Origin of the sequence: Oscillibacter sp. 1-3, assembly GCF_000403435.2 — a bacterium.
Classification (GTDB): Bacteria; Bacillota; Clostridia; order Oscillospirales; family Oscillospiraceae; genus Oscillibacter.
This window is the reverse complement of sequence record NZ_KE159709.1, coordinates 114,186-227,452: the sequence shown is the minus strand read 5'-3', so window position 1 is coordinate 227,452 and position 113,267 is coordinate 114,186. Positions and strand designations below refer to the sequence as shown.

109 protein-coding genes, 3 tRNA genes and 6 pseudogenes (2 of these 118 cut by a window edge) are annotated in these 113,267 nt (G+C 58.6%); 61 read left to right on the top strand and 57 right to left on the bottom strand.

What is annotated here, in order from left to right:
- Positions 1-130: the 3' portion of a hypothetical protein gene (locus tag C816_RS13680; RefSeq protein ID WP_016322992.1), read on the top strand. The gene continues 728 nt to the left of window position 1, outside the view; the window shows 130 of its 858 coding nt (coding positions 729-858); its start codon lies off the left edge, out of view; it ends in the stop codon at positions 128-130.
- 51 nt (positions 131-181) lie between these two features.
- Here the strand turns inward: C816_RS13680 and C816_RS13675 are convergent, their stop codons facing one another.
- From C816_RS13675 to C816_RS13660, 4 genes are all read right to left on the bottom strand, one after another.
- Positions 182-838: a cytidylate kinase-like family protein gene (locus C816_RS13675; RefSeq protein WP_016322991.1), complete on the bottom strand. Its 657-nt coding sequence runs from the start codon at positions 836-838 to the stop codon at positions 182-184.
- A gap of 106 nt (positions 839-944) precedes the next feature.
- Positions 945-1,127, bottom strand: a complete 183-nt coding sequence (locus C816_RS13670) for a hypothetical protein (protein ID WP_016322990.1) — start codon at positions 1,125-1,127, stop codon at positions 945-947.
- Between the two features lie 73 nt (positions 1,128-1,200).
- A complete protein-coding gene (locus C816_RS13665; RefSeq protein WP_016322989.1) occupies positions 1,201-1,854 on the bottom strand; it encodes a potassium channel family protein in 654 nt (217 codons plus the stop codon).
- 12 nt (positions 1,855-1,866) lie between these two features.
- Positions 1,867-3,195, bottom strand: a complete 1,329-nt coding sequence (locus C816_RS13660) for a TrkH family potassium uptake protein (RefSeq protein WP_016322988.1) — start codon at positions 3,193-3,195, stop codon at positions 1,867-1,869.
- Positions 3,196-3,367: 172 nt separating this feature from the next.
- Between C816_RS13660 and C816_RS13655 the strand changes: the two genes are divergently transcribed.
- Entirely contained in the window at positions 3,368-3,928 is a 561-nt protein-coding gene (locus C816_RS13655) for an RNA polymerase sigma factor (RefSeq protein WP_016322987.1), read from the top strand.
- Positions 3,925-5,496 carry a hypothetical protein gene (locus tag C816_RS13650; protein ID WP_016322986.1) on the top strand — a complete coding sequence of 524 codons (1,572 nt, stop codon included), beginning with the start codon at positions 3,925-3,927 and terminating at the stop codon, positions 5,494-5,496. The genes C816_RS13655 and C816_RS13650 overlap by 4 nt, the downstream gene beginning before the upstream one ends.
- 171 nt (positions 5,497-5,667) lie before the next feature.
- Here the strand turns inward: C816_RS13650 and C816_RS13645 are convergent, their stop codons facing one another.
- Entirely contained in the window at positions 5,668-7,062 is a 1,395-nt protein-coding gene (locus C816_RS13645; RefSeq protein ID WP_016322985.1) for a S1C family serine protease, read from the bottom strand.
- A 258-nt stretch (positions 7,063-7,320) separates the two neighbouring features.
- Between C816_RS13645 and C816_RS13640 the strand changes: the two genes are divergently transcribed.
- The 5 genes from C816_RS13640 (at position 7,321) to C816_RS13625 (ending at position 12,484) form a co-directional block, all read left to right on the top strand.
- Positions 7,321-8,913, top strand: a complete 1,593-nt coding sequence (locus tag C816_RS13640) for an NAD(P)/FAD-dependent oxidoreductase (protein WP_016322984.1) — start codon at positions 7,321-7,323, stop codon at positions 8,911-8,913.
- A 17-nt stretch (positions 8,914-8,930) separates the two neighbouring features.
- On the top strand, positions 8,931-9,095 hold the full coding sequence (locus C816_RS23760) for a hypothetical protein (protein WP_016322983.1): 165 nt from the start codon (positions 8,931-8,933) through the stop codon (positions 9,093-9,095).
- 20 nt (positions 9,096-9,115) lie between these two features.
- Positions 9,116-10,087 (top strand): D-2-hydroxyacid dehydrogenase, encoded by a 972-nt coding sequence (locus tag C816_RS13635; RefSeq protein WP_016322982.1) that lies wholly within the window; start codon positions 9,116-9,118, stop codon positions 10,085-10,087.
- 185 nt (positions 10,088-10,272) lie between these two features.
- Positions 10,273-11,121 (top strand): AraC family transcriptional regulator, encoded by an 849-nt coding sequence (locus tag C816_RS13630; protein WP_016322981.1) that lies wholly within the window; start codon positions 10,273-10,275, stop codon positions 11,119-11,121.
- A 22-nt stretch (positions 11,122-11,143) separates the two neighbouring features.
- Positions 11,144-12,484: an MATE family efflux transporter gene (locus C816_RS13625; protein WP_016322980.1), complete on the top strand. Its 1,341-nt coding sequence runs from the start codon at positions 11,144-11,146 to the stop codon at positions 12,482-12,484.
- A 52-nt stretch (positions 12,485-12,536) separates the two neighbouring features.
- Here the strand turns inward: C816_RS13625 and C816_RS13620 are convergent, their stop codons facing one another.
- Entirely contained in the window at positions 12,537-13,898 is a 1,362-nt protein-coding gene (locus tag C816_RS13620; RefSeq protein ID WP_016322979.1) for a sodium-dependent transporter, read from the bottom strand.
- Positions 13,899-14,718: 820 nt separating this feature from the next.
- Positions 14,719-16,539, bottom strand: a complete 1,821-nt coding sequence (gene typA, locus C816_RS13615) for a translational GTPase TypA (RefSeq protein WP_016322978.1) — start codon at positions 16,537-16,539, stop codon at positions 14,719-14,721.
- Positions 16,540-17,038: 499 nt separating this feature from the next.
- Here typA and C816_RS13610 point away from each other — a divergent pair, with 499 nt between their 5' ends.
- The 4 genes from C816_RS13610 to C816_RS13595 all read left to right on the top strand — a co-directional run bounded on the left by C816_RS13610 (position 17,039) and on the right by C816_RS13595 (position 19,481).
- A complete protein-coding gene (locus tag C816_RS13610; protein WP_016322977.1) occupies positions 17,039-18,205 on the top strand; it encodes a phosphoglycerate dehydrogenase in 1,167 nt (388 codons plus the stop codon).
- 173 nt (positions 18,206-18,378) lie between these two features.
- Positions 18,379-18,455, top strand: a tRNA-Arg gene (locus C816_RS13605).
- An 81-nt stretch (positions 18,456-18,536) separates the two neighbouring features.
- On the top strand, positions 18,537-19,073 hold the full coding sequence (gene rbr / locus C816_RS13600) for a rubrerythrin (protein WP_016322976.1): 537 nt from the start codon (positions 18,537-18,539) through the stop codon (positions 19,071-19,073).
- Positions 19,074-19,112: 39 nt separating this feature from the next.
- Positions 19,113-19,481, top strand: coding sequence for a hypothetical protein (locus C816_RS13595; RefSeq protein WP_016322975.1), 369 nt, complete (start codon positions 19,113-19,115; stop codon positions 19,479-19,481).
- A gap of 52 nt (positions 19,482-19,533) precedes the next feature.
- Here the strand turns inward: C816_RS13595 and C816_RS13590 are convergent, their stop codons facing one another.
- The 5 genes from C816_RS13590 to C816_RS13570 all read right to left on the bottom strand — a co-directional run bounded on the left by C816_RS13590 (position 19,534) and on the right by C816_RS13570 (position 24,670).
- Positions 19,534-20,709: a tyrosine-type recombinase/integrase gene (locus C816_RS13590; protein ID WP_016322974.1), complete on the bottom strand. Its 1,176-nt coding sequence runs from the start codon at positions 20,707-20,709 to the stop codon at positions 19,534-19,536.
- Between the two features lie 125 nt (positions 20,710-20,834).
- Positions 20,835-22,013, bottom strand: coding sequence for a tyrosine-type recombinase/integrase (locus tag C816_RS13585; RefSeq protein ID WP_016322973.1), 1,179 nt, complete (start codon positions 22,011-22,013; stop codon positions 20,835-20,837).
- A 13-nt stretch (positions 22,014-22,026) separates the two neighbouring features.
- The gene (locus C816_RS13580) at positions 22,027-23,031 is read right to left on the bottom strand and encodes a relaxase/mobilization nuclease domain-containing protein (protein ID WP_016322972.1); all 1,005 of its coding nucleotides are present in this window, start codon (positions 23,029-23,031) and stop codon (positions 22,027-22,029) included.
- Positions 23,031-23,345, bottom strand: a complete 315-nt coding sequence (locus tag C816_RS13575; RefSeq protein WP_016322971.1) for a plasmid mobilization protein — start codon at positions 23,343-23,345, stop codon at positions 23,031-23,033. The genes C816_RS13580 and C816_RS13575 overlap by 1 nt, the downstream gene beginning before the upstream one ends.
- Before the next feature lie 260 nt (positions 23,346-23,605).
- A complete protein-coding gene (locus C816_RS13570; RefSeq protein WP_016322970.1) occupies positions 23,606-24,670 on the bottom strand; it encodes an AAA family ATPase in 1,065 nt (354 codons plus the stop codon).
- A gap of 173 nt (positions 24,671-24,843) precedes the next feature.
- Between C816_RS13570 and C816_RS13565 the strand changes: the two genes are divergently transcribed.
- Both C816_RS13565 and C816_RS13560 read left to right on the top strand, forming a co-directional pair.
- The gene (locus tag C816_RS13565) at positions 24,844-25,803 is read left to right on the top strand and encodes a DUF6076 domain-containing protein (protein WP_016322969.1); all 960 of its coding nucleotides are present in this window, start codon (positions 24,844-24,846) and stop codon (positions 25,801-25,803) included.
- A 359-nt stretch (positions 25,804-26,162) separates the two neighbouring features.
- Positions 26,163-27,950, top strand: coding sequence for a glycogen/starch synthase (locus C816_RS13560; protein ID WP_016322968.1), 1,788 nt, complete (start codon positions 26,163-26,165; stop codon positions 27,948-27,950).
- A gap of 223 nt (positions 27,951-28,173) precedes the next feature.
- On the opposite strand, the gene C816_RS13555 is transcribed toward C816_RS13560, so the two are convergent.
- The 5 genes from C816_RS13555 to C816_RS13535 form a co-directional block, all read right to left on the bottom strand.
- The gene (locus C816_RS13555; protein ID WP_016322967.1) at positions 28,174-29,358 is read right to left on the bottom strand and encodes an ABC transporter ATP-binding protein; all 1,185 of its coding nucleotides are present in this window, start codon (positions 29,356-29,358) and stop codon (positions 28,174-28,176) included.
- A gap of 19 nt (positions 29,359-29,377) precedes the next feature.
- A complete protein-coding gene (locus C816_RS13550; RefSeq protein ID WP_016322966.1) occupies positions 29,378-31,789 on the bottom strand; it encodes a glycoside hydrolase family 3 protein in 2,412 nt (803 codons plus the stop codon).
- 22 nt (positions 31,790-31,811) lie between these two features.
- On the bottom strand, positions 31,812-32,654 hold the full coding sequence (locus C816_RS13545; protein WP_016322965.1) for a carbohydrate ABC transporter permease: 843 nt from the start codon (positions 32,652-32,654) through the stop codon (positions 31,812-31,814).
- Positions 32,654-33,622 carry a carbohydrate ABC transporter permease gene (locus C816_RS13540; RefSeq protein ID WP_016322964.1) on the bottom strand — a complete coding sequence of 323 codons (969 nt, stop codon included), beginning with the start codon at positions 33,620-33,622 and terminating at the stop codon, positions 32,654-32,656. The genes C816_RS13545 and C816_RS13540 overlap by 1 nt, the downstream gene beginning before the upstream one ends.
- Before the next feature lie 109 nt (positions 33,623-33,731).
- Positions 33,732-35,123, bottom strand: coding sequence for a type 2 periplasmic-binding domain-containing protein (locus C816_RS13535; RefSeq protein WP_016322963.1), 1,392 nt, complete (start codon positions 35,121-35,123; stop codon positions 33,732-33,734).
- Between the two features lie 242 nt (positions 35,124-35,365).
- Here C816_RS13535 and C816_RS13530 point away from each other — a divergent pair, with 242 nt between their 5' ends.
- Positions 35,366-36,157 carry a helix-turn-helix transcriptional regulator gene (locus C816_RS13530; protein WP_016322962.1) on the top strand — a complete coding sequence of 264 codons (792 nt, stop codon included), beginning with the start codon at positions 35,366-35,368 and terminating at the stop codon, positions 36,155-36,157.
- On the opposite strand, the gene C816_RS13525 is transcribed toward C816_RS13530, so the two are convergent.
- The 4 genes from C816_RS13525 to C816_RS13510 form a co-directional block, all read right to left on the bottom strand.
- On the bottom strand, positions 36,123-38,528 hold the full coding sequence (locus C816_RS13525) for a glycoside hydrolase family 94 protein (protein ID WP_016322961.1): 2,406 nt from the start codon (positions 38,526-38,528) through the stop codon (positions 36,123-36,125). The genes C816_RS13530 and C816_RS13525 overlap by 35 nt on opposite strands.
- Before the next feature lie 14 nt (positions 38,529-38,542).
- Entirely contained in the window at positions 38,543-41,248 is a 2,706-nt protein-coding gene (locus C816_RS13520) for a GH36-type glycosyl hydrolase domain-containing protein (protein WP_371254379.1), read from the bottom strand.
- Complete coding sequence (locus C816_RS13515; RefSeq protein WP_051147090.1) at positions 41,245-42,030, bottom strand: glycoside hydrolase family 16 protein; 786 nt, start codon at positions 42,028-42,030, stop codon at positions 41,245-41,247. The genes C816_RS13520 and C816_RS13515 overlap by 4 nt, the downstream gene beginning before the upstream one ends.
- Positions 42,031-42,228: 198 nt before the next feature.
- Complete coding sequence (locus tag C816_RS13510; protein ID WP_016322958.1) at positions 42,229-42,840, bottom strand: DUF624 domain-containing protein; 612 nt, start codon at positions 42,838-42,840, stop codon at positions 42,229-42,231.
- Between the two features lie 233 nt (positions 42,841-43,073).
- On the opposite strand from C816_RS13510, the gene C816_RS25690 reads away from it, so the two are divergent.
- The gene (locus C816_RS25690; RefSeq protein WP_081646354.1) at positions 43,074-43,310 is read left to right on the top strand and encodes a DUF6718 family protein; all 237 of its coding nucleotides are present in this window, start codon (positions 43,074-43,076) and stop codon (positions 43,308-43,310) included.
- A 599-nt stretch (positions 43,311-43,909) separates the two neighbouring features.
- Here the strand turns inward: C816_RS25690 and C816_RS13505 are convergent.
- Positions 43,910-47,152 carry a hypothetical protein gene (locus C816_RS13505; protein WP_016322957.1) on the bottom strand — a complete coding sequence of 1,081 codons (3,243 nt, stop codon included), beginning with the start codon at positions 47,150-47,152 and terminating at the stop codon, positions 43,910-43,912.
- Positions 47,145-49,562, bottom strand: coding sequence for an efflux RND transporter permease subunit (locus C816_RS13500; protein WP_242832203.1), 2,418 nt, complete (start codon positions 49,560-49,562; stop codon positions 47,145-47,147). The genes C816_RS13505 and C816_RS13500 overlap by 8 nt, the downstream gene beginning before the upstream one ends.
- A gap of 288 nt (positions 49,563-49,850) precedes the next feature.
- Here C816_RS13500 and C816_RS22845 point away from each other — a divergent pair, with 288 nt between their 5' ends.
- A complete protein-coding gene (locus C816_RS22845) occupies positions 49,851-50,198 on the top strand; it encodes a helix-turn-helix domain-containing protein (RefSeq protein WP_242832220.1) in 348 nt (115 codons plus the stop codon).
- 66 nt (positions 50,199-50,264) lie between these two features.
- Here C816_RS22845 and C816_RS13490 read toward each other — a convergent pair.
- Positions 50,265-50,633 (bottom strand): annotated as a pseudogene (locus C816_RS13490) (cell division protein FtsH); the annotation flags it as partial.
- A 22-nt stretch (positions 50,634-50,655) separates the two neighbouring features.
- Positions 50,656-50,886 carry a hypothetical protein gene (locus tag C816_RS13485; protein WP_160572973.1) on the bottom strand — a complete coding sequence of 77 codons (231 nt, stop codon included), beginning with the start codon at positions 50,884-50,886 and terminating at the stop codon, positions 50,656-50,658.
- A 162-nt stretch (positions 50,887-51,048) separates the two neighbouring features.
- Here C816_RS13485 and C816_RS25685 point away from each other — a divergent pair.
- A pseudogene (locus C816_RS25685) lies at positions 51,049-51,207 on the top strand (helix-turn-helix domain-containing protein); the annotation flags it as partial.
- Positions 51,208-51,511: 304 nt separating this feature from the next.
- Here the strand turns inward: C816_RS25685 and C816_RS13480 are convergent.
- On the bottom strand, positions 51,512-52,306 hold the full coding sequence (locus C816_RS13480; RefSeq protein ID WP_256378421.1) for a helix-turn-helix domain-containing protein: 795 nt from the start codon (positions 52,304-52,306) through the stop codon (positions 51,512-51,514).
- 239 nt (positions 52,307-52,545) lie between these two features.
- On the opposite strand from C816_RS13480, the gene C816_RS13475 reads away from it, so the two are divergent.
- From C816_RS13475 to C816_RS13460, 4 genes and pseudogenes are all read left to right on the top strand, one after another.
- The gene (locus C816_RS13475; protein WP_016322950.1) at positions 52,546-53,415 is read left to right on the top strand and encodes a ParB N-terminal domain-containing protein; all 870 of its coding nucleotides are present in this window, start codon (positions 52,546-52,548) and stop codon (positions 53,413-53,415) included.
- Positions 53,416-53,420: 5 nt separating this feature from the next.
- Positions 53,421-54,368 (top strand): MobV family relaxase, encoded by a 948-nt coding sequence (gene mobV, locus C816_RS13470; protein ID WP_016322949.1) that lies wholly within the window; start codon positions 53,421-53,423, stop codon positions 54,366-54,368.
- A 4-nt stretch (positions 54,369-54,372) separates the two neighbouring features.
- On the top strand, positions 54,373-54,621 hold the full coding sequence (locus tag C816_RS13465; protein WP_016322948.1) for a hypothetical protein: 249 nt from the start codon (positions 54,373-54,375) through the stop codon (positions 54,619-54,621).
- Positions 54,621-55,097 (top strand): annotated as a pseudogene (locus C816_RS13460) (recombinase family protein); the annotation flags it as partial. The gene C816_RS13465 and the pseudogene C816_RS13460, both read left to right, overlap by 1 nt.
- Positions 55,098-55,237: 140 nt before the next feature.
- Here the strand turns inward: C816_RS13460 and C816_RS13455 are convergent.
- A pseudogene (locus C816_RS13455) lies at positions 55,238-56,557 on the bottom strand (recombinase family protein); the annotation flags it as partial.
- Between the two features lie 512 nt (positions 56,558-57,069).
- On the opposite strand from C816_RS13455, the gene C816_RS13450 reads away from it, so the two are divergent.
- The 14 genes from C816_RS13450 (at position 57,070) to C816_RS13395 (ending at position 70,264) form a co-directional block, all read left to right on the top strand.
- The gene (locus C816_RS13450; RefSeq protein WP_016322945.1) at positions 57,070-58,599 is read left to right on the top strand and encodes an ABC-F family ATP-binding cassette domain-containing protein; all 1,530 of its coding nucleotides are present in this window, start codon (positions 57,070-57,072) and stop codon (positions 58,597-58,599) included.
- Positions 58,600-59,047: 448 nt separating this feature from the next.
- Positions 59,048-59,446, top strand: a complete 399-nt coding sequence (locus tag C816_RS13445) for an RNA polymerase sigma factor (RefSeq protein WP_016322944.1) — start codon at positions 59,048-59,050, stop codon at positions 59,444-59,446.
- A gap of 492 nt (positions 59,447-59,938) precedes the next feature.
- Complete coding sequence (locus C816_RS22830; RefSeq protein WP_016322943.1) at positions 59,939-60,307, top strand: cysteine-rich VLP domain-containing protein; 369 nt, start codon at positions 59,939-59,941, stop codon at positions 60,305-60,307.
- Between the two features lie 149 nt (positions 60,308-60,456).
- The gene (locus C816_RS13440; protein WP_016316598.1) at positions 60,457-60,804 is read left to right on the top strand and encodes a replication initiator protein A; all 348 of its coding nucleotides are present in this window, start codon (positions 60,457-60,459) and stop codon (positions 60,802-60,804) included.
- Positions 60,805-61,005: 201 nt separating this feature from the next.
- A complete protein-coding gene (locus C816_RS13435; protein ID WP_016322942.1) occupies positions 61,006-61,197 on the top strand; it encodes a hypothetical protein in 192 nt (63 codons plus the stop codon).
- An 88-nt stretch (positions 61,198-61,285) separates the two neighbouring features.
- Complete coding sequence (locus C816_RS13430; RefSeq protein ID WP_016322941.1) at positions 61,286-62,656, top strand: recombinase family protein; 1,371 nt, start codon at positions 61,286-61,288, stop codon at positions 62,654-62,656.
- Positions 62,657-62,773: 117 nt separating this feature from the next.
- Positions 62,774-63,979, top strand: coding sequence for an IS21 family transposase (gene istA, locus C816_RS23755; RefSeq protein WP_016320838.1), 1,206 nt, complete (start codon positions 62,774-62,776; stop codon positions 63,977-63,979).
- Positions 63,972-64,769 (top strand): IS21-like element helper ATPase IstB, encoded by a 798-nt coding sequence (gene istB, locus C816_RS13420; RefSeq protein ID WP_016320839.1) that lies wholly within the window; start codon positions 63,972-63,974, stop codon positions 64,767-64,769. Before istA ends, istB begins: the two co-directional genes overlap by 8 nt.
- Positions 64,770-64,865: 96 nt before the next feature.
- Positions 64,866-65,846, top strand: a complete 981-nt coding sequence (locus tag C816_RS13415) for a hypothetical protein (RefSeq protein WP_016322940.1) — start codon at positions 64,866-64,868, stop codon at positions 65,844-65,846.
- A complete protein-coding gene (locus C816_RS13410) occupies positions 65,843-66,226 on the top strand; it encodes a hypothetical protein (protein ID WP_016322939.1) in 384 nt (127 codons plus the stop codon). Before C816_RS13415 ends, C816_RS13410 begins: the two co-directional genes overlap by 4 nt.
- On the top strand, positions 66,219-68,465 hold the full coding sequence (locus C816_RS13405) for a hypothetical protein (RefSeq protein ID WP_016322938.1): 2,247 nt from the start codon (positions 66,219-66,221) through the stop codon (positions 68,463-68,465). Before C816_RS13410 ends, C816_RS13405 begins: the two co-directional genes overlap by 8 nt.
- Positions 68,465-68,623, top strand: coding sequence for a hypothetical protein (locus C816_RS23750; RefSeq protein WP_016322937.1), 159 nt, complete (start codon positions 68,465-68,467; stop codon positions 68,621-68,623). Before C816_RS13405 ends, C816_RS23750 begins: the two co-directional genes overlap by 1 nt.
- 3 nt (positions 68,624-68,626) lie before the next feature.
- Positions 68,627-69,835, top strand: coding sequence for a hypothetical protein (locus C816_RS25480; protein WP_016322936.1), 1,209 nt, complete (start codon positions 68,627-68,629; stop codon positions 69,833-69,835).
- On the top strand, positions 69,836-70,264 hold the full coding sequence (locus C816_RS13395) for an IS30 family transposase (RefSeq protein ID WP_016322935.1): 429 nt from the start codon (positions 69,836-69,838) through the stop codon (positions 70,262-70,264).
- A gap of 154 nt (positions 70,265-70,418) precedes the next feature.
- Here the strand turns inward: C816_RS13395 and C816_RS23745 are convergent, their stop codons facing one another.
- Complete coding sequence (locus tag C816_RS23745; RefSeq protein WP_207636928.1) at positions 70,419-70,751, bottom strand: hypothetical protein; 333 nt, start codon at positions 70,749-70,751, stop codon at positions 70,419-70,421.
- Positions 70,752-70,785: 34 nt separating this feature from the next.
- Here C816_RS23745 and C816_RS25680 point away from each other — a divergent pair, with 34 nt between their 5' ends.
- From C816_RS25680 to C816_RS13370, 6 genes are all read left to right on the top strand, one after another.
- Positions 70,786-70,947: a hypothetical protein gene (locus C816_RS25680; protein WP_371254378.1), complete on the top strand. Its 162-nt coding sequence runs from the start codon at positions 70,786-70,788 to the stop codon at positions 70,945-70,947.
- A gap of 319 nt (positions 70,948-71,266) precedes the next feature.
- A complete protein-coding gene (locus tag C816_RS24995) occupies positions 71,267-71,935 on the top strand; it encodes a DUF4368 domain-containing protein (RefSeq protein ID WP_016322934.1) in 669 nt (222 codons plus the stop codon).
- Between the two features lie 1,020 nt (positions 71,936-72,955).
- Positions 72,956-73,168 (top strand): 4Fe-4S binding protein, encoded by a 213-nt coding sequence (locus C816_RS22810; protein ID WP_016322932.1) that lies wholly within the window; start codon positions 72,956-72,958, stop codon positions 73,166-73,168.
- Complete coding sequence (locus C816_RS13380; protein ID WP_016322931.1) at positions 73,165-73,752, top strand: hypothetical protein; 588 nt, start codon at positions 73,165-73,167, stop codon at positions 73,750-73,752. Before C816_RS22810 ends, C816_RS13380 begins: the two co-directional genes overlap by 4 nt.
- Before the next feature lie 53 nt (positions 73,753-73,805).
- A complete protein-coding gene (locus tag C816_RS13375; RefSeq protein WP_016322930.1) occupies positions 73,806-74,126 on the top strand; it encodes a rhodanese-like domain-containing protein in 321 nt (106 codons plus the stop codon).
- Between the two features lies 1 nt (position 74,127).
- The gene (locus tag C816_RS13370; protein WP_016322929.1) at positions 74,128-75,819 is read left to right on the top strand and encodes an FAD-dependent oxidoreductase; all 1,692 of its coding nucleotides are present in this window, start codon (positions 74,128-74,130) and stop codon (positions 75,817-75,819) included.
- A 49-nt stretch (positions 75,820-75,868) separates the two neighbouring features.
- Here C816_RS13370 and C816_RS13365 read toward each other — a convergent pair whose 3' ends face one another.
- The 7 genes from C816_RS13365 to C816_RS25675 all read right to left on the bottom strand — a co-directional run bounded on the left by C816_RS13365 (position 75,869) and on the right by C816_RS25675 (position 78,818).
- On the bottom strand, positions 75,869-76,537 hold the full coding sequence (locus C816_RS13365; RefSeq protein WP_016322928.1) for a Crp/Fnr family transcriptional regulator: 669 nt from the start codon (positions 76,535-76,537) through the stop codon (positions 75,869-75,871).
- 4 nt (positions 76,538-76,541) lie between these two features.
- Positions 76,542-76,916 (bottom strand): desulfoferrodoxin family protein, encoded by a 375-nt coding sequence (locus C816_RS13360; RefSeq protein ID WP_016322927.1) that lies wholly within the window; start codon positions 76,914-76,916, stop codon positions 76,542-76,544.
- Positions 76,917-76,958: 42 nt separating this feature from the next.
- Positions 76,959-77,369 carry a NifB/NifX family molybdenum-iron cluster-binding protein gene (locus C816_RS13355; RefSeq protein ID WP_016322926.1) on the bottom strand — a complete coding sequence of 137 codons (411 nt, stop codon included), beginning with the start codon at positions 77,367-77,369 and terminating at the stop codon, positions 76,959-76,961.
- Positions 77,370-77,471: 102 nt separating this feature from the next.
- Positions 77,472-77,714, bottom strand: coding sequence for a DUF3781 domain-containing protein (locus C816_RS13350; protein WP_040655643.1), 243 nt, complete (start codon positions 77,712-77,714; stop codon positions 77,472-77,474).
- A 36-nt stretch (positions 77,715-77,750) separates the two neighbouring features.
- Positions 77,751-78,134, bottom strand: a complete 384-nt coding sequence (locus tag C816_RS22805; RefSeq protein ID WP_016322925.1) for a DUF134 domain-containing protein — start codon at positions 78,132-78,134, stop codon at positions 77,751-77,753.
- Between the two features lie 101 nt (positions 78,135-78,235).
- The gene (locus tag C816_RS23740; RefSeq protein ID WP_155979014.1) at positions 78,236-78,469 is read right to left on the bottom strand and encodes a recombinase family protein; all 234 of its coding nucleotides are present in this window, start codon (positions 78,467-78,469) and stop codon (positions 78,236-78,238) included.
- Positions 78,470-78,539: 70 nt separating this feature from the next.
- Positions 78,540-78,818, bottom strand: coding sequence for a recombinase family protein (locus tag C816_RS25675; RefSeq protein ID WP_371254389.1), 279 nt, complete (start codon positions 78,816-78,818; stop codon positions 78,540-78,542).
- A 337-nt stretch (positions 78,819-79,155) separates the two neighbouring features.
- Between C816_RS25675 and C816_RS24990 the strand changes: the two are divergent.
- The 8 genes and pseudogenes from C816_RS24990 to C816_RS24980 all read left to right on the top strand — a co-directional run.
- Positions 79,156-79,239 (top strand): annotated as a pseudogene (locus tag C816_RS24990) (Maff2 family mobile element protein); the annotation flags it as partial.
- Positions 79,240-79,258: 19 nt separating this feature from the next.
- Positions 79,259-79,537, top strand: a pseudogene (locus tag C816_RS22795) (VirB6/TrbL-like conjugal transfer protein, CD1112 family); the annotation flags it as partial.
- A 100-nt stretch (positions 79,538-79,637) separates the two neighbouring features.
- On the top strand, positions 79,638-79,982 hold the full coding sequence (locus tag C816_RS13335; RefSeq protein WP_016322923.1) for a TnpV protein: 345 nt from the start codon (positions 79,638-79,640) through the stop codon (positions 79,980-79,982).
- A gap of 117 nt (positions 79,983-80,099) precedes the next feature.
- The gene (locus C816_RS22790) at positions 80,100-80,468 is read left to right on the top strand and encodes a Rep family protein (protein WP_016322922.1); all 369 of its coding nucleotides are present in this window, start codon (positions 80,100-80,102) and stop codon (positions 80,466-80,468) included.
- Positions 80,465-81,268: an AAA family ATPase gene (locus C816_RS13330; RefSeq protein WP_016322921.1), complete on the top strand. Its 804-nt coding sequence runs from the start codon at positions 80,465-80,467 to the stop codon at positions 81,266-81,268. Before C816_RS22790 ends, C816_RS13330 begins: the two co-directional genes overlap by 4 nt.
- An 18-nt stretch (positions 81,269-81,286) precedes the next feature.
- Complete coding sequence (locus C816_RS22785) at positions 81,287-81,481, top strand: helix-turn-helix domain-containing protein (RefSeq protein WP_016322920.1); 195 nt, start codon at positions 81,287-81,289, stop codon at positions 81,479-81,481.
- An 88-nt stretch (positions 81,482-81,569) separates the two neighbouring features.
- A complete protein-coding gene (xerC, locus tag C816_RS24985; RefSeq protein WP_016322919.1) occupies positions 81,570-82,271 on the top strand; it encodes a site-specific integrase in 702 nt (233 codons plus the stop codon).
- Positions 82,199-82,771 carry a site-specific integrase gene (locus C816_RS24980; RefSeq protein ID WP_242832199.1) on the top strand — a complete coding sequence of 191 codons (573 nt, stop codon included), beginning with the start codon at positions 82,199-82,201 and terminating at the stop codon, positions 82,769-82,771. The genes xerC and C816_RS24980 overlap by 73 nt, the downstream gene beginning before the upstream one ends.
- Positions 82,772-82,840: 69 nt before the next feature.
- Here the strand turns inward: C816_RS24980 and C816_RS13320 are convergent.
- The 5 genes from C816_RS13320 to C816_RS13300 form a co-directional block, all read right to left on the bottom strand.
- A tRNA-Ser gene (locus C816_RS13320) sits at positions 82,841-82,933 on the bottom strand.
- Positions 82,934-82,956: 23 nt separating this feature from the next.
- Positions 82,957-83,044 (bottom strand) — tRNA-Ser (locus C816_RS13315).
- A 111-nt stretch (positions 83,045-83,155) separates the two neighbouring features.
- Positions 83,156-83,914 carry an ABC transporter ATP-binding protein gene (locus C816_RS13310; RefSeq protein ID WP_016322917.1) on the bottom strand — a complete coding sequence of 253 codons (759 nt, stop codon included), beginning with the start codon at positions 83,912-83,914 and terminating at the stop codon, positions 83,156-83,158.
- Complete coding sequence (locus C816_RS13305; protein WP_040655774.1) at positions 83,907-84,914, bottom strand: FecCD family ABC transporter permease; 1,008 nt, start codon at positions 84,912-84,914, stop codon at positions 83,907-83,909. The genes C816_RS13310 and C816_RS13305 overlap by 8 nt, the downstream gene beginning before the upstream one ends.
- Positions 84,898-85,872: an ABC transporter substrate-binding protein gene (locus C816_RS13300; protein WP_016322915.1), complete on the bottom strand. Its 975-nt coding sequence runs from the start codon at positions 85,870-85,872 to the stop codon at positions 84,898-84,900. Before C816_RS13300 ends, C816_RS13305 begins: the two co-directional genes overlap by 17 nt.
- A 119-nt stretch (positions 85,873-85,991) precedes the next feature.
- On the opposite strand from C816_RS13300, the gene C816_RS13295 reads away from it, so the two are divergent.
- The 4 genes from C816_RS13295 to deoD all read left to right on the top strand — a co-directional run bounded on the left by C816_RS13295 (position 85,992) and on the right by deoD (position 90,463).
- Positions 85,992-87,533 carry a nitrite/sulfite reductase gene (locus C816_RS13295; RefSeq protein ID WP_016322914.1) on the top strand — a complete coding sequence of 514 codons (1,542 nt, stop codon included), beginning with the start codon at positions 85,992-85,994 and terminating at the stop codon, positions 87,531-87,533.
- Positions 87,534-87,848: 315 nt separating this feature from the next.
- Positions 87,849-88,508, top strand: coding sequence for a class II aldolase/adducin family protein (locus C816_RS13290; protein WP_016322913.1), 660 nt, complete (start codon positions 87,849-87,851; stop codon positions 88,506-88,508).
- Between the two features lie 27 nt (positions 88,509-88,535).
- The gene (mtnA, locus tag C816_RS13285) at positions 88,536-89,615 is read left to right on the top strand and encodes an S-methyl-5-thioribose-1-phosphate isomerase (protein WP_040655638.1); all 1,080 of its coding nucleotides are present in this window, start codon (positions 88,536-88,538) and stop codon (positions 89,613-89,615) included.
- 119 nt (positions 89,616-89,734) lie between these two features.
- Positions 89,735-90,463: a purine-nucleoside phosphorylase gene (gene deoD / locus C816_RS13280; protein ID WP_016322911.1), complete on the top strand. Its 729-nt coding sequence runs from the start codon at positions 89,735-89,737 to the stop codon at positions 90,461-90,463.
- Between the two features lie 48 nt (positions 90,464-90,511).
- On the opposite strand, the gene C816_RS13275 is transcribed toward deoD, so the two are convergent.
- The 4 genes from C816_RS13275 to C816_RS25475 form a co-directional block, all read right to left on the bottom strand.
- Positions 90,512-91,414 carry a GerMN domain-containing protein gene (locus C816_RS13275; protein ID WP_016322910.1) on the bottom strand — a complete coding sequence of 301 codons (903 nt, stop codon included), beginning with the start codon at positions 91,412-91,414 and terminating at the stop codon, positions 90,512-90,514.
- Positions 91,411-92,760, bottom strand: coding sequence for a sensor histidine kinase (locus C816_RS13270; protein ID WP_016322909.1), 1,350 nt, complete (start codon positions 92,758-92,760; stop codon positions 91,411-91,413). The genes C816_RS13275 and C816_RS13270 overlap by 4 nt, the downstream gene beginning before the upstream one ends.
- A 64-nt stretch (positions 92,761-92,824) precedes the next feature.
- Positions 92,825-93,502, bottom strand: a complete 678-nt coding sequence (locus C816_RS13265) for a response regulator transcription factor (protein WP_016322908.1) — start codon at positions 93,500-93,502, stop codon at positions 92,825-92,827.
- Between the two features lie 34 nt (positions 93,503-93,536).
- The gene (locus tag C816_RS25475; protein WP_016322907.1) at positions 93,537-93,908 is read right to left on the bottom strand and encodes a ComEA family DNA-binding protein; all 372 of its coding nucleotides are present in this window, start codon (positions 93,906-93,908) and stop codon (positions 93,537-93,539) included.
- A gap of 109 nt (positions 93,909-94,017) precedes the next feature.
- Here C816_RS25475 and C816_RS13255 point away from each other — a divergent pair, with 109 nt between their 5' ends.
- Positions 94,018-95,379 (top strand): D-alanyl-D-alanine carboxypeptidase family protein, encoded by a 1,362-nt coding sequence (locus C816_RS13255; RefSeq protein ID WP_016322906.1) that lies wholly within the window; start codon positions 94,018-94,020, stop codon positions 95,377-95,379.
- Positions 95,380-95,430: 51 nt separating this feature from the next.
- Here C816_RS13255 and C816_RS24970 read toward each other — a convergent pair whose 3' ends face one another.
- The 4 genes from C816_RS24970 to C816_RS13235 all read right to left on the bottom strand — a co-directional run bounded on the left by C816_RS24970 (position 95,431) and on the right by C816_RS13235 (position 98,009).
- Positions 95,431-95,937, bottom strand: a complete 507-nt coding sequence (locus C816_RS24970) for a hypothetical protein (protein WP_016322905.1) — start codon at positions 95,935-95,937, stop codon at positions 95,431-95,433.
- A 76-nt stretch (positions 95,938-96,013) separates the two neighbouring features.
- The gene (locus C816_RS13245) at positions 96,014-96,454 is read right to left on the bottom strand and encodes a cell wall hydrolase (protein ID WP_016322904.1); all 441 of its coding nucleotides are present in this window, start codon (positions 96,452-96,454) and stop codon (positions 96,014-96,016) included.
- Positions 96,455-96,593: 139 nt separating this feature from the next.
- Complete coding sequence (locus C816_RS13240) at positions 96,594-97,730, bottom strand: glycosyltransferase (RefSeq protein WP_016322903.1); 1,137 nt, start codon at positions 97,728-97,730, stop codon at positions 96,594-96,596.
- Between the two features lie 24 nt (positions 97,731-97,754).
- Positions 97,755-98,009: a TIGR03905 family TSCPD domain-containing protein gene (locus C816_RS13235; RefSeq protein WP_016322902.1), complete on the bottom strand. Its 255-nt coding sequence runs from the start codon at positions 98,007-98,009 to the stop codon at positions 97,755-97,757.
- A 162-nt stretch (positions 98,010-98,171) separates the two neighbouring features.
- Between C816_RS13235 and C816_RS13230 the strand changes: the two genes are divergently transcribed.
- A complete protein-coding gene (locus C816_RS13230; protein WP_016322901.1) occupies positions 98,172-98,498 on the top strand; it encodes a PadR family transcriptional regulator in 327 nt (108 codons plus the stop codon).
- Complete coding sequence (locus C816_RS13225) at positions 98,495-99,886, top strand: DUF2812 domain-containing protein (protein WP_016322900.1); 1,392 nt, start codon at positions 98,495-98,497, stop codon at positions 99,884-99,886. The genes C816_RS13230 and C816_RS13225 overlap by 4 nt, the downstream gene beginning before the upstream one ends.
- 251 nt (positions 99,887-100,137) lie before the next feature.
- Here C816_RS13225 and C816_RS13220 read toward each other — a convergent pair whose 3' ends face one another.
- Together C816_RS13220 and C816_RS13215 are read right to left on the bottom strand one after the other, a co-directional pair.
- Positions 100,138-101,082: a carbohydrate kinase family protein gene (locus C816_RS13220; protein WP_016322899.1), complete on the bottom strand. Its 945-nt coding sequence runs from the start codon at positions 101,080-101,082 to the stop codon at positions 100,138-100,140.
- A gap of 205 nt (positions 101,083-101,287) precedes the next feature.
- Positions 101,288-101,875, bottom strand: coding sequence for a methyltransferase family protein (locus C816_RS13215; protein ID WP_016322898.1), 588 nt, complete (start codon positions 101,873-101,875; stop codon positions 101,288-101,290).
- A gap of 350 nt (positions 101,876-102,225) precedes the next feature.
- Between C816_RS13215 and C816_RS13210 the strand changes: the two genes are divergently transcribed.
- From C816_RS13210 to C816_RS25470, 3 genes are all read left to right on the top strand, one after another.
- On the top strand, positions 102,226-102,636 hold the full coding sequence (locus C816_RS13210) for a peptide deformylase (RefSeq protein WP_040655765.1): 411 nt from the start codon (positions 102,226-102,228) through the stop codon (positions 102,634-102,636).
- 119 nt (positions 102,637-102,755) lie between these two features.
- Positions 102,756-103,991, top strand: coding sequence for an extracellular solute-binding protein (locus C816_RS13205; RefSeq protein WP_016322896.1), 1,236 nt, complete (start codon positions 102,756-102,758; stop codon positions 103,989-103,991).
- 79 nt (positions 103,992-104,070) lie between these two features.
- Positions 104,071-105,657 carry a methyl-accepting chemotaxis protein gene (locus C816_RS25470; protein WP_016322895.1) on the top strand — a complete coding sequence of 529 codons (1,587 nt, stop codon included), beginning with the start codon at positions 104,071-104,073 and terminating at the stop codon, positions 105,655-105,657.
- 65 nt (positions 105,658-105,722) lie between these two features.
- Here the strand turns inward: C816_RS25470 and C816_RS13195 are convergent, their stop codons facing one another.
- The 3 genes from C816_RS13195 to C816_RS13185 form a co-directional block, all read right to left on the bottom strand.
- A complete protein-coding gene (locus tag C816_RS13195; protein ID WP_016322894.1) occupies positions 105,723-106,499 on the bottom strand; it encodes an HAD-IIA family hydrolase in 777 nt (258 codons plus the stop codon).
- A 920-nt stretch (positions 106,500-107,419) separates the two neighbouring features.
- Positions 107,420-108,184, bottom strand: a complete 765-nt coding sequence (spo0A, locus tag C816_RS13190) for a sporulation transcription factor Spo0A (protein WP_016322893.1) — start codon at positions 108,182-108,184, stop codon at positions 107,420-107,422.
- Between the two features lie 343 nt (positions 108,185-108,527).
- On the bottom strand, positions 108,528-108,794 hold the full coding sequence (locus C816_RS13185; RefSeq protein ID WP_016322892.1) for a hypothetical protein: 267 nt from the start codon (positions 108,792-108,794) through the stop codon (positions 108,528-108,530).
- 194 nt (positions 108,795-108,988) lie between these two features.
- On the opposite strand from C816_RS13185, the gene C816_RS13180 reads away from it, so the two are divergent.
- Entirely contained in the window at positions 108,989-109,552 is a 564-nt protein-coding gene (locus C816_RS13180; protein ID WP_016322891.1) for an NUDIX hydrolase, read from the top strand.
- Positions 109,553-109,624: 72 nt separating this feature from the next.
- Here C816_RS13180 and spoIVB read toward each other — a convergent pair whose 3' ends face one another.
- The 4 genes from spoIVB to murA form a co-directional block, all read right to left on the bottom strand.
- Positions 109,625-110,659: a SpoIVB peptidase gene (gene spoIVB / locus C816_RS13175; protein WP_371254388.1), complete on the bottom strand. Its 1,035-nt coding sequence runs from the start codon at positions 110,657-110,659 to the stop codon at positions 109,625-109,627.
- A gap of 358 nt (positions 110,660-111,017) precedes the next feature.
- Complete coding sequence (gene ftsZ, locus C816_RS13170; RefSeq protein WP_016322889.1) at positions 111,018-112,121, bottom strand: cell division protein FtsZ; 1,104 nt, start codon at positions 112,119-112,121, stop codon at positions 111,018-111,020.
- Between the two features lie 177 nt (positions 112,122-112,298).
- The gene (locus C816_RS13165; RefSeq protein ID WP_016322888.1) at positions 112,299-113,081 is read right to left on the bottom strand and encodes a cell division protein FtsQ/DivIB; all 783 of its coding nucleotides are present in this window, start codon (positions 113,079-113,081) and stop codon (positions 112,299-112,301) included.
- A gap of 16 nt (positions 113,082-113,097) precedes the next feature.
- Positions 113,098-113,267, bottom strand: the end of a protein-coding gene (gene murA / locus C816_RS13160; protein ID WP_016322887.1) for a UDP-N-acetylglucosamine 1-carboxyvinyltransferase. Its footprint extends 1,093 nt past the window's final position; 170 of the gene's 1,263 nt are visible here — the last part of the coding sequence; its start codon lies off the right edge, out of view; it ends in the stop codon at positions 113,098-113,100.

The following is a 113,267-nucleotide window of genomic DNA, read 5'->3' as shown; positions in this document are numbered from 1 at the left end:
CGAGGACACCCACCCCATGCAGCGGACCTTCTCCTTTGGCGTCAGCCGCAGCGACACAGACCGGGACATTCACCCCCGGGACCTCCCGGTTTCGGATGTGACGGTCTCCCTGGTGCAGTACCCCGGATAACCAGCAAAAAACAGAGGCCGCGCTCTGCGCGGCCTCTGTCCGTATGATCCGTTATGTATCGGGCTGTGTGGGGTCGATCTCCGTGGGACTGGGCACAGGGTGCTCCTTGTGCTCCACCATGGCGCGGATAAGCTCCACCGTGCCGCCCAATCCCAGATAACTGGAGTCCAGGCAGAAGTCATAGCTCTCCACCGCGCCCCACTTCTGGGAGGAGTAGTACTCGTAATAGGAGGCCCGGCGCTTGTCGGTCTTGGCGATCAGCGTCTTGGCCTTTTCCGGCGTGATGCTCTGCCGCCTTGCCACCCGCTGAATCCGCATGTCCATGGGGGCGTGGATGAACAGACTCAGGTGGTTGGGATTGTCCGCCAGGGCATAGTCCGCGCAGCGGCCGATCATAACGCAGGGCCCCTTCTCCGCGATGTGGCGGATGGTGTTGAAGGTGGCCAGATACACCTGCTGCTCCAGGGAGTCCCCCACGCCGCTGCCCGGCAGGGCGAACATATAGGAGTCCATGGCGATGGAGTACAGCAGGCTCTTTGGCCGCTCGTCAAAGTTCTCTACGATCTTTTCACACAGGCCGCTCTTCCTGGCGGCCTCCCGCAGGAGCTCCTTATCGTAAAACGGAATGCCCAGCTCCTTGGCAACCCGGATGCCGATCTCCTTGCCGCCGCTGCCAAACTGCCGCCCAATGGTGATGACTGTGTTCATAAGAACGCCTCCTCTCTTGGTGATTTTATTATAGCACTTTTGAGGGTAAGCGTCAAATAAAAAGCTGGACGGAAAAAGCAGGGGGCGGATTGACCGCCCCCGCCTCTTACAGGATGTGCTCCTCGCAGAAGTTGTCCAACACCCGGAAGCCCATGTCCTCCGGCGGGGCCACCGGGAATTTCGCGATGGTCACGGGGTCGAAGATGGGACACATGCGCTTCTCCGGCTCCAGCCGAAGAAAGGGCTTGCTGTCGTCCAGGTTATTGACCGCCTTTTTGCGATCCGGCATAAAATCACCCCGGCGGTAGTATGCGCAGTACCGCCGGAACTATAATTTCCAGATTTCAGCGCAAAATCATCACTTACGACTCCTCGTTCATCAGCCGGATGCCGGCCTCCTTGTCCCCGGCCACGATCAGGTGGGCGTCGGGCTCAAAGCGGTAATCCGGGCTCAGCAGAGGCTCGATCTCATCCCCGTTTTTCACGCCCAGGATATTGACGTTGTACCGGCGGCGGACATCCATCTCCATCACCGTGCGGCCCTCCCACTCCAGCGGCGTCTCAATCTCGAAGACCGCATATTTGGGCGTCAGCTCAAAGTAGTCGAAGGCGTTGCGGGCGGAGAAGCGCATGGCCGCCCGGGCCGCCATGTCCATTTCCGTGTGGATGACAAAATCCGCGCCGATCTTCTTCAAAAACTTGATCTGCCGCTCATGGTCCGCCCGGGCCACCACACACCGGGCTCCCAGCTCTTTCAATGTGGCGGTGGCCTCCAGCGAGCACTGAAAATCGTCCCGCACACAGACAAAGCACACGTCAAAATTGCGGATTCCCAGAGACGCCAGCACCTGCTCATCCTGGCAGTCTCCCACGCAGGCGGCAGTGGCCACGGAGGCGAGCCGGGCCACCTGCTCCTCGTCCTGGTCCAGAATCATCACCTCGTTGCCCAGCTCCGCCAGACGCTTGGTCAAGTGCCGGCCGAACCGGCCCAGACCCACTACCAAAAAAGATTTCATTTCCCGCTCCCCCTATCCGATCAAAATCTTTTCCGGGATATTCCGCAGCTTGGGCTGGGGACGATCCCGGGTCACGGCCATGGCCACGGACATACTGCCCACCCGGCCGGCGAACATCATCAGCAGCACCGTCAGCTTGGAAAGCTCCGGCAGGTACGGCGTCACGCCACGGGTCAGCCCCACGGTGCCCACGGCGGAGATGGCCTCAAACAGCGCGCTGTCCAGGGAGATGCCCTGGAGGCACATGACCATGGTCCCCGCCAGACACGCCAGAAAGAAGATGCTCACCGACGAGTACGCCTTTTGAATGGTGGCCGTGTCCAGGCGGCGGCGGAACACGTTCACATCCTCCTTCCGCCGCACCTGGGCAAGGGCGCTCAAAAGCAGCACGGAGACGGTGTTTACCTTGGCCCCGCCGCCGGTGGAGCCGGAGCCCGCGCCGATGAACATCAAAATCATGGTCAGCAATGTGCCGCTCTGGCTCAGGGCCGTCAGGGGCGCCGTGTTGAACCCCGCCGTCCGGCAGGTAACGGACTGGAACGCCGCCATCAGCGCCCGCCGCCCGGGGCCGGCCCCGGCAAAGGCGTGGTCTCTTTCCAGGAAATAGAAGGCAGCCGCTCCGCCCACGAACAACAGCGTGGTGGCAAACACCACAATTTTGGAGTGCAGCCGCCAGCGGCGAATGTGCCGGCCATGGGTCAGCAGATCGTCCCACACCAAAAAGCCCAGGCCGCCGCAGATCACCAGTGCCATGAGGACGATATTGGGCAGCGGCTCTCCGGCGATGCTGGTCAGGGAGGCCCCGGTGCCCAGCAGGTCGAACCCGGCGTTGCAGAAGGAAGAGACCGCGTGAAACAGCGACATCCAGAGGCCCCGCCCCACCCCATACCGGGGGCAGAACCACAGCGCCAGCAGCGCCGCACCCGCGCCCTCGCAGGTCAATGTCACCCGGATGGCCCGGCGGGTCAGCCGCACGATGCCCCCCATCTGGAGGGCCCCCACGCTGTCCATCAAAATCGACCGCTGACGCAGGCCGATGCGGCGGTGGAGCAGGACGGCCACCAGGATGGAGACGGTCATAAAGCCCATGCCCCCCACCTGGATCAGCAGCAGAATCACCGCCTGTCCGAAGAGGGTGAACTGGGTACAGGTATCGTAGAGCACCAGCCCCGTGACGCAGGAGGCGGACGCCGCGGTAAAAAGGGCGTCCAGAAACGGCAGGGCATGCCCGTCCCGGGAGGACACCGGCAGGGCCAGCAGCACGCCGCCCGCCACGATCAGCGCCGCGAAGCCCAGGGCCAGGGTCTGAACGGCATTCAATTGGATGCGGCGGCGGGGCATGGCGGACACCTCCCTGAAAAATATGTCTTAATTATACACCTTTTCGCAATTTCGTCAACTCTGTGATATACTGCCTTAGAAATCCTTTTCCCTAAAAATTTCGCTGCGCGCGAAACCAATCTTCCATTTTCCCGTCTACATTGTCAAAGACCTTTTGAAAGGAGGCACAGATATGGAGGACAGCGCCATCATCGACCTGTACTGGAGCCGGGACCAGCGGGCCATTGAGGAGACCGCCGGAAAATACGGGTCCTTCCTCCACTCCCTGGTGTGGAACATCCTCCACAGCCGGGGCGACGCGGAGGAGTGCGTCAACGACACCTATCTGCGGGCCTGGAACGCCATTCCCCCGGCCCGGCCCGCGGCCCTCCGGGCCTGGCTGGGCAGAATCGCCCGAAACCTGTCCCTGGACCGCTGGAAGGCGGGCCAAACCCAGAAGCGGGGTGGCGGCGCAGCGGAGGTGCTGCTGGGGGAACTGGACGACTGCGTCCCCGCTCTCCACGGGGTGGAAAAGCAGCTGGAGGATCAGGAGATCGCGGCGCTCATCAGCGCCTTTCTGCGCCGTCTCCCGGCGGAGAGCCGCGTGATCTTTCTCCGGCGGTACTGGTACGGCCAGGAGCTGGCGGACATCGCGGCGGAGCGGAGGTGCGGCGTGGGTAAGGTGAAATCCTCTCTCTTCCGCACCCGGAAGGCCCTGCGGGCCTATTTGGAGCAGGAGGGTGTGATTCTATGAAAAGCGAACGGCTGTTTCGGATTTTAGGGCTGGTGGACGACGAGCTTGTTGAGGAGGCGGTCTCCGCCTCCCCCGCCGCTTCCAAGCGGCGGAGAATCCCGCGGCGGATGCTGGGCCTTGCCGCGTGTCTGGTTTTGATCTGCGGCCTGGGGCTGTGGTACCGCGCCGGCGGTCAGATAAACGCCAGCGGCGGCGCGGACGGCGCGGACCCCACGGCCGGCAGCGGCGGCAGCGGCCACAGCGAGGGAACGGTCTTCATGTCCTATGCCGGACCGGTGTTCCCCCTGACCGCGCTGGAAGCCGATTTCGGTCTCACGGCGGAGCGGACCCTCACCTGGGACTTCGCCCCCGGGGCGTACGCCGACGGAGAGCCCCGCCAGTGGGGGGCACAGGTGACGGACCGCTATGTCCTCGCCAACCCGTCGGAGGAGGACGTCACCGTCACGGCCCTCTATCCCTTTGCCGGGAGCTTTTACGACCTTGCACAGATTCGACCCGCGGTGTCGGCAGACGGCGGGGAAATCAAGACGGAGCTGTACGCCGGTCCCTACGCCGGAGGCTTTGCCAGCGCCTACGGCGCAGAGGACCCGGACCACGACACGCTGAATCTGGCACACCTGACCAGCTGGGAGCAGTATCAGGCCCTGCTGGAGGGCGGCGGCTACCTCTCCCAGACCCTGGCGGAGTATCCGGAGCTGGACATTCCTGTGACTGTCTACTATTTCTCAGATTTCGAGGCGCCCCACGAGCAGTACCCCGCTGCCACCCAGGCCATCACCTTTACCATCGACCCGGAGGCCACGGAAATCCTCAGCTACGGCTTCAACGGCATGAGCTGGGACGAGGAGAGCGGCTGGCGGCAGTATGACTACTTTGTCCCTGACGGCGTCACCCGAGAGCCAGAGACCAAGGCGCTACTTGTGCTGGGAGCGGACATCGGGAACTATGTCCTCCAGGGCTATGAGAACGGCGGCTGTGACGCGGGCGAGGAGATCGGCGGCGTCTCCTGCACCGTCGCCCGGAAGGAGACCACTCTGGATGAGGCGCTGGACTACCTGTCCCAGGAGTATGCGGCCTTCTACACCCGGGGCTGGATTCCGGACCACCCCAATCCCTTTGATACCCTCTCCTTCGAGATGTACCGGGGAGCCGCGGCGGAGCTGCTGGTCCAGTACGGGGCCCTGTCCAACACGCCCCGAGACCGCTACGCCGACGGACGGCTGGACGACATTCTCTATGAAGTTCTAATCCACCAGCGGGTGCTGTACCTGCAATTTTCCGTCACTGTCCCCGCCGGGGGCAGCGTGACCGTGGACTGTACACTGTGGAAGGAGCCCAGCTATGATTTCCACTGTTCCGGCTCGGAGAACGCGGGCCTCCAGGGCTATGATCTGGTGACCCGGCTGGGGTCCTCCCTGGACTTCACCCGGCAGACCGCCGCACTGGAGAACACGGAGGGCATCGAGATTGTCCGGCAGAACCTGGGCTTTGACCTGGAGAACGGCGTCACCTCGGTGGAGCTGAGCACAGAGGAGCACTACTATCTGGAGGTCCGGGTAAGGGAATAACGCCAAAAGCGCACCGTGCTCTCGCACGGTGCGCTTTGTCCGTTGACCTTTGTTTGTTGATCCGTCTCTATATATAACCTTCCTCCGCACCCGCCGCATAGGCGGCTTTTTTGCCTTGCCGCAGCTGCTGCCGCGAAGCCGCCGCCGGACACGCGGAAGGGAGATCAGGGTTTACCAGCCCCGATTGCCAAAGAAGTAGTCAAAGAGGTCATAGGGGTTTGTATATCCGCTGCTGTTATTGCCGTTCTGAGGCTGCTGGGGCTCCGCCTGCTGAATCTGCTGGTCCTCTGGCATCGCGTCCCAGGTGAGCTCTGTGGTGATCGTCTCCCCCTGGCGGTAAATCGTCACTGTGGAGGTGTCCCCCGCCCGGTACTGCTTTTTCGCAATGGTCAGATCTGCCATGGTCTTAATCTCGTGGTCGTCCACCTTGGTAATCACGTCGCCCATCTGGATGCCCGCCCGGTCCGCCGCGCCGTCCTTGTCCACGGCGCTGATGAACAGGCCCTCGGTGATGTCGTAGCGGAACTGGCTGGCAATCTGCTGGGTCATAGACATGGCCTGGACGCCCAGGTACGCCTTATTGGTCACAAAGCCGTTGGTCATGATGTCCTGAATCATGGCCGCCACGTCGTTGATGGGGATGGCGAAGCCCAGGCCCTCGGCGCTGGCGCCGGAAGAGGTATTGGTGTACTTGGCGGAGACGATGCCCACCACCTGTCCGTACTGGTTGAACATGGGCCCGCCGGAGTTGCCGGGGTTGATGGAGGCGTCAGTCTGGATCATGTTGAAGGGCACGCCCTCCACGTTAATGGCCCGGTTCACGGAGGAGACCATGCCGCCGGTCTGGGAGAAGGTCAGCTCCCCCAGGGGGTTGCCGATAGCCAGAACCCGGTCGCCCACGTTCAGCAGGGTGCTGTCCCCCATGGTGACGGGCTGGAGGTTCTCCGCCTCCACCTTGATGACGGCAATGTCGTAATCCTCGTCGCCGCCGATGATCTCCGCATCATAGGCATCCCCGTTGTAGAAGGTCACCTTGACGGTCTCCGCCCCGTCGATCACATGGTAGTTGGTGGCGATAAAGCCGTCGGGGGTCAGGACAAAGCCGGAGCCCGCGCCCGAGGTGGGCTGCTGGGTCTGCCAGAAGCCGTTGCTGGTGGTAGCGGTACCGGTGGTGTTGATGGCCACCACACTGTCCACATTGGCGGCGTAAACCTCCGCATCGGTGAGGAGCGTCTGTCCGTCCACCTTGTTGAGGTTCACTGTGGCGGGAATGGAAGTGCCCTCTCCGGAGAGGACCGTGCCGCTCCCCATGACAGCCCCGCTCTGGGGAGCGCCGGCGCTACGGCCGACGGCGGCCCACACGACCCCACCGCCTACACCGCCGCCCAGAAGCGCGCAGCTCAGTGCCAGGGCAGTAACCTTCAATCCAATTCTGTTCTTCTTCACGGGCTTCATCTCCTGCACAGGCCGCTGGGCGGGCTGGTAGTCGTCCGCGGGCGGCGGCGTAACCTCGCTGCCATCTCTGCGGTAGGTGTAATGGTACAGATTGTGTTCGTCGTTATACATAATGCTTACCTCCTATTATGTATCCCGGTCCGCTTTTCTTTAGAACCGATCATATACCGGGAATGTGTCGAAAGTTTGAAGTTTCTTTGCATTTTCTTTGAAATCTCTTCCGCTCCCCTGAGCTTTGACCACAGTATAGGTTTCGTAACTTAAATTCGCCTTAAAAGTTTGTATATATTTTTTGAACCCACAGTTTTCCGGCGGAAAAATCTGTGTTACAATAGATCTGTAAATGTCTCAGAAAAGGGCGTGAAGCATTTGCTGAAAATCGAAAACATCAAACTCCCGCCCGGCAGCTCCATGGACGGCCTCACCGCAGAGGCTGCCCGGCTGCTGCGGATACGAAAGACAGACGTCCTCTCCCTCCGAATCCTCCGCCGCAGCGTGGACGCCCGGGAGGGCGTCTCCATGGTCTATGCCGTAGAGGTCTCCGTCAACGATGAGGCCAGCCTCCTGCGGCGCTGCCGCAATAAGCGGATAAGCCTTTCCGCCCCCAGACCCGCCTATGCTCTCCCCGCCCCCCGCTCCGCGCCGGAGGTCCCCCCGGTGGTGGCGGGGGCGGGACCGGCGGGCCTCTTCTGCGCCCTGGTGCTGGCCCGGGCGGGCCTGCGGCCCATCCTGCTGGAGCGGGGCCGCAGCGTGGACGCCCGGCAGGCGGACGTGGAGCGGTTCTGGACCTCCGGTATGCTGGATCTCACCTCCAACGTCCAGTTCGGCGAGGGGGGCGCGGGGGCCTTCTCCGACGGGAAACTGAACACCGGCACCAAAGATCTCCGCCACCGCTTCATTCTGGAGCAGCTGGTGTCCTGCGGCGCGCCGGAGGACATTTTGATCGACGCCAAGCCCCACGTGGGCACGGACTACCTCCATATCGTTCTGAAAAGGCTGCGCGAAGAGCTCCTCCGCCTGGGGGCAGACATCCGCTTTGAGACCCGCCTGACAGATCTGGACATCCGGCGGGGCCGCCTGGCCGGCATTGCCGCAGAGGAGCCGGGAGGAGCCTATTCTCTCCCCTGCACCCACCTGGCCCTGTGCCCCGGCCACTCCGCCCGGGACACCTTCGCCATGCTCCACGCCCGGGGCATTGCCCTGGAGGCCAAGCCTTTCGCCGTGGGCCTGCGGATTGAGCATCGGCAGTCGGACTGCGACGCCGCCCAGTATAAGCAGTTCGCCGGACACCCAGGCCTCCCCGCCTCCACCTACAAGCTCTCCTGCCACCTCAGCGGCGGGCGATCCGCCTTTTCCTTCTGCGTCTGCCCCGGCGGGGAGGTGGTGGCCGCCGCCTCCGAGGAACACCAGGTGGTCACCAACGGCATGAGCGAGTTTGCCCGGAGCCGGGAGAACATCAACGGCGCGCTGCTGGTAAACGTGACGCCGGAGGACTTCGGCGGGGACTCTCCCCTGGCGGGCATCGCGTTCCAGCGGCGGCTGGAGCGGGACGCCTACGCCCTTGGCGGCGGCGGGTACCTGGCCCCCGCCCAGCGGGTGGAGGACTTTCTGGCGGGGCGGCCCTCCGCGGGCCCCGGGCGGGTAACCCCCAGCTACCGCCCCGGCGTGACGTGGACCGACCTGCGCCGATGCCTGCCCCCTTTCGTGTCGGACGCCATTGCGGAGGCCCTGCCCGTTCTGGGGCGGAAGCTCCGGGGCTATGACGCCCCGGATGCGGTGCTCACCGCCGTGGAGAGCCGCTCCTCCTCCCCGGTCCGCATTCCGCGGGACGGGACATACCAGTCCTCCCTGCCGGGGCTGTACCCCTGCGGCGAGGGGGCCGGCTACGCCGGAGGCATCCTCTCCGCCGCCGCCGACGGGATGCGCTGTGCCGAACAGATCTGCCAATCCCTCACTCCATAGAAAGAAGGTTTTATTTCATGAAACTCGCCGTAACCGCATTTGTCGTCACCGTTGCCGCGGGCTTCGCGGCGGACAGCTTTTTTCACTCCTGGAACTGGCCAGACGCGGGGGCCATTTTTGCCGTCGCCGTCATGGGAACCTTTCTCCTGTGGTCCAACCGGCAGAAAAACAAACCCGACTGAAATAAGGAGGTACCACCGTTATGAGCCGTAACATCTGCATCTATCAGGAATTTCTCACCGAGGCCCACCGGGCCAAAATTGAATCCGCCGCCAGTCAGGCGGGCCTTGTGCCCCGCTTCTTCACCCTGGACCAGTTTGACGAAGCCCGGGAGTGCCTCCAGGGCTGTGAGGTGCTCTACGCCCACTCCCTGGACCTGCTGCGGGCGGCGCCCGCCTCCCTGAAATGGTACTGCTGCTCCTACGCCGGGGTGGACCCCTACTGCAAGGACCCCTCCGTCTTCGCCAATCCCAACTGCATGCTCACCAACTCCAACGGCTACGGCGTCACCATCGCCGAACACGTGGTGATGGTGACGCTGATGCTGCTGCGGCGAATGCCGGAGTACGAGGCCATTGTCCGGGAGCGGGGGTGGTCCAACCAGCTGCCCATCCGCTCCATCCGGGATAACGAGTTCACCCTTCTGGGCACCGGGAACATCGGCGTCAACGTGGCGGAGCGTCTGCGGGGCATGGGCGCCGCCAAGATCACCGGTCTCAGCCGCTCCGGCCGCATGGTCCCCGGTTTTGACGCGGTGTACCCCATCTCCCGGCTGGACGAGATTCTGCCCGATGTAAAAATCCTCGTCATGTCCCTGCCCGGCACGGCGGAGACCATCCACATTCTGAACCGGGAGCGCATCGCCCTTCTTCCCCGGAGCGCCTATGTCGTCAACGTGGGCCGGGGTACCGCCGTTGAGCAGGAGCCCCTGATCGAGGCGCTGAACGGCGGCCGCCTGGCCGGCGCGGCCCTGGACGTGATGGACCCGGAGCCCCTTCCCCCGGACCATCCCCTGTGGGAGGCCAAGAACCTCATCCTGACGCCCCACGTGTCCGGCAACATGACCCTGGGTTACACCTGCGATGTCAACGTGGAGATGTTCTGCGCCGACCTGCTGCGCTATGGCCGGGGCGAACCGCTGAAAAACCTGGTGGACCGAACGAGAGGATACTGAGTCAACGCCGCATACAGCCGCCGGAAGCCGACCGCTTCCGGCGGTTTTTCCCGGGCGGACAATGGCCTTTTGCCCAAAGAGAAGCAGAATATTTGCATGGTTTTGTGCGGAATCCCGGTTGTAAAACCGCAAAAAGTGCGGTATAGTCATAACGCTTCAACCTAGAAAATTCCGGAGGTGAACCCATGCTGGATCGGAGCGAGGTTGGAAAGCGGGGCTATCTCAACGAGGGCTTCCGCCTGTTCCACCTGAAGGACAGCCGCGCGCCAAAGCTGGATTACCATTACCACGAGTTTGACAAGCTGATTTTGCTGTTGGGCGGCAAGGTCACCTATGTGGTGGAAGGCGTCACCTATTTTCTCCGCCCCTGGGATGTGCTGCTGGTACAGCACAACATGATCCACCGGCCCGTCATCGACCCCTCGGAGCCCTATGAGCGGGTGGTAGTCTGGCTGGGCCGGGAGTGGCTGGCAGACCGGAGCGACCCGGAGGAGGCCCTGGACGCCTGCTTCCACACCACCCGGGAGCGGGGCTTTCACCTGCTGCGCACCAATCCGGAGCGGCGGCTGGAGTACATGAAGGACATTCAGCGGTTGGAGGAGGCCCTGCGGTCCCAGGAATTCGCCGCCGGCCGTCTGGCGGACACCCTCTGCCAGCAGCTGCTGATCGGCGTGAACCGGGACATTCTCCGCAGCCGCACCGCCCAGGAGGAGCGGGACAGCTACCGGGTGGACCCCAAGATCGAGGAGATCCTCAAGTACATCGCCGCCCACCTGGAGGAGGAGCTCACCGTGGAGAGCCTCTCCAAGCGGTTCTATCTCAGCCGCTACTACCTGATGCACCGCTTCAAGGCCGTCTCCGGCTACACGGTCCACCAGTACATCAGCCAGAAGCGGCTGCTGCGGGCCGGGGAGCTGATCCGCTCCGGCGTGCCGGTGATGAAGGCGGCGGAGCAGGCGGGCTTTTCGGAGTACTCCACCTTCCTGCGGGCCTTTCAGAACACCTTCCACATGAGTCCCCGGGAGTTCCGCTGAGGGGTGTGAAAAGAGGGAAACCATGCAAACTGAAATCGAATTTTCCGGACAGGACCTGCGGCGGCTCATTGTGCCGCTGGTCATCGAGCAGCTGCTGGCCATCACCGTGGGTCTCTTTGACTCCGTGATGGTCTCCCAGGTGGGAGAGGCGGCCATCTCCGCCGTGTCTCTGGTGGACACGGTAAACGTGCTGCTGGTCAACGCCTTCGCGGCTCTGGCCACCGGCGGCGCCGCCATCGCGGGGCAGTACCTGGGCCGCCGGGAGCCGGAGAAGGCCGGCCACTCCAGCGCCCAGCTGCTGCTGTTCATGGGGGAGGTCTCCCTGCTGATTACGCTGCTGTTCTACCTGGGAAGGGGCTTCGTGCTGGGCACGGTCTTCGGCCAGGTGGAGCCGGACGTGGCCGCCTATGCCAACACCTACTACCTCATTGTGGAATCCTCCACCCCCTTCCTGGCCATTTACAGCGCCGGGGCGGCCCTCTTCCGGGTCATGGGCAACTCCCGAATCTCCATGTGGGTCTCCCTGGGGATGAACGCCGTCAACGTGGCGGGCAACGCCCTTTTGATCTTCGGCTTTCACATGGGTGTGGAGGGCGTGGCCATTCCCACTGTGGTGTCCCGGCTGGCGGCGGCGGCCGTCATGGTAATCTTGCTGCGCCGCCCGGGCCTGCCCATGCGGGTGGAGCACTTCACCCTCCGCCATGACCGCTACGTGGTGCGGAACATCCTGCGCTTCGGCGTGCCCAACGGGCTGGAGAGCAGCATGTTCCAGCTGGGCAAGATCCTGCTGCTGTCCACCGTGTCTGTGCTGGGCACCGCCTCTGTGGCGGCCAACGCCATCGGCAACAATCTGGCCTCCTTCCAGTGCGTGGCGGGCAACGCCCTGGGCCTTGCCATTGTGACGGTGGTCTCCCGCTGCATCGGGGCAGGCAGCTATGAAAAGGCCCGGTCCTACACCAGCAAGCTGATGAAGTACACCTATCTCTTCATGGCGGTGTTCATCGCCGTCACGCTTGTCTCTTTGCCGCTGCTTCTGCGGCTGTACAACGTGTCCGACGAGGCGGCGGGCTATGCCCGGCAGATCGTGTGGATGCACGGCGTCATGGGCGTTTTGATCTGGCCCCTGTCTTTCACCCTGCCCCAGGCCCTCCGGGCCGCCGGGGACACCCGGTTCACCATGGTGGTCTCCACCGTGTCCATGTGGACCATGCGTGTGGGCTTCGGCATCCTGCTGGGCCGGCACCTGGGCTTTGGTGTGCTGGGTATCTGGATGGCCATGTTTGTGGACTGGATTCTTCGCATCGCCTTCTTTCTTCCCCGCTTTCTGGGCCACAAATGGGAGACCATGGGCCTGCGGGAATAGACGAACAACCCCCGCCCTGCCGACGGCAGAGCGGGGGTTTCTCCGTGACCGCTTATGAGGGAATCAGTCCCTGGATCAGAATCACCAGAATCAAAACCGGCAGTACATACAGAAAGTAAGGCTTCAGCCAATGGGGCATTTTCACACCCTGGCCGGCGTTGGCCTCCTCCAGATACTTGTCGTAGCCCCATCCCCACCTGCTGACGCAGAACAGCAGGTACACCAGGGACCCCAGGGGCAGCAGCAGGTTGGACACCAGAAAGTCCTCGCTGTCCAGCACGCCTCGGCCTCCGATAATCTGGAGATCGCTCCAGACGTTGAAGCCCAGGACGCAGGGGAAGCTGGCGACGAGAATCAGCACGCAGTTAATCAAGGTGGCCTTCCTCCGGCTCCAGCCGAAGTTATCAATGCAGTTGGCCTGGAGATTCTCAAATACGGCGATGACTGTGGAGAAACTGGCAAAGGTCATGAACAGGAAGAACAGCGCTCCCCACAGCCGTCCGCCAGCCATGTTCAAAAATACCTTGGGCAGGGTGATGAAAATCAGGGAGGGGCCGCTGTCCGGCCGGACACCGAAGGCTGTGCAGGCCGGGAAGATGATGAGGCCCGCCATCAGCGCTACAAAGGTATCCAGCGAGCAGATGCGAATTGCCTCGCTGGTGAGGGTGTGGTCCCGGCTCATATAGCTGCCGAAGACCTCCATGGCGGCGATGCCCAGGCTCAGGGTGAAAAAGGCCTGATTCATGGCGGCGGTAATCACATTGCCCATACCCATCTCGGCGGCCTGCCGGAAATCCGGAAGAAGGTAGAACTTCACGCCCTCCATGCCGCCGGGTAAAGTCAGGCTGTGGACAGCCAGCACGGCAATCAGGGCCAAAAGACCCACCATCATTACCTTGGTAATGCGCTCCAGGCCCTTTTGCAGGCCAAAGCTGCAAATCAGGAAACCAGCCAGCACGGTGACCACCATCCAGACAGTCATCTCCGCCGGGTTCCCCAGCATCCCCACAAAGAACATATTGTCCACCGCCTCGCCCTCCAGACCTGTGAAGGCCCCGGCGGCAAACTTGAAGAAATATCCCAGCATCCAGCCGGAGACGGTGGTATAGAACATCATCAAAAGGCAGCAGCCCGCCACGCAGAACCAGCCGTGGATATGCCACTTGCTGCCCGCCGGCTCCAGGGCCTTGTAGCTCAGCACGGCGCTCTTGCGGCTGGCCCGGCCCACCGCCAGCTCCATGGTCAGCACCGGCACGCCCATGATTACCAGGAACAGCAGGTAAAACAGCACAAACACGCCGCCGCCGTTCTCACCGGTGACGTATGGAAATTTCCACACGTTTCCGATGCCCACGGCGCACCCTGCGCTCACCAGCAAAAATCCGAGCCTGGATTGGAAATGCTCCCGTTTCATAAATCAATTCCTCTCTTTTCTCCATGCTGAAAAAGAGCCTGCGGCAATGCCGCGGGCTCTTCCGTTGCGAAAGATACCTCGTCCCCTGGGAGAACGATCTGCAAAAGCTGTCCCGCCGGCTTTTCGTTTGGGCACTTTTTCGCTCAAGATTGGCCACGGCGCACCCTTCCAAACTCACTCCCAACGCCCTCCCTACAGGGCTTTTCCAGTGACGAGGCAGGCACCGACTCTCAATTTTCATGTAAAAATCATCCGAATTACCCCTCGCCCGTTGCCAAAAGGGCAACAAAAAAGAACCCGGAGTAATTCGCAATGAACTACTCTGGACTCTTCTTTTTACTCAGCACTTGATCTCAACGCTGTTCCCACAGGGACAAAACTGGAAGCAGAATTGGGATATTGTGGGTGGGGCAAGCACAAAGACTTCCGGAGAAATTCACATTATGTATATTATAACATGAAACATCTTAATCGTCAACAATCGATTGTGTTGATTTACTATTGCACTGTCTGACAAATGGGGTGCAATTCAGCAGGCCTAAGGACCTCCATTTGGATATTGGATAAAAGAAAAAGCACGATCTTTACAATCGTGTTTCCTCTCGGGTGTTCATTTGTGTCACATTGGCTTCCCGCAGGAAGGGGGCCCGGGGAAACCTGCGGTTTCCCCGGTTGATTTGCCGGAGGCAAATCAAGAAATTTCAATCATTTTCGGCAGGACATGTGCCTGCCGAAAATACCTCGACCCGCGCACCCCCAGGGTGTGCACACCAGTGACCGACGTCACTGGCGGGGGCTAAGGGGGGAGCCTGCTCCCCCCTTACTTCCTGTGCAGTGCCTTCATGCGTTTTTCGTGGTCGAGGATGGATTTGCGCATCCGCAGGCTCTTGGGGGTCACCTCCAAAAGCTCGTCGTCCGCCAGGAACTCCAGGCACTGCTCCAGGCTCATCTGCTTCGGGGGCACCAGACGCAGCGCCTCGTCGGAGCCGCTGGCCCGGGTGTTCGTCAGCTGCTTCTTCTTGCACACGTTCACCGTCATGTCCTCGCTCCGGGGGCTCACGCCGATTACCATGCCGCCGTATACCGGCACGCCCGCGCCGATGAACAGCGTGCCCCGCTCCTGGGCGTTGAACAGCCCGTAGGTGATGGACTCGCCGGTCTCAAAGGAGATGATGGAGCCGTTGCCCCGGCGGGAGATGTCGCCCTTGTAGGGGGCGTAGCTGTCAAATACAGAGGCCATGATGCCCTCGCCCTTGGTGTCGGTGAGAAAGTCGCTGCGGTAGCCGAAGAGGCCCCGGGCCGGGATCAGAAACTCGATCTTCATCCGCTCGCCCACGGGGGTCATCTCCACCATGTCCGCCTTCCGCTGGCCCAGCTTCTCGATGACGGAGCCCACGCAGTCGCCGGGCACGTCCACCACCAGCCGCTCGATGGGCTCGCAGGTCTTCCCGTCAATCTCCTTGTACAGCACCCGGGCCGGGGAGACCTGGAATTCGTACCCCTCCCGGCGCATGGTCTCGATGAGGATGGAGAGTGACATCTCTCCCCGGCCCGCCACATTGAAGGCGGTCTCCCGGTCCGTATCTGTGACCCGCAGGGACACGTCCTTCAAGGTCTCCCGGTACAGCCGCTCCCGGATCTGGCGGGAGGTGACGAACTTGCCCTCCCTCCCGGCAAAGGGGGAGTCGTTGACGGAGAAGGTCATCTCCAGCGTGGGGGCGGAGATTTTCACAAAGGGCAGGGCCTCCACGGCGGCGGGGGCGCAGATGGTGTCGCCGATGGTGATGTCGCCGATGCCGCTCATGGCGATGATGTTTCCGGCGGAGGACTCAGCGACGGCCTTCCGGGCCAGGCCGTCGAATTCGTAGATGGCGGTGGCCTTGGCCTTGCGGAGCACGGCCTCGGGGTCGTGGTAGTTGCACACGGCGATCTCCTGGTTCTGCTTCAGGCTGCCCCGCTCAATTCGGCCGATGGCAATGCGGCCCACGAACTCGTTGTAGTCAATGGAGCTGACCAGCATCTGGAAGGGCTCGTCCACGTTGGCCTCCGGCGCGGGGATATACTCCAGAATGGTCTCGAAGAGGGGCGTCAGGTCTGCGCCCACGGCGTCGGGAGAGTAGGAGGCGGTGCCGTTGCGGCCGGAACAGAACAGCATGGGGCTGTCCAGCTGCTCCGAGGTGGCGTCCAGGTCCATCAAAAGCTCCAGCACCTCGTCGATGACTTCGTGAATCCGCTGGTCCGGCCGGTCGATCTTGTTCACCACCACAATCACCCGATGGCCCAGCTCCAGGGCCTTGGAGAGAACGAAGCGGGTCTGGGGCATGGGGCCTTCGGCGGCGTCCACCAGCAGAATAACGCCGTTGACCATCTTCAAAATGCGCTCCACCTCGCCGCCGAAGTCGGCGTGTCCCGGGGTATCCACGATGTTGATCTTGGTGTCCTTGTACTGGATGGCGGTGTTTTTGGCCAGGATGGTGATTCCGCGCTCCCGCTCCAGATCGCCGGAGTCCATGACCCGGTCCATCACCTCCTGGTTCTCCCGGTACACGCCGCCCTGCTTGAGCATCTCGTCCACCAGGGTGGTCTTGCCGTGGTCGACGTGGGCGATAATGGCAACGTTTCTCAATTTTTCGTTTTTCATAAATGATCTCCTTTGTCCTACGGCAAGATTACGAGGCCCCATCTTTGACGGGGCGGCGCGAAGCGCCGTCTTTTGGATTACGAAACCCCGCAAAACCGGAGATTTTGCAGGGAGAGGCGGAACACCAGAGAAAAGAGGAGTCCCGCCATCAGGCGGGGACAGTTTTCCGGCAGGGCCGGACCTCGGCGTATCCGGGCTCGGGACTTCCCATTTTACATACGTTTTTTAATTATAGCCTTATTTTCCCAGCATTTCAATGGAAAAATCCACATCTTTTCAAGTTTTCAGCCTTTTTTATCCGTCAAAATGCCGCTTTTTCGAGGTCATACCTTTTTTACCAAGAATTTCGCCCCTCCGGCCCTTTTTTTCGTCCCTCCGCACATTGACCCCTCCCCTTTCAAGTGCCTATAATAAAGGTGCTGCCGGGGAAGCGGCGCCAGCGCCGCACGTTCCCGGGCAAGTAACGCGGCCCGCTGGGGCCGCCCAGGAGGCAATTGCCATGTACCGCATCAAGACATTCAACAAGATCTCCCCCGTTGGCCTGAACCGTTTTAATCCGGAACGCTATGCCGTCTCTGACAGCGAGACCAATGAGGACGGCATTCTGGTCCGCTCCGCGAAGCTGTTGGACTATCCCCTGCCGGAGAGCCTGCTGGCCATCGCCCGGGCCGGAGTGGGGGTGAACAATATTCCCATTGACCGCTGTTCCGAGGCGGGAATCGCCGTGTTCTCCACCCCCGGCGCCAATGCCAACGCCGTCAAGGAACTAGTGCTGTGCGCCATGCTCATGGGCTCCCGGGATGTGGATGGGGCCATCCGCTGGGTCCGGAGCCAGGTGGAAGCCGGCGTAGATGTGACCACGGTGGTGGAAAAGGGCAAATCCGCCTACGCCGGGCCGGAGCTGTACAAAAAGACGCTGGGCGTCATCGGGCTGGGGGCCATCGGCGCGCTGGTAGCCAACATCGCCCTGTCCCTGGGCATGGACGTCTACGGCTACGACCCCTACCTCTCCGTAGACGCCGCCCTGCGGCTGGACCGGCACATCCATGTGGTCAAGGACATCAACGAGCTGTACAAGCGGGCGGACTACGTCACCATCCACATTCATTTCACGGACAAAACCAGGCACATCATTGACGCCAAGGCCATTGCCGCCATGAAACGCGGCGTCCGGTTCATCAACCTGGCCCGGGGAGAGATCGTGGACGACGACGCCATGCTGGCGGCCCTGGACACCGGATGGGTGGCGGCCTATATCACCGACTTCCCCACCAACCGCCTGGTGCAGGCTCCCCATGTGGTGGCCATGCCCCACCTCGGGGCCTCCACTCCGGAGAGCGAGCAGAACTGCGCCGTCATGGCGGTGGATGAACTGACGGACTACCTGGAAAACGGCAACATCCGCAACTCTGTGAATCTGCCCAGCGTTTCGCTGGAACGCAGCGGGATCATGCGGATGTGCATCATCCACCGGAACGTACCGGCCATGCTGGCGAATATCACGGCGCTCTTGAGCCAGGACGGCGTGAATGTGGAGAACATGAGCAACAAGTCCCGCGGAGATTACGCCTACACCCTGGTAGACCTGGGAGCTCGGGTGGAGCAGGCGGTCATTGAGGATGTAAAGTGCCTGGCCAATGTAATCCGGGTGCGGGTAATCGAGTGAGGGCCCTGGGGAGGCCGTTCTCCAGCGGCCTCCCCAGGGGTTATATTTTGAAATTTTGGAAAAAAGCGAAAGAAACTCTTTACACGGGGGAATTTTTCTGTTATACTGCTTAAGGCACATAGGGGAGATCCTCCTAAATACCAATTAAAACAAGTTCATATTCTCTTAGGTACGCGCCCGTGGCGCAGTTGGATAGCGCGTCAGACTCCGACTCTGAAGGCCGCTGGTTCGAATCCAGTCGGGCGTACCAAAAGCCCTGAAAGCTTCGTTTTCAGGGCTTTTTCATAACTTATCGCGTCTATTTCTCAAATTTCAAAAGGAGGAACTTACCATGTCCAAATACGCCGGAACCCAGACCGAGAAAAACCTGGAGGCCGCTTTCGCCGGGGAGTCCCAGGCCCGGAACAAGTACACCTACTTCGCCTCCAAAGCCAAGAAGGAGGGCTTTGAGCAGATCGCCGCTCTCTTTCTGAAGACCGCCGATAACGAGAAGGAACACGCCAAGATGTGGTTCAAGGAACTGGAGGGTATCGGGTCCACTGCTGAGAACCTGGGAGCTGCCGCTGACGGGGAGAACTACGAGTGGACGGATATGTACGAGGGCTTTGCCAAGACCGCCGAGGCGGAGGGCTTCCCGGAACTGGCAGCGAAATTCCGTATGGTTGGCGAGATCGAGAAGCACCACGAGGAGCGGTATCGGGCCCTGCTCCGCAACGTAGAGGCCCAGGAGGTCTTTAAGAAGAGCGAGGTTAAGGTTTGGGAGTGCCGGAACTGCGGACATATCGTAGTAGGTACTTCCGCCCCGGACATCTGCCCTGTCTGCGCTCATCCCCAGGCTTATTTTGAGGTCCACGCGGAGAATTACTAAGCATACACTCTTGTACTGATAGAAACGGATGGTCAGGATATGAGTCTCCAGCTGATTTTCATCTTGGTGGTCCTGATGACCGCCAACCAAATCATCGGAACCGGATACGGCTCCTGGAAGTCGGGCTTTGACAGAGGCCTGTTCTTTCGGGGCGTCAAAAAGATCCTCCTGCTGTTTGTGGGGTATGGCGCCATCGCGCTGGCAGCCCGTTTCGTGGCGGACTACATGCCAAAGGCGGAGTATCTGAGCGGCATCCTTCTGGAGCCCATTGCCAAGTACTTTACCAAGGTCTGCGACTCCCTGAAACAGCTGCTGAACGAACCCACCAAGACGGAATCTTCCTCCATCCCCCAAGAACCGACAAAGCCGGACGCAGCACAGGAAGAACCCCCGCCGAATAGTACATAAGCGGCCCTCCGGCAGAGCTCTGCCAGGGGGCCGCTTATGTGTTAGACTCCGTTTAAATGTCCAATCCCCGCTGTAGCGCCTCGCTGGCCGCTTTCTTGTTCTTGTCGAAGGCATGGGTGTAGGTGTCCAGCGTGGTGGAGGGCTGGCTGTGCCCCAGGAGACTGGCCACTGTCGCCACATCGGTGCCGTTAGCGATCAGGAGGCTGGCGTTGCTGTGACGGAGGGAATGCACGTTCAACTTTTCCGGAAGGCCGTTCTTCTTCAGGATCATCTTGAACCTCCAGGTGAAGGTGCTGGGCGTCATGGGATCCCGGCTGTCGTGTCTGCGGAACACGAAGTCGTCCTCGGTCAGCTCGCGGTTCTCGTAGGCGTCCGCCTGCCAGACACACTCACGCTTGTACTCCTTCAGCAGGCTCTCCATCTCAGGGGAGAAGTAGACGTATCTGTCCCCTGCCGCTGTCTTGGTGTCCTTGACGATGATGTCCTCGCCAGTGATCTTCACCACGTTCCGCTGGATGTGGATGCTGTTTTTCTCGTAGTCGATATCGGACCACTTCAGGCCGCAGCACTCGCCGCGCCGCATTCCCGTGGCGATGATCAGCTTGTAGTAGGTCTCGTATTTGAGGCTCTCATTCTCCAGCGCCGCGATGATCTTCTGCATGGTCTCCTCGTCCGCGATCACCTTTTCCTTCTTTTTGCCGGAGTATTTGTAGGTTCTCCAGGCCGGATTGTGATTGATAAAGCCGCTCTCCATGGCATCGGAAAGGATCCCGCACAGGCATGCGTGGACTCCCTCTACCGTGTACTCGGAGAGCGGCTTTCCCGTATTCTGACTGATCTGCTTCCGCAGTTCGTTGTAGAGATCCCGGAAATTCTTGGGGCGGAGCTCTGTCAGCTTGTACCCGCCCAGATACGGCAGGAAGCGGTCGATGTCCTGCTTGTCCCGGGCCAATGTGGACTTCGCCAACTTGTTGGGCGCAACGTCCCGGAGCCAGATCTGGACGTACTCTATCAGGGTGATGCTCTTGTCCACCGTCACCGGCGTGTCCTTGCACGCCCGCTCAAAGAGCATCGCCTGCTCGTTGAGCCATTTTTCTCTCTGCTTTGGCGTCAGCCCCTCCGGCGGCTTCACCGTCTTCTGCTGCGGCAGCCGGCGCTTGCCGTTATGATCATAACCCATGGAGACTACCAGGAGGTAACTGTTCCCCCGTTTCCGGATACTTGCCATGTCTGCATCTCCCCTTCTGACCTCAGTCTGGCTGAGGTTTATTTTGGCAAGCACAACATACTCCATCTGCCGCCGTATAGCTACTGCTTTTTTGATCTTGAGCGGAGATTCTACGATAGCAACAATCACGCGCTCTCAGATTTCCTGCCGCTGAAATCAAACACGGTCTGCGCATGGATCCTGGCCGCCTCACATTTAAGCCGAAGCTGAGGGTGGCAGTAGGTTCGCTCCAGGAAGCCAGTGTCGCCGTGGCCAGCCAGCTCCGCTACAGTTTGCTTGTCCACGCCGTTGTGAAGCATCGTCGAAACAAAATAATGGCGGAGCGTGTGAAGATGAAACTCCCTTGGGAATCCGTTTTCATCATAGATCCGCCGGAGATACCTGGAAAAAGTATCGGGGTGTATCAGTTTCCCATCCTCATTCGTGAACACATAATCGCCCATCTCAAATCCGTTTTCCTGTGCCTCACGCATTTTCAAGTAGCAGTAACTGCGAAGAATGCTGGTCATATCCTCGCTGAGATAGATCGTCCGGCACTGACCATTTTTCGTGGTTCCCTCGACCACGCCCTTCCCTGGAACCGAGCTGTGGGAGCGGCTGACGGTCAGGATGCTCTCGTTCCCGTTCATGATGAAGTCCTGCCACTTCAGGGCGCACAGCTCGCCCCTGCGGCAACCGGTGTAGATTGCCAGGGCGTAGAAAGTCTTATACGGATCATCCTCTTCTGCCAACAGATCCAAGAAGCGGCGGGCCTCCTCATCGGTGGGAATCACCTGCATTCGTGCAGCCGTCTCCGGCAGATCAATCATCCGGGCGGGGTTCTTCTCGATGATCTCATTTCGCTTGGCGTCACTTAGCACAGCGGAGACCACCGTTAGATACTTCTGCACTGTGCTCTCCTGAATCGGCCCGCCCCGCCAGGTCCTTTTCCGAAGCTCCGCCAGAAGATTCTCCAGAGCAATGGGGCGCAACTTATTCAGCCGGATACTGCCAATCATCGGATAGACTGTCTCCAGAGACCGGCAGTAGAAACCGAGGGTACTCGGAGCGTACTTCGTCTGCCGCTCCAGCCAGCGGGTCGCGTACTCCTGGAACGTCATCTCCCCGTCCTCGCAGTAGCCGCTCTTGACCAGCTTCTCGAACTCTTCCGCTTCGTGTGCGACGTACTGCGGGATTCCTCTGCCGCCTACTGTCTGCGGGACTGTGATGGTCTTGGCCCTGCTGATCTTTCTGCCGTCAGAGCGATAACCGTTACTGACGGTAATCTTGAACTTGCGTGTGTCCAGTTTCTTGATACTTGCCATAAAAATTTCCTTTCTACATACTCATGCTCTGGCTGTGGCTGTGCGTGTCGCTGGTGAGCCTCTGTCCCATCGCCAGCTTCTTTAAGGCCTCCCTGCGGCGCTGCTTGCTGTCCGTCCATGTGGGTGGTGTAGGGAGTTGAGGCAGGTCCTCGTTGTGTTCCATCTCTTTGCCCAGTTGAAGGAGACCACTGGCCAGATCACCCATCCATCCCTTGTCAGGCTCCATGCTGCCGGGTTGAAATCCCATGACCTGTCGATAGACAAACACTGCTTCCAGATTTTCTTTGAGAAAAGTCTCGTCGTGGAGGCTGCTGTCCCGGCACTTGCGCCCGTTGGGACAGGTGAAGGTGATGTGCTTCCGGGTATCCGTCCAGGTCACTTCATAGCCCTCGTACTCCATGTTCTCAATGAAGCTCTCCCGGTCCGCGGCGTACTCCAGTGCCTCGTTGATGGCCTGGATTAAATCCAACTTCCAGCTGTCGTATCGCAATCCAGCCTGATACTCGCCGGGCTTTATCCGCTTTTTCTTCGGATACTTCTCCGGCTCCTCCAGCACCCGCAGTCCGTAAGCCATGCAGATCTCATCGTTGAGTTTCCGATGCGCCAGCAGGGTATCACGGTTCTGGTGGAGCTTCCTGCCGTTCTCACAGCTGACGCTGTTCACCACAAGGTGATTGTGGAGGTGGTTGGTGTCGATGTGGGTGGCGATCACCACCTCGTAACCAGGAAATGCCCTCTGCGCCAGCTCCAGGCCAATCACGTTGGCCTCCTGAGGCGTGAGATCATCTTCCTGAGAAAAGGATTGCACAAAGTGATAGAACTGCCTGCCGTCTGTTTTTCGGAACCGCTGCTTGGTGGTCATCATCTCCAGGTAGGATGCCTGGGGCACGCAGTTGCTCCCGGTGACCAGACACGCACCGTCCAACACCGTCTTCTTTGCTTGCACCACATAAGACAGCACGCCCGCCATTGCCCCTGCGGTCTGCTTCTTGTTTCGGATTGCGGTGAAGGTCGCCATCAGCTTACCTCCTTTGTCAATTTGCGGATCGCCGCACAGAGGTCGGCGTACCTGTCGATCAACTCATCACCGCGGAGAACGGTGATCCGTCCCATGTTTGCCAGCGTAGTCAGCTGGTTGAGGTTGCGGCCCTGGGCCTTCAGCTCCGAGAGAACCGCATCCAGACCATCCACTTTGACAATCTCCTGCCCCAGTCCGCAGATGCACAGGTAGTCTGTGAGCGTCATGTTGGCGTCCCGCGCCCGCTGCTGGAGCTGCGCTTTCACCTTTGGCGTCATCCTCGCCGTAACGATCTCTGTTTTTCTCTTCTGCATTTGTGTTTCCCTCGCTTTCTCTTCTCCCCTTCAGGGGCAGGGGGTGCAGGGGCCTTGCCCCGGCGAATGCGGCCGGCGTATAGCCGGACGCTATGCTTGCCCCACCCGAGGGTGGGTTTTCCCGTTCTCCGGCCCTGCCGCGTTGATCTCCAGCAGGGGGCTGTACTGTGGTCTTTCCCTGTTCCCCAGCCCGTCTGTGCATCCCTGTTCTCCTCCCCTCTCACTACTCCCGCGCCGCCGTAAGATCCCACACACCGCCCTCACAGCGCCACACGATGGGCACTCTCTACGGCGGCAGTGTCGATAGGGTCGATTTCTCTGACCCCGGAAAAATCGTCACTATCGGCACGGCGCAGCTCTATGAGACGTTTCCCGTTGCTTCGGCGGATCGAAACGACAATGCCTGCTTTCTTTAGCGCCCCAACGCTTTGCAGGATTTGCCTGCCCACCTTTTTCGGAGTGATCCCCTCGCTGCCGTCAGGGTCGATCTTGTTTGCCAGCTCAGTGGGAGTGCCGATAAATTCCCCGCGGGAATCCATCAACGCAGAGAGGAGAAAAACAATCCTGCTATCCAGCACCTGCGCCTGCTCTCGGCTGTCGCGTTCCAGCTCCCACACGTTGTCGGCATTGCGGCGCAATTCCAATTCCCGATACTCGATGTCCCGACCGATGCAACTGAGTTTCGCTCTGCCGCTGCCCCGCCGCTCCTCCACCAGTGTGAAGCTGGAATCCACTGCGCCGCTGATGGCCGTGGTGCCGGAGATGCGGTTGAACACATCGTCCGCCTTTTCTTTCCGCAGGTGGTGGATCAGCAGGATGGCAATTCCGTGAGCATCGGCCAATTGCTTCAATGTGGAGAGGTCGCGGTAGTCGTTGGCGTAAGTGTTGTCGTAATTCGTGCCCCGGATCATTTGCAGGGTGTCAATGATGATGAGGGACGTGTCCGGATGATCACTGAGGAACTGCTCCAGCTGCTCAGTCAGTCCATCACCCAAGATACGGCTCTCAGTGCAGAAGTGGACGCTGGCCGGTGCGTCCTCCGTCACATCGAACAGCCGGTTCTGGATGCGGAGCTGAGAGTCCTCCAGACAGAGGTACAGTGTCGTACCCTGCTTCACCTGCATTCCCCAGACAGGTTCGCCTTTGGCAACAGTCACCGCCAGCCACAGGGCCAGCCAGGATTTCCCGACCTTGGGAGAACCAGCGAGGATGTGCAGGCCCTGGGAGATCAGCGTGTCCACCACGAAGCTCAGCGGCTGGAGCGGACGGCTCATCAGGGTCTCGCTGTCGATGGTGTTGAGCGATGAGAGAATTGTTTTTTTCATCGTGGTACCTCCTCTGAAAATTGATTTGACTTTTATCCGTTCATGTGATAGTCTTACTTTATATCATATTATATGAGCGGTCTCTTTGCGTTTCAGTTTAACAGGCTTTCGAGCTCTTGTCAAGACTGTTCGTATAATTATTTTTATTGACAGTCTATTTTGTGGGGTGTGAAATGAACAAGTATACATTCAAAACCTACATCGCCAACCGCAGAGAGTATTTTTGCTACGGTCAGAACACATCGCTGACAAAAAAAGACTTCCCGTTTCCGGAAAGTCTTTTGAAGCTGCTGCGTCTGGATATTTGGAGATACGAACCGCTGATTAAAAAAATGGAAAAGGCGCTTCTGCGGTTCTATCAAACGAAAGCGCCACAGGACGCCAACATTGTCCTCGCCGGATTGGACGAGCTGGCGGAGGCCCACATCTATTTCCAGCAGCTTCGTCTGGACTGGATGCAGCGTTTCGAGCAGGTAGCGAGGGTGGAGGACTCTGCGCTGCCCGAACTGCTGCCCAGAAAGGACCTGACGTATATCCCCAGCACCATTGACGCCATGCAGAAACAGATCCAGCGGCTCTTCCAGAGCGTTCTGGACATTGAGCTTGGAAAAAAGGCCTCTGTTCAGGACCTCATGGCGAGCTACTATAACCGGGAGCGGTCCGATACTCTGAACACATTTCAGTTCCGCACCCTGCCGCTGAAATTTGAGCCGGTAGACTCCCGTACCTTTACGGAAGTCCTCTACCCCGAAACGGTCTACGACCTAATCGACTACTTCCTCCGGGAGTGCGTCCAGCGGGAGCAGCGGATGCGCGTGTGCAAAAACTGCGGCCTCTACTTCGCCGTCAAAGGTCGTGGCACCGCCGAGTACTGCGACGTCACCACGGATGAAAAGGGGCGTATCTGCAAGGAAATCGGTGCCTTTGTCCACTGGTCCCAGAGCAAGGAGGATGACGAGATCTTCAAGGTCTACCGCCGGGAGTACAAGAAGCGGTTTGCCTGGACAAAGACCGGGAGGATCTCCTCTACAACGCTCTACGCCTGGGGAGAAAAGGCCAGAGAGAAAAAAGCGGAGTGCGAGGCGGGGAAGATCACGCTTGAGGAGTATCAGGAGTGGCTCAAAAACTCCTAAATAAGCCATACAACAATACATGGCGGAGATTATCAAACCGGGAAAACCCAACAGGAGTGCACTCTGTTATACGTGATCGACAGATGGGATGTTCTGTTCCCCCACGCATCCTGACTCCTGATATATTTGCCTTAAAAATTGTCCGACCTGCCTTGTTTTGCATTTGTTCATGCTGTATAATGATAAAGTCCCAATTTGGTTCCGTATTCCCGGCAGGGTCTAAAGCGTCATGCCGCAATAGCTCAAGAAGAAACGGGAACACGAAAGCAAATTGGGCGATTATAAATAACGGCTGGATGCGCTCTTCGCAACGCGTCAGGAAACCAGAGTTCATAAATCAGGATGTAAGGTGATGCAAAATGGCAAAAAAGAAAACCGCAAAGACTGACAGAACAAACAAAGCTCCATTGGAACCAATTACCGCAGAACCCAAGGTTCAAGCTGCCGGGGAGGACAGTGTGAACCCGCTGGCGGAAAAAATTGAAGCGGAACCTCCCAAGGCTGCAGAAGAGCAGATTGAAAAGCTTCCGCAGACCGAACCCGCAAATGCGGTCCAGGAGGAACGGCCACAGCCGGCAGACATAGAAACTACGGAAGAGAATACCCCGGTGGAGGAACCTGCAGAAATACCTGTTCCGGAGGATGTCGTGGCGGAAGAGCCCACAGAAGCGTCCGCACCGGAACAGGCTAATCCGTCCCCCAGAAGGAGCGTCGTGTTCATCGGTTCGGAATGCTATCCATTTGTCAAGACCGGCGGCCTGGGCGATGTGATGTACGCGCTTCCCAAGGCGCTGGTGAAGCAAAACTGCGATGTGAAAGTCATCCTTCCCCGCTATAAGTGCATCCCGTGGGAGTATCAGCAGAAAATGATTTACCGCGGCTCTTTTCAGATGGACCTCTGCGCCGATGGCCGGTCTTATTATGTGGGCATCATGGAGTATGTCTGGGACGGCGTGGTATACGATTTCATTGACAACGAAGAGTTTTTCAGCTGGGGAAATCCATACACTAATCTCATTGACGATATCCCCAAATACTGCTACTTCGCAAAGGCGGCTCTTGCGGCGCTGAACTACATGGATTGGATCCCCGATATCATCCACTGCCACGACTGGCAGGCCGCCCTGGTCCCGGTGTATCTGCGGACGCTGTTTGCCAACACCCGGCTCAACAGCGCGAAAACGATCCTGACCATCCACAATCTCCGTTTCCAGGGAATTTACGATATTCCTACAATTCGCTACTGGTCCGGACTGCCGGATTACGTCTTTGACATGGACGCTTTGAAAACAGGCTATAACGACGCAAATATGCTCAAGGGCGGATTGGCCTACGCAAACATCATTACCACCGTAAGCCAGACCTATGCGGGGGAGATTCAGAGCGCGTACTACGGAGAGACCTTAGACGCCCATCTGCGGTATCATTCCGGCAAACTGCGCGGCATTGTAAACGGCATCGACTATGATATATGGAACCCGGAGACCGATTCCTGCCTGCACGCCGGCTACAACATCTCCAATGTGCTGGAAAAGAAAAAGGAGAACAAGCAGAAGCTGCAGGAGGAATTGGGCCTGGTCCAGGACAGCGGCAAATTTGTGATCGGACTGATCTCCCGGCTGACGAATCAGAAGGGACTGGATTTGGTCAATGCCGTTCTTCCCCAAGTTGTAGACGAGTATACGCAAGTCGTGGTGCTTGGCAGCGGAGACCGGGTATATGAGGACTCTTTCCGGTATTATGAGAATGCGTACAAGGGACGCGTGTGCGCGAATATCATGTACGATGAAGCGCGGTCGCACAGGATCTACGCAGGAGCCGACGCCCTGTTGGTCCCGTCTCAATTTGAGCCCTGCGGGCTGACGCAGCTCATCGCCATGCACTACGGCACCATTCCCATCGTCCGGGAAACCGGCGGTTTGAAGGATACGGTGGAGCCTTATAACATGGGCCTCAACTCCGGGAATGGCTTTACCTTCGACCGCTACGACGCCGGCCTGCTTCTGGACGCTATCAACCGGGCGAAGGCGTTCTATTTTGACCAGCGCAAGTATTGGGACGAAATGATCCTGCGGGATATGGTGAAGGACCTGTCCTGGGAGAACTCCGCAAAACAATATAAAGACTTGTATCTGAGCCCGGCTTGATGAATACGCCGGGACTTGTTTAAGAACCTGTATTCACAACCGTTGGACGCCGTCTGGCTGGTCAAGGCGATTTGACGTAGCAATACTTTGTGTATTGCAAGGAAAATCAACGCAGAGCGGCGGAAAAATATCCGCCGATTGGGCGTTTTGCTATTTTTCAAACAAGGCCTAGTATAAGAAGAAAAAACGGGTGTTGTCAAAAGACAGCACCCGTTTCGGCATTTTAAAATTCCAGATTTCTTCCTTCGTGGTCAAAGATATGGCACACACTGCCGGAGAAGGTGAGATTCAGCTGATCCCCGGCGTGGAAGGAGTCGATGTGCTGGCCCTCGGCGTCCATGGTGGGGACAATGACCACCACGTCCTTGCCGCCCGCGTTGGCGTGGAAGTGGACCTCGCTGCCCATCATCTCGCTGACCTCCACGGTGGCGGAGAGGGTATTACCCGGCTCCTTGGAGAGCACCATGTGGCTGGGCCGGACGCCCAGGGTGATGTCCTGGGCCGCCACGCCGTGGGCCGTCAGGTTCGCCTGCTTCTCCTCAGAGAGCTCCACCGTGCAGCCGCCGACGGACACGGAGTACTTTCCGCCCTCGTTTTTCAGCTGCGCGTCGAAGAAGTTCATCTGGGGCATGCCGATGAAGCCGGCCACAAAGAGATTGGCGGGGTGGTCGAAGACCTCCTGGGGCGTGCCGATCTGCTGGATGAAGCCGTCCTTCATGATGACGATCCGGTCGCCCAGGGTCATGGCCTCCGTCTGGTCGTGGGTCACGTACATAAATGTCGTGTTGATCTTCTGCCGGAGCTTGATGATCTCCGCCCGCATCTGGTTACGGAGCTTGGCGTCCAGGTTGGAGAGGGGTTCGTCCATGAGGAGCACTTTCGGCTCCCGGACGATGGCCCGGCCGATGGCAACGCGCTGGCGCTGGCCGCCGGAGAGGGCCTTGGGCTTGCGGTCTAAGTACTGGGTGATGTCCAGGGTCTCCGCCGCTTCCTTGACCCGGCGGTCAATCTCATCCTTGGGCATTTTGCGGAGCTTCAGGGGGAAGGCCATATTCTCGTAGACGGTCATGTGGGGGTACAGGGCGTAGCTCTGGAACACCATGGCGATGTCCCGGTTCTTGGGCTCCACGTCATTCATCAGCTTCCCGTCGATGTACAGCTCGCCGCCGGAGATCTCCTCCAGGCCGGCAACCATCCGCAGCGTGGTGGACTTGCCGCAGCCGGAGGGGCCAACCAGAACGATGAACTCCTTATCCCTGATGTCCAAGTCGAACTGCTGGACCGCCACAACGCCCTTGTCCGTCACCTGGAGGTTGGTCTTCTTCTCAGGCGCACCCTTTTTGGGCTTCTTCTGTCCGCCGCTGTGGGGATAGATCTTGGTGATCCCTTTCAAATTCAAAGTTGCCATAAGTAAGGTTCCTCCTTCGTCAGTCAATCTTCAAAATCAGTTCCAGGACTCGCCGCGCGCAGGTCTCCAGGTCCTCCCGGGACACCAGTCCCAGGTCCATGGCCTGCTGGACCCGCTCCGGGTAGCCGTTGGCCATTTTCAGGTCGTTTCCGGCCAGGATTTCCTTATAGTGCTCTCCCTTGGTCCACCAGTCGGTCATGACCATGCCGGTATAGCCCCAGTCCTCTCGGAGAATGTCCGTCAGCAGTTCGCGGCTCTCCGAGGCCCGGCGGCCATTGATGATGTTGTAGGAGCTCATGACCGCCCAGGGCCCCGCCTCCCGGATCACAATCTCAAAGGGGCGCAGATAGATTTCCCGCAGAGCCCGCTGGGAGAGGCGGGAGTCGCTGTTTTTCCGGTTGGTCTCCTTGTTGTTGCAGGCAAAGTGCTTCACCGTGGCGGCGATATGCCGGGACTGGATGCCCCGCACCATGGCGGCGGCGATCTTTCCCGCCAGCAGGGGGTCCTCGGAGTCGTACTCAAAGTTCCGCCCGCAGAGGGGACTGCGGTGGATGTTCACCGCCGGAGCCAGCCAGACAGAGATGTTATTCTCCTTCACCTCCGCGGCGGCGGCCTCGCCGGCTCTGGAAACCAAGTCTTCGTCCCAGGTTGCCGCCAGAAGCGTTGCGCAGGGCCAGGCGGTGGTGCACACGCCCGCCTCCGGCTGAATCCGAAGGCCCGCAGGGCCGTCGGCTGTAGTGATGTTGGGCACGCCGTATTCCGGCAGGTTCCCAATGCCAAAGGTATTGGAAACACCTACGTTGGACTGGCCGCCCAGCAGATGGATGAGGTCCTCGTCACGGAGCTGGGCCATGAAAGCGTCCAGGGTCAGTTTTCCCTCCGCCACCTCAGACAGGGGCCGCACCCCCTCCGGGTAAGGCCGGGCCAGCCAGTACCGCCCTCTGGCCCGCGCTTCCGGGGCCACCGCCTCCAGGGTATTGGGATCCAGGGGAACAAGGGCGTTGGCATCCGTGTCTACCGCCGGGGCGGCAGGCAGATACTCCCAGGTCCCATCCGCTTGGAGACGCTTCGCCAGCTGGGACGGGGCCAGGACATTCCTGCACTGCCGGACGATTTCCGTCTCCGCCTGTTCCCAGGCAAAATCCAGCTTTTCCACGTCCCGGACACTGGTCCCCAGATACAGATCATAGCGGCCTTTTTCCAGCACCCAGGCGGAGGGGGCGATCTTTCCCAGGTCGTCAAAGCTGGCCATATCCGATACGGCAAAGGACAGCGTCACCGTTTCGCTCTCGCCGGGGCCCAGAAGTCCGGTTTTGCGGAACGCCGTCAGATTTCGGGAGGGCTTTTGCAGCAGCCCCTTGGGCGGGCAGAAATAGAGCTGGACCACTTCCTTCCCCGCCCGGTCCCCGATGTTGGTCACTTGGGTGCGGATCTGAATTATTCCGTTTTCCGCCCCGGCCTCCAGGACCTCCAGAGCAAAGCGGGTGTAGGACAGGCCGAAGCCGAAGGGATAGCAGACCCGCTCCGCCGCGCCCGGCAGGGTTTCGAAATACCGGTAGCCCACATAGACATCCTCGGCGTATTCCACATAGTTTGTGGAGTCGTGGAAATGCTCCGTGGATGGGTAGTCGTCCAGGTCCCGGGCAAAGGTGTCCGGCAGCTTGCCGCAGGGATTGGCCTTTCCGGCCAGCAGGGCGGCGATGGCGCTTCCGCCCTCCATACCGCCCTGATAGGCCAGCAGCACGGAGGAAATCCGGTCGTTCTCATAGAACCAGGAGACATCCATGACGCCGCCCGCGTTCAGCACCACGGCCACCCGGTCAAAGGCGGCGCAGACCTGGTCCACCATGGCGCTCTCAGCGTCCGTCAGGTAATAATCCCCCTTGGGGAAGATCCTCCGGGCCCGCTGGGGCATAAGCACCTCGTCGGCCCACACATAGTCTTTGTTCTCGGGAATCACGGGAATCCGGTCCCAGCCCTCGCCGGAGAAGCGGCTGAGGACGATCACGGCGGTATCCGCATGTTCCCGCGCCGAGGACAGCAGTTCCACCGGAAGCTCCGGCTCCGCCATCAATCCGGGGATGTCCCCGGCGGCATAGCGCTCCGCGACATAAGCCCGGTAGTAGTCCGAAAGGGGTTCGTAGACGAAAACGCCCTCCTCTTTCAACCCGTCGCAGACATTGCGGACATATGCGCAGGTCACGTCGCCGCTGCCTCCTCCGCCTTTTACATAGTCGAAACTGCCCTTTCCGAACAGAGCCACCCGGCTGCCGGGGGCCAGGGGGAGCAGGCTGTTTCGGTTTTTCAGCAGCACCATGCCCTCCTGGGCGGCCTGCCGGGAGAGGGCGATGTGTTCCGGGCAGGCCGTCACGCGGCGTTCGCCGTCGAGGGGCAGATTGGGCTGATAGCGGGTGCGAATCCATTTTTCCATGTGCGGTCTCTCCTTGCCGTCGTTACTCCTTGACGCCGCCCAAGGTGACGCCTTCTACGATAAACTTCGATAAAAGCAGGTAGATGATAATGATGGGCACAATGGCGATGGTAATCATCATGTAGATTTTTCCCATGTCGAAGTTCATGTAGTCCGCGCCCCGAAGGGTGGCGATCATGATGGGCAGGGTCTGTTTGTTCTTGGAGGTAATCACCAGGGCGGGAATGAAGTAGTTGTTCCAGGAGCCCACGAAGGTGAAAATGGCCTGTACCGCGATGGCGGGCTTCATGATGGGCAGCACGATGCGGTTGAAGGTGCTGAACTCCATGGAGCCGTCGATCCGGGCCGCCTCGATCAGGTCCTTGGGCAGGGAGGACTGCATGTAGCTGTGCATGAAGTAAAACACAGCGGGAGAGGCGATGGAGGGGATAATCAGGGGAAGCAGGGAGTCGTCCATACCCATGTTGGTGATCAGGCGGAGGAAGCCCAGGGCCGTCACCTGAGTGGGCATGACCAGGATGGCCATGATGAAGGTGAAGGCCGCTTTTTTCAGCCTGAAGTCATAGGCATAGATGCCGTAGGCCGTCAGGGCGGAGAAGTAGGTTACGATGGCGGCGCAGCAGCCGGACACAATCAGGCTGTTCAGCACGCCCCGGAGGATAGGGATAGCCGGGTCGTTGATGACGTTTTTAAAGTTCGTCACCAGACTGGAACCAGGCAGCGCGGAGAAGCCCAGCTGAAGCTGCGCGTGGGAACGGGTGGCGTTGATAATCAGGATGTAGAAGAAGAACAGGCACATAAAGGCCAGGATAATCAAAACGACGTGGGCGAGTATCTCGCGCCCGTGGGATCTCTTGTTTTCCATTACACGCCGCCTCCTTTCTTAGCCGCCGCCTTCGCCCGCTTTGCCGCGAACTTGGAGCCGTCGGGGTCGCTGTCTGTATTCATCCGGAACACAATGGCGCAGAGGATGCCGCTGATGATGAACAGGTACACCGACAGGGAGCCGGCCATGCCGTAGTTCTTTGCCTGGAGGTGGTTGTTCAGGTACATGATCAGCGTCATGGTGGTTCGGTCCGGGGAGCCTTGTCCGCCAGTGAGAATCTGGGGCACGTCGAACATCTGAAGACCGCCGATCAGAGAGGTCACCAAGGTATAGGTCAGCAGGGGCTTGATCTGGGGCAGGGTGATGCGGAAGAACTTCTGGAAATGGGTGCAGCCGTCCAGCTCCGCCGCCTCAAAAATCGAGGGGTTGATGCCCATGATAGCCGCCATGAGCATGATGGTGGTGTTGCCGAACCACATGAGGAAATTCATCAGGGCTACCAGGGTTCTGGCCCCCAGAGTGGACTCCATGAACCGCACGGCCTCCCCGATGACACCCATGCGGAGAAGGATGTTGTTCACCGGGCCGGCGTTGGAAAACAGAGCAAAGAACAGCATGGCAAACGCGGAAGCCATGATGAGGTTGGGCAGGTAGATGACCACCTTAAAAAATTGCTTGCCGTGGATTTTCAGCCGGGCGTCCGTAAACCAGGATGCCAGAATCAGGGCGATTACGATCTGGGGTATAAAGCCCAGAATCCACATCACGAAGGTATTCCAGGCGTATTTGGGCAGGTCTGCGGACAAAAGCTCCGTATAGTTGGCCAGGCCCACCCAGTTGGGGCCGATGGCCTTTAGGCCGGAGTAGTAGAACTCGTAGAAACTGTTGCGGATGGTGTCCGCCAGCGGGATCACGGAGAAGATGGCGTAGGTCAGGAAGAAGGGCAGGATGAAGATATAGCCCCACTTTGCGTAGCTGACGCTTTTGATTTTTTTCTCGCTCTTCAAAAGAGCTCCCCCCTTTTTATAATATCCGTTCCACGAAATCAACGGTCCTCCCGTTATCCCAGGATAACGGGAGGGGCGGGCAGGCCCGCCCCTCTGATCGGCTTCTTGCTTATTCGGGCCAGCGCACGCCGCCGCTCTTCAGCTCGGGATAGCGCTCGCCAATGGCCGTGGCGAAGTTTTCCTTGGCCTTCTCCAGGTCGATCTTACCGTTGAAATAGTCTCCGAAAACGTTCTGGAACTCCTCGGTGCAGCCCTGGTCATAGGGGGAGACGTTGACCAGGCTGATGCTGGCGGCGGCGTCGGACAGGACGCCCAAGTAGTTCTGCCCACCCAGCAGCTCAATGCCGAACTCGGGAGACTGGGCCAGCTCTTCCATCAGGGGCTGGTCATTGCTCATTTCACCGTTGTTCACAGCCAGACTGTTCAGGATGTCCCGGTCAGAGGTCATTTTCAGCATGATGTCCTTGACTTGGGACATATTATCGGTGCCGTTGGCGGCAATCAGCCAGGTGCCGCCCCAGAAGAAGCTCTGGGGGCTGGGGCAGACGGCCCAGTCCTGGGCGGCGTCGGTGCCCTCCACGTTGGGCTTGATGCACACATCCAAGCCCCAGGCGGGCAGGAAGAAGCAGAAGACCTTGGAGCTGGGGCCCATATCCTTGTTCCATTCGTCGATCCACTGGCCCGGAACATTGTGGTTAATCCCCTCCTGGGTGTCCTGCATGGAGCGCTCTACCCAGTTCATCATGCTCTGGTCCACCACCACGGTGCCGCCGTCCACCCAGGGGGCGGAGACGTTGTTGGAGTAGACCCGATAGGTGTCGGCCCGGCCGGAGTACATATAGTAGCCGGCGGCCTTCATCTGCTCGGCAGTCTCATAAAACTTGTCCCAGTCGGACACGGCGGCACCCACCGTCTCGGGGTCGTCGGTACCCAGCACCGCCTGGGCGATGGAGCGGCGGTATACCAGCATGCCCGGGGTGGCCTGATAGCTCAGGCCCCGGATCTCACCGTCGGCAGTGGTCACGGCCTCCAGGGTATACTTGTACTGGTTGGGAACATCCGCCGCAGTGATACCCAGCTGAGCGAGGGGCAGGGCCACGTTCACGTCGGGGTCGATGTACTTCAGGGCATAGTCGGCCTCCACCAGGAACATGTCGATCTTTTCATCGGCGGGTGCGCTTCCCTGCTTGGCCAGAGCCTCGTCCAGCTTTTGCTGATAGACGCCGTCCTGGTTGGGGTTGACGATCCAGTGGACCTCGGTGCCGTCTTTCAGATAGGTAATGGATTTGTCGTTGGAGAGCTTTTCCACCTCGGGGTAGTTGTCGTTGAACTTTCCCTGGAACTCCTGGTTCCATACATAGATATTGAGAACCTTGCCGCCGTCTCCGGCTTCTGTCTCCGCGCCGCCGGACGCATTCCCGCCGCCTCCGCCGCCGCAGCCGCTCAGAAGGCCCAGAATCGTCAGGGCCGCAAGCGCAATACTCATAATTCTTCTCTTCATGATCGTTTCCTCCTATTTCCAATTTGATACAGCCCGCTGCTGTAATGCTGCCTTCATTATAAGGTGCCGCTTGAAGGAAGTATACAAAATTAAAGAAAGATATATCAAATTCATGTTGAACTTTAGATAGTTTTCATATAGCTCTTAAATGTCCTCTGCAAAAAGCTCTCAGCCTCCCCTTGCCGGAATGTCAAATCTATGATATATTTGGATCCTAAAAAACGCTCAAGGAGGTGTACAGTATGAATGGAGCAAAGGCGTGGAAGCCTCTGGAGGCCGACGGGGAGCGGGAGGTCACCAGCCATCGGGAGCCCGGGGAGGAGTTTCTGTTTTACCGCTCCGTGGCGGAGGGAATGATCGACGCGGTACAGGAGAACTGCAGCCGGGGCGCCTTTGAGAACATGGAGGGCGTGGGGCAGCTCTCCGAGGACCCGGTGACCAATCTGCGCTATCACTTCGTAGTGACGGCAGCCATGCTGACCCGTTTCTGCATGGAGGGCGGCATGGCCATGGAGGAGGCCTTCGGGCTCAGTGACGAGTACATCCGCCGGATGGACTGCTGCAACAACATGGCGGAGATCGTCTACGTCCACGACCAGATGGCCTTGGACTATGTCTGCCGCATGCGGAACCTGAAAAAGCGCATCGCCTCTTCCAAGCAGGTGGCGGAGGCCATCGACTACATCTACGTCCACATCATGGACCGTATTACGATCCAGGAGCTGGCCTCCGCCATCTCCATCTCCCCCGCCCACCTGTCCCGCATCTTTAAGCAGGAGACCGGCATTTCCGTCAGCGAGTACATCCGCCAGCGGAAGATCGACATGGCGAAAAATCTCCTCCGCTTCAGCAGCTATGACTTCGCGGACATCGCCGCCATGCTGTCCTACTCCTCCCAGAGCCATTTCATCCAGCACTTCCGCACGCAGATGGGCATGACGCCCAAGGCCTACCGGGACAGGAACTACATGAACAACTGGAACGTGAACCGGGAGGCCGTCACATCGTCAGAACGATCTCCGTCCGCGCCGTGAGGCAGGCCTCCGGCACGTAGTTTCCCTCCATGGGCATTCCGTTCACCGTCAGAGACTCGCAGCCGGACTCCCTGCCGTTTGGATTTTCCACCAGAATGTGGAGCCTCTTCCCCCGGAAATCCTTCTCGAGCTCCAGCGCCTTCCACTCCCTCGGGATGGAGGGCGCTATTTTGATGCCGCCCAGGTCCGGCCGCATCCCCAGGATGCCCTCTACGCAGCCCACCATAACGGTGGAGGCCGTGCCCGTGAGCCAGTGGACGTGGGAGCGTCCGGCGTGGGGGCTGGCCGGTCCCTCGGTGAACTGGCCGTAGCAATAGGGCTCGATCTTCCGGATCTCCGCCCGGTCGTTCTGCATGGAGGGGGCGTTTTCTTTGAAATACGCAAAGGCCCGGTCCCCGTGGCCCAAAAGGGCCTCCGCCAGGATCAGCCAGCCCTGAGACTGGGAGAAGACCCCGGCGTTCTCCTTGACCCCGGCGTTGTAGATGACGGCCAGCGCCCCGTCGAAGGCGTGGGCGTGATAGGGCGGGTTCATGAGGATGGCGCCGTAGTCGGTATTCAGCCGGTTATAGACGTTGTTCATGGCCAGCTCGGCCTGTTTCCCGTCCGCCAGGCCGCTGATGACCGCCCAGCTCTGAGGGTTGAGCCACAGGTTGGCCTCCGGGGCGCTGTGGTTTCCGATGACCTCGCCGGCCTCGGTAAAGCCCCGGATGTAGCGGTCCCCGTCCCAGCACAGGTCGTTGAGCAGGGTCCGGAGCTTTTTCTGTTCCCTCTCCAGCCAGTCCAGATACTTGCTGTCCTCCCGGCAGGCGGCAAACTCCCGCAGGACAGTAAAGGCGTAGTAGAACTGGAAGGCCACAAAGGAGGACTCCCCCGCCGCCCCCAGCCGCAGGCAGTCGTTCCAGTCGGCGTGGAGTCCGGCGGGCATCCCGTGGGGGCCCAAATGCTGGAGGGAAAAGTTCAGCGCCCGCTTCAAATGTTCGTATACGGTGCCCTCATCCCGATTGGCGAAGGGAAGAACCTCATCCAAAAAGCCAACATTCCCGGTCTCGGCGATGTATTTGTAGACCGTGGGGAACAGCCACAGCGCATCGTCGGCCCGGTAGGCGGGGTGGCCGGTCTCCTGAACGTAGGAGGCATCCTCCGGTGTGTCCTCATGGCCCGGGTCGTGGGTAAATTTCACCAGGGGCAGTCCGCCGCCGTGGTCCACCTGGGCCGAGAGCATGAAGCGGATTTTCTCCGCCGCCGCCTCCGGCTCCAGATGGATGACGCCCTGAATATCCTGTACTGTATCCCGGTAGCCGTAGCCGTTCCGCAAACCGCAGTAGATGAAGGACGCCGCCCGGGACCAGGTGAAGGTGATGAAGCTGTTGTAGGCGTTCCAGGTGTTGACCATGGCGTCAAATTCCGGGCAGGGAGTCTTGACCTGGAAATGGGAGAGCTTGCCGTGCCAGAACTGTTTCAGGACCTCCAGCTCCCGCTCACAGACCGTCGCCGGGTCTTGATACGCTTTCATAAGAGCGGCGCTTTCCCGCTCGTGCTTCTCCCCCAGCAGAAAAGCCACCGTCACCGTCTCTCCCGGCTTCAGGGATGCCGCCGTTGAGAGCGCCCCGCAGCTGTTGCCGTTGTAGCCCAGCCTGTTCCACAGATTCCCGCGCTCCACGCCGATGGGGTTTCCATAGCCCCGGTAGGGGCCCAGAAATTCCGCCTTGTCGCCGCAGTAAGAGGAAACCTCCGCCCCGGCCAGGCCGAAAAAGCGTTCAATGACTGTCTTGGCGTCCACCTCGTCCTCCGCGGCGTCCAGGTTGCCGTGAATCTGCTGGCGGATCCGGTCTTTGTCGAACAGGGTCCTGGTGACAAACTGGGAGTATTGCAGGTTCACCTGGTCCTGCTCATAATTGCCGTGGCTGGTAAACTCCGCGTAGCCGGTGAGGGTCAGCGTCCGGGGCCGGTCCGAGTCGTTGCGCACCGTCAGCCGCCAAACCTCGTGGGTCCCGCCCAGGGGCACATAGTACGCCGCCTCGCTGTGAATGCCGCCGTAATCCGCCGCCATGACCGTGTAGCCCATTCCGTGGCGGCACTCGCTTTTGTACGTATCCAGGTCCTTTCCCACCGGCTGCCAGGAGGCGGACCAGAAGTCCCCCGTCTCGTTGTCCCGAAGATAGAGATACCGCCCCGGCTGGTCGAACTGGTTGAACACATACCGAAGAATCCGTCCGTTGGCCCCGGATTTGACAAAGCTGTAGCCTCCGGCGTTGTTGGAGATCAGCGCCCCGTACTCCGGGGAGCCCAGGTAGTTGGCCCAAGGGGCCGGGGTGTCGGGCCGGGTGATCACGTACTCATGGGCCTGATCGTCAAAAAATCCATACTGCATCGCGCGTCATCTCCTTACATCAATTCCACTGTGATCTGATTTTCCGTCACAGGCAGCCGGTCCAGAAGCGCCCGGTCCAGCAGGACCCGTCCTTCCGCCACCGGCAGCCGCCGCATTTGAGGGCCGTCCGCCGTGGTCAGGTACGCCTTTTCCAGCCGGTATTCGCCGTAGTCCTTCCGGCTCAGGTTGACGGCGATCACCTGGAACCGCTTACCGGCGAAGGGAAGGGCCAGGGAGGCGGTCCCTGCTTCGCCGAACTGCTCCCGCACCAGCTTCGGGGCGATCGCCAGGCTGCCGTTCTCCCCCCGGACGCCGAACGCCTCCGTGATTACCGTCAGCATGTACCAGCTGGCCGCGCCGGTGAGGTAGTGGTACATTCCCCGGCCCTCGGCGTTGAAATACTCCGGGATGCCGGGATAGATTTTGCTGCTCTCAAAATCCAGAGCGGCGTCCGCCAGGGTCTGAAGCGCCTTATAGCCCTCCTGGACGAAGCCCCGGCGGTAGAGGGCGTTGGCGTACATCACCGTCATGTGGGAGAACACCGCCCCGTTCTCCTTCTCACCGTAGGCAAAGCCGAACATCCGGCCCATATCGAATTTCAGCTCGTGGAAGTCCGTGTTCAGCCGGTAGCCCCCCTCCTCTTTTTTGTAGAGGTATTTGTCGGCACTGCGGGCAATGGCCTTCACCTGTTCCTCCGTGGCGGTCCCGCTCATGATGGCGAACACCTGTCCGGTAAGCATCATGCGTGCGCCGGTCTCCGCAATGCCCTCCAGGGGCTGCCCGTGGTTGTCATAGTAACTGTTGAACCAGCCGTCCCTCCCGTCCGCGATCCACTCCTGACGGCGGATGTGCTCCATCAGCCAGTCCGCTTTGCCCTCCAGGTTCTCCGCCAGCTCCATCGGGAGGACCCGGATGGTCCCGCCGCTGACATTGTGGGCGCAGCGCCGGGTGTATCGCTCCAAGACCGCCTTTTTCTCCGACAGATCGTCGCAGGCCATGGGCGGCGTCCGGAGCAGCTCCTCCAACTCCTCCGCCAGCTCCACGTTCTTCCAGGTCTCGGCCAGCCGCCGGAGAAGCCCCGCCAGGTCCTTGAGATTGCCTGCGTAGGCGCAGGTGAAGGCCACGCTCTCCCCCCGCTCCGGGGCCATGTCCAGGGCGTCGTTCCAGTCGGCCCCCCGGAGGCGGAAGATGTTGTGCTCCCCCACCTCATAAAAGGCGGTGAGGTGCTGAATCAGCAGGTGCTCCAAAATACTGCCGGTGTAGACCTCGCCGGAAGCCGTCCGCTGCCTGTTTCCGTACGCCGGGTCCCACTGTCCGTCGATCTCTGTACCCCGCATAGCCTGGGGGTCCTTGAAGTAGGAGACCTTCGCGCGCAGGATATCCAGGTCCCCCGTCTGGTCGATGTAGAGCTTGGTGGTCATCAAGGGCCAGAGGGCGTGGTCCATCCAGACTCGGGCGATGCCGTTGCGGTCCGCAATAAAGTTCCCCAGGCCCTCTCCGATGATGGTGGCGTTGGTTCCGTCCATCCGCACGCCGCCGAAGCTGGCCTGGATCATCTCCCCCACGCCGCCTGGGTCCATCAGCAGCAGAGACAGGCAGTCCTGCCAGAGGTCCCGCCAGCCCCGGCCTCCCCGGCCATAGTCGTGGTGGGGCAGGAAGGAACAGCCGTAGATCCGCCGCAGAAGGGGCTGGAGGCTCACCCAGCGCATCAGGCGGTCGAAGTCCGCCGAGCCGGTCTGGTAGCGGACGTTTACCTTGTCCTGCCAATAAGCTTTTGTGCGCTCCAGGGCGGCATGGACCCGTTCCTCTGTGCCGTAGGCCGTTAAAATCCGGTCCATGTCCCCGGCATCCTCCGTGATTCCCAGGAAGATGAGGTACACCGACGTTTCTCCAGGTCCCAGGGTGACCTCGGGGAAGCGGATGCCGCCCATGGCCTCCCTGCCGTCGATCTCCATTCCGGCGGGCCGGGCCTCCCGGTCCTCGCAGACGGCCCGGGGATGGAGAAATGTGCCGCCCTCGCCCACAAACTCCTGCACCGTCGGGTAGAATCCGGCGGGGGCGCCACCGTTCCCGGTTGTTCCGCAGACATAGTAAATCCGGCGGTTTTCCCGATGGCCCTTTTCATCAAAGGACATGGTGGGCTTGACCTGGACGCCGTATTTTGTGGTCCGAATCCGGTGGAGCATGGAGGTCACATTCCGGTGGTCCCGGAGGTTGTCCGCGCTCCGGCCGTAGATGGGAACCGCCGCGACGCCGGTGACGCGCTGGGGCGCAGCGTCCCGGTTTGTCACCCGCGCCTCCAGAATCTCCACGTTTTCATCCGGCGGCACAAAGGCCGTCAGCTCCGCCTGAAGGCCATAGCGCCTCGAGGTCCGGCGCACCGTCTGCCACAAGAATCCCGCCGTCAGGACGCTCTCGTCCTGGTCCGGCGTAAAGCGGGCGGCCTCCTGTTCGGCGCTGACGCCGGAGGCGGACCAGCAGCCCTTTTCCGTCACGCACCAGAAATTCCGGGTGCCGCGGCTGTTCCGCAGGTCCTCGATGCTTACCGGCTCCAGAAGAAAAGACTCCTGGTCCAGCTTGCTGTCTCCGGCCAGATCGGGGGCAATGGCGCTTTTTAGTCCGGTCTCGCTGGCCAGGGGAAAATAGAGGCCGCTGACCGCCTCGGGATTTCTCAGTTCAAAGGTTCCGTTTTCATCCAAAAAGCGGATTTTCTCCATCATAGCTCCTCCATTGATTGACGTGTTTTCCGGTATACCCGCACGTAGTCCACCTCAAAAGCGGCGCGGGCAAAGTCTGTTGCTTCATCCGGCGGGCCGGGCCAAACGCCGCCCACCGCCAGATTCAAAATCACATACATGTTATGGTCAAAGGGCGCTGGGAAGGGCTTGCGGAGGCCATCCGTCCCGGCGGAAAACCACTGTTCCACCTGGTGGAACAGCCTGCCGTCCACATACCAGCGGAGGCACCCGGGGAGCCACTCCAGCGAAAAGGTGTGAAACTCCGCCGCGAAGTCCCCCTCCGGCAGTGTGTACGCCCCTTGATTCTGCTCATGGGGCAAGCCGTAGTGCAGGGTTCCGTAGTTTGTGCGGGGCTCGTGGCCCAGGACCTCACAGATGTCGATCTCGCCGCAGACGGGCCACTGTCCCCAGCGATTCTCGTCCCCCGTCATCAGCCAGAAGGCCGGGAGAAATCCCTTCCCCCGGGGGACCCTCAGCCGGGCCTCAAATATCCCGTATGTGAACTCGTGCTTTCCCTGGGTGGAGATCCGCCCGGAGCGGTAAAAAACGCTTCCATCCCACAGCGTCAGCCTGGTGGGGCGAATATGCAGAAAGCCGTCCCGCAGGGACAGGACATCTTCCGCGTCCACATAGGCTTGAAGCTCCTGATTGACCCAGCCCGGCTCGTGCAGTTCTACATTCCATTTGGTTCTATCCAGAGTTTCCCCGTTAAAATCGTCCTCGAAAACCAGGGAATAGCCTTTATAAGAGAGAAAACCGCTCACCGTTTTCACCTTTCCTCTCGAAACTAGGCCTTGTTTGATAAATGGCAGAATGACCAACGACGAGAGATTTTTTCGCCAATCAAGGCAAATTTTCGCAGGCGGGCTGTCGCCCGGCAAGAAAATTTAACGCAGAGTGGCGGAAAAATATCCATCGTTTGGGCGTTTTGATATTTTTCAAACAAGGCCCAAATCGTCTTGCTATTGTTCGAATATTTTTCGCAGGTAAAAGAGATTGACATAGGCCCCCGCCGCGGCCCCGATCAGCAGCCACACGCCCAGGAAGACACCAAAAAACTGCGGCAGAAACAGAAGAACCAGGATCGGAAGGAGATTGACCGCCGTGATAAAAAACGTGACCGGAAGATTTGCCAGCGCCAGCCGCACGGCATTCCCGAGGTGCCTGGAAAAGGTATTTTCAAAACAGGCCAGGAGTGGAAACAACCAGGACAGGATAGCTGTCAACATCACAGCAGCGATGCAAAACAGCACAAACAACTCCGGCGGAAACAGAAGCGTCTCGGCATAGAGGACCCGGTAAAGGACAGCCAGCAGCGTCAGGTCCGCCAGCAGCAGTACCGCCGCTGGTGTTGAGGCGGTAAAGACTTTCCGCAGATTCCGAAGGAAATCCCGAACGGGGGTGCAGTCCCTTTCCCGGTATAGCTCCATCGCTGTCATGTAAAGGGCCGTGACCGCCGCCCCCAAGCAGACGACGGTGCAGGAGGTAAGGATGAAGACCACGTTCAAAAAAATCAGGTCGCAGATTTTGGTTAAAAACCGTGCGATTCCGCTGTTTGGGCCAGACATGTTCATGTTGAAGCCTCCCTACCGCCGCCAGGTGTTTTCTGCCAATTCAACCAGTGTCTTCTATTCTACAGGAATATATTTGTGCAGGATATCAGCGTTCAATAGAAAATATCAAAATTCTTGCAGAATGTTTGATCAAGATACTTTGCATGTTATAGAAGCTGATTTTCAAACTCTAAATGGCCTCAAAATCGACTTGATTCACCGCCTGGTTTTATGGCAAGATTTCAGTTAGATAAATTCTAGTTCAGAAGGCAAATCGTGGTGGAAGGTATCTCCAAAGAGATGCCTATCTCTGCAAGACGCCGAACGAGGCCCGTTGTCTGCCGGGAACATTGGAGGCCCTGCGGGCGGAAGGTGTCCAAATCGTTATCTTGGATTCTCCGGAGATTTATTCGGAATATGCACCTTATTCCTATATTGAGGATATGAAGGAATTCATTGACCGGGTAAGTCAGTTGAACCGGGGTGCTTGAACGTGCTTCGTAGCGCTGACTACTATTTGACTACTGTTTTGATAAATAGGCAAAAACCGATAGAATCATTGCGGTACAAGGACTCTACCGGTTTATCTGTTTAGCCTGAAATTTGTGCAGAATCGCTGAAAGCATTGCAAATACAGCCTTTTCACTTTGGATGTCAGAAGACTCCGACTCTAAAGGCCGCTGGTTCGAATCCAGTCTGGCGTACCATGATAAGTTGACAGACCGCCAAGGGGTTGCGTTAATAGTGGTAAGGAACTCACGCAAGGAGACTGTTGGCTGACAATTCGTAGTGCAAAAGCGCAAGATGGGTTATGGATTTATAAATTATCCACAGCCCATCTTTGTGCTTATTAGAAGTTTACCAAGCAAGTGTGTGCCATCGGTCCCGTCTGCCTGGCTCTCTGCGCCGCGCGGTGGCTGGAATATAGTGGATTCAGAGTAGGAATAGCCGCCGTATCACGTTTCTCCGTGATACGGCGGCTTTGAGTCTATAGCGGCAGAATATGGTCCAGGCCGGTACTGCGCCCCTGCTCTTTTTGCCGGTATTCGATTTGCCAGATGAAATAAGTCTATCCAGCGAGCGGGGCATTTTATTTCGATGCTGGCTCCTCTTTTCCTTTCTGAGCCTTGGCGGCCTTTCTCTTGTGTTTGCCGGCAATCAGCACGAGTGCTGCCAAGGCAGCCAAACCGCCCACGACAGCGGGGATCAGCCACAGGGCGCTCCGAGTAGATTGGATACAGAAAGTGCCCTGGGTTCCGGTCATGGTCAGCAATAGATACTGTCCGTTTTGGACGGCTTCCACCTGTTGCCACTGGCCGTTCTGATACTGCCAGACATGGGTACCGCTGTCAGGGCTTAACAGCCGCAAAGGAACGGAATCCTCTGGCTCCGCTCCAGCGAGAACGACGTCCCACACGACGGCCTGCTCCCCCGCCTCCTGGGGCGGAACCTGGACGCTGTCTGTCACATGGAGAACGGCGTCCCCGGTAAACTGTCCCTCCGCCAGGGCCAGGGCCAGCTTTCCGGACAGCTCCCGGCTGGCCACCACAGTAACCCAAGGGGTATAGACCGCGTTCACGGTCAGGTCGGAGCGCAGGCCGGAGACATCAAACTCCGGCCAGACGCCGTAATTGCCCTCCAGCTCTGGCACAGGGGGCAGGTCGAGCCTGGACAGGTCCTCCCCGTAGAGGAAGGGAATCTGCGCCACCGTTTTTTCCTCCGCCACCAGAGTCAGCGTAAAGGCGGTGAACTCTGGCGGAATATCGGGCAGCTGGCTCAGCGCGTTAAAGGGGATGGGCTCGGCCCGCCCCGCGTAGCTGACGCCGTCCACCCCGGCGGTGCCGGTGTCTACAAAGAGATTGCCGGACAGCGCCCCATCCGTCTCTATGCCGCCGGCAATGGCTCCCAGATACTCCGTGCCTTCCTCGATTGTGACGATGGCACGGCAGTCCCGCAGACGGCTGGCCCAGCCGGCAATGCCGCCGACGTAATTCTCTCCGGACAGGGTGCTCTTGACATGGCAGCTGCGGATGGAGGCGTCCGCATAGCCGGCCACACCCCCCACATAGTTCCCGCCGGTGCTGGCTACCGGGCCGTAATTCTGGCACTCCAAGGCAGTACCCAGGTCCATGCGCCCCGCCAGACCGCCCACGCAGTCCTTCTTGCCGGTGACGGCCCCACGATTGACGCAGTTCATCAGCACCGCCTTGGTCTCGTAGCTGCTGCCAAAGGAGAACCGGCCGGTCGTGTCGTCCTCCGGGTCCAGGTCGAATTCAATGGCCACGGCACCGGCAATGCCGCCCACGTTGCGGTCTCCCTCCACGGTTCCCAGGTTGGAGCAGTCCGCCACCTTGCCCTCCCGGGTGGCGGAGATGTCCTCATCGGAGGTGTCCTGAATGATGCCCTCCAGGCCGCCTTCAGCGGTGTCCCTGGCGTCATCCATTGCGTCCAGCAGAAGGGTGAATACCGCGTTAAACTGCCGGTTGATGGCCCGCAGGTCGGCGGTCAGGGTGCCGTTCCCGGTCTGAAGGGCGCTGTTCAGCCCGTCCATCTCCTCCAGCAGGCCGCTCATGGCATCATAAAGGCTGTCGCCGGCCTGCCGGAAGTCCTCCCCCAGGGGGGTGAACTCCGCAGGACCGTCCTCGGTGAGCGTATCCACCGCATCGCCAATGGTATCCAGCGCCCGGCGCAGCAGCCGCCCGATGACGGCGGAGGTGTCAGAGGCCTCCTCCAGTGTATCCAGGGCGTCTCCCAGCTGGCTGGACAGAGCGCCGGAGCGGCTCAGGGCCTGCTGGAGCTGAGACAGGGCATCATCCAGATCATCCCCCACTCCCCGCAGGGCGCGGAATGCCTGACGCAGCTCCTCCCGCGCCGCCAGAAGAGAGCTGACGGAGATGGAGCCGCTTCCCAAATCCTCCAGAAAGCCTTGAAAGGCGTCCAGCGCGCGTTCCAGCCGGCTTACCGCCGTGGTCAGCCCGGAGGCGGACTGCCGCAGCTTCTCCACCGCGAGACGCAGGTCCCGCGCGGCCCGATCGCCGGTGTCCACCGCGCCGCCCAGAGAATCCAAAGCGTCCCCCAGCTGGCGGGACAGGCGCTCCAGCCGCCCGCCCACGTCGGACAGATCGTCCAGGGCGGGAGAAATTTTGTCCAGCGCGCCGGTGATGTCGGCGGTCAGGGTGTTGATGGTGCCGATGTTCTCGTCGGTAAAATCGGAAACCCGGTCCAGCAGCTCCTTGGTGCTGTCCTTGGCGCTGCCGGCGTAGTCTCCCATGGCGCTGAGCTGGGCGGAGACGCTGTCTCCGGTGCGCTCCGCGTCGTCCAGCGCGCGGTTAATCAGGTTTTCCAGGGTGTTCAGCTCCTGGCGCAGCTGCTCCAGCGTGTCCCGGCCAGGGTCCACAAGCACATAGGGCTCCGCCTGGCCCACAATGCCGCCCACGTCCTTCCGTCCGTAGACGGTGCCGCTGTTGGTACAGCCGGACAGATAGCCGTCCTGCCGCCCGGCGATGCCGCCGGTGTTGTACCCCACATGGGGGTAGCCCACCGTGCCGCGATTGACGCAGCTCTGCACCACGCCGCTGGAATAGCCCACGATGCCACCGGTATCAAAGCAGCCGTCCAGCAGGTGGTAGGTTTCGTCGTCCGCCGCGGCCCGCTCCTTCAGGATGGCAGCCGTATCCGCGTCCATCAGGTCCACATTGGTTTCCTTCCGGGTCAGATTCACTCCGGCGCTGCTTTCACATTTGAGCAGCAACCCCAAATTCCGGCCCGCAATGCCGCCGGTGATATTCTTGCCGCTGACAGAACCGGAGACGGAACAACCGGTAATCTCACCGGTGATGCTGTTGTATCCGGCGATGCCGCCCACGGTGGCATCCCCTTGAACCACGCCGTGAAAGGCACAGCTTTGCAGGGTTCCTGCGTTGTTGCCCACGATGCCTCCCACGGTGGAGCGGGTACCCCCGGGGGCCACCGTACCCTTGACGGTCAAGTCCCGTACCAGCCCGCCGGGCTGGATATAGCGGAACAACCCCTGGGTGGAACCGGCGGAGGTGAGACACAGCCCGGAGATGGTGTGTCCCTGGCCTAAAAAGGTGCCGCCGAAGGTGGGAATGGGGGTGAAATCCACCCCGCTCAGGTCCAGGTCGGCGGTGAGGGTAACAGTCTTGCCCTGGGACCAGGTGTCCAGAGCGCAGTTTTTCCCGAAACGCTGGAGGTCCGCTACGTTGGAGATGGTGACAGTGCTTTCCTCCGTGGCCCAGGCGGGCAGGACCAGCGAGGTCAGAATCCAGACCGCCAGAAGGATGGGGAACAGCCGGTCGACACGTTTACGCATGAGAATCCGCCCCCTTTCCCGCAGGGATTGCCGCTGGTTGGGGCGGCTCCTCCGGCCGGACAGCCCCCGTTGCCACCGCCGCATTGATGCTGCCATGGAGGATGCCGCTGAAATCGGCGTCCACCATGCCGGAGATGTATCCCCGGACGTGGCCGTCCACCAGCAGACTGCCGGTGTGGGTCTGGACGGGATGCCGGGTCTTCAGGGTAAAGGCAGTCTTTTCAATGATGGTGTCGCCCAGCAGCAGAATCTGGGGAAGGATACCCATCACCAGGAAGATGGAGATTAACGTGCCCCGGCCCAGACACACGCCGATGGAGGCGATGGAGGCTGTGGTGGACAGCAGGCCGATGGCCACGCCGGCGGAGGCCAAAATAGTGCCTGAGGTAATAATGGTGGGGAAAGCCTCATTCAGCGACTCGATAACCGCATCCTTGAGGGACATGGTCTGTTTCAGCTCCACATAGCGGTTGGCGATGACAATGGCGTAGTCAATATTTGCGCCCATCTGGATGGAGCTGACCACCAGATAGCTGAGGAAGAACAGGGGTTCCTTCTGTAAGTAAGGGAAGGAGAAGTTGATCCAGACACTGCCCTGGATGACCAGGATCAACAGCACCGGAAGCCCGGCGGATTTGAAGGTAAACACCAGCACCAGAATGACGAATACGATGGTCAAAATGCTGATGAGCATGTTGTCGTTGCCGAAGGAGGCGGACAGGTCAAAATCGCTGGTGGAGTTGCCCACCAGGAGGGAATTTTCCGGGTAGTAACGGCCCACAATTTCATGCAGAGTGTCCAGAAAAGTGAAGGTCTCCTCCCCCTCCTCGGGCAGGTTGAGCTGTAAGACCAGACGGCTGTAGTTCTCCCCCTTCAATTGCAGCTGGGCGTCGGTCAGCTGGACGTGGAGGTCCTCAATGGTCTCAGTCATGTCCGCGTCCAGAGAGATGTAGCCCTCGTCCATCATGTCATAGACATACAGGAACATATCAATCAAGGGTACGCCGTAGCTGTCCAGGCCGGAAACTACCTGTCCGTAGTCCTCCTGGTCCACGGCGTAGGCGGAGTAGAGCAGCCGGGCCACCTCAATATCCAGATCGGTCAGCTCGGCAAACTGCCGGGGTGTCAGCCGGTCTGTGAGGACATAGCCGTCCATGGCATCCACATTGGCCAGGCCCAGCACCGTGTCCGTCTCGGGCATACGATCCAGTTCCCGGAGCAGCCGGCCCTCCTGCTCATAGTCCCCCTTGGGCACGATAACCGCCAGGGTGTTCACCCGGCCAAAGGTTTCGTTCACCCGCTGCTGGGCAATCTGGGCGTCGCTCTGGCGGAAGGTGGTCAGCTCGGTCTGCCCGTAGGCGTAGGGGCAGCGGTTGGCGAACACAAAACCGCCAATCAGAAGCACCACAAACAGGGGCGGCATGACAAAACGGGTTTTCACCGCCAGCCGGCCCCAGGCGGTGATTTTGGGCACAAAATTCCGGTGGTGGGTGCGGTCGATCAAACTGCTGAAGCTGAGCAGCAGCCCGGGCATCAGGGTAAACACGGCCAGCAGGCTGAGCACAATGGACTTCATCAGCACCAGGCCCAAATCCTGACCAATCCCGAACTGCATGAAGCACATGGCCCCCAGGCCGGACAGGGTGGTCATGGAGGAGCCGGCAATCTCCGGAATGGCCTTGCTCAGGGCGGCCACCACCGCCTCCCGGGCCTCCAGCTGCTCCCGCTCCTCGGTGTACCGGTGGCAGAGGATGATGGCGTAGTCAATGGCCAGGGCCAGCTGGAGGACCACCGCCACCGAGTTGGAGACAAAGGATATTTCGCCAAAGATAAAGTTGGTGCCCTTGTTCATCAGTGCCGCCATGCCAAAGGTCATAAGTAGCACCGGGATCTCCATATAGGTGTGGGAGGTGAACAGCAGCACCACCAGGATGATGACCACGGCAATCACCATGACCACCTGCATCTCGGCGTTCAGACTTTCAGAGGCGGAGTCGCCGGTGTCGCCGGTGATATAGACGTCATACCCGTCCAGAAGGGCTTTGACACCATCCAATCCCTCCAGACTCACCGGGTCAGTGGCGGTCCCGTCGTAGGTGATGGAAAACAGGGCGGAGCCGTTGGTGTAGTGGTCCCTGGAACCGTTGAACTCCACCGATTTTACACCTTCCATCATCTCTATCTGCTCCGCCAAGCTCTCCGCCTGACGGTAGGAGATATTGTCCACCATAATGCGGCTGGTGCCAAAGGTGACAAACTCCGCCTCCATCACGGTCAACCCTTGCCGGGTCTCGGTGGTGTCAGACAAGTAGCTGGTCAGATCGTCGTTCACCGCCACCCAGCCGCTGGAAAAGACGCAGAAAATAGCTGCTCCGATGTACAACAGGTAAAAGGCTTTGCGTTTGTCCACAATAAAAGCCGCAATCCGTTCCATCGGGCTTTGCTTTTCCGAAACTTCTACTGTGTGCCTGCTCAACCTGAACGCTCCTTTCAAACTCTATGATAGACAATGATACTCTGTTTTTCTTGGAAATGCAAGGAAATGCAAGTGGTCAACAGAAAGATAATGTTGTCACTTCCATCGTCCCCTTTTTACATTGAATTATATGTATTATACATGATTGAATAAGTAAAATCAATACATAGAAATATATGTATGATACGTTCCTTGAAAAAGGTGGGACTGACATTGAAAAGCGTGATGGAATTGTTTCGGGAACTGCGGGAAGATCACGATTACTCTCAAAGTGATATAGCAGCCGTTTTGGGAATTTCTCAGCAGCATTATTCCAAGTATGAGACGGGAGAATATGAATTTCCGCTGCGGCATTTTATCACGCTGGCAAAATACTATAGTGTGTCTGCTGATTATCTAATCGGGCGGTGTTCCTATGATGAAAAGAAGCCTTTGGAGATGGTATATGTCACTCGTGATTGTACTTGTGAGAAGCTGGTGCAGGATATACTTTCTTTAAGCGAACATGGAAGAGAAGCTGTTGTGGAGTATATAGAGTTACAGCGGTTGAAGGAAAGGCAGAAAAAGTGATGCTTTCTTTGGGGGGTTGGTTTGCGGCCCGTGCGGACAACCTTACGCTCAAAGGTGACTGAAAAGGGAGCGGGGGATGATGGTGATCTTCGCCACCGGGGCGGAGTGGGTCTGGAGCGCCGCCACCAAGGCGCGGCCGATTTCGTGGTAAGAGACAATCATCCGCTCGTGGTCGGAGAGGATTTTGTTCTTTTTCTGATACCCGGCAATGACCACCTCGATGCTCTCTTGGAGGTCCTCCCGGGTGGCGAGCCTCCGTCCCTGGCGTACGGCCCGCAGGGCGGCCTCGTTGACCATGTTGGCCAACTTCGCACCGGAGGCCCCGGAGGCGGCACAGGCGATGGTGTTAAAGTCCACATTCTCCGCCAGCTTCACCTTGGCGGCGTGAACCTTTAGGATGGCCTCGCGGCCCTGAAGGTCGGGAAGAAGCTGAGGATGGGGTTCATCTCCTTTGGCCTCACCTTGTCGAACACGCAGCCGCTCTCCCACAGGCGATCCACCAGGCTGGGGTCATGGAAGGTGATCTGGCGTACAGGCCAGGCTCCTCGGAGGTGTCAACGAAGTAGATGACGTCCTGCTCCACCTGGGCCACGGCTACCTTCAGCATGGTGAGGAAGGTGCCGTAGTCCACCTGCGTGATCTCTTGGCGCATCAGGCGGGGAAACAGCAGGGTATTCAGCAGGATCATGACCACTAAGACGATAAAGCAGTAGAGGATCAAAGGCTTTTGGGGCTTTTCGATTTTTTACATTTCTAATTTCTCCTTTCCGGGCCGTCTCATATAAGCATTATTTTACAAAAACAAATTGCAAAGTCAAAACTATTTCTTATTTCCGATAAACTGTGGGATATGATGAAGGAAAACGGCTTTTCCACACACCAATTAAGGGAAAAGTGCGGTGTCGACAGCAAGACCATCCGGCGCTTGCGGGCAAACGACAACATGGAAACCAAGACACTGAACAAATTGTGTACGGTCCTTGATTGCCGTCTGGAAGATATTGCTGAATATATTCCAGACGAGGGGGAATCCAAGGGGGGAGACCTCCCCTCTTGGCACACGACTTTCGGAGAAAGTCTAGTGTGTTATACCTTTTGTCCCGGCTGGCGCGGGAAAGGGGCGGCGCGGTCTGGCGCAGTCACTTTCCCGCACCAGGAAATCAGGCAGTGGGATGGAGCGGCAGCAATCATCCCACTGCCTGATTTTGGGAGGGACAAAAGGTATATACAGCCCCCGTCCCGCCGCAGCGACATCGCCAGCGGGCCGATAATCGGGCCTGCGAGCCACCCGTCTGGGCGCGAAGTAAAGCCACTTACTGGCCGCTTGTATCATTTGCCTTGGGCAGATTTTCAAAGAGCGAAACCAGCCCACGCCGGAGCTCTGCCAGCTTCTCCCGATCAATTTCATCGCCCACCGTATGTAAAATGGCATCGGTGACCTGATCTGGCGTGATGGAAGTCAATGGTGCTTCTTGGCCTTTTGACAACTCATCCATCATCCGCTCAACAACTTCTTTTGTCACGTTTTTGGCAGTTCCCAGGTCTGAACCGACATCATGTTTCATTTCTTTCAGCATATTCATAAACACAGTCTGGATTTTTGTTAGTTCTACTTGATGAGGTGGGACTTTGGACAAATTGACAGCTTGTGCCACCTCTCGTTGCCCTGCACCCACCAGCAATTCGCTCATAGACGCAAAGATTTGGTTCTGCACAGCTGCTCCAGCGGCAAGGGTATCGTTCAGATATTGTGCAATCATAGCAGTCAGCGTGGCAAATCGTGGATGTTCCAGCAAGCGGTTGACCACATCTGTATCGACCCTCTGCGTGTAAAGGTTCCGTACCGACTGTGCTGAGAGGCCCAACTCACTTACGTCATAGTTTTTGCGCTCCGGGATACTGGTCAGGCCCAGCAGAAAGTCAGTGGAGACGCTGAACTCTCGCGCCAGCGCCACCAGCACATCACTGTTGATCTTCTGCGTCTGGCCCTTCTCTATGCGGCCCAGTGTAGTGGCGTTGATGCCGATTTTAGCCGCTAACTCATCCAAGGTCATATCCTCACGTTCACGAAGCCCGGTAATGCGGCGTCCCGTAGTATCCGATAACATATTCGCCATATATCCACCCCTTTCTGCTTATCTTACCATATATTTGCTCGATTGAATGTCGAATATTGTAAAATAACATCATAATTTGGGGTCAGCCAGGAAACTGCATTTTTGCAGGATTTCCTGGCTGATTTGTTTTTTCGGGCATTTATGCAGGAATTAAAGGCTATAGACGATTTTCCGGTATATTGAAATACGCAAATAACATTTGCCAAATCAATTTAGGAGGTATCAAATCATTGCGTATTCCAATCAGCGAAATCAAAATCAACCCCGGACGGCGGGAGGCCGACCCAACCCATATCGACGAGTTATCTAAAAGCATAGCCGACGTGGGCCTGCTCAATCCAATCACAGTTGACAGCAGCCACACCCTGATTGCCGGGCTACACCGGCTGGAAGCGGCGAAGCTGCTGGATTGGGCTGAAATCGAATGTACTGTATGCAGTATTGACAGCATCCGGGCGGAACTGGCGGAGATCGACGAGAATGTGATCCGCAGAAGTCTGACCAACACAGAAGTGAGCAGTCTGCTTGCCCGCCGGAAGAAACTCTATGAAACTCTGCATCCAGAGACGATTGCCCGGAACCGTCCCGGCCATGTGAGCAATCACCAACGTTCGAGCGACAATGTGTCGTGCGAACCCAAAGTGAAATCTTTTGTGGAAGATACCGCTGAAAAGCTGGGTGTTTCGACTAGGACTGTTGAGCGCCACCTGTATCTGGCCGAACATCTGACACCGAAAGCCAGTGAGATTCTCAAAAAAATGGATAAACAGCCTCCCCGGAGTGAGCTGATGAAGCTGGCCCGCTTGGAGCCGGACCGTCAGGCTGAGTGCGCCGCGCAGTTCCTGTCCAGCGAGATCAAATCGGTGAACACATATTTGAAGCAGGGAGAACCGGAAACCGCCGGGACTGATACTCCCTCATCCTTTGACAGCTTTATGGAAAGTTCAAGTCTGATTCTTAATGAATTTGAGCGGCTTTCCTCGCTTTTTGCGGCCAGTCCTGACTTTACTGACGAACAGACGGAAACCGCCCGAATTCAAGCCAATAAGCTGCGTGAAGCGGCGGATAGGCTTACGGCACAGCTTGAGGGTAGGCGGTGAGCGCGATGCAGAAGCCGCAGTATGCCATTCTCCGCTTTGCCAAGTACAAGGGACCGGAAATCGGGCAAATTGAGGCCCATAACGAGCGAAAAAAGGAGAAATACGCCAGTAATCCCGATGTGGATGTTAGTCGCAGTCATCTCAATTACCATCTTGTCCAGCCAGAGCGGAAATACCGTGCCGAGGCTGAGAAACAGATTGCCGAGGCCGGATGCCGTACTCGAAAGGACAGCGTTCGGGTGGTCGAGGCCCTGGTGACGGCCAGCCCAGAGTTTTTCAAAGGGAAGAAAAGGGCTGAAATTCGGACATTCTTTGAAGAAGCGGTTCGTTTTATTACGAAACATCAGGATAAAAGTACGATTATCTCCGCCGTGGTTCATATGGACGAGAAAACGCCTCATATGCACCTATCCTTTGTCCCGCTGACACCGGACAAGCGGTTGAGTGCCAAGGATATTGTCGGAAACAAGAAGAAACTGACATGGTGGCAGGATAGTTTTTGGAAACACATGGTCAGGAAGTATCCTGATCTGGAGCGGGGCGAAAGTGCCAGCGAAACTGGCAGGACACACATTCCGCCCCGTCTGTTCAAGGAGGCGACACATCTCAACCGCCAGCGGGATATGCTGATGAAGTTGCTGGGGGAGGTCAATCCTCTCAACGCCAAGAAGAAAAGTGCTGAGATTGAGGCCCTGCTGGAGCAGTACATCCCCGGCGTAGAGCGGATGCAGACGCAGATGCGGAAGTATGATGCCGCCTATAAAGCGCTCCAGGCTGAGAACACTGGATTGAAAAAGCAAGTCAATTCCAGCAAGGAGAGCATCAAACGCCAGTTGGAGGTGTCGCAGCAGCTTCAAGAACTGGAGGAACTGCGCCGGACAGTGGATCATATCCCACCGGAAATCCTACAAGCGTACCAAAGCGAGCATCATACAAAACAATTTGAGAGGTAATTGAATGATAATTGATTTTGACGAATATTTCAAGAGCTATGTGTATGAACCTATTGACCTTTGTGCCTGCTATGAGCCTATGGTTTTCCCTCCTGCTGGTCTTTGGGACGAGCCCCAGAATCCATTCTGTGACATTGTTGAACGGAAAATCGGAAATACTTGGTACATCGTCAAAACAGAGTGTGATGGAAATGAGACGCTGGCCAACAAGGTCAAGCGCCTCATTTTTTCAGAGAACGGGTCGATTTCCTAATGACAAATGCAAAAAGTTATGTTAATATCGATCCATGCACTACGGTACTGTCAGCTGACCCACATAAGAAAGGAGAAAATGACGTGGATCAGCAGAAAATCACTATTTTGTACTGTCGTTTAAGTAATGAGGATGCCCTTGACGGCGAGTCAAATTCGATTGCAAATCAAAGGTCCATTTTAACCAAATATGCAGCAGAACGAGGCTTTACTAACATCCGTGTGTTGGTTGATGACGGCTATACCGGGACGAACTTCAACCGGCCTGGGGTCCAGGAAGGACTTTCTCTGGTGGAGCAGGGCTTAGTAGGCACTTGGATCGTAAAGGACATGAGCCGTTTTGGACGGGACTACTTGCAGGTCGGTCGTTATACGGAAATCGTTTTTCCCAGCTATGATGTGCGATTCATTGCCGTCAATGATGGGGTGGACAGTGAGCGTGGAGACAATGATTTCACCCCGTTTCGTAATCTTTTTAAGAACACGAGGCATTTGGGAGGGGTAAACTGCTAATTTCTCTCCAATTCGACAAATCAGTGTGCAACAATCAAATATCGCTGCTGTTACAGAATGTTTCCGTCTGGCTGCTGATGCGGTCAGGCGCTTTTTTTGCCCGATCACACCAGCCCAACAAAGCGGTAGTAAATTTTAATGTCCTGGTGTCTTTGACCGTCTATGACGGTTCGTTCTCCAACTTCAATGCGGTCAATCAGTTCCTCAATGATTTCCCGGTTCAGTTCCTGCAAGTCCAGATACTGCCGGATGGTTCCGGCCCACTGGTGGATATTGGCGATGTCCTGCTGGGCTTTCCGTTCCCCGGCTAACAGGCTGTCCAGGCGTTCCGATTTCTGGATGCGTTCCTGCTCGTTCTTTTGAATCAGAACCGAGAAGGAATCGCCGCTGATTGCCCCGCTTACCTTATCTTCATAAAGTTTTGCGGTGATCTGTTCCAACTCCTCCAAATGCCGCCGCAAACGGCTGATTTCCTGTCGGCAGTCCTCTTGTTGCGCGGCGCTTGCGGATTGGATGTGCTGTTTCAGCTTATCCAGTACAGCGGCTTCATCGGCTGCAACCGCTTTGCCATGCGCCCGGATTTCACTCAGCACCAGGTTTTTCAGGCTGATCTCAAAAATCCGGTGCCAGGAGCAGATGCTGTGTCCGGTAGTGGCAAACCGGGAGCAGAAATAAGAAGTATAGTGCTTGACAGTGCCATTTTTCCGGCGCTGTGTTTCGCGGGCGGCAACCAGAGGATGCCCGCAGTCCGCGCAGACCAGCTTTCCGGTAAACAGAGATGCTTGGGGCGGCGTATTGTTAGCGGAAATCTGTTTCGCCGCCTGATTGATTTTCTGGACAGCCTCCCACAGCTCCGGCCCGATAATCGCCTCGTGCGCGCCCTCATGGGAAATCCATTCCGATTCCGGTTTCCTTATCATGGTCTTATCCTTATAGGAACGGGAACCGGTGCAGTTCTGTGTGAGCGTACCGGCATAAACATCATCGTTCAGAAGGCTTCGGACGGTTGCGTAAGCCCACAGCCGCGAATACTTGCAGCTGCCATTTCCGTAATGGACCGCCCAGTACCAGCGGGGAGGGAGAATCCCTTTCTCATTCAGGGCGGCGGCGATTTTCCCATAGGCCATGCCGGACTGACGCATCTGGAATATCTGCCGCACAACAGCGGCGGATTCCCCGTCAATCACCAGCTTGTGTCTGTCCTCCTCGCTCTTGCGGTATCCGTAGGGAGCGTAGGCGGCAAGATACTGGCCGCTTTTCTTCTTGGCATGAAGCACTGACTTGACCTTGCTGGACAGGTCCTTGAGATGGTAGTCATTCATCAGACTGCGGAAGTGCAGCATATCGGTGTTGTCCCCCTCGCTGTCCAGGCAGTCCAGAACCGATACGAACCGGCATCCGAGGGAAGGGAAAATGACGTCACTGATATGGACAAGACCACAAAACTATAAGAGCGGAGTTGCTGACAACACTTTGCGAAACAGGCGAAAAGTATCATTTTTGCGGAGAGATTGTCTAACATTGACTTGCGTGTTGACAAATGCGCCAAAATATGATAACCTTACTCAGGTTTCAAAAACTCCCAAGGAGGGGCCAGTATGAATTTCCGTTTGACTGATAAACGAGTGAAGAGACTTAGCTCTGTACAATCCGAACCGATGAAACATTGTGCAGAGTATAGCGTATAGAACGCTTTAGGATTTCATCGGGAAACAAAGCAATCCCCGTCCAAGCTGATATGTCACTTTGGATGGCTATTGTTCATTTCCCGTACATGAATTTAGCGTAATAAAGGCTATGGGCAATGTTTTGTCCATAGCCTTTTGCTTTTCATTTCGTATGAGAAAATGATAGGCAGAGGGTAGGCGCGCTTTTGTGCGCATTTATCCTCTGCCTTTTCTTTTTTCACACATTAAAGAGAAAGGAATTGAAACAAATGAGTTTGTTGGAAATACATGGATTAACGCACTCTTTTGGCGAAAATCTTCTTTACAAAAATGCCGAATTAACACTGAATAAAGGAGAACACATCGGCATTGTAGGACAAAACGGAACAGGGAAAAGCACTCTGGTAAAGATATGCACAGACCAGGTTCTCCCTGATGCTGGGGAGATTATTTGGCAAGCAAATACCTCTATCGGATACTTAGACCAATACGCAGAAATAGACCACAGTCTGACAATGAGAGACTTTCTGAAATCGGCATTTTCAAGATTGTATCACATTGAAGCTGAGATGGCATCGCTGTACGAGAGAGCTGCGAATGGAGACATGGGATGTTTAGGCCGAGCTGCTCAACTCCAAGAATGTCTGGAGATGGAGGATTTCTATTCGATTGACACACGCATTGAGCAGGTTGCAAGTGGATTAGGTTTGTTCGCAGTTGGCCTTGACCGGCCGATTGACCAAATGAGCGGTGGGCAACGAGCAAAGGTGATCCTGGCGAAGCTGCTGCTGGAAAAACCGGATGTTCTTCTGCTGGATGAACCTACAAATTTTCTGGACAAAGAACACGTTGCATGGCTTGCTGACTATTTATCGGAGTTGGAAAATGCTTTCATGGTTGTATCACACGATTTCGCTTTCCTCAATAAAATTGCAAATCGGATTTGTGATATAGACAACTATCAAATTGCCAAATATTATGGCACCTATTCGGAATTTCTCAAAAAGAAAACTCTCCTGCGGGAAGATTATGTGCGCCAGTATTCTGCACAACAGCGAGAGATTAAGAAAACCGAGGAATTTATCAGGAAGAATATTGCTGGACGGAAATCAAAGATGGCAAGGGGGCGGCAGAAACAGCTTGACCGTATGGACAAGTTGGAGGCATTAGACCAAAAGGAGATTAAACCTACATTTCATTTTCCTGCACTGTCTCTGACAAATACGGAGCATTTGTTAGTCAGCAATTTAGCAGTTGGGTATTACTATCCTGTGTTGTCCGATATTAGCTTCGCTATAAAAGGAGGACAGAAAGTTGTCATTACCGGGTTCAATGGAATTGGAAAGTCAACGTTGCTAAAAACGCTGATTGGGCAGCTCCCGGCTCTGCATGGACAGTTCAAGTTTTCGGCGCAAGTTACGTTTGAATACTTTGAACAGGATTTAGTATGGGCTGATAGCAACCGAACTCCGATAGAAATTCTCTCTGATGCTCACCCCGATATGGTAATGAAAGAAATTCGGAAACACCTTGCGCAATGCGGAATTTCAAGCAAACACGCTATGCAGCCTATTGGGTCATTGAGTGGCGGTGAACAGGCGAAAGTGAAAATATGTCTGCTGACACTTATCCCTTGCAACTTCTTGATTTTGGATGAACCCACAAACCATTTAGACGTTCAGGCAAAAGAGGCTTTGAAGGAAGCATTGATAAACTTTCCTGGGACTGTTTTGCTTGTTTCACATGAGGAGAATTTTTATAACGGCTGGGTGCATCGGGTGATAAGTATTGAAAAGTGAAGTGGATGTTCACGCCCCTATTAAATGGACTGTCATTCTAATTTTGAGTAAATCAATGGAATAATTTGAAAAACTGCCGCACGATGGCAAAAGAAAAAAAGCCGTCGTGTAGCAGTCCTTAATCATGCTCATTTCTGGCGGCTTTGAGAAAATCGAAGCCGCCAGTTTTTTATGTTTTGGCGGCAATGGGAGGACGCCGCCATGCGACTACGAATAGATAGGCACTTGTTAAAAAAAGCCTAACCCCCGCAGCGGCGAACCCTACCCAGGTTTGCGAAAATAGTCGTTTCCAGTCTACACATACCGTCACCCTCAGCGCCCGAATAGCCTTGTGCTGTTCGGGCGTTTTTGCTTTTTCGGAGGACTGTCCCATCCGGCCCCGGTGTCGCGGCCCACCCTTCCTGTTCAGATTTCGCACTTCCCCAAATCTGAACAGGAGGATAACACGATGGAGATCACCATCAAGAGATACAGCCGCAAGCTGACCTATGAGGACGCCGCCACCCTTGACGAGTTCTGGGAGTTGGCCAAGCGTACCGAGCGGAGCCTTGACCGGGAACAGCGGCGGCGCTGGGACGGACGCGAGTGTGACGAGTACATAATCGCCGCCCATGGCGTTCTGCCCTACTGCGCCACCCCGGAGGAATTGGTCTGCCAGCAGGAAACGCTGGATGAAATTCTGGCGGTGCTGGCCCTCTGCACACCTACCCAGCGGGAGCGGTTTCTGCTCTATGCGCTGTATGATTTCAGCTATGCGGAGATTGGTCGGCGGTGCGGCTGCTCCAAGGCTGCAGTCTATGACAGCATCGAGGGCGTTCGGAAAAAGTTTTTCAAATTTTTCCGCTGACCGCCCTGACGATCATCCCGGCATGATGGCTACCAGGTGAGGGGCAATCACCCTATCATCGGGAGGGACAAGCTGCTTCGGCGGCTTGTCCCTCCTATGCCAAGGAGGTCAAGATGTCAGCGATCAATCAGCTTCAGCAAGAGTGCGTCCGTTTCTTACGGCGCACTTATACACCGTTCCGGTGTCGTGCGCGCGTCGTCGCAAAGTCCGCTCATCTCCGTTTCCGCCTTGCGGCGAAAACTGCGCTCGCTCCCTTGCTCCTCCTTTCCCCACAAAGTCTGAGACTTTGCGGGGACCCCAGGTTGGGGCGTTGCGTCCTTCGGACGCGATGGGGAGCTGCACTCCCCAAACCCCTTGCACACCCGCAGGAAAGGAACACCCGCTTTGCGTCTGTTCCTTTCCTGCGGGTCAGGTATCGTCAACGCCAGATTGGCACTCACGCTAAAAACGCAAATCTGACGCTTTTAGGATTTTGCCGGGGGAGCGTGTGAAATGGGCGCATCCGAAATCCCACACATGACTTACCAGCAGTACCGAACGGCCCGGAGGCTGGTGCGGGAGTGCTGCAACTACGATTGCGGAAACTGCTTGCTTCTGGACAACGGCGAGGAATGTATTTGTCCGCAGAGTATCACCTATTCCCTAATCTGCAAATGGTTCCGCGCCGCCGTCCTCCCTCTGGACGCTGGCCTGTGTGCCGCATTGTTCCCGCCTTCCTCTGTCAGACGGCGGCACTGCCGGGAGTGCGGGAGGCCGTTTGCCCCGTCCAGGCACAACACTCTCTATTGCTCCACCTGTGCCGCAGAACGGGTGAAACGGAGCAAACGCACATGGGCCAGGAAAAACCGGGCTGATGTGTAGAAAAAGTACCCGCTGAAAACGCAGTAATATCAGGGCTTTCAAGACCGCCCTCAAAGGGGGCCTGATACATTTCCTTCCCGACCCCGAAAACGGGCCTCTAACGGCCCACAGCGGCGGTCTGACAGCCCCACACTAAGGAGGCTAATACCATGACCGACTACATGACGATAACTACCGAATTACCGCCCTATTTCTTCTTCCCCTGGTTCCTGCTGGACAGGGGCTTGACCCTTACCGCCAAGCTGACCTATGCCCTTTTGCTCGACCGGGCGCGGCTGTCTCAGCTCAACGGCTGGACGGACGAGGCCGGGAGAGTTTATATCATCTTCCCGATTGAGAAGGTAGCCGGAATACTCGGCAAGAGCATGACCACCGCCAAGAACGTATTGGCGGAATTAGAGGCGGCGGGGCTGATTGAGCGACGGCGACAGCAGTTTTCCAAGCCCAATCACATCTATGTGAAGCTGCCTGATGGACAAGAATTTAGCCACCCCTAATGGATAAAAACCTGTCCTTCACCATAGCCGGAAAACTGCTCTTGTAATAGGGCAGAAACCCGGCTGACGCAGGCAAAAAAACTGACCCCTAATAAGAACTATAAGAACAATAACAAGTACAAGTAAAACGAGTGGGAGTAAATAGCACCCACTTTTCGGACAAATGTCCACCCTGAAAATTTTGAAAACAAGGAGTTGCCTATGGAGCATATCAGCTACAAGATGCAGACCGAGATTGTCAATTTCCAGGGCCGGGAAATCCCGCTGGAAAACCTCACACCCATTCTCTCCCCGAAGCAAGAGGCGATGAAACGCCGGGAGTTGGAGCAGCGGCTTTATGAGGTGTTCCGTAAGTACGCCAGCCACCGGCAGACGGAGGAACCGGCCAGCTAAATTTTTGCCGCGCCGTTGCTTTGCGGGGCTGCTGATGATATAATCATAGCGTCAGCAGCTCCGTTTCTTTTCAGAAAGGGAGCGCAAAATGAACAATCGAATTGACGCGATTTATGCAAGACAATCCATCGACAAAAAGGATAGCATCTCTATCGAAAGTCAGATTGAGTTTTGCAAATACGAATTGAGAGGCGGGAGTTGCAAGGAATATCAAGACAAGGGTTACAGCGGTAAGAATACGGACAGGCCCCTGTTTCAAATGCTGGTGGAGGACATTAAGCGTGGGCTGATTGCCAGGGTAGTTGTTTACAAACTCGACCGCATCAGTCGTTCCATTCTGGACTTCGCAAACATGATGGCGCTGTTTCAGGAGTACAATGTGGAATTTATTTCTTCCACGGAGAAGTTCGACACGTCCACACCGATGGGCCGGGCGATGCTGAACATCTGCATTGTGTTCGCGCAGTTGGAGAGAGAAACTATCCAGAAGCGGGTGCAGGATGCATGGTACGCCCGGTGTCAGCGAGGTTTCAAAATGGGCGGACGTGCGCCCTACGGTTTTCGGACAGAGCCTATCATCATTGACGGCATTCACACCAAGAAACTGGTGATTGAACCGACAGAGGCGGCGTTCGTTCGCAAGATGTACGATATGTATATCGACCCGCGCATTTCGCTCCACGACATCGCCACCCAGCTTACGGCCCAAGGCGTGAGGTCATTCTATGGAAAACCGTTTTCCAGGTCAACAATCAGCCTAATCCTCCGCAATCCAATTTACGCAATGGCTGATTTGGACATTTACGAGTTTTTCAAGAGCCAGGGAACGGAGATTTACAACGATGCCGCCGACTTCACTGGAACCAACGGCTGCTACTATTATCGGAGCAAGGGCAGCACCGATAACAAGCACAAGTATCTGCAAGGCCAGATGTTGGTGCTTGCCCCCAGCGAGGGCTTCATCCCGTCCGAGTTGTGGCTTCGGGTGCGAAAGAAAATCATGGCAAGCCAAAGCTACCAGCCTGCGAGGAAAGCCCGTCATTCGTGGATGGCCGGGAAAATCAAGTGTGGCAACTGCGGCTACGCTTTGATGGCGGCTCATTCTTGTGGGCATCTCTATTTTCGTTGCTCGAAACACGCAGAAAATAAATCCTGTCCTGGCTGTGGTGCTGTCCGGCTTCACGATTTGGAGGAATTGGTTTACCAGCAGATGGTGAAGAAGCTGGAGGACTACAAGACGCTGACGGGCCGCAAAAAGAAAAGAGCCGCCAGCCCGAAGCTGACGGCGAAGCAAGCGGAGCTGGCCCAGGTGGAGAGCGAGATTGAAAAGTTGTTGGACACGCTGGTGGGCGCAACCCCGGTGCTGATCTCCTACGCCAACGCCAAGATTGAGGAATTGGACAGCCGCCGCCAGGCCCTTGCCAGCGAGATTGCTGTCAGCGCCAGTGATAAAATGTAAGAAAACGCCGAGGAAAAAATGTAGTTTAGTGGCGGAGGTGAAGGGAAAAAGATAGACTCCCAATCAGGGCGAGAAAGAGCCCGGAAAGGGAGTCAGAAAATGAAAGGAGCACAGTGGATGGATATCCGAAGCGACAGACAAAAAGGGCTGAGCTATGTGGAGCTGGGACGGAAGTACCACATGGACCCGCGGACGGCAAAGCGGTACGCGGAATCGCCGCAGAAGCCGGAGTACACATTGAGCGAACCCAAGCCAACAAAGATGGACCCGTACAAGCAGATCGTGGACGAGTGGCTGGAAGAGGCGCCGTATTCAGCGTTGCGGATACTGGAGAAGCTGCGGGAGATGGGGTTTGACGGAGGTTACAGTATTGTCAAGGCGTATGTGAGCAGCCGGAAGATGGACTTGAATGAGAAAGCAACGGTGCGGTTTGAGACGATGCCAGGAAAGCAAGGGCAGATGGACTGGGGATTCTTCGAGGATCACCTGGTATACGAGGACGGAAAGTGGAAGAAGCTGTACTGCTTTCTCATGATTCTGGGGTACTCAAGGATGCGGTACATCGAATTTGTCACAGATATGAGCACAAACACGTTGATACGGTGCCATCAGAACGCGTTTCGGTATTTCGGAGGCTACCCGGAGGAGATTCTGTACGATAACATGAAGCAGGTAGTCATCAAGCGGCTTTTGAAGCAGGAGGACTCCACACTAAACCGGCAGTTTGAGGACTTCGCGGGATTCTATGGATTCAAACCCATCCTGTGCCGGCCATATCGTGGTCAGACGAAAGGAAAAGTGGAGCGGACGGTGCAGTTTGTGCGGGACAACTTCATGGTCGGGATCAAGTACAACAGCCTGGCAGATTTGAATGGACAAGCCTTGGCTTGGTGTAATAAGGTCAATGGCAAAGTCCATGCCACCACCAACGAGATTCCCTTTGAGCGGCTGCAAAAAGAGGGGCTGAGTCCTCTTTCCCGTGAGTACATCATCGACAAGATCAACCTTAGGCGGGTACAAAAAGACTGCCTCATCTCATACGCCGGGAATCAGTACTCCGTGCCAGCGGAGTACATCGGCAAAGATGTGGCAGTCGTGGCCCTCGACAGTATGCTGGCCGCCTACTATGAGGGAAAGCAGATCGCTCTGCATCGAATATCGTATCAAAGGAAGGACATGGTTGTCAATCCTCAGCACTATAGAAGGATTACGCTGAAACAGACAATAGATGCGGAAAATGTTCTGCTGGAACAGGGCAAAGTAATAGATTTCCCCTTGAAGCCCTCCGATTTATCCAGATATGACGAGGTGCTGTATGACTGAATTTACTATGGACAGGCTGAGGGAAAACCTGGAAGCCCTTAAAATGAAAAACACCCTGGAGATTCTGGACAACTACCTGGAACGGGCGGTGGCGGACAAGCTCAACATTGTGGAGGTTTTGGATCACATTTTCTCAGAAGAAGCCAAATCCAAGCGGAGACGGGCCTATGAGAAGCAGATCCAGATGTCTGGCTTTCCCATTAAGAAAACCCTGGACGACTTCGATTTCTCTTTCCAGCCCTCCATCGACAAGCGCCAGATCGATGAGTTGGCTACCATGCGCTTCCTGGAAAACGGGGAGAATGTGGTCTTCCTCGGCCCGCCCGGCGTGGGCAAGACCCATCTGGCCTCCGCTTTGGGCCTGGTGGCGGCACAGCACCGTTTCTCCACCTACTACATCAACTGCCACCAGCTCATTGAACAGCTCAAGAAGGCCCATTTTGAGAACCGTCTGCCGGACAAGCTCAAGGTTCTGGCCAAGTACAGGATGCTCATCATCGACGAAATCGGCTACCTCCCCATGGACATCCAGGGTGCAAACCTGTTCTTTCAGCTCATTGCCAGGCGGTACGAGAAAACATCCACCGTCTTCACCTCCAACAAAACCTTCTCCCAGTGGAACGAGGTCTTTGCCGACGTCACCATCGCCTCCGCCATCCTGGATCGTGTACTGCATCACTGCACCGTTATCAACATCAAGGGTGAGTCTTACCGCCTGAAGGAGCGCAAGGAATTTATGCGCCAGAAACAGCAAATCGTAAATACTCTTTTCCTGCAAGGAAATAACTGATTCTGTTACCCCCCCCGCCGAAAAACTACAAAATTTCTTCGGCGTTTTCTTACAATTTCAAATTGGCGTTGACACCACCAGAAGAATCTGGAACTGGTGAGCGAGCAGGACTACTACGCAAAGCTGAAGGAGTACCGGGACAGCTACCTCACCGACGAGGGGAACCTGAGCGAGTACCGCCGGGTGACGGAGCAGATCTACAAGTACGACAAGGCCCTTGCCGACAGCGAGGCGGCGCTGTGGGCGGAACAGACGGAGGCTCTGACGGACGAGCTGGAGGACCGGGTCAAGGGAATCGAGAGCCAGCGGAAGAGCATGGAGCAGGCCCTGTCCGGGTACGGGGACCTGTTCACCGTCAAGGACGACCGGATGAGCCTGGAGAGCATCCAGGCCCAGATCGACGCCATCAACCGCTACGAAGACGCCATGACCCGGCTCCGGGAGCGGGGCCTGAGCCAGGATCTTCTGGACGAGGTCTTGGCCATGGACGTGGACGAGGCCACGGCGTACGGTGAGCAGCTGCTGGCCATGTCCGACAGCCAGTGGGAGCAGTACAACGCCCTCTGGGACGAGAAGCAGCAGCGGGCCGCGGAGGTGGCGGAACAGTTTTACAAGGACCAGCTGGAGACTTTGGAGACGGAGTACAGCGCCAGACTGGACGAGGCCCTGGACAGCCTTACGGACACCGCCTTTCAGAGCGGCGCGGACACCGCCAGGGGGCTGATCGAGGGGCTGGCCTCCCAGGAGGAGGCGCTGTACGCCAAGGCCAGGGCCATGGAGCAGGAGGTGGCGCGGATTTTGAAGGATGCCTGGAAGAGCGTACCCTCCAATGCGGAGATCGCCGCCAGCCTGGATTTTGACGCCATGCAGGAGCCGGTTCCCGCCACCGCACAGGACGTGCGGCAGGCGGTGGCCGCCGGGGTTAACGGGATGCAGACGGCCGTTGCCGGCATTGGATCGACGACCTCCGGCGTGGCGGGAGCTGTATACCTGGACAGTCAGAAGGTGGGACGGATCATGCTCCCCGGCCTCCGGGCGGAGGCGAAGGCAAATCCGGAGGTGAAGGACGACACATGAATCAGATCATCTTAAATGGGATCCTGCTTCCGCAGTCCAGCTTTGACCGATACGCCTGCTGGGAGGAGGACTTGACGCGGCAGCAGGACATGATCTCCGGGCGGCGGGTGCTGGAGCGGATCGGAAAGAAGTGGAAGGTGTGGCGGGCCCAGTGGGCCTATGACTATCTGGAGGACGAGATCTGCCGCCCGGCGCTGGAGATCCTGCGCTCCGGCGGGCCCATCATCGCCTCTGTACTGCCAGACAATGGGGTCGAGATGATTACATCGTCCTTTGTGGTGGACTCCATCACAAATCCCACGTTTCTGATTGACGACGGAGGGCGGCCTGTGTGGCACGGGCTGGGGTTCGCATTGAGAGAGGAGTATCCCCATGCTTAAGCGGAGCGCGGCCTATGAGGCCGCCATTGCGGGATCACCGCGGCACATCTTTTTGCGGGCCGTGGTGGACATCTCGGACCCGGACAAGGTGTGGCTGCCGGCGACCTCCTCGGGAGAGGCGCCCTGGAGCCGGGGGGCGGAACTCCGGGACCGAAGCTTTGACGCGCCGCCCCGATACGCCACGCTGGAGCCGGGGCGGTGGCTGCTGGGCGGGGAGTTTGACCTGTTTCCAGATGGGTACCGGACGGCCGGAGACCGGCCGCAGGGGTGGGCCTCGGAGACCCTCAGCGGGCCGGACGGGACCTTTTCCACGCCCACATGGGTACAGCTCAGCTTCTCCGGGATGTCCATTTTACAGGCCTTCTCCGTGTTCTTCTCCACGGACCCGCTGGACGGGGTTCCGGAGGACTTCACTGTGGAGGTGCTGTGCAGCGGCGCCGCCTATTTTACCCAGACCGTCACCGGCAGCCGGGAGACGGAGATGCAGTTTGACGGCTTTACCGTCTATGACCCCACCGCCATCCGGGTGACAGTGACAAAATGGAGCCTGCCGGGGCGGCGGGCGCGGGTGGTTGAGATCGTGCCGGGGGTCTATGAAGACTGGGACGCGGATATGCTCTCCAAGTTCTCCGTGACCCAGCAGGGGCAGTTCTCCTGCCTCACACTGCCCTATGGCACGGCGGAGATCTCCATGGACAACCACACCCGCCGGTTTGAGCCCCGGCGAAAAGACGGAATCTTTCAGTCCATCGAGGCCCGGCAGGGCGTGGAAATACATATCGGCGTGCTGCTCTCAGGCGGCGGCGTGGAGTATCAGGAGCTCGGGATCTACTACCAGGCCGGGGACGGCTGGAAGACCGGCGAGAACGCCATGGACATGAAATGGTCGCTGGTGGACATCATCGGATTGCTGGCAGACCGGACCTTCCTGCCGCCGGAGGTGCTGCCGGAGACGCTGGAGGGCTGGCTCCAGGCGCTGGTGGGACAGCTGGGGGACGCGTTCAAAAACCGCTGTCACGTGGACCCAGCGTACGCGCAGCTACCGGTTGTTGCGGAGAGCCGGGAGGCGGTCAGCGGAAAGAAGTGCGAGAGTATTGCCCGGTGGGTCTGCCAGGCCACGGGCACCTGGCCACGGGCGGACGCCGCCACCGGGCGGCTGACGGCGGAGCCTCTTTGGAACCAGGGGCAGAAGGTGACCTTGGACAACCTCTCCGGCTACCCGGCCATGAAGGCCAACGAGAGCCTTGCGGCGCTGATCTTCCATCTGGCGGACGGGGAGGGCACGGAGTTCGTGGTCTCCGGCAACTCCACCAGCAGCGAGAAGACGGTGACCATCATCAACCCCTTCATCCACACGCCGCAGCAGGCTCTGGCGGCGGCGCGGCTGATTCTGGCCCAGTACGGCGGAAACGTCTATGAGACCGTCGGACGGGGCGACCCCGCCGGGGAGATTGGGGACGTGGATACCATCTGGCTGGACGAGTCCAGCGCGGCCACGGCCCGGCGGATGAGCCAGACTTGGCAGATCCAGGACCGGGCGCTGGTGTGCCGGAGCCAGCTCCTCCAGGCGGACGGCTCCTATCTTTGGACGGAGTTCGAGGTGCTGGACCAGGACGAGGGGGACTGGACCGCGCCGGAGGGCGTGACGGAGTTCCGGCTGGTGCTCTCCGACGGGGGCCAGGGCGGCGGCGTTGGACAGGAGGGACAGTATATCAGCGCCGGAAACAGCAATATCTCCTTCTCCGGCTACAATCCCGCCTACGGCGCGCAGGGGACGGACGGCCAGGGCGGCAGGGTGTGGTTTGGTACGATTAAGCTCAATCCCGGGGCTGTGATCCACTACAAGCGGGGCGCGGGCGGGGCGCCGGGAACCGTATATGGCTCCGCCGGGGCCATGGGCCAGCCGTCTGTATTCGGCGCATACTCCAGCGCGGAAGGTGAAATCTATCCCAACGGCTATACCGACATCGCCAACGGGCAGGCGTTCTGCCGGCCCGGCGTCCCGTCTCCCCTGTCCGGCACCGGAGACGGCGGCCAGGGCGGCGCCGGCGGAGATCCTCCGGAGGGGTACCTGGAGTTTGTCCCGGCCTTCAAACCGACTGAAAATCATCCGGGACATTACACGTGGCGGGAAACCAAACCGCCGGGGCCCGGAAAGCCCGGCGCTGCCGGGGCCAGCGGATTCATTATGCTGAGCTGGGAAAGGCCTGCGGCAGAGAATTTTGGGAGGAAAAAATAATGGCATCAACCTATATTCCCGTTGTTGTCTCAGCCCTGCTGAGCCCGAACTCTGCACAAGCCAGCCAGCCCGTGCTGATCTCCGTGGCCGCCATTGATGTGGAGTGCGTGCCCAGTGCGCAGGCGGCGGCTGGGGAATTTACCAGTGGGGAGGTGTGAGGAATGGCTCTGAAAACCGTCCGGGCAAGGCTAGGAAATACCTGGGTCTCCCTGACCTACAACCCTGCCACGGGCCGCTATGAGGGCGTCCTGACGCCCCCGGGGACCTCCATCCACCAGCCGGGCGGGTACTTTGACATTGAGGCGCAAGCCTCCAATGAAACCGGACAGACGGCCTCCGTCACCGGGGCCCAGCTGCCCGCCCTGCGGCTGGTGGTGCGAGAGACGGCGGCGCCGGCGCTGACGCTTGTCTCCCCGCTCCCGGGGTATTTAAGCACGGAAACGCCCGCGCTCATATTTGAGGCCGTGGACGAGGAGGGCGGGTCCGGGGTGGATCCGGGGACGTTTTCCCTTGCCGGGGCCGCCGCAGAGCCCATTCCAGGCGGGTACCGCTTTACCTGGACCCCGCCGGGGGGATGGGCGGACGGTCCCCATGCGGTCACGGCCTCCGTCCGGGACTACGATGGCAACGGGAGCGCCGTCTCCGCCGCCTACACTGTGGACACCGTCCCGCCGGGGCTGCTGGTCCACAAGGCGCACCTGAGGCATGTGGTGGATGAGGAGGCTGTCACGGTGGCGGGAGAGGCTTGGGACGTCGCCGCGCCGGACGTATCCGTCACGGTGGCGGGAACGGCCGTACCGGTCCGGGACGGGCGGTTTGAAGCGGAGGTACCCCTGGAGATCGAGGAAAACCGCATCGCCGTCATCGCCAAGGACGGCGCCGGGAATCAGACCGGGGCAGAGGTGTACATGATCCGCCTGGTGACGGACCGGACCCAGGCGGACGCGGATCAGGTCCTGGCCCTCTGCGCCCGGGGGTATGCCCGCTGGACGGAGGAGGAGCGGGCCTGGTGGGCCTCCGCCCGCTGCCTGCGGAGCAGTTACGACAGCCGGGATCTCAACCGGGTTGGGAGCGCGGTGGAATGGCTGGCCGGGGAACTCCGGCGGCGGGGATACCTTGCCGAGGTCCGGCCGGAGGCCGGCTGGACAGCGCGGGACGCCCCCACCCGGAGCCGGATGGAGGCGTATCTGGCCGGCGTGGAGACGGTACGGGCCGCCCAGGGGCTGGAGATGCCGGAAATCCCCGGGACCATGGCGGGGCTGACCATCGATGGGGCCAACCGGATTGAGCGGGCCCTGGTGAAGGTGGACGCCGTTTTCCCCAAGTATGCCGCCTGGACGGCGGGAGAGATTACCTGTGGAGGTGTGTGAATGAAAGACACGATTATTAGGCTGACCCGTTACCCCGTCATTGTGTGGGTGCCTGATCACACCATGGAAAGCGTGGTCCGGGCGCTGGACCGCATGGAGCGCCGCATGGGGGCAAAGTTCCGGGAGGTTTTCCGCTCCATCACCGTGGATAATGGGTGCGAGTTCCAGGAATGTGAGGGGATGGAGCGATCCAAGCGGGCCAGGAAACCGCGCACAAAGGTTTTTTATTGCCACCCATATTCTGCCTATGAGCGGGGCAACAACGAAAACATGAACCGGATCATAAGGCGGTTTTTTCCAAAGGGAACCAACTTCGACAATGTGAGCGCGGCGGAGGTGGAGGAGTGGCTGGCCAACTATCCGCGCCAGATCCTGGGGTGGAAAACGTCGCAAATGCTTTATGGCGAATACATGACCGTGGCGGCCTGACCAGCTGAACACGGGAAAACGACCAGGTCGGAACCGCCCAGGGGCGCCGGCCAATTTTTCGCGCCATTTTTGCACCGCCAGCGCCGTGGAAGTGTGGAAAACGGGGATCCCACCTAGAGTGGGACCCCCCGTTTTTAGGGCTATCAAAAACTTTTTATAATTTTTTGTAATTTAGTCTTGACATTTTGACTAATTTTTTGAACAAATTCGGGGTAGTTTTACTGGTGACTTGCGCTCCCAGCTGAGCCATGGCACCACATCTTTCCAAAGCAGCTATGAAGCAGTCAGTTGTTCTGGAAGTAATTTCAGTGAGAGCGATTTTACTCCGTCCGCAAAAAGCTTTTTTTGCATCCCTAGTGCGCAAAATTTTTGAAATGCAAGACCTTTTGTAAAAACAAACTTTTTTCTCACTTATTTGCTGAAATCTTGCTGTTTCGTCCATATTGTGTGATTTAATTTCTGCATTTTTTGCCAGCATCTTTTTCATCTACACAAGGTTTGAAAACACCCATGAGGCTATCGTGGACAAAGAGACCTGGAAGCTGGCCCAGAAGCTGAGAAAAACACACCGCCGCCATGATACCATTGGCGAAGCCAATCCCTTGACTGAACTTCTCTACTGCGCCGACCGCGGTGCGAAGCTGTATAACCATCGGTCGAGGGGAACAGCCACCAAGCCCTAACCGTCGGACTGGTTTGATTGCCTCACCTACACGCTGGCCCAACAATATCACGACAATACTTGCAGTAATCACCACATCTCTACCAAGGCCCTGCGGACGCTGATTTTGGTAACCATCCGCTCTGCCAGTGCCTATGCCATTTCCAATGAAGCGGAGTTTATCCAGAAGGTCCGGGCGGCGTCCGAAGTCCGGCAAGTGCAGGCGGCAAAAGATTTGAAGCGCAAGCTGAATAAGGACAGGCGACGTTGCGAGGAACTGGACACCATCATCAAGAAGCAGTACGAATCCTGCGCGGTGGGACGCATCGGTGAGGAACGCTTTGATCCCCTTCTTGCCCGTGTATGCGCAGGAACAGACGGCACTCCAGCAGTCTATTACGGAGGCGGAATCGGCACTGACCAGCTTCGAGCAGAACACCGTCAATGTGGAACGGTTCCTCGCTCTGGCGAAGGAGTACACTGATTTCTCGGAACTGACTACGCCTATAATTAGCGAGTTTGTGGACAAGATTATCGTCCACGCCCCGGAAAAGGTGGACAGAGACACACCGCAGAAAGTGGACATCTACTTGAAGTTTATCGGACGGTTTGACCTCCCGGCCCTGGAGCTGACGCCGGAGGAAGAAAAGCGACAGGCTTCCCTGCACAGGCATCGGCTCAAAAGCCGGGAACGCTATCAGAAGATCAAGGTCGGCGAACACGCTGCCGGTCAACCGTTCAAGCTGATCTGCAAATGCTGTGGGGAAGAATTTGAATCCAAACGGTCGAACACTCTGTTCTGCGGCCCGAATTGCCGGGCGAAATTCTACCAGCAGGAGGCGGCGGCAGGCAGGAGCCGCGAATGCGTCTGCGGAAACTGCGGGAAAGAATTCACTACGACCAGAAGCAATGTGAAATACTGCTGTGAGGCTTGCCAGCGGGAGGCGCACCGTAAAATGCGGTATCATCGACAGAAGCGGACGGAAGAGCAGAGATCAGAAATCGTATAAACACGGTATGGGGCGGGCCAAATCCTTTTTGGTCTGCCCTGTTCCGTGAAAGGAGGGACTAATCCTATGTGGAACTGTGATTTGGAATACGAAAATCAAGAAACGCCGAGACAGTGGTATGAAAAAAATCTCCGGTGCAAGACTGTATTTGGCTGTGCGGAGGATCATTCGCACAGGGTGCGGACGGATTTTTTACGCGCAGATCAGTACCAAGATATTGCTATCATGGCTTGTGCGGGAACCGGGGTCAGAAAGACTTGAAGCAGCGGCGATTGGAAAAACGGCAGAATCGGATTTGCAAGGGATGCGGAAAAGCATTCACGCCCAAGCGGTCGGATGCGGTCTACTGCTGCAACGCCTGCCGCCAACGGGCTTACCGTCAAAGCGTTACGGATAAGACAAGTGCCCAAATTGAACACTTGCCTTAGGCCTTGTTTGAAAAAAGGCGGAATGCCCAACGGCGAGAGATTTTTCGCCAATCAAGGCAAATTTTTGCAGGCGGGCTGACGCCCGGCAAGAACATTTAACGCAGAGTGGCGGATAAAGATCCACCGTTTGGGCGTTTTGACTTTTTTCAAACAAGGCCTAACCGCAACAGAAATATGGAATATAAGCCGGGCATGGGATTTTGTCTCCTGTGTCCGGCCGTTATTTTGAAAATCTGATTTGCGTTACGACGCTGAAAATTGAAAAATGACTGATTCCACCACGCCTGTCCCTGCGGAGCAGGAACAACAGCGTTCTGAAACGAACGCGCAGCCAGCCCCGGCAACAGGGCTGTTCAAGGGGGTGGGAGGGCTACCCCAACAAGCAGAAACAGCGGTTTCCGGCAGAGCCGGGAACCGCTGTTTCGAGTCTTTGTAGGAACAAAGGCACTGCTTGCGAGGTAGCGAAATAGCTTTGCGGACTGTAATACAGATTCCCTGCCTATCATTCAATTTGCCTCTTTTATGTAATCTTATCACAGAAGAACACTGGCATTGATGGTATCATAAATGAAAACTTCCGGGAGGTCATGATATGGAAATCAAAACAAAAGTGAAACGGTGTGCTTTCATTCATACAGATGTTTGCGTTGCCTGCGGCTGCTGCATGAAGGTATGTCCCTTGAGCGCCATACAGATTTGGAATGGTATTTGGGCCAAAGTCGATAGAACAAAGTGCGTAGGCTGCGGCAAATGCGCCAGGGAGTGTCCAGCCTCAATTATTGAAATTCAGGAGGTAACCGTATGAAAAAGCGTTGGTATGACTACCTGTGGATCGTGGAGCTGACCTACATGGCCCTGGGCTTTTTTAATATCCTGTTCGCCTGGTTGGGTATGCTGTTCTTTTGTATTCCGCTGATTATTTCCCTCGTCTGGGGCACCAAGGGCTACTGCAATCGATATTGTGGCCGGGGACAGCTGTTCGGTCTATTGGGCGGAGGCTTTGGCCTGTCCCGGAAAAAGGACGTTCCGAAGTGGTTGAGGAGCAAATGGTTCCGCTATGGATTTTTGATTTTCTTCTTCATCATGTTCTTTCAGATGCTGTGGAATACTTATTTGGTCTTTGCCGGCGTACAGAATCTCAGGCAGGCGGTGACTCTGCTTTGGACGTTCCAACTGCCTTGGCACTGGGCTTATCATGGAACCCTCTTTTCCCCCGGCATCGCCCAGTTCGCTTTTGGGTTTTATAGCGTCATGCTGACCTCCACCGTCCTCGGCCTGCTTACCATGGTCCTGTTCAAGCCCCGCAGTTGGTGCGTCTACTGCCCTATGGGCACTATGACCCAGCTGATCTGCAAGGCCAAACACCGAAAAGATGACATTGTCACATAACAAAAAAATTGAGTTAAAACAGATTTGCTAGACAAAAGAAAGGAGAAGCAGCTATGGGACTTTTCAACTTTTTTAAGGGGCCTGATATTGATCAAGGCGCAAAAGACTTTCAGGAAACGCCCGGTGCGGTGCTGCTGGATGTTCGTACTGCCCAAGAGTACCGGGAGGGCCACATCTCCGGCGGCAAAAATGTTCCGCTTCAGGAACTGGATCGTGTGACTGCTATGGCGCCCAAGAAAGATACCCCGCTGTTCGTCTATTGCCACAGCGGCGCCAGGAGCAGCCAAGCGGTAAGGCTGCTGGCCCGAATGGGCTATACCAATATCAAAAATATCGGCGGCATCGCCGCCTACACAGGAAAGGTGGAACGCTGAAATGAAAGTTGTCATCATCGGCGGCGTGGCGGGAGGGGCCACAGCCGCGGCCCGGCTTCGCCGGTTGAACGAGACGGCGGAGATCGTGGTCTTTGAGCGGTCAGGGTATGTCTCCTACGCCAACTGCGGCCTGCCCTACTACATCGGCGGGGTGATCGAGGAGCCCGAGGCCCTGACCCTCCAGACGCCGGAGAGCTTCTTTGCCCGCTTCCGGGTGGATATGCGGGTGCGCCACGAGGTCACCGCCATTCATCCGGATAAAAAGGCCGTCTCCGTGAAAGCTCTGGAGACAGGCGAGGAATTTGAGGAGCATTATGACAAGCTGATCCTCTCTCCCGGAGCCAGTCCCACCCAGCCCCGGCTCCCCGGCGTGGGAATCGAGAAGGTCTTTACACTGCGCACAGTGGAGGATACCTTCCGTATCAAGGACTATATCAGTGCTCATCACCCAAAATCCGCCGTGCTGGCGGGCGGGGGCTTCATCAGCCTGGAGCTGGCGGAGAATCTGCGGGAGCTGGAAATAGAGGTCACCATCGTCCAGCGTCCAAAGCAGCTGATGAACCCCTTTGACCCGGATATGGCCGCCTTCATCCACGGCGAGATACGGCGGCACGGCATCCGGCTGGCCCTTGGGCATACGGTGGAAGGGTTTGCGGAGCGGGACGGCGGCGTGGACGTACAGCTGAAGGGCGCAGACCCTCTTCACGCCGATATGGTGGTGCTGGCCATCGGTGTCACCCCGGACACCGTCCTTGCAAAAGAGGCCGGTCTGGAACTGGGCCTCAAGGGCAGCATCGTGGTCAATGACCGGATGGAGACCTCTGTCCCAGACATCTACGCTGTAGGAGATGCGGTCCAGGTGAAGCATTCTGTGACCGGGCAGGCCGCGGTGATCTCCCTGGCCGGCCCCGCCAACAAGCAGGGACGTATCGCGGCAGACAACATCTGCGGAGGGGACAGCCGCTATCTTGGAAGTCAGGGCAGTTCGGTCATCAAGGTCTTTGACCTGACGGCGGCCTCCACCGGCGTCAACGAGACGAACGCCAAAAAGGCCGGCCTGGACGTGGACACAGTGATTCTGTCCCCCATGAGCCATGCGGGCTACTATCCCGGCGGAAAGCTGATGACCATGAAGGTGGTTTTTGAAAAGGGAACCTATCGTCTGCTGGGCGCTCAAATCGTGGGGTATGATGGGGTGGATAAGCGGATTGATGTGCTGGCTACCGCCATCCATGCCGGATTGACAGCCATCCAGCTGAAGGACCTGGACCTGGCCTACGCGCCGCCCTACTCCTCCGCCAAAGACCCGGTGAATATGGCGGGCTTCATGGTGGAAAACCTGGCCAGCGGAGTTGTGAAGCAGTTCCATATTGAGGATGTGAACGCCCTGCCCCACGATGGCAGCGTGACCCGGCTGGATGTCCGGACGCCCCAAGAGTACGTGGGCGGTCACATCAAGGGGTTCCAAAACATTCCTATGGACGAACTGCGGGAACGGCTGGACGAAATCGAGAACGGTAAGCCGGTGTATGTTATCTGCCAGAGCGGCCTGCGCAGCTATATCGCCTGCCGTGTCCTGGCCGGGTATGGCTATGAAGCATATAACTTCGCCGGAGGTTTTCGGTTCTATGATGCAGTAACAAACGACCGCCGTCTGATGGAACAGTCCACAGCCTGTGGCATGGACCAGTAGATAGAAACACCTCTCCTCAATCTGCAGCAGAGTTTGAGGAGAGGTGTTTTTATGTATTCCGCAGAGCCGTCAGCTTTTGTTCGTCCAGAAGCTCTATCACGCCCCGGGACAGCTTCACCATGCCCTCGCCCTGGAAATAGCGGAGCATCCGGGTGACTACCTCCCGGTGAGTTCCCAGGTGGTTGGCGATGGTCTCGTGGGTGATATTCAGCCGGCTGGTACTCTCAATCACCGATTCTTCCAGGAGAAAGGCGGCCACCCGCCGGTCCATACTCTTCCACATGACCTGCTCCATGAGCCACATGACCTCGGAAAACCGGGCGGACATGATCTCGTTGGTGTAGTTGGCGACAGCGGCGGACTGCTCCATAAGCTGCTGGTAAACCTCCGCCGGAATCACCCAGAATTCCGTATCCTTTTCCGCTTTGACAGTCACATCAAATTGAATGCTCCTCATGACACAAGAGGCGGAAAACAGGCAGAGATCCCGGTCAAACAGCCGGTAGATGGTGATTTCACGTCCCTCTTTCGACAAAATATAGGCCCGGAACTGACCAGACTTTATGAGAAGCAGTCCGGTACAGTCCTCACTGCCGTTGTGAAGCACCGTCCCTTTTTTGACTTGGCGCTCTTGGAGCTGCTCCAGCATCCGATTCTGCTGCTCGGGCGTCAGCCTGCTCCAAACAGAGAAGCAGCTTTGGAAATCCACGCAGGGCATTCGGTCATGCCTTCCAGAGGCTGTGCAGGTTGCAGTAGGCGTAAACCGCCTCCACATGGTCGCCCTCACACAGAGCGAAGCAGACCTCCGGTTTGTCGCCGGGGTGGAGTACCCTGCGCTGATTGCCCTGCCTGGTCTGCAAAGACACCCACTCGATATAGTGTTCCGGCAGCATGGGATGCTCCACTGAGCCAACCTGCACCTTGACCAGATTACCCTCTACCTGATACACGGGGACGTGTTTCTCCACAGCGGCATCAGTGGTACCGGGAACGATCTCGGTCATTTTCTGCCCACAGCACATCACCGGCACCCCGGCATTTTTCACCATGGCAACGATATTGCCGCAATGCTCGCAGATATAAAACTTCTGTTCCATAGTATATTCCTCCTGTTTCCTTTTATTATGTGGGAGCGGCACTTATGCGCCGCAGTTCCCTCCTTTACCGCCGCAGCCATGCTTATTCTCGCCGCAGTGGCCGCCGTGATGCTCATAGCCGTGGTGGCTGCACTGGACATCGCTGCTGTATTCCAGTGTCCCGGACAGGAAGGCATTCACCGCCTCGTCCGCCCCGCCGGTCACGCCGCCGCAGGGTTTGATCCCAGCCTGGGCCAAGGCGTCCCAGGCCCCGCCACCGATACCGCCGCAAATCAGCACATCCACCCGCAGGCCGGACAGAAAGTTCACCAATGCGCTGTGGCCGCTGTCGGTGGTATCGGCAATCTGCTCCTGAACGATTTTCCCATTCTCTGCGTCATAAATCTTCATCTGCCGAGTGTGTCCGAAATGTTGGAACACCTGACCGTTCTCATAAGGGACTGCAATTTTCATCTGGGACTCTCCTTTTTCAATACTCCCAATTCGCTTCTGTGTTCCTAACGCCTTGATTCTAGACTTTAGTGTATAATAATTCATTCATCCGAATTATACAGATTATGCTTCAACTCTGTGCGCAGTAATTATTGTATAGCTATATGCGTTCACAGTAATTTTGTAGTGACCTGTGAAAATATACCAGTTCTTTCCGATCCTTTCAATTTTAGCATTTTTGTCCAGAATCTGCACCCCGCTCCATTGGGCAACATCGTCTGTTTCAATTTGGCAGTTCCTTTTTATCCGCTCTACACCCATTTCTGTTGTATGAAGTTTATCAATGTTTTTAATTAAATCATTCATTCTTATACCAGCCTATGCATATTTACCCATTGTGATTCACCGGGAACACGAAGTCGAATTGGGACTTTCAATATCAGTATTTTTTCCGCCCGTCCAGCGGCAACGCCGTCCACATCCATACTCCCGGTCACCCCGACAGACCCGATAATGCCCGCCAGAGATGGACAGGGCCCTGCCGTTGACGAGGCTGTCGGAGAGTTTAAATCGGGCATTTTCGTAAATTTCCGTTACCGTTGTCCGGGAAATCCCCATCTGCGCCGCGCACTGTTCATGGGTTCGCTTTTCGTAATCGACCAGCCGGATCACTTCGTACTCGTCCACGGTGAGAACCACCTCGCTGGGGCTTTCCTTCCCTCGGGGAATAAAGCCCCAGCAACTCGGTTCCGCGCAGACGCGGCGGCAACGACTTGGTCTGGCCATACAAGTACCTCCTCAAGCAATACCGACATATGACGGAAATAGGATACAATACAATTCAGAAAAAGTCAAGAGATTATGAAATTTTGAGCAACTTCTCTGTATCAAAAAATAGAAGGATATGGTAGTTTCATGCCCCGCTGTTTGCTGTTCCATTTGATATTGCAATTTAGATTTAAAAAATTGTATTTGCTTCGGTGAAAATATCCTTGACAGATCTTGTCTTGATGCTGGATGCTATTGCTGTCCCCTTCATTATCATCGCCACGAGACAGACGGCAGCAGAAAGCTACCCAAACCGTAACGAGGGTTTGCAGGGCATTTCTGACAGCAGCCATTATGCCCACCCTCCCCTCCGGCTCAAATGATAAGCCTTTAAGAGTTCGTCCTGTATCTGCGCAAACCGATTTAGGGTCTTGGTAATTTCACCGCCTTCCTGAACAGAATGGAATACAATGCCGCGCGGGGGCAATACAATTTTCCAATCAGTTCCCAGCAGGCGGTACTGTTACGGCTCAAGCGGGACAGATTCAGCACAACGAGGTTAGATACACTCCCGGCTATCACATCTTGAAGCATACGCCGGTATTCCGGGCGGTTAAAGGAAATTCCACTAACACCCCATTCGCAATAAAACTGCGGATTTTCAAGGTGATGGTCTGCGGCATATTGGGAGAGAGTTTCCATCTGGCATCTTCCGGCCAGGGTGTCCGCATTTGTCAAGTAATGGGCCATACGGCAATACAGAGCCGTGATTTTATTGGACTGCCTATCCATTTTGACCTCCGTTTCCGGCAGTCACCGCATTAAGTATCGGTTTTTTTGCACTATTATTATATCAAATATGCGGTGTTATGTCAAAAAATCACGATTTTTGACGGATATTATTTGCTTTAGTATTTGTGCCCAAAAGACACCGGATTTTATCAACTGCGGTGCTGCCTTTCTCTTGAGAATGGGAAGTCACGATATAAGTTGTGCTGCCAATCGTTCTCTCTATCTTCGCTGGCGGCTGCTGCACTTTGGCATCAGCCAGCTTATGGCGGGTGGCGGCGTTGCGCTGATCGGCATGACCCTTGTACCCCTGCTTTCCGGGCTGTTCGGCTAAGAAGCACGGGTAAGAGCCTATGCAGAGCATACTTGACGCGATCACGGAATGGATAAAGGAAATCCTCATAGGAGCCATTAACGGGAACCTGTCAACTATGTTCGGGGACGTAAACGAGAAAGTCGGCACAATCGCCGCAGAGGTAGGGCAGACCCCGCAGGGCTGGAACGCGGGCATTTTCAGCATGATACGCACGTTATCAGAGAATGTCATAGTCCCCATTGCAGGGCTTGTCATTACCTACGTCCTATGTGTGGAGCTAATCAGCATGGTAACGGAAAAGAACAATATGCACGACGATGTATGCTGTAAGCGATGTATTTCAAATGCATCAAATACAACGCACAGTCAGCTCATTTGCGGCACAAATGAAATGGCTGATGAAAGGACGGCTACATATGGTAGAATTGAGCTATATCAAAGTTGGAGATTACTACATCCCCAATCTGGTACTAGACCCCGAACCAGTAGAACCGCCTAAGACTGTAGGAAAGTATGGCAGTTTGCGGCGCACCTACTTGAAGCAGCACAAGCATGACCTGTGGCGAGAACTGGCAGGCAGCGGTAAGCTGACGGCTCACCTGTTGGAGATTGACCAGACTGCCAGCGAGTGGATGGACAGGATGCTCCCGCAGATGATGGAGGATGCTGGTGTAACCGAGGAATTGAAAGCCCGTGATCAAATGGCATGGGTGGGACTGGTAAATAGCTGTAAGGCTAGAGCAGAGGAAATTATTATATGATAAAATTTGCCGCGCCGGGCTTGTTATAGCGCGGCAAAAACCCGGTGCCAAAGTGCCAAAAACCACCAGGGAGAATTATAAAACCATGAGCAAGAACAAAGCACCAAAGTGTAAAATATGATGTATACACAGCAAGCCGGTTATTTGCCTCCGGGCATTAAGATGGCAAGTGATTTGGCGGCCCATATTGAAAATGTGCTGGCTCCAAAGGAATATGCGGTTATTTTGCACGACCAGGATATAAGCGAGGACGGAACGCCCGCAGAGGCACATCTTCATGCAATGCTGTGTTTCAGAAATGCCCGCTATCTCTCCGCAGTAGCCAAAGCGCTGGGTGATAAGGAGCAATATGTCCAAAAGTGGGACGGGGAAGCCAACAACGGCCATGCCTACTTGATACACGCGACCCGCAAGGCCCAAAAGGCGGGTAAACATCCGTATACCCGTGTGCTGTGGTTGCCAATTTCAATTTCCCCGAGCGCATGAAAGCGATTGTTACAGAGATCGAGCAGGCCAAAGCCGGGCATAACGCCTGTAATGTGGATGCTCTTTTAGATTTATTGTACATTGGCGGAACGACCAAGGCTGAAATTGAAAAGCAGTTGTCCGGCTCCCAATATGCCAAGTACCGCCGTCAGATTGAAGACGTGGACGCCAAGCGGCTGATAAAAGAGGCCGAAAAATGGCGGGCGGAAATGAAAGCGAAAAACGCTCAAATCCGGGTTATATGGATTTACGGCCCCTCTGGTACGGGCAAGACCAGTCTTGCCAAAGAGTACGCCCAGAAGAAAGGCGAGCCTTATTTTGTTTCCGGTTCCAGCCGCGATATTTTTCAGGGCTATAACGGAGAGCACACCCTGATTTTGGACGAGCTTCGACCTAGAGTAATCGCCTACTCGGATTTGCTGCGCATCCTTGACCCGCATGGCATTGACAATCGGGTGATGGCCCCTTGCCGCTATAATGACAAGCCCCTTGCCTGTGACTTGATTATCATCACCACTCCCTATATGCCGTCGGAATTTTACGGTGTTCAATTCCCCGCTGTTTTGGGGCCTAATGTCATAGATAGCCTCGACCAGCTTGCGCGGCGGATTTCTCTTACAATTGAGATGTCAGGGCGGACGATTAAGGCGATGCAATATCGCCCGCTCCCGTTCCAGACGACCAGTGGTTGGTACTGGGCCATTCCAGGTACGGAGCGTCCCAATCCATATTCTTCTCTGGCAAGACCCACGCCGCCTAACCAAGAGGAAGGTATTTACAATTCCATATTTGAAGATTGATTTTATAGGAGCCTTGAAGTGCATTTTTCAAAATCTGCGATTACCAACACAGATGATCTGCCCCTTGTGCTGACGGTTTCTGATGTTTCAAAAATCCTCGGCATCGGAAAGAATACCGCCTATGACTTTATCCGCAGCGGGGCCATCAAGAGTGTTCGGGTGGGGCGTCAAATCCGCGTCCCAAAGTCTGCGTTTTTAGAATTTCTATCATAATATTATCCAGAAAAGTTGATTATCCGCCACGTATGATGTATAATAATCTTAGTTTTTAGTACGTCTGCGTGGCGGATAAGGAGGATATATGCCACGCACAAAATCTATGGGCCGTGCCGCCAACGGTAACGGCACCATCCGCAAAAAGACCGTTACGAAAAATGGCAAGAAATATTCCTATTGGGAAGCCCGTGCTACGGTCGGTTATGACCTGGGGACCGGGAAACAGATTCAACGCTCCGTCACAGGAAAGACCCAAAAGGAGGTCCGGCAAAAGCTCTCGCAGATCGTTGTGGACCTGGACGAGGGAACCTATATTCAGCCCTCGAAGGAAACGGTTGGGGCGTGGCTGGACACTTGGGTTGATACATACGTCGTTCCGAATGTGAAGCCCTACACGGCGGATTCTTACCGCTCGATTTGTGAAAACCATGTGAAGCCCGCTCTTGGCAGGGTGAGGCTGGAACAGCTTACTACTCCTCAAATCCAGCAGTTCTATAATAAACTGCAACGGGAAAAGGGGCTGTCCGCAAAGACCATTAAAAATGTTCATGGGGCGCTTCACAAGGCTTTGAATCAGGCTGTTAAAATTGGTTCTATTCGCCACAATCCCGCCGATGCCTGTGACTTGCCGAAGGTGTATCAAAAGAAATCGCGCCCTTGGAACAGGAAGAAATCTCCCGGTTCCTGGAGGCGATTCAAGGGCACGCCTATGAATTGCTGTTCCTGGTCACTCTGTTCACCGGTATGCGGCAGGGGGAGGTCCTGGGCCTTACCTGGGACTGCGTAGACTTCCAGAGCAACACGCTTTACATCAACAAGCAGCTGCAAAAGAGCAAGAAAGTGGGCGGAGAATACCAGTTGATTCCCACGAAGAACGGCAAGGCCCGGCTGATTACCGTTGCGCCCTCCGTCATGGCGGCGTTGAAGCGGCAGAAGGTCAAACAGGCGCAAGCGCAATTGTGCGCCGGTCCCGCCTGGGAGAACAAAGAGGGGTTTGTATTCACAAATGCCCTGGGCGGACACCTGGCCCATTTCACGGTCTACAAGGAGTTCAAGAAAATCGTTTGCAGTATCGGCCTGGACAATGCCCGATTTCACGACCTGCGCCATTCCTACGCCGTGGCGGCAATCGAAAGCGGGGACGACATCAAGACCGTGCAGGGAAATTTGGGCCATGCCACCGCCGCCTTTACGCTGAATATCTACGCCCACACCACCCAAAAGATGCGCCAGCAGTCCGCCGACCGGATGGAGCGGTTTATTCAAGCGGTCTCAGGGGCCAAGTAGCAATCAGGGCATAATAAGGGAAAAAACAAAGAGAAAACCCTGGAACCATTGCAATTCCAAGGTTTTCTCTGGCGCGGAAGGAGGGATTTGAACCCTCGCGCCGGTTTTATCCAGCCTACTCCCTTAGCAGGGGAGCCCCTTCGGCCACTTGGGTACTTCCGCAGATCCATATGCACTTAAAAAAGTGGCGGAGAGAGTGGGATTCGAACCCACGGAGACTTGCGCCTCGCCGGTTTTCAAGACCGGTTCCTTCAACCACTCGGACATCTCTCCGTAGTTCCGTGAGTCCCGCCTCTCAAACACTTGAAATATGATACCACATGCCAAACCGGTTTGTCAACATGTTTATTGCGCTCCCTGTAAAATTCCTCCTATCTCCACTCCCTATCTGCCGGAACGGGGCGTAAAATACCACGTCCCCTCCGCCCGGCAGGCCCGCACGCCAAAAATCTGATCGATTTTCCCGTTCTCATACAGTACCTGAGGACTTGCGCACTGCACCAGCCGCCCCTTCTCCATCAAGGCCGTTTGGTGGCTGTATCCCAACGCCTGGGCCAGGTCGTGGAGCACCATGACGATGGTCTTCCCCCGGGTGTTCAGCGCCTGAATCAGCTCCAGCACCTCGAACTGACGGCCCAGATCCAGGTAGGTGGTGGGCTCGTCCAGGAAGATCACCTCTGTCTCCTGTGCCAGGGCCATGGCCAGATACACCCGCTGCCGCTCCCCGCCGGAGAGTTCCCGCAAGTCCCGGTTTGCCCAGGCGGACACGCCTGTGTCCTCCATGGCCTGCTCCACCGCCGCTTTGTCTCCGCTTCGCAGTTGGCGGGAGAGACCCAGGTGGGGAAAACGCCCGTGGGACACCAGCCCCCGCACCGTGATGGCGGGCACCGACCGCACCTGGGGCATAAAGGAAGCCGTCCTGGCGAACTCCCTGCGCCCGTATGCGGAGACCGGCCGTCCCGCCAGCAGGATCTCTCCGCCGTACAGGGGCAGCTGCCGCCCCGCCGCCCGCAGGAGGGTGGTCTTGCCGCAGCCGTTGGGACCAATCAGGGCGGTGATCTTTCCTCTGGAGATGCGGAAGGAGACGTCCCGCACCGCCGGAACGCCGTTGTACCCAGCTGTCACATGACAAAATTCAATCATAGACCCGCCCTTTCTTACGATGCAGCAGGAGATGCAGGAAAAACGGCCCGCCCAGCAGGGACATGACAATGCCCACCGGCAGTTCAAAGGGGGCGAACACCAGCCGCGCCGCCACGTCGCACAGCAATACAAAGCTGCCTCCCAGCAGAAACGCGGCAGGCAGCAGCCAGCGGTTGTCCCCGCCCACCAGCCGCCGGGCCATGTGGGGCACCAGCAGTCCCACAAATCCCAAAAGGCCGGAAAAGCTCACCGCCGCCCCCGCCAGCAGCGCCGCCGCCAGCACCGCCAAAAACCGGGTCCGGCCCACGTGGAGACCCAGGCCTGCGGCGCTCTCCTCCCCCAGCCGAAGCACGTCCAACTCCGCGGCGAGACCGGCGGCCAGCACCGCCCCCGCCGCTAAATACCAGCCGGCGGCCCGGACGGAGGCCAGCGTCACACCGCTGAAACCGCCCAGCATAAAAGCGGCGGCTCCCACCGCCGTATCCGGGTACAGCAGAGTCAGGGCATTGCTTCCGGCGGTCATCATGCTGCTGACCGCGATACCCGCCAGAATCAGCGTGGTGCGGGACAGCCCCGCCTTCGCCGCCAGAGCATAGATGAACAGCGCCGTACCCATCGCCCCCAGAAAGGAGGAAAGAGGCACCAGACCTGCCGCTTCGGGGGCCAGGGAGGCCGCCAGCAGAGCGGCAAAGCCCGCTCCGGCGTTGACGCCGATGACGTTGGGGCTGGCCATGGCGTTGTTCAATACCGCCTGAATCAGCGCTCCCGCCAGGGCCAGGGCGCCGCCTGCCAGACCCGCCGCCAAGGTGCGGGGAATGCGGACGTGGAGCAGGATGCGCAGCGCCGGGTTGTCGGGGTCGCCCCGGCGAAGAGCCGCCAGCAGCTCCCCCAGAGGAATATCCTGACTGCCGCACCGCAGGCTCAGCGCCGCCGCGGCCCACAGGGCGGCAGCCAGCAGCGCCAGCAGCACCGCCCGCTCCCTGCTAGATTTTGCCGGCAAGCTCCGGATACAGAATTTCCGCGAGATAGGCATAGCTCTCCCCCCAGCGCGCGTTGGGCTTGTAATGGAACAGCTCCTTGGGCAGCAGCACATAGCGGCCGTTTTTCACAGCGCTGAGCCCCGCCCAGGCAGGACTCTCCTCAAAGGTCTCGGTCATGAATGCCAAAGCCTTGTCCTCCGCCCCCATGGTGGTGATAAAGATGAATTCCGGATCGGCAGCGATAACCTCCTCCATGCTCACGTCCTCCAGCATGCTCTCGTAGCGGTCCACCAGATTGTCCGCCCCCAGGTCCCGCAGGATCACGCCCGCCAGATTGTCGTCTCCCTTGGCCTTGGCCCCGGTGGAGTAGGCCCGGATCAACAGCGCCGTGGGGCCCGTTTTTCCCTCCACTGACGCCAAAATGGCGTCAATCTGTTCCCGTACCGCAAGGCCGTTTTCCTCATACAGGTCCTCCCGGCCCGTCAGGAGACAGAACTGTTTCAGCATGGCCAGATAGTCCGCGAAGGCGTCCACCCGGTAGTAGGCGTGGGGAACCTCCGCCGCCGCCAGGGCGCCGTGGAGCTTCACCTGGCCAGCCACATCCGCGGAGAGGATCACAAAGTCCGGAGACAGGGCCAGAACCTCCTCCAGGCTGGGCTCCTTCACCGTGCCCACCACGGCCACGTCCTCTCCCAGCTCCAGTCCCCGCTCACTGACGGCGTCCTCCGTGGTCCCCACAAGGGTTCCGCCGGCCAGCAGCCACGTCTCTGCAAAGCTGCCGTAGAGAGATACCACCCGGTCCCAGCGCTCCAGAGTCACCTCATGGTCCAGCACATCGGTGAAGGTAACGGCCGCCGGCGGGGGCGGCTGGACCGCGTCCGCCGCAGCGCCGTCTGCCGGAGGCGCGGCGGTACAGCCCGCAAGAAGGAACGCCGCCAGAGCGGCAGACGATATTTTCAAACTGTGCTTTATATTCATATCATTTTTCACCTCTATTATAAAATAAACAAAAAACAGTTGTTACAAACCGCTTTCTATGGTAAACTAGCGGATGAAATCACAGCCGGGACCTCTCCCGGCACGGGAGGAATACGACCATGAAAACCATCCAACCCGAAACCTGGAAACAGGACCTGCCCGCCTTCCGGGAGAAGACCGCCGCCTTTTACGCCGGAGAACTGGACAAGGCCGCCTACAAGGGCTTCTCCGGCCTCTACGGCAGCTACGCCCAGAAAGGCGGCCAGGCCAGCATGCTCCGCCTGCGGATGACCGCTGGCCGGGTGACGCCGGAGAAGCTGGCCTTCACCGCCAGGGCCATCCGAAAGCACAAGATCACCCGGGTCCACTTCACCACCTGCCAGACCATCCAGCTCCACGACCTGGACGGCCAGACCGCCGGGGACATCATGGAGGCCGCTCTGGACGCCGGCATCGTCACCATGGGCGGCGGCGGAGACTATCCCCGAAACGTCATGTGTTCCCCCCTCTCCGGCACGGAAAAGGATGAGTATTTCGATGTCCTGCCCTGGGCGGAGGCCGCCGGGGAGTACCTGATGACCTTCATCAAGGCGGAGAAGATGCCTCGGAAATTGAAGGTGGGCTTCTCCAGCTCCCCCAAAAACGTCACCCATTCCACCTACCGGGACCTGGGCTTCGCCGCCCGGCCCGACGGAAAATTCGACGTGTACAGCGCCGGAGGCCTGGGAAACAACCCCCGGTTCGGCGTCAAGACGGCGGAGGCAGTGGAACCCGGCAAGATTCTCTACTATATCAAGGCCATGTGGCTGACCTTCCTGGCCCACGGCAACTATGAAAACCGCGGCAAAGCCCGCACCCGCTATATGCAGGAGGCCTGCGGCGGGCCGGAGGCCTACGTGAAAGCCTACCGGGAAAAACTGGCGAAGGTCTTCGCCTCCGGTGAAAACCTGGATCTGGACCTCCATCCCGCCCCTCTGGAGAAGGCCGGGGACGGCTCCGTGGTCTCCGGCCCCCGGGTGCTGGAGCAGAGGCAGGAGGGCCTTTACACCGTAGTCTGGCACCCCATCGGCGGCCAGCCGGACCCGGCGGTGCTCTGCGCCGTCAGCGATGCCCTGGAGAAGATGCCCGGGGCGGAGCTGCGCCTCTCCCCCGACGAGACCGCCTATCTCGTTAATCTCAACGGCGCCGAGACCCGGACCATGCTGGACCTGACCCACGAGAGCGCCAGGACCCTCTTCGAGTCCTCCGTCAGCTGCATCGGCGGCACTGTCTGCCAGGTGGGCACCCGGGACTCCCAGGGCCTGCTGGCGGCCTGCGTGACGGCGGTGCAGAAGGCGGGTCTCCCGGACGGAGCCCTGCCTCAAATCCACATCTCCGGCTGTCCCTCCTCCTGCGGCACCCATCAGACCGGCAGCCTGGGCTTCCGGGGGGCGTCCAAGCTGGTGGACGGCAAGCCCCGGTCCGCCTTCACCCTGTTCGTCGGCGGAGATGACCGCCAAGGCTGCGAGGCCATGGGCCGGGAGCTGGGGGTCATGCTGGAGGAGCGCATTCCCGGTTTTCTGACGGAGGTGGGCAGGGCCGCGGCCGCGCAGGGCTTTGCCGCGTGGCGGGAGGCGGAGCCCGCCGCCCTGGAGGAAATCGCCGCCAGGTATCTCGCCTGATGATACCATATTCTCTCATCAATTTCCAGCGGTAATTTTCCGGGCCTGCTCAGGCCTTGTTTGAAAATAGCAAAATGCCGTCTTGACACATCTTTTTCCTCTGAGACGGCGCTGCTTCGTTCTGCAATCCGTCATTCCACCGGCGGCGCGCCTTTTCCGGCGCGCCGCCGGTCCTCTATTTTCCGGTAAAGCTGTAAAAACACCGTTGCTTTTTCCTCTTTTTTCCGCTATACTCAAAAAGAGCAGAATCCCACCGACCCGCCGCCGTTTTCCGCCCGTGAAAAACGGCGGCTTTATCAAAAAGGAGGTGCCCCTTTGGAGCGTTACAAGCGCGTCCGGGAGGAGATCTGCGGCGTCTGCCGTCTCCTCTATCAGCGGGGATATGTGGTCAGCAACGACGGCAACGTCTCCGTCCGGGTGGAGGCGGACAGGGTCCTCGTCACCCCCTCCGGGGTGGGCAAGGGCCGCATGACGCCGGATATGCCGGTGCTGTGCGATCTGGAGGGCCATGTCCTGGAGGGCGACCGCCACCCCTCCTCTGAGAGCAAAATGCACCTGATGGTCTACCGGGAGCGGCCCGACGTCCAGGCTGTGGTCCACGCCCATCCGCCCTTCTCCACCGCTCGGGCCGTCTGCCGCCGCCCCCTGACGGAGCGGTATCTGGCGGAGACGGTCCTGGGATTGGGGGAGATCCCCGTCACGGAGTTCGCCATGCTCTCCACCGACGAGGTGCCAAACAGCGTCCGTCCCTTTGTCCGCACGCACAATGCGGTGCTGCTGGCCAACCACGGCTCCCTGGCCTGGGGACCCGACCTTCTCTCCGCCTTTGACCGGCTGGAGGTGGTGGAGCAGACCGCAAAAATCCACTTTCTCGTGGACCGCATGGGCGGCGGAGCGGAGATTACGCCGGATCAGGCGGAGACCCTGCGTTCCATGAGCGGTTTTTACCAAAAATTAGCAAAAAAGCGAAGCTGAGACCAAGTGAAGATTGGAGTGATTCCCGTGAACACGGAACTCAGGCAGGTGACCCACATCGACAACGTCCGCCTGGGCGAGGACGAAAAAAGCGTGGTCATCATTGACCAGACCCAGCTGCCAAACCGCACCGTGTACCGGACCCTGCGCACGGCGGAGGAGATGTTCGACGCCATCCGCCTCCTCCAGGTCCGGGGTGCCCCGGCCATCGGCATCTGCGCCGCATACAGCATCTATGCCCTGGCCCGCCAGTGGGAGACCGGGGATTATGACGCCTTCGCGGAGCGGTTCCACGCCGCGAAGGAATATCTGAACGCCTCCCGGCCCACCGCCGTAAACCTTAGCTGGGCCCTTGGCCGCATGGAGGGCGCAGTGACTGCCCACGCCAAAAGCCCTGTGGAGGAGATCCTGAATCTCCTGGGCCGGGAGTGCCGGGCAATCCATGAGGAGGACATCGCCATGTGCCGGGCCATCTCCGAGCACGGCCTGGGCCTCATCCGGGACGGAGACGGCATCCTCACCCACTGCAACGCCGGTCCCCTGGCCACCTCCCGGTACGGCACGGCTCTGGGCCCCCTGTTTCTGGGCCGGGAGCGGGGCATGAACTTCCGCGTCTTCTCCGACGAGACACGGCCTCTGCTCCAGGGAGCCCGCCTCACCTCCTACGAATTGCAAAGGGCCGGCATTGACGTCACGCTGATCTGCGACAACATGGCCTCCATCGTCATGAAAAACGGCTGGGTCCAGGCCTGCTTTGTGGGCTGTGACCGGGTGGCCGCCAACGGCGACGCCGCCAACAAGATCGGCACCAGCGGCGTGGCCATTCTGGCGAAGCACTACGGCATCCCCTTCTATGTCCTGGGGCCAACCTCCACCGTCGACCTCAGCTGCCCCGACGGGGACCACATCCCCATCGAGCTGCGAAGCCCGGACGAGATCCGGGAGATGTGGTATGCGGAGCCCATGGCCCTGCCCGAGGTCAAGTGCTACAACCCAGCCTTCGACGTCACGGACCACACGCTGATCGCCGGCATCGTCACGGAGAAGGGGATTTGCCGCCCGCCGTACACAAAGAGCCTGGCCGCTCTCTTCCGGGACCGTGAATAAACGTATATTCCGCTCATTTCATTGCGTATAATACCGCTGAAAAATTACGATTCGGCATCGCCGCCGGTCTTTGGACCAGCTTGAAAGAAATCCGATTTTTTGAGAAAGGACAAACTGTTATGACAAAAAGCTCTATCTCCGCCAGCATCAGCGTCACCGACGCCGAGATCGCCAAGATTGTCCTCATGCCCGGCGACCCTCTGCGGGCCAAGCACGTGGCGGAGCGGTACCTGGAAAATCCCGTCTGCTTCAACACCGTCCGCAATATGCTGGGCTACACCGGCACCTATAAGGGCCGGCAGGTCTCCGTCATGGGCCACGGCATGGGCGTGCCCTCTATGGGCATCTACGCCACCGAGCTCTATACCCAGTTCGGCGTGGAGTCCATCATCCGCATCGGCTCCGCCGGGGGGCTGTGCGAGCAGGTGAAGCTGCGGGACGTCATCATCGCCATGGCTGCCTCCACCAACTCCAACTACGGCGCCGCCTTTGCCTTCCCGGGGATTTTCACCCCCGTGGCAAACTACGAGATGCTGGCGGACGCCGTGGAGGCCGCCAAAACCCTGGGCGTCCCCGCCCAGGTGGGCAGCGTCTTCACCAGCGACCACTTCTACCACCCCTCCCCGGACGTCAATAAGCAGGCCCGAGACCTGGGTCTGCTGGCGGTGGAGATGGAGACCGCCGGCCTCTACTGGATCGCCTCCGCCTTCCACAAGCGGGCGCTGAGCCTTCTCACCATCTCCGACCATCTCTTCACCGGCGAGGCCCTCTCCGCAGAGGACCGGCAGGAGTCCTTCCACGAGATGATGGAGGTGGCACTGGAGACCGCCTGGAAGTGGGCTGAATAAGGAAGAAAAAATCCCGGAAGGACCGTGGTCCTTCCGGGATTTTTTCTGCTACGCCGTATAGGGTTCGGATATGTCCACGCTTCCATAGCGCTCTTCAAACTCCCCGTCCACCAGGAAGCGCACCTCGCTCACCGCGTCCAAGGAGCAGAGGGATTGGCTCAGGGACCGGAGGGCCGTGCCCAGGGGCTGGTCCTCCGCCAGCCCCCCCAGCAGCGCCGAGGAGAGATTTACATAGCAGGTGTCGTCCTCCTGCCATACGCTCCGCACCCGGAACCCCTCCGGCAGGGCGGTGGTAAGACTCTTGGTCTCCGGCGCGCCCTCCAGCGCCCGGATCACGGAGGCGACCTGGGTATCCCCCTCGTAGAGATCCAGGGTCCGCCGCTCCTCCGCCAGCTCCCCCGCCTCGTTCAGGAAGTACAGCACCGCCTCCACGGTGCCCACCACGTCCTCCTCAGAGGACAGCAGCACGTCCCGGGCGGTGAAGACCTGCTTGTCCCGGTAGGCCAGCTCCTGGCCCTGGACGGTGATCTTCACGGAGGTGATCTCCGGCAGCTGGGTCAGTGTCAGCGTCACGGCGTAGTCCGCCATGGTCAGGCGCACGCCGGAGAGGGTGCTGTATGCCGCGGAGAAGTCCACCAGCGCCTGGCTTCCCTCAACCTTGGCCGACAGCAGCGTGGTGCTGGCGGGCAGGGTCCCCCGCAGGAGCTCGTTTTGGGGGCCCTCCAACAGCCCCGCCAGCAGGGCCTCCACCGCCCCCTGGGTGTCCAGGCCCTCCGCCAGCTCCACTGTCTCCGTGCGGAATACGTCGCCGCCGGAGGAGGCCGAAAGATCCTCCTCCCGGAAATAGAGCTGGTAGCTGTTCTCCGCCGCCTCGCTCTCCATCGGAGCGCAGGCCGCGCAGAGCATCGCCAGCAGTATGCCGCCCCAAAGCAGCACAACCTTCCCCCTCACGGCTGCTCACCTTCTTTCGCATAGGGCCAGCGGACGGTAAACACCGCGCCGCCGCCGGGCCGGTTGGCGGCCTCCACGGTGCCGCCCCGCTTTTCCATGGTGTCCTGGACGATAGACAGCCCCAGTCCCGTTCCGCCGGCGGCCCGGGAGCGGGCCTTGTCCACCCGGTAGAATCGCTGGAAGATCCGGGGCAGATCCTCCTCCGGAATGCCCGCGCCGTTGTCCGCCACCTCCAGCACCACCTGCTCGCTGCGCCACCGCAGGGACACCTGGACGGCTCCGCCGGCGGCGGAGTACTTCACCGCGTTGTCCACCAGGTTGTAGATCACCTGATGAATCTCGTCCCTGGCGGCCAGCACCGTACAGCCCTCCGCCGCATCGTAAGTCAGCTCCACGCCCTTCTCCTGGGCAACCAGATTCATCATCCGCATCACCTGCTCCAAAACCGGCAGCACGTCCACCAGCTCCGGCTTGCCCACGGCGCCGCTGTCCAGCTGCGTCAGGCGCAAAAGATCCTCCGTAATCCGGGCCAGCCGCTCCACCTCCTGGCCGATGTCGGAGACAAACTCCCGGGTGATGGCCGGGTCGATGTCCTCTGTTTGTAAAATAGAGTCCGTCAAAAGCCGGATGGCCGCCAGAGGCGTCTTGAGCTCATGGGAGGCGTCGGAGACAAACCGCCGCCGGGCGCTCTCCGTGGTCTGGAGGCGGTCCGTCAGACTGTTGAACTCCTGGGCGATCTGGGCAATCTCGTCCTTTCCACGGATGTCCGCCCGGTGGCTGTACGCTCCCGCCCGCACCTGGCGGATGGCGGTCAGCAGGCGGCCGATCTTCTGGGTCAGCGCCCGGGAGAGCACCATGCTCAGCACCAGCACCACCACGGCGATCACGCCGGACAGCCGCAGCAGGTTCCCCTGGAGCCCCGCCAGCAGGGCGGCCTGCTCCGTGTCGTACTCATAGGCGTATACCGCGCCGATGATCTGGTTACGGTACAGCACCGGCGAGGCCGCCCTGCTGCGAAAGGCCCCTCTGCCGTAGGTACAGGTGAAGGCATCGTTGCCCAGCAGGGCCTGGACGATCTCCGTGTACAGCCCGTACTCCCCGATGGCGCCGCCGGTCTCCCGGGTGTCGTAGAGAATCCGGCCCAGGCTGTTGGTCACCAGCACCCGGGACAGGCTGGACTCCTCCACCACCGCCATAGCCGCCGCCACATTCTCCTCCGTCAGCTGGTCCAGGCCGGAGAGGGAGTACACGATGACGGACACGCTGCTTTGCAGCGTGGTCTCCTTGGAGCGGAACACCAGGTCCTCCGACACCATCAGAGGGTAGGTGTTCAAAAGCAGCAGCACACCGGCGATGACGGCGATGTAGCTCAGGCCGAACCGGAACTGGATGCTGCTCCAGATTGAAGGCTTATTCCTTGAAATAGTACCCCACTCCCCACTTGGTGCAGATGTGCTCCGGCTCTGCCGGATTCCTCTCCAGCTTCTCCCGCAGGCGGCGGATATGGACGTCCACCGTGCGGTAGTCCCCGGCGTAGGAGTACCCCCACACCACGTTCATCAGATTCTCCCGGCTGTACACCCGCCGGGGATTGCGCATCAAAAGCGTAATGAGGTCGTACTCCTTGGCGGTCAGCTCCACGCTCTCCCCGGCCCGCATAGCCGTCCGCTCCTCAGTGTTCAGCGTCAGCTCACCCGCCGTCAGCAGGGACCCCCGGCTGCGCTGAACGCCGGCAGCCCGCCGCAAAAGGGCCCGCACCCGCGCCTTCAGCTCCAGCACATTGAAGGGCTTGGTCAGATAATCGTCCGCCCCGCACTCAAAGCCCATCAGCTTGTCCGCGTCCTCACTCTTGGCGGTGAGCATGATGACGGGCACGTTGGAGAACTCCCGGATGCGCATGCAGGCCTCCAGCCCATCCACCTCCGGCATCATCACATCCAGCACAATCAGGTTGAACTTCCCCTCCCGGGCCATCTCCACGGCAGCGGCGCCGTCATAGGCGCACTCCACCTCGTATCCCTCGTTCTCCAGATTGAACTTCATGCCCTTGACCAGCAGCTTCTCGTCGTCCACAACCAAAATCTTCATAAAAACCTCTATACAAGCAGTATTCTATCCCGTCCTAATTACCTGTCGTAATGCGCCCTTCCAGCTCCGCCAGCTTCTTCTCCCCGATGCCGGAGACCTTCATCAGGTCCTCCACCGCCGCAAAGGGGCCGTGCTCCTCCCGGTACGCCACAATCCGCCCTGCCAGCACCTCGCCGATGCCCGGCAGGGCCGCCAGCTCCTCCGCCGAGGCGGCGTTGATGTCCAGGGGCGACACGTCCGGCATGAACACCTCCTGGGGAACGGCGGCCTCCGTCTCCACGGTGACCGGGGCCGCCTCCAGAGCCGCCCGGTCCCGGAAAAACAGCGCCAGCAGAAACGCCAGGAACAACGCCGTAAATCCCAGCAAAATTTTTTCGCATTTTACTGTATTTCCTCTTTCGTCCACTGTTGAACTCCCGCGTTTTTTTTGTTATACTAGGTTCGTCGAATTCTGCCGGCTTTCGCCGGTTCCCAATACCCAGAAAAAATTATATCACAGATTCCGGGAGAATGATATGAAAATCCGTCGTTTTTTATCGGTTTTTTTGCTGGCTGTCCTGACCGTGAGCCTGTGGGCCTCCCCCCGGGCCTCCGCCCTGGAGGAGCCGGACATCCAATGCAAGGCGGCTCTGCTGGTGGACGCCCACACCGGCGCCGTCGTCTATGCCAAAAACGAGCACCAGGAGCTCTATCCCGCCAGCCTGACCAAAATCATGACCTGCCTTTTGACCCTGGAGGCCATTGACAAGGGGAAACTGGACATGAACCAGGCCGTCACCGCCACCGCCACCGCCCTGGAGGGACTGCCCAGCGACGGAAGCACCGCGGGCATCCAGGCCGGCGAGGTCATGACGGTGGAACACCTGCTGTACTGCATGATGGTGGTCTCCGCCAACGAGGCCAGCCAGATTCTGGCGGAGACGATCTCCGGCTCCGTAGCCGCCTTCGTGGGAGAGATGAACGCCAAGGCCGAGGCCCTGGGCTGCAAAAACACCCACTTCGTCAACCCCCACGGCATCCACGACTCCCAGCACTACACCTCCGCCTGGGATATGTACCTCATTGCCAAAGAGGCCATGAAGCATGAGCAGCTGATGGCCATCTGCGACACGCCCACTGTTGTCATTCCCGCCACCAATATCAGCGCCGCCCGCACCCTGCGCACCACCAATTACCTGATCGGCAGCTGGTACACCCGGGGCTACCTCAACGGAGACGCCCACGGCATCAAGACCGGCTCTACCTCCCAGGCGGGGCACTGTCTGGTGTCCACCGCCACCCGGGGCACCCGGAGCTTTATCAGTGTGGTGATGGGGGGCGACCGGACGGAGCTGGAGAACAACGAGATCCGGACATACAGCTTTTACGATACCAACCAGCTCTTCAACTGGGCCTTTGACAACTTCACCTACCAGACCCTTCTGCGGGAGGACGACATGGTGCTGGATGTGGCGGTGTCCCTGTCCGAGGCCGACCACGTAGTGGTCCACCCCCGGAGCGACGTGGAGGTACTCCTGCCGGGCGACGTGTCCCCGGAGAGCATGGAGCGCGACGTCACCCTGAAAGCCGACCCGGCGGAGGCCCCCATTGCCGCCGGGGACGTGCTGGGAACCATGACCCTGAGCCTGGACGGCGTGGAGTACGCCTCCGTGGACCTCCTGGCGCTGAACGATGTGGAGGCCTCCCGCTCTCAGATCTTCCTGCGGGATCTGAAGCTCTTCTTCGGAAAGCCCGCGGTGAAGGCGGTCATCGCCGTTCTGGCGGCGCTGGCAATTCTACTGGCGGCCTGGAAGCTGATTTTCAGCCGCCGCCGCTACCGCTACGGACGCAGCGTGGGCCGGAGCCGCCGGACCGGATACCGGGGCCGCAGGCGCTGAGGGAAGCCAAAACTCCCGGGAGACCAGATCTCCCGGGAGTTTTTCCGCCGCTCAGCTGTTGGGCTGCCAGCCCTGCTGCCGCAGCAGCTCGTCGCACATCTGCCGCCGGCTGGTATCGTAGAACTCAATGTATTTCAGAGAGTAGATGTCACAGACAATGTACCGGTCGCGGCCCGCCTGATAGATCGTCAGGTAGTTGTTGCCCACATCATACAGCACACCCTCCCAGGCCACAGTGCCCTGGGTGCCGATCAAAAAGGTCGCCACAACAAAGTTTCCAATGTTTCGGCTCAGCATAGCCTTCCAGGAGCCCGCCGCGGCCTCTCCCACTGTGGTGGGGGCGTCGATGACCTCCGTGGAGAGATCGTTCTTCATATCCAGATGCGGATTTGCGACTGTGGAAACCGTTCCCCCCGCGGGCCTCTGGGCCGGGGCCGCCGTGGAAACTGCCGGCCGGGCCGGGCTGATCTCCTGGGACCAGTCCATGCTGTCCGCTCTTTGAGCGCCCATCCCAGGCGCTGCGGACAGCGGGGAATATTGATTCTGCATCATTGCCATAAAATACCTCCATGCGCCCTCCGGCGCCGAAATTACCGGAAGAGCCTCCGGCCCTTCCTGCCGCCGGCCGGCGGCGTCAAGTCTGGTAGTAGGCGTTCGTAGGATTGTAGAAGCAGTGGTCGCCGATCCGGGTCTGCCAGTATCCCACATCCGACGGGAAGCGCGAGCGGCACTGGGGCCCGAAGGGGTTGTAAAACCACAGCGACTCCGCCACCTCCGGCACTCGGTTTCCCGCAATGGCCCAGTCGGCGATCTCGTAGTGGATCTCCTCGGGCCGCATGTTGTAGATGTTCTGGGGATTGTAGGCGCCGCCCTCCGTCTCGCTGGCGCAGACGAATTGGTAGGGCTGGAAGATGATATTCCGGATGCTGCCCTGCCCCACCCGGGCGTACTCCCCTCCGGTGGCGTGGACCCGGTTCATCACCACACCGGCCACCGCCTTCATCCCGATGTCGCCCTCGCCGCCGGCCTCGCACTGGATCAGACGGGCCAGCAGCTCCCGGTCCGAATAAGCCATAAGTATCTCACCTCTGTCCGCCCGGCCCGGCCCCGCGGTCCCGCACGGCCGGGCCGGGCCCTCATTTTTCCTCCCGGCTCATGCCAGTATACGCAAAACCAAGGCCGCGGGTGTCTCCCGCGGCCTCGGCTTCTCAATATCAATTTTTCTTCCCCTGCTCCCGGATAGCCTGCCGGAACATCTCCTCCGTCTGCTGAATGGATCGGTCCAGGGCGTACTGTTTCGCGTGCTCGGCGTAGCGGCGCTCCATCTCCTGCCGCTCCGCCGGGTGCTCAATCCACCAGTCGATGCGCTCCGCCAGCGTATCGCTGTCCCCGGCCGGGAAGAGGCTCCGCTCGTCCAGGGCAAACTGGGGCGTGGCGGAACGGGGGGAGTCCGCGATCACGGGCACCAGCCCGCAGGCGAAGGCCTCCATGCAGCTCATGGCCTCGATCTCCGCGTCGGAGGTGTGGACGTACAGGTCCGCCATGTGGAGGATCTCGATCAGCCGGGCGGGCTCGTAAAAGCCCATGACAATGGGGTTTGGGAGCTTTTCCGCAAGATGCCGGTACTTCTTCTCCAGCGGTCCCTTGCCTGGCAGGATTACCTGTATCTCCCCGGCGTGGCGGCATCTGGCCGCAGCCTCGATCAGCACATCCTGCCGCTTCTCACCGGCGTACCGGCCCACCATGAGGACGTTGAAAAAGCCCTCCATCCAGTCCTCCTTGGGCCGCTTGCCGTAGACGTACTCCGGGCTGATGCCGTTGGAGATCACATGAAGCTGCGCGGTGTAGCCGTGGCTTCGGAGCTGGTTTGCGATCATGCTGCTGGGACAATGGATGTGGGTAAAGCGGTTGAAAAACGTGTCCCGGAATTTGCCGTACACAAAGTCGTTCACCCGGCGGCTGTTGCCCATATGCAGGGTAAAGGTGATGTTCTCCGGCTGGCAGTGAAAGGCCGCCGTGTGGGGGATGCCGATCTTCTCCACGTGCCGCAGGCCCATGATGGCCAGGGGCGAGGGCATCATGAAGTGGACCACGTCCGCCCAGGCCGCCGCCTTCTCGAAAACGTGCCGATTGGGGATGGCCAGACGCATCCCCTGGCTGGTAATCAGGTGCTCCACAATGGGGAAAAAACGCATCTGGCGCACCGCGTACTTGTAATCCGCCGGCTTCCCGGTGGCGATGACCCGCACCTCGTTGCCGTGGGCCTTCAAGGCGGAGGCAAAGCGGCGGGCGCTGATGGTGGTGCCGTTGTTGGCGTCGTCAAACTGGTCGATGACCAATACGATCTTCATGGCCGCCTCCTGCGCTTTCGGCCCTCAGTTTTGGGCCAGGATCTTCTCCAGGCCCTGGGCCAGCTGGTCCGGGCAGGAGGTTGGGCGGGGACCGCAGGAGATGCCCTTCAGCCGCTCCATGGCGTCCCGGGCCTTCATGCCCCTCAAAAGAGAGGCCAGCCCTTTGTGGTTGCCGTCGCAGCCGCCCACAATCTGGAGATCTTGGATCACCCCCTGGTCATCCACGTCCACGATGATCTCCCGGGCGCAGATTCCCCGGGGAGTAAATGAATACGTCATGCCGAATCCCTCTTTTTTCAAATATTTTCCCAAATAGTATACTACAAGGTTTCCCAAAAGGCAAGAAAAATGCCCTGTACAACATTTCTCCTTGACAATATCGATATTCGATGATATACTGAGCACAGAAAATATCGATATTCGATAAATAGAGGTGAGACCATGGCCCGGGCAAAATTTCAGACCCTGACGGAGCAGATGTTCTACATTCTGCTGTGTCTGCGGACAGAGTGCTGCGGCACGGATGTGATGGAGCAGGTACGCCAATTGACGCGGGACCGGGTCACCGTGGGACCGGGGACGCTGTACAGCCTGCTGGACAGCTTTCTCCAGGCTGGGATGATCCGGGAGACGAGAGTGGAGGGCCGGAAGCGCAGCTATCTCATCACGGAAGCCGGGCAAAAGGCCCTGGAGGAGGAATACCGCCGCCTGCAGATCCTGACGGCGGACTATGAGGCCTGCACAGGCGAAAGGAGGCGTTTGGAATGAAAAGCACGAAGTACCGCACAGAAAACCTGCTCCTGTACGACTACGAACACGTGGAGGAGCACCTCTCCGCCATGGCCGCCAAAGGCTGGCGGCTGGAGAGCATCGGCGCCCGGCTTTGGAAGTACCGCCGGGCGGAGCCGGCGAAGGTCCGCTACGCCGTCACCTACATTCAGGACGCCTCCCAGTTCAACCCTGGCCCCACGGAGCGGCAGCAGACGCTGGAGGAGCTGTGCGCCGCCGCCGGTTGGGAGAAGGTGTGCGATTGGTTCCAGATGCAGATCTACTGCTCCGAGGCGGAGGACCCGGTCCCCCTGGAGACGGAGGAATCCGTCCGGCTGGAAGCCGTCCACCGGTCCATGAAGCGGAACTACCTGCCTGCCAACACCGTCTTTCTGATCCTCTTTCTGGCAATGTCCGCCTGGTTCGTCTGCACGCTGGTCACCGATCCTCTCCGCATTCTGGAGAACAGCGCCTATCTGTTTATCGGCCCGCTGCTCTTCCTGCAGTCTGTAATCCTGTCCATCACCCTGGGGCTCTACTGGCGCTGGTACCGGCGGTCCTCCCGGTCCGTGGCCCAGGGCGGACCCTGCGCCAAACCCGGAAAGCTCCAGTGGATCAACCGGGCAACCTACGGCTTCCTGATCCCCTGGACGGGCCTGTACCTTCTGTCGCAGCTGGCGGCCAGCCAGAAGGGTCCGGTAATCTATTTTGCGGTCTATATGCTTCTCATCTGCCTGCTGGGCTTCCTGGTGCGGAAAACCACGGCCCTCCTCCGGCGGATGAAAGCCTCCTGGGGGCTGAACCTCTTCCTCACCCTGCTGGCGGACGTGGTTCTGGCCATAGTGCTGATGGGCGGGCTGAACTTCATCGCCATCCAAGGCGGCTGGTACAGCGGGGCAAAGAGCGAGACGTATGTATATTTACAGGAGGAGTGGGACGTCTCCCCCATGGACCTGCCTCTGACAGTCTCCGACCTCACCGCAGAGGAGTACAGCCACATCCGGCGGTCCGAGTATGACCAGAGCTCCATCTTTGTGTCCCGGCGCAGCTGCCGGGACACCGTCCGGGAGAAATACGGCCGGTTCTGGCTGGAATATAAGATCACCCAGCCCCAGCCCTGGCTGTATGACCTGGTTCTGGAGGACACGCTGTCCCCTGAGGAGAGCTCTCTCTCTGTTAGGGGCGCCCACTTCTCTTGGCTCTACACCTGGGAGGAGGTCCCCGCCGCCCCCTGGGGCGCGGAGGCGGCCTACCGGCAGTCCATCGACGGCGAACCCAGAGACACCTGGCTCCTGATCTTCCCGGACCGGCTGGCGGAGCTGTCCTTCAGCTGGGACCTGACGCCGGAGCAGATGGCCCTGGCGGGGGAGATTCTGAAAAATGCGTAACAAAAAGCGGAGCGCTGTGCGCTCCGCTTTTACATAAATTTAATACCTGTTACCTTTCATGTTGAAATGTCAGTTATCCCTTTGTCAAAATGACTGGAATAGCGGACGGCTGTTCATGATGGAAAATTGCCCGACAAGCCGGTGCTGGCCTCCGCCCAACACCCGCAGGGGCTTTGCCCCCGCACCCCCACCGCCCCTTGAAAAGGGCGGCCCTAAACTTTATCAGTTTTCAATTGTTACCGCTCCGGCTCCTAAGCCATGGCCTCCACCTCTGCCAGCGTGGGCATGGCGGGAATGGCTCCGCTGCGGGAGCAGGTAATGGCCGCCGCACGGTTGGCGAAGGTCAGAATGTCCTCCAGCTCCACCCGGGTCAGGCCCTCCAGGGGATTTTCTGCCTCCCTGCGGCACAGGCGGCTGAGGACGGCCCCCAGGAAGGTATCCCCCGCCCCGTTGGTATCCGCCACCTTCACGGAGACGCCGGGCTGGCACCAGGTCTGCCCCTGCCAGCGGCAGAACACTCCGTCGCCTCCCAGGGTCACCAGCACCAGCCTTACGCCCTGCTCCTCCAGCAGGGCGCTGCCCGCCTCCAGGTCGGACACGCCGGTGAGAAGAGGAAGCTCCTCCTCCGCCAGCTTGATAATGTCCACCATGGGCAGGGGGATGCGCATCCACTCCACAGCGTCATCCTCGCTGGCCCAGAGGGCGGGACGGTAGTTGGGATCATAGCTCACCATCCGGCCGTTTTTGTGGGCGGTCCTGGCGGCAAAAATGGTGGCGCTGCGGGCCAGCCCCGGCGTCAGGCTCACGGAACCGAAGTGGAGGACCCTGCTGTCCAGCACGGCGGCCTCGTCCACCTCCTGGGGCGTCAGCTCCTGGTCGGCGCCCCGGACAAAGCGGAAGCTCCGCTCCCCCGCGCCGTCCACGGAGACGATGGCCATGGTGGTGGCCTGCCGGCCCGTGAGGAGCCCGGAGCAATCCACGCCGCTGTCCTCCAGAACCCGGCGCAGAAACACGCCGAAGCCGTCCTCTCCCGCCTTGCCCCAGAACGCGGTGCTGGCCCCCAGCCGGGAGGCCGCCACTGCCACATTGGCGGGAGCTCCGCCGGGGTTCGCATCAAATTGGGGAATGCCCGCCCCGCTGACGCCGGTCTGGGTCAGATCAATCAAAATTTCGCCGATGGTCGTAATATCCTTCATAGCGGCCTCCTCAGAGATGTCATAGGCAAATTCCCGGCCCCGTCAAAGCAGGACGCCGTATCCGGGCCGGAGCAGCGGGCCCCGCAAAAGGCGCGCGCTTCTATATTTGGGGAGTATAGCACAAGCCCCGCCCCGGCGCAAGGGCTGGCGCTGGCCGGGGCGGGTATTTTTTCGCGCCCCGCGGCAAATGTTTCCGCCCAACGGTCTACCGCCGTCTCCTGCCTAAATACCGGCAGGTCCTGCTGCGATATTCCAAATATTCCTCTCCAAAAGCCTCCGCCAGAAACGGCTCCTCCACATGGACGATCTGCAGGTGAAGCGTCGCGGCGGCAAAGAAAGACACCGCGAACAGTGCCCAGTTAAAAAACATCACCCCAAGCCCTATGTACACAAGGTCAAATCCCAGAAAAGCCGGATTCCGGCTGATCCGGTAAATACCCTCTGTGACAAGCGCCGTCTTTTCCGCTCTGGAAACACCCGCTCTCCAGCTGTCCTTCATAGTCAAAACTGAGGCGATAAACACAGCGGCGCCGGCTCCGCCCGCAAGCGCTCCCGCAATTCTGACAGGCGGCGCAAAGCGGCCTGTATCCAAAATGATGCTGACGATCTCCGCCGCAGCGGCCCCATACGCGGCGGCCTTCATCGCTGATTCTATAACCTTTGCGGACCCGGTTTTTCCCTTGCCCATCTGGTCCGTCTCAATTCCTCTTTTTCTCTGCGCGGCCATCTTCGTGAGATAGCATCCGTAAAACAACAGATAAATTCCCGCGCCTGCTATCTGAAATCCCGTCATACCGTCCTCCCGCAGCGATCAGGCCCTGTTCGAAAAAGGTTATCTGCAGCTCCATCCGGAACTCTGAACACACTTACTTCACTATCTGCGCTTATAGTCAACACACTTTTCATAAGTCCTCCGAAAATTCCGATTTACTGCTCCGATTATACCACACGCGCCCCTCCCGCCTCAAGGCTTTTCACAGAGCCGCCCGAACCGCGCCCGGCTTTTCTTCAAAAGAACCCCCGGGTGCGGATTGAAATATTTCCGCTGTTGGAGTAAACTGTATGTTCAGGATACAGCCGCCCGCTGTCCTGCCGGCGCGCCGGCACAGCGAGGCACACAAGAGAGAAAACGGAGTGATGCGGATGATACGGCAAATCGTGCGGGATACATCCTTTCTAAGCCAGAGAGCAGAGCCCGCCGGGCTGGATGACTTGGAGACGGCCCGGGACCTGCTGGACACGCTGGCCGCCCACCGGGAGGAGTGCGTCGGCATGGCGGCCAACATGATTGGCGTAAACCGGCGGGTGATCGTGTTTGAAAACGAGGGAGAGGACATGGTGATGTTCAACCCGGAGATTATTCGGGAATCCGGTCCCTACGAGGCGGAGGAGGGGTGCCTTTCCCTTCCCGGAACCCGGAAAACCCGGCGCTGGCAGACCATCAAGGTGCGGTACCAAAACGAGCTGTTTCAGGACAGGATCAAGACATTCACCGGCTGGACGGCGGAGATCATCCAGCATGAGATCGACCACTGCGAGGGGATTTTGATCTGACCCGAAACAGGTTGCCAAAAAAAAGGGAAAATGCTATAATGATCCAAAATCAGCCGTGGCACCCGGGAGCGGCCCGCATCGCCGTCCCGGCCACCGGAATCATCAGGGGGCCTAACACTATGAAAAAGAACCTTTTGTCCCTGCTATTGTCTATGGGGATGCTTGTCTCTCTGACCGCCTGCAAGGAGGCGCCGCCGGCGCCGGCAGACAGCGGCAGAGAAATCGAGACCGTCGAGCTGACCGTATGGGGCGCCGAGGAGGATGAAGCCCTTCTCCAGGAGATCTTCACGTCCTTCCAGGCCCGCTATGCCGGGGAGGCCGCCTTCCGCATTACATACCAGCCCCAGAGCGAATCCAGCTGCAAAGACGCCCTGCTGGGCGATTTGGAGAAAGGCGCGGACGTATTCGCCTTTGCCGACGACCAGGTGTCCGCCCTGGCGGCCGCCGGCGGGCTGGACCCCATCGAAAACGCCGAGGAAATCCGCGCCGCCAGTCTCTCCGCTGCGGCGGACGCCGCCAGCGTGGGAGACACCCTCTACGCCTACCCGCTGACGGCGGACAACGGCTATTTTCTCTACTACAACAAGGCCTACCTCTCCGAGGAGGACGTACAGAGCCTGGACCGGATGCTGGCGGCCGCCGCCAATGCCGGGCGGCTGGTGGCCATGGACTGGTCCTCCGCCTGGTACGTCTACTCCTTCTTCGGCAACACCGGCCTGGAGATCGGCCTGAACGACGACGGCCTCACCAACTACTGCACCTGGAACAGCACGGAGGGTCCCGTCACCGGCATCGACGTCGCCCAAGCCATGCTGGCCGCAGCCGCCAGCCCGGGTTTCTCCAACCGGACGGACACGGAGTTCCTGGAGGGCGTGCGGGACGGCTCCGTTATCGCGGGGATCAGCGGCGTGTGGAACGCGGTGGCGGTTCAAGAGGCCTGGGGCGAAAACGCCGGAGCCGCCAAGCTGCCCACCTACACCTGCGCCGGACGGCAGATTCAGATGGCCTCCTTCTCCGGCTGCAAGCTCATCGGCGTGAACGCCTACTCCAGGCACCCCCAGTGGGCCGCGCGGCTGGCGGAGTGGATCACCAGCGAGGAAAACCAGCGCCTCCGCTTCCAGCTGCGGGGACAGGGCCCCGCCAACGCCAGCGCCGCCGCCTCCCCGGAGGTGCAGGCGTCCCCCGCCATCGCGGCGCTGCTGGCCCAGTCGGAGTTCTCCCAGCTCCAGCGGGTGGGCGGCAAGTTCTGGGACCCGGTGGCGGAATTTGCCGGCAGCTGCGCCCAGGGAAATCCCTCCGGCACATCCTTGCAGGCCCAGCTGGACCGCATGGTGGAGGGCGTGACCGCACGGTAGCGCTTATTCCGCCCCCAGCCCTGCGAAACCGGCCCTCAACGGCTGTAAATACAGGTATCAGTTCTTTGGAGGAGTCATAATGAAAGGAAAGCTCACCCTTCAGCAGCGCCTGATCCTGCCCATCGTCCTGCTGGGCATAGTAACGCTGCTGTCCAATCTTCTGGCGGTGTTCAGCATCAACAACGTCCACGCCAACGCCGGGACCATTGTGGACGAGTACATGGTCAGCGAGGCAAAGCTGGAGGACATCCGCCGCTCCATGATGGACATCCACCGTCTTGCCCTCAGCCACATCGTAGCGGCGGACCACGCCACCATGATCCGCCTGGTCCAGGAGATCAAGGCGGAGGAGGAGGAGCTGGACGAAAAACTTGCAGACTACGAGACCTTTGTGGACCAGGAGGACGAAGCGGTCTACCGCGCTTTGCTGGAGGACTACGACGCCTTCAAGCACGCCCTGGTCTATCTGGTCTGCGCCAGCGCCGACAGCAAAACACAGGAGGCCTACTCCATGGCCAACGGGGACGTCTCCAGCCGGAGCGCCGCCGCCGAGGGAGGCCTGGACGCCCTCTCCGCCTCCGTCTCCGCCCAGGCGGAGGCAGCCCGGAACCGCCTTCTCTGGGTCTATATCATCTCCCTGATTACCAGCGCCGCCACACTGGCCGCCGGCATTGTACTGGTGTGGGCGGCCCTGGGAATCATCCGGAAATACGTCATCGCCCCCATTCGGGACGCCATGGGCACGCTCCAGGACAGCTCTCAGCGCATCAGCGGCGTGGTGGGCGACGTCCGGAAGCGGACCCGCACCTCCAGCGGCAGCGCCCGGGCCCTCTCCGGCCTGACAGAGCGGCTCTCCGCCGCCCTGGAGGAGATTGCCGGAAACACCGCCTCCATCAGCTCCAGCGCCTCCGCCACCCAGGACGAGGCCGTCAGCATGGCGGAGGAGTGCTCCGCCATCACCTCCTATTCCGTACAGATGCGGGGACGGGCCGAGGAGATGGAGCGCTCCGCCCGGACGGAGATGGAGGCGGTGCGGGCCAGGACAGAGGAGATCATGGCCGTGCTCAACGAGGCCATTGAGAAGAGCCGGAGCGTGGAGCAGATCGCCTCGTTTACCGAGGACATCCTCTCCATCTCCTCCTCCACGGACCTGATCGCCGTCAACGCCACCATTGAGGCCTCCCGGGCCGGAGAGGCGGGACGGGGCTTTGCCGTGGTGGCCCGGGAGATCCGCCGCCTGGCCGACTCCTGCGCGGAGACCGCCGGCCATATCCAGGCGGTGAGCGGCGTGGTCACCAGCGCGGTGAGCTATCTCTCCGGCAGCGCCCAGGAGCTGGCGGACTACCTGGGCACAGCACTTCTGGCCCAGCTGGAGCGGTCCGTCCAGTCCGGGCAGCAGTACCGGGACGACGCGGCCTACATCGAGCGCTCTATGGAGGGCTTCAACCGGCAGGTGGACACCCTGCGCACCGCCATGGCGGAGATCGCCGCCTCCATCTCCGGCATTTCCGGCGCGGTGGACGGCGCCGTCTCCGGCGTCACCGGCGTCACCGACAGCACCCGCGTTCTGGCCGGAGACATGGTGGGCATCACTGCCGGCATGGACACGAACCAGGAGATTGTCGGCGAGCTGCAGCGGCAGGTGGATGTTTTTGCAAACCTGTAAACCAGCCGCGAATTTTACCGCAAAGAAGCCCCGGAAAGCCGCAAGGCGGCTTTCCGGGGCTTTTCTCACTTCCCGGGGATCTCCCCCACGCCCTTCAAAATGAAGTCGGGGCGGTAGGGATACTCCTCGCAGGTCTCCCGGGTGGACACGCCGGAGAGCACCAGCACAGTGTCAAGGCCCGACTCAATACCGGCGATGATGTCCGTGTCCATGCGGTCGCCGATCATAACCGCGTTCTCGGAGTGGACGCCCAGCATCCGCAGGCCGGCCCGCATCATCAGGGGATTGGGCTTGCCCACAAAGTAGGCCTGCCTGTCGGTGGCCAGCTCGATGGGCGCGATCAGAGCCCGGCAGGCCGGCACAATGCCCGCCTCCGCCGGAGCCGTCAGGTCGGAGTTTGTGCCGATGAGCTTCGCCCCGGCGTTCACCAGGCGGATGGCCCTGGTGATCTGCTCCAGGTTATAGGCGGAGGACTCTCCGATAACGACATAGTCGGGATTTACATCGTTGTAGGTGATGCCCTTGTCATAGAGGGCGTTGGTGATGCCGTGCTCCCCCACCACATAGGCGCTGCATCCCGGCGACTGGCTGTCCAGGAAATAGGCCGTGGCCAAGGCGCTGGTGTAAAAGTGGGTCTCGTCCACATCCAGTCCCATGCGGGCCAGCTTCTGCTGGAGCTCCTTGGGGGTGTACTGGCTGGAGTTGGTCAGAAAGAGGAAGTTCTTATTCTCCTCAGCCAGCCACTCAACGAATTTCCTCACCCCCGGCAGCAGCTGGTTTCCGTGGTAGATCACGCCGTCCATATCGCAGATGAATCCTTGTTTGTTTTTCAATATATCCATAGAGCAGCTCCTATCCGTTCCAGGCCGCAGGGCGCATCCGCCGATTTGACGCGGCCTTTCTTATCTTAGAGTATCCCACATTCCGTTCAATTTGTCAAAGGATTCCCCCAATTTGCCATAAAATATGCGAAAAAAGGCAGAGCGGTTTCCCCGCTCCCGTTTCGGACATTGATTTTTCCGCTGCTCCGGTCTGTGGTCAACCCCTGACTGGTCAAATCATTTTACAATACGCAATCAAATGAGCAGTATTAAACTTTTTGTATTCACTCAAGATCGCTCTGGGGACAGAGCTGCAACGAAACGCCTCCAGATGCCCCCTATATGCTAAGCGCCTATCCAATTTCTTGAAAAACACCGTCCGGCGGGGAGTTCCGCCGGATGAAGCTGGTTTTTTTCAGAAACACTTGTGTGTTTCAGGAATGCCCGGCGGCACGGCCGCAAACGTCATTTTGAAAAATACGAAACAAGTACTGACAGACTCCGCCGGAATAAATGTACAGACCGGTGTTTTTACGCCGGCCCTAATTCCCCTGTGTCAGCTGTCATTGCCTTGTTTGAATGTCTGTTAACTAAGAAGCCTTTACTGTTCTCCTGGTAAAATCCCTCTTTATCCTTTGGAGCAAAAAATCCGTCTGCAAATCGCTCTCACATCCGGTTCCCTCAGCGCCGCAGGCAAAGCAGCATCCCCATTCCGCCCAGCCACACCGCTAGAATGTCCCGAGGATCGGACCACGGAGCGGGGCAGAAGCCCCCCATCCAGGTGGGCCGCAATTCACTGGGCGGCCCTGGCGTTCCGTCCCCGGCAGGCAATCAACAAGCCAGCACAGTCTGTCAACCGGCCGTTGACAGTGCCTGCCCGACGTTTTCGGCAGACAAAGAGGGAGAGGCTGCCGCCTCTCCCCTCTCCATTCTATTCGGTCTCAGCCGGACAGTCGGCCGTTGTTGCGCATCTCCAGCACCAGCCTGTCCGCGATCATGGCAATGAACTCACTGTTGGTGGGCTTGCCCTTGGCGTTGGAGACAGTGTAGCCAAAATACTTTTGCAGCGTCTCCAGGTCGCCCCGGTCCCAGGCCACCTCAATGGCGTGGCGGATGGCTCGCTCCACCCGGGAGGGCGTCGTGGCAAACCGCTTGGCCACCGCCGGGTACAGCACCTTGGTCACGGCGTTGATGACGTCCATATCCTCTACGGTAATCATGATGGCCTCCCGCAGATACTGGTAGCCTTTGATATGGGCGGGCACGCCGATTTCGTGGATTACGGCAGTCACCATATTTTTCAGAGACGAGGCGTGGTCCTCCGCCTGGGCGGTCTGGGCAAACACTGCCCGCATCCGGTCCAGCAGGGCGCTCACCTCGCAGGGCTTGGGCAGGAAATAGCTGACTCCCAGGTCACTGGCCTCTGCCACCACCTGGTCAGCGCAGAACGCCGAGAGCAGGATGACCTTGGGCATGGGTTCGCCAGCCTTTAGCTGCCGCAGGACGGACAGACCGTCCTGCCCCGGCAGAACCACGTCCATCACCAGCAGGTCCGGCCGGCGTTCAGCCGCCAGCTCTAATGCCTCCGTCCCGTTTCCTGTAGATCCCACTACCGCAAAGCTCTCGCTTTTCTCGATCTCTTCCCGCAGCATCGTGCGGAACTCCTCGTTGGCGTCTGCCAGCATTACATTTCTTCTGATTTCCATGATTTACCCTTGTCCTTTTCCAGAATTTTGGAATTGCGACGGATTCTCGAAGGTTTGAATCGCCTTTTCTATAAATTAGCATAAATTTACAGATTTTTCAAGTCTTACTGTTAATAAATTCCAAGAAATATTCGACAGCTTTCTCACGACAGGGCCTGTCATTTTGTGATAACATCCACGCTTCCCCTGCTTTATCAACTGAATAATACCACAAACCCGAATCTTCTTCAACTTTTTTCGCTGAATAAACGCCGCATCGGAAGTACGCCTTTGAAAACCGGCCTGCGTCCGCTTTTGAGTAACAATGCCGCTGTAAGTACGCTGTGAAAATAAATACTCGGCGTCACTTTTCAGACCACAAAACAGTTTTCCCCCAGAAGCATTCCGCCACGCTCATACACGCTTCCATGGAATCCCACAGGCTGTCAGTTTCCACCTCTTTACGCGCATTGCCGCAAAATAAGCAGAATTTGTCGCTGCCATGGTATTGGCAGATGTCCAGATACTTAAAATCCGCGCCTATGCCGCCCGTCTCATAATACATTCTGCCGTATTCACCCTCAGGCGTAAAATACAGAATTCTTGCACCATCTAACCGCTCCGGAAACATGGCCGCTCACCTCCGATTCCCTCCGAAACGCTCTGCTGCTTTTGAATTCTATCACAGATCTATGCTTCATCCAATATGTTTTCGCAGGACGGCAGAGGCGTTTATCTTGAAAAGGACCCGCGCGCCCTCTTTACTTCTCTTCCGCCCTATGGTACCATGATTTTATAATTTTTGAAGAGAGGCTGGTTTTCGTCATGGACCTTCTGACCGAACTGGAGCAGTACGTCCCCTGGAACGGACAGGAGGCCCGGGACCGGGAGGAGCTTCTGCGCCGTCTGTGCGCAGGCGGCGACCTGTACACCCGAGAAAATCGCTCCGCCCATTTCACTGCCTCCGCCTGGGTCGTAAGCCCGGACCGCCGGCAGGCGCTGATGGCCTATCACAATCTCTACGGCTCCTGGGCCTGGCTGGGCGGCCACGCCGACGGGGAGCGGGATCTGCTGTCCGTTGCCCTGCGGGAGGTGCGGGAGGAAAGCGGCCTGGCGCGCGTGCGGCCCGTTTCGGAGCGCATCTACTCGCTGGAAATTTTAGCCGTAGACGGTCATGAGAAGAGCGGACAGTATATCTCCAGCCACCTGCATCTCAATATCACCTATCTGCTGGAGGCTGATCCGGCGGAGCCAACGCGGTGCAAGCCGGACGAGAACAGCCGCGTGGGCTGGTTTTCGCCGGCGGAGGCCGCCGCGGCCTCGTCGGAGCCCTGGTTTCGGGAGAGGATCTACGGAAAGCTCAACGCAAAGCTGTCGGGCTTTTCCTGAAAAAGCGGCAGCTCCCTGGAAAACCACCGGGGAACTGCCGCCATTTTGATAATTACTGTTAATATATCGGAATTATCCCGCCGCGCTCAGCATATTTTCGATGGAAATTCCATAACCTTTCTTAGGTTCATTCAAGAGGACATGGGTCACGGCGCCCACAATTTTTCCGTCCTGGAGAATCGGGCTGCCGCTCATACCCTGGACAATGCCGCCGGTGACGGCGATGAGGTCGGTGTCTGTGACGGAGATTACCATATCCCGTCCGTCCCCGGCGTCGGGGACCACCTTGAGAATTTCGATCTCATACTCCTCCACCTGGTCTCCCCGGACATTGGAGCGGATTACCGCAGGTCCGGTTTTTGGCTGCCCCACAGGCACAGCTCCGTCGTCTTTCAGGCCCTCAGTCTCCAAAGTACCGAAAATGCCGGCGCTGGTGTTGGCGTACAGCTGGCCCAAATCCTGGGTGAGGTCAAAGTCTCCCCGCAGTTCTCCGGCGGCGCCGGCCTCTCCCTTTTTCACGGCCTTCACTGTAGAGGGCAGAATGGAGCCGTTAGAGAAGGGCATCAGCAGCGCTGTGTCCGTGTCGGTGATACCGTGGCCCAGGGCGCCGAAGACGCCGGTGGCCGGATCATAAAATGTCATCGTGCCAATGCCCGCCATGCTGTCCCGAATCCAGGCGCCGATGCAGTAGACGCCCTGATCATTCTGTGTGGGAGCGACGGACAAGGTCATGCTGCCGCCGTTCCGGCGGACCTGGAGGTCCGTCTCCGTGCCTCCGCTCTCCTGGAGGAGGGACTGGAACTGCTCCGTGGAGGTCACCGCGGCTCCGCCGCACTCCACAATCACATCTCCGGTGCGCAGCCCGCAGTTCCTGGCAGGCGTGCCGCCGTCGGTGAGCTTCACCACCACCACGCCCCGGGAAAACAGCTTGATGCCCACGGTATGCCCCACGGGCACCAGCATCCGGGCGGACTCATTTGAAAAAGCGCCGCTCACCTCCGCCGCTTTCGCAGGCGCGCCGGCGCAGAGGAGCAGAGCCAGAAGGAACGCCGCGCCGCCCCGCAGCAGTCCCTTCGCGTGTTTTGGTACTTCATACAATGCGATCACCCCTTTCAAACAAATCACATCCGCCAGCAGATTTTCGCCGGCGGCTCTCTTATGATTTGCCTCCGCCGCGAAAACACACCTTGCAAAAAGCGGCAGCGCGTCCAAGGCACAGTCTGCCTTGTCCGATTTTCAAGGGAATCGAGAAAACCCGCAGGCAAAAGCCCGCGGGTTTTTCCAGGATTTTTCAGATCTTATTTAAGTCCTGTTTGATAAATGGCGGAACGTGCAGCGGCGAGAGATTTTTTTGCCCGTCAAGGAAATTTAACACAGCCATACTTTATGTATGACTGGGAACGTCAAAGCACAGCGGCGAAAAGAGGTCCGCCGTCGAGGCGTTCTGCCATTTTTCAAACAAGGCCTAATCGCGCTTGTTGAAAATTTTGAAAATGTCGTCGAAGGGGTCATCCTCCTTCTCCGCCTTGGGCACGTCTTCCTCCCCCAGCGGCACGGGAGCCGGAGCGCCGCCTGTCTGCCCCTCCTGGGCCACCTTGGGCAGCTGCTTGGCGTCCTTATCAAAGCCGGTTGCGATGACAGTGACCCGGATCTCGTCGTCCATGGTCTCTTCAAACGTGGCGCCGAAGATGGTCAGGGCGTCGGGATGGACCGCGTCCCGCACCAGGCTGGCGGCCTGCTCCACCTCCTCCAGACCGATGTCCATGGAACCGGTGATGTTAATCAGTACGCCCTTGGCGCCTTCGATGGAGGTCTCCAGCAGGGGGCTGGAGATGGCCATCTTGGCGGCCTCCTCGGCCTTGCCTTTCCCGGCGGCCCGGCCCACGCCCATGTGGGCCATGCCGGCGTTTTTCATAATCGCTGTGACGTCGGCAAAGTCCAGGTTGATGAAGCCGGTGTCCCGAATCAGGTCGGAGATGGACTGCACCGCCTGGCGCAGCACGTCGTCGGCAATCTCAAAGGCGTTGGCGAAGGTCACCTTCTGGTCTGTCGCATACTTCAGCCGCTCGTTTGGAATGATGACCAGAGAGTCCACCTTTCCCTCCAGCTCGGCGATGCCCGCCTCGGCAGCCCGCATCCGGCGGGGACCCTCAAAGCCGAAGGGCTTGGTGACCACGCCCACGGTGAGAATATCCATCTCCTTGGCGATCTCCGCCACGATGGGTGCGCCGCCGGTGCCGGTGCCGCCGCCCATGCCGGCGGCGATGAACACCATGTCCGTATCCTCCAGAGCCTTGGCGATCTGGTTGCGGCTCTCCTCGGCGGCCTTACGGCCGATCTCAGGGTCCGCGCCGGCGCCCTTGCCGTGGGTCAGCTTTTCGCCGATCTGGATCTTGTCAGAGGCACTGGAGACGTTCAGCGCCTGCTTATCCGTATTCACCGCCACAAATTCCACGCCCTTGGTCCCGGAACGGACCATGCGGTTGACCACGTTGTTGCCGCCGCCGCCAACGCCGATTACTTTGATGTTGACAACGGTATCGGAACCCGTTTCCAGTCCAAATGCCATAAGTGCTGCCTCCTGCTATCATTTGTAGAAAAGGGCGAAAATGCCCGGCGCTTTCCACAATATCCAGTATCCCAATATATAGTATCTATTGTATGACACTTTTTTGCTCCGGTCAAGCCCCCTCCGTCTCTTTTCGACGGTTTTTTCCAAAAGAAAACGGAAAAAACATCCATTTTTTTACTGTAGATCCGGCTGGAAGAAGTCCTTGCTGTCCCCCCGCATGTCAAAGGTGCCGGTCATGTTGTCCTGGATAATACCCTCGGTGAGACTCCACTGCAGCTTTGTGAGCTTGCGGGCGTAATCCGCGCTGTAACTCAGACGCACGGTAAAGCGTCCGCCGTACTCCATGGTGATCTCACTGGAATCTCCCAGGTGGATGGCCTCCACCTGCTCCAGCATCTCCGCCTCCTCCAGGGCGTTCAGCAGGCTGAGAAGGCTGCTCTGCTGGACGGCGTACTCCGTGGAAAAGGCGGGGCCGCTCCCCACCGAGGGGGCCAGCAGCTGGCAGCCGTCGATCACCCCGTATTCGCCGGCGGCCGCCGCCGGCACCTGCTCCACGATCTTGCCCCGGCCGGAGCTGGTGGGGCTGATGAGCCAGGCGGCGCCGTCCTGGATCACCGCCAACGGCTGTCCGCACTCCTCCACATGGATCTCCAGAGTGTCCGGCAGCTTCTTGCTGATGCTGCTGATCTCTTTCAGATAGGGCAGCTTCCCCGTCATGCTGGCGGCCACCCTGCCCTTGTTCAGCAGCAGCAGGTTGGCCCCTGCCCTGACCCCTGCGGCGTCCTGCAGCTCCTGCTCCGTGTAGCGCACTCCGCCTGTGACCACGATGGTATCCACCCGGAAAAACAGCGTCAGCGCCGTAATCAGACAGACGCACATGGCCAAAACGGACAACAGCTTATAGAGGAAGCCGGATCTCCCTCTCCTCCGCCGGTTGGTTTTTCTGCGTCTTGCCATATCTCTCTTTGATCTCCTATATAGTAAGCTCTGTACGGACGATGTCCGCCCCCAGAGTCCGCAAATCTTTCTCAATGCACTCGTAGCCCCGGTCGATGTGGCTGATCTCGGCGATGGAGGTCTCGCCCTCCGCCGCCAGGGCCGCCACACACAGCGCCGCTCCGCCCCGCAGGTCCGTACAGCGCA

Excerpts from the sequence above, each read along its gene's own strand:
- C816_RS13675 (WP_016322991.1), bottom strand. The coding sequence starts at position 838 with ATGAACACAGTCATCACCATTGGGCGGCAGTTTGGCAGCGGCGGCAAG.
- C816_RS13670 (WP_016322990.1), bottom strand. The coding sequence starts at position 1,127 with ATGCCGGATCGCAAAAAGGCGGTCAATAACCTGGACGACAGCAAGCCC.
- C816_RS13665 (WP_016322989.1), bottom strand. The coding sequence starts at position 1,854 with ATGAAATCTTTTTTGGTAGTGGGTCTGGGCCGGTTCGGCCGGCACTTG.
- C816_RS13660 (WP_016322988.1), bottom strand. The coding sequence starts at position 3,195 with ATGCCCCGCCGCCGCATCCAATTGAATGCCGTTCAGACCCTGGCCCTG.
- C816_RS13655 (WP_016322987.1), top strand. The coding sequence starts at position 3,368 with ATGGAGGACAGCGCCATCATCGACCTGTACTGGAGCCGGGACCAGCGG.
- C816_RS13650 (WP_016322986.1), top strand. The coding sequence starts at position 3,925 with ATGAAAAGCGAACGGCTGTTTCGGATTTTAGGGCTGGTGGACGACGAG.
- C816_RS13645 (WP_016322985.1), bottom strand. The coding sequence starts at position 7,062 with ATGTATAACGACGAACACAATCTGTACCATTACACCTACCGCAGAGAT.
- C816_RS23760 (WP_016322983.1), top strand. The coding sequence starts at position 8,931 with ATGAAACTCGCCGTAACCGCATTTGTCGTCACCGTTGCCGCGGGCTTC.
- C816_RS13635 (WP_016322982.1), top strand. The coding sequence starts at position 9,116 with ATGAGCCGTAACATCTGCATCTATCAGGAATTTCTCACCGAGGCCCAC.
- C816_RS13630 (WP_016322981.1), top strand. The coding sequence starts at position 10,273 with ATGCTGGATCGGAGCGAGGTTGGAAAGCGGGGCTATCTCAACGAGGGC.
- C816_RS13625 (WP_016322980.1), top strand. The coding sequence starts at position 11,144 with ATGCAAACTGAAATCGAATTTTCCGGACAGGACCTGCGGCGGCTCATT.
- C816_RS13620 (WP_016322979.1), bottom strand. The coding sequence starts at position 13,898 with ATGAAACGGGAGCATTTCCAATCCAGGCTCGGATTTTTGCTGGTGAGC.
- typA (WP_016322978.1), bottom strand. The coding sequence starts at position 16,539 with ATGAAAAACGAAAAATTGAGAAACGTTGCCATTATCGCCCACGTCGAC.
- C816_RS13610 (WP_016322977.1), top strand. The coding sequence starts at position 17,039 with ATGTACCGCATCAAGACATTCAACAAGATCTCCCCCGTTGGCCTGAAC.
- rbr (WP_016322976.1), top strand. The coding sequence starts at position 18,537 with ATGTCCAAATACGCCGGAACCCAGACCGAGAAAAACCTGGAGGCCGCT.
- C816_RS13595 (WP_016322975.1), top strand. The coding sequence starts at position 19,113 with ATGAGTCTCCAGCTGATTTTCATCTTGGTGGTCCTGATGACCGCCAAC.
- C816_RS13590 (WP_016322974.1), bottom strand. The coding sequence starts at position 20,709 with ATGGCAAGTATCCGGAAACGGGGGAACAGTTACCTCCTGGTAGTCTCC.
- C816_RS13585 (WP_016322973.1), bottom strand. The coding sequence starts at position 22,013 with ATGGCAAGTATCAAGAAACTGGACACACGCAAGTTCAAGATTACCGTC.
- C816_RS13580 (WP_016322972.1), bottom strand. The coding sequence starts at position 23,031 with ATGGCGACCTTCACCGCAATCCGAAACAAGAAGCAGACCGCAGGGGCA.
- C816_RS13575 (WP_016322971.1), bottom strand. The coding sequence starts at position 23,345 with ATGCAGAAGAGAAAAACAGAGATCGTTACGGCGAGGATGACGCCAAAG.
- C816_RS13570 (WP_016322970.1), bottom strand. The coding sequence starts at position 24,670 with ATGAAAAAAACAATTCTCTCATCGCTCAACACCATCGACAGCGAGACC.
- C816_RS13565 (WP_016322969.1), top strand. The coding sequence starts at position 24,844 with ATGAACAAGTATACATTCAAAACCTACATCGCCAACCGCAGAGAGTAT.
- C816_RS13560 (WP_016322968.1), top strand. The coding sequence starts at position 26,163 with ATGGCAAAAAAGAAAACCGCAAAGACTGACAGAACAAACAAAGCTCCA.
- C816_RS13555 (WP_016322967.1), bottom strand. The coding sequence starts at position 29,358 with ATGGCAACTTTGAATTTGAAAGGGATCACCAAGATCTATCCCCACAGC.
- C816_RS13550 (WP_016322966.1), bottom strand. The coding sequence starts at position 31,789 with ATGGAAAAATGGATTCGCACCCGCTATCAGCCCAATCTGCCCCTCGAC.
- C816_RS13545 (WP_016322965.1), bottom strand. The coding sequence starts at position 32,654 with ATGGAAAACAAGAGATCCCACGGGCGCGAGATACTCGCCCACGTCGTT.
- C816_RS13535 (WP_016322963.1), bottom strand. The coding sequence starts at position 35,123 with ATGAAGAGAAGAATTATGAGTATTGCGCTTGCGGCCCTGACGATTCTG.
- C816_RS13530 (WP_016322962.1), top strand. The coding sequence starts at position 35,366 with ATGAATGGAGCAAAGGCGTGGAAGCCTCTGGAGGCCGACGGGGAGCGG.
- C816_RS13525 (WP_016322961.1), bottom strand. The coding sequence starts at position 38,528 with ATGCAGTATGGATTTTTTGACGATCAGGCCCATGAGTACGTGATCACC.
- C816_RS13520 (WP_371254379.1), bottom strand. The coding sequence starts at position 41,248 with ATGATGGAGAAAATCCGCTTTTTGGATGAAAACGGAACCTTTGAACTG.
- C816_RS13510 (WP_016322958.1), bottom strand. The coding sequence starts at position 42,840 with ATGAACATGTCTGGCCCAAACAGCGGAATCGCACGGTTTTTAACCAAA.
- C816_RS13505 (WP_016322957.1), bottom strand. The coding sequence starts at position 47,152 with ATGCGTAAACGTGTCGACCGGCTGTTCCCCATCCTTCTGGCGGTCTGG.
- C816_RS13485 (WP_160572973.1), bottom strand. The coding sequence starts at position 50,886 with ATGATCCTGCTGAATACCCTGCTGTTTCCCCGCCTGATGCGCCAAGAG.
- C816_RS13480 (WP_256378421.1), bottom strand. The coding sequence starts at position 52,306 with ATGTTATCGGATACTACGGGACGCCGCATTACCGGGCTTCGTGAACGT.
- mobV (WP_016322949.1), top strand. The coding sequence starts at position 53,421 with ATGCAGAAGCCGCAGTATGCCATTCTCCGCTTTGCCAAGTACAAGGGA.
- C816_RS13465 (WP_016322948.1), top strand. The coding sequence starts at position 54,373 with ATGATAATTGATTTTGACGAATATTTCAAGAGCTATGTGTATGAACCT.
- C816_RS13450 (WP_016322945.1), top strand. The coding sequence starts at position 57,070 with ATGAGTTTGTTGGAAATACATGGATTAACGCACTCTTTTGGCGAAAAT.
- C816_RS13445 (WP_016322944.1), top strand. The coding sequence starts at position 59,048 with ATGGAGATCACCATCAAGAGATACAGCCGCAAGCTGACCTATGAGGAC.
- C816_RS22830 (WP_016322943.1), top strand. The coding sequence starts at position 59,939 with ATGGGCGCATCCGAAATCCCACACATGACTTACCAGCAGTACCGAACG.
- C816_RS13440 (WP_016316598.1), top strand. The coding sequence starts at position 60,457 with ATGACCGACTACATGACGATAACTACCGAATTACCGCCCTATTTCTTC.
- C816_RS13435 (WP_016322942.1), top strand. The coding sequence starts at position 61,006 with ATGGAGCATATCAGCTACAAGATGCAGACCGAGATTGTCAATTTCCAG.
- C816_RS13430 (WP_016322941.1), top strand. The coding sequence starts at position 61,286 with ATGAACAATCGAATTGACGCGATTTATGCAAGACAATCCATCGACAAA.
- istA (WP_016320838.1), top strand. The coding sequence starts at position 62,774 with ATGGATATCCGAAGCGACAGACAAAAAGGGCTGAGCTATGTGGAGCTG.
- istB (WP_016320839.1), top strand. The coding sequence starts at position 63,972 with ATGACTGAATTTACTATGGACAGGCTGAGGGAAAACCTGGAAGCCCTT.
- C816_RS13410 (WP_016322939.1), top strand. The coding sequence starts at position 65,843 with ATGAATCAGATCATCTTAAATGGGATCCTGCTTCCGCAGTCCAGCTTT.
- C816_RS13405 (WP_016322938.1), top strand. The coding sequence starts at position 66,219 with ATGCTTAAGCGGAGCGCGGCCTATGAGGCCGCCATTGCGGGATCACCG.
- C816_RS23750 (WP_016322937.1), top strand. The coding sequence starts at position 68,465 with ATGGCATCAACCTATATTCCCGTTGTTGTCTCAGCCCTGCTGAGCCCG.
- C816_RS25480 (WP_016322936.1), top strand. The coding sequence starts at position 68,627 with ATGGCTCTGAAAACCGTCCGGGCAAGGCTAGGAAATACCTGGGTCTCC.
- C816_RS13395 (WP_016322935.1), top strand. The coding sequence starts at position 69,836 with ATGAAAGACACGATTATTAGGCTGACCCGTTACCCCGTCATTGTGTGG.
- C816_RS23745 (WP_207636928.1), bottom strand. The coding sequence starts at position 70,751 with ATGAAAAAGATGCTGGCAAAAAATGCAGAAATTAAATCACACAATATG.
- C816_RS22810 (WP_016322932.1), top strand. The coding sequence starts at position 72,956 with ATGGAAATCAAAACAAAAGTGAAACGGTGTGCTTTCATTCATACAGAT.
- C816_RS13380 (WP_016322931.1), top strand. The coding sequence starts at position 73,165 with ATGAAAAAGCGTTGGTATGACTACCTGTGGATCGTGGAGCTGACCTAC.
- C816_RS13375 (WP_016322930.1), top strand. The coding sequence starts at position 73,806 with ATGGGACTTTTCAACTTTTTTAAGGGGCCTGATATTGATCAAGGCGCA.
- C816_RS13370 (WP_016322929.1), top strand. The coding sequence starts at position 74,128 with ATGAAAGTTGTCATCATCGGCGGCGTGGCGGGAGGGGCCACAGCCGCG.
- C816_RS13365 (WP_016322928.1), bottom strand. The coding sequence starts at position 76,537 with ATGCCCTGCGTGGATTTCCAAAGCTGCTTCTCTGTTTGGAGCAGGCTG.
- C816_RS13360 (WP_016322927.1), bottom strand. The coding sequence starts at position 76,916 with ATGGAACAGAAGTTTTATATCTGCGAGCATTGCGGCAATATCGTTGCC.
- C816_RS13355 (WP_016322926.1), bottom strand. The coding sequence starts at position 77,369 with ATGAAAATTGCAGTCCCTTATGAGAACGGTCAGGTGTTCCAACATTTC.
- C816_RS13350 (WP_040655643.1), bottom strand. The coding sequence starts at position 77,714 with ATGAATGATTTAATTAAAAACATTGATAAACTTCATACAACAGAAATG.
- C816_RS22805 (WP_016322925.1), bottom strand. The coding sequence starts at position 78,134 with ATGGCCAGACCAAGTCGTTGCCGCCGCGTCTGCGCGGAACCGAGTTGC.
- C816_RS23740 (WP_155979014.1), bottom strand. The coding sequence starts at position 78,469 with ATGGCTGCTGTCAGAAATGCCCTGCAAACCCTCGTTACGGTTTGGGTA.
- C816_RS25675 (WP_371254389.1), bottom strand. The coding sequence starts at position 78,818 with ATGGAAACTCTCTCCCAATATGCCGCAGACCATCACCTTGAAAATCCG.
- C816_RS13335 (WP_016322923.1), top strand. The coding sequence starts at position 79,638 with ATGGTAGAATTGAGCTATATCAAAGTTGGAGATTACTACATCCCCAAT.
- C816_RS22790 (WP_016322922.1), top strand. The coding sequence starts at position 80,100 with ATGATGTATACACAGCAAGCCGGTTATTTGCCTCCGGGCATTAAGATG.
- C816_RS13330 (WP_016322921.1), top strand. The coding sequence starts at position 80,465 with ATGAAAGCGATTGTTACAGAGATCGAGCAGGCCAAAGCCGGGCATAAC.
- xerC (WP_016322919.1), top strand. The coding sequence starts at position 81,570 with ATGCCACGCACAAAATCTATGGGCCGTGCCGCCAACGGTAACGGCACC.
- C816_RS13310 (WP_016322917.1), bottom strand. The coding sequence starts at position 83,914 with ATGATTGAATTTTGTCATGTGACAGCTGGGTACAACGGCGTTCCGGCG.
- C816_RS13300 (WP_016322915.1), bottom strand. The coding sequence starts at position 85,872 with ATGAATATAAAGCACAGTTTGAAAATATCGTCTGCCGCTCTGGCGGCG.
- C816_RS13295 (WP_016322914.1), top strand. The coding sequence starts at position 85,992 with ATGAAAACCATCCAACCCGAAACCTGGAAACAGGACCTGCCCGCCTTC.
- deoD (WP_016322911.1), top strand. The coding sequence starts at position 89,735 with ATGACAAAAAGCTCTATCTCCGCCAGCATCAGCGTCACCGACGCCGAG.
- C816_RS13265 (WP_016322908.1), bottom strand. The coding sequence starts at position 93,502 with ATGAAGATTTTGGTTGTGGACGACGAGAAGCTGCTGGTCAAGGGCATG.
- C816_RS13255 (WP_016322906.1), top strand. The coding sequence starts at position 94,018 with ATGAAAATCCGTCGTTTTTTATCGGTTTTTTTGCTGGCTGTCCTGACC.
- C816_RS24970 (WP_016322905.1), bottom strand. The coding sequence starts at position 95,937 with ATGGCAATGATGCAGAATCAATATTCCCCGCTGTCCGCAGCGCCTGGG.
- C816_RS13245 (WP_016322904.1), bottom strand. The coding sequence starts at position 96,454 with ATGGCTTATTCGGACCGGGAGCTGCTGGCCCGTCTGATCCAGTGCGAG.
- C816_RS13240 (WP_016322903.1), bottom strand. The coding sequence starts at position 97,730 with ATGAAGATCGTATTGGTCATCGACCAGTTTGACGACGCCAACAACGGC.
- C816_RS13235 (WP_016322902.1), bottom strand. The coding sequence starts at position 98,009 with ATGACGTATTCATTTACTCCCCGGGGAATCTGCGCCCGGGAGATCATC.
- C816_RS13230 (WP_016322901.1), top strand. The coding sequence starts at position 98,172 with ATGGCCCGGGCAAAATTTCAGACCCTGACGGAGCAGATGTTCTACATT.
- C816_RS13225 (WP_016322900.1), top strand. The coding sequence starts at position 98,495 with ATGAAAAGCACGAAGTACCGCACAGAAAACCTGCTCCTGTACGACTAC.
- C816_RS13220 (WP_016322899.1), bottom strand. The coding sequence starts at position 101,082 with ATGAAGGATATTACGACCATCGGCGAAATTTTGATTGATCTGACCCAG.
- C816_RS13215 (WP_016322898.1), bottom strand. The coding sequence starts at position 101,875 with ATGACGGGATTTCAGATAGCAGGCGCGGGAATTTATCTGTTGTTTTAC.
- C816_RS13210 (WP_040655765.1), top strand. The coding sequence starts at position 102,226 with ATGATACGGCAAATCGTGCGGGATACATCCTTTCTAAGCCAGAGAGCA.
- C816_RS13205 (WP_016322896.1), top strand. The coding sequence starts at position 102,756 with ATGAAAAAGAACCTTTTGTCCCTGCTATTGTCTATGGGGATGCTTGTC.
- C816_RS25470 (WP_016322895.1), top strand. The coding sequence starts at position 104,071 with ATGAAAGGAAAGCTCACCCTTCAGCAGCGCCTGATCCTGCCCATCGTC.
- C816_RS13195 (WP_016322894.1), bottom strand. The coding sequence starts at position 106,499 with ATGGATATATTGAAAAACAAACAAGGATTCATCTGCGATATGGACGGC.
- spo0A (WP_016322893.1), bottom strand. The coding sequence starts at position 108,184 with ATGGAAATCAGAAGAAATGTAATGCTGGCAGACGCCAACGAGGAGTTC.
- C816_RS13185 (WP_016322892.1), bottom strand. The coding sequence starts at position 108,794 with ATGTTTCCGGAGCGGTTAGATGGTGCAAGAATTCTGTATTTTACGCCT.
- C816_RS13180 (WP_016322891.1), top strand. The coding sequence starts at position 108,989 with ATGGACCTTCTGACCGAACTGGAGCAGTACGTCCCCTGGAACGGACAG.
- ftsZ (WP_016322889.1), bottom strand. The coding sequence starts at position 112,121 with ATGGCATTTGGACTGGAAACGGGTTCCGATACCGTTGTCAACATCAAA.
- C816_RS13165 (WP_016322888.1), bottom strand. The coding sequence starts at position 113,081 with ATGGCAAGACGCAGAAAAACCAACCGGCGGAGGAGAGGGAGATCCGGC.